The organism is Neoakkermansia glycaniphila (genome assembly GCF_001683795.1).
Lineage (GTDB): Bacteria > Verrucomicrobiota > Verrucomicrobiia > Verrucomicrobiales > Akkermansiaceae > Akkermansia > Akkermansia glycaniphila.
This window is the reverse complement of sequence record NZ_LIGX01000019.1, coordinates 1-115,343: the sequence shown is the minus strand read 5'-3', so window position 1 is coordinate 115,343 and position 115,343 is coordinate 1. Positions and strand designations below refer to the sequence as shown.

Sequence of the window (115,343 nt, the reverse complement as noted above, 5' to 3'; positions counted from 1 at the left end):
GCACGCAAACACCAACAGCGCGTCTGGGACTTTCTGCAACCCTGCCTCACCTCCGGCAACGAATACGAACTGCGCTTCGGCATCGTCATGCTGCTCGACCATTACCTCAACGACGAATACATCTCCCGAGTCCTCCACACACTGGAAGGAATACGCCATGAGGCCTACTACGTACACATGGGCATTGCATGGGCTCTCTCCACGGCCTTCGTCCGCTACCCGGAACTGACTCTGCCCCTCCTGCAAAACGGCAACCTTGACAAAATGACCCACAACAAAACCATCCAAAAAATTGTCGAATCCTTGCGCGTGCCCGATGATACCAAAAACTTCATCCGCACCCTCAAGCGAAAATAACCGCCGAAAGCGCGAATGGCGCACAGACAACGGTGCCGGACAAATGCAGATTTTTCCGGATAGAGGTAACTTGGACTTGCTATTCCTGAGGAAAAAGAGTAAAGAGTTCCTCGCACAGACGCCATTCACTTATGAACGCTATTGTACAGACAGCCTGTAAATTCGTCACGTCCTCGATTGGCCGCAAGATCCTTGTGGCTCTCACAGGTGCGTGCCTCCTCCTGTTCCTCGTGGGACATTTGATCGGCAACCTCCTCATTTTCGGTGGACCTGAATACATCAACAGCTACGCCTTCGGCCTGCACTCCATGCCCGCATGGATGCTCTGGGGCATCCGCCTCGGCCTGCTCGTCGTCGCACTCGTCCACATCGTATACACCATCACCCTGAAGTTGGAAAACAACGGAGCGCGCCAGCAATACGAATACAAGAGCACCATCACGGCGACCCTCTCCTCCCGCGCGATGATCTGGACTGGCCTGATGATCCTGTGCTTCCTCATCTTCCACCTCCTCCAGTACACCGTCCGCGTCGGCATCCCCGAAGTACTCGTACCGCTTCATCCGACCAACCCGGACAGCATCCTCGTCTTCGACTGCTACGGCATGATCGTAAAAGGCTTCAGCAACGTATGGTGCTCCGGCTTCTACATCGTCGCCATCCTCTTCCTGTTCTCCCACCTGCGCCACGGCGTCCAATCCGTCTTCCAGACGCTCGGCCTCGCCACACGCAAGGTGCGCAGCCTGTGGAACATCATCGCCATCGCCTATGCGATCGTGGTCTGCGGCGGCTTCATCTCCATCCCGCTCGCCGTCCTGAGCGGATTCCTCAAGTAAACCTTCCAACTGAATCAAAACCATGATTGAATTTCCCGTAAGCGACTGGATGCCGGATGCATGCATCCCCGAAGGACCGATCCAAGACAAATGGACCAAGTACAAGAGGGACGCCAAGCTCATCAATCCGAACAACAAGCGCAAATACACCGTCCTCATCGTCGGCTCCGGCCTCGCAGGCGGTGCTGCAGCCGCCACCCTCGCGGAACTCGGCTACAACGTCAAATGCTTCTGCTACCAGGACAGCCCCCGCCGCGCACACTCCATCGCAGCTCAGGGCGGCATCAACGCAGCCAAAAACTACCAGAACGACGGTGACTCCGTCTACCGCCTCTTCTACGACACCGTCAAAGGCGGCGACTTCCGCGCTCGTGAAGCCAACGTCTACCGCCTCGCCGAAGTATCCGCCAACATCATCGACCAATGCGTCGCCCAGGGCGTACCCTTCGGTCGTGAATACGGCGGCCTCCTCGACAACCGCTCCTTCGGCGGCGCACAGCTCAAGCGCACATTCTACTCCCGCGGCCAGACAGGTCAACAGCTCCTTCTCGGCGCCTACCAGGCCATGGAAAAGGAAATCGCCAAGGGCAAAATCCAGATGTACTCCCGCCACGAAATGATGGACCTCGTCGTCGTGGACGGAGAAGCCAAAGGCATCGTCGTCCGCAACATGATCACCGGGGAAATCGAATCCTACGCTGGCGACACCGTCCTGCTCGCCACCGGCGGCTACGGCAACGTCTTCTTCCTCTCCACCAATGCCATGGGCTGCAACGTCACCGCCGCCTACAAGGCATACAAACGCGGTGCATTCTTTGCCAACCCCTGCTACACGCAGATCCACCCGACCTGCATTCCGGTCAAGGGCGACTACCAGTCCAAACTCACCCTCATGTCGGAATCCCTCCGCAACGACGGTCGCGTCTGGGTACCCAAGAGCCGCGAAGTGGCGGAAAAAATCCGCACCAAGCAAATCAAGGCTGCCGACGTCCCCGAAGAAGAACGCGACTACTACCTCGAACGCAAATACCCCTCCTTCGGCAACCTCGCTCCGCGTGACATCTCCTCCCGCGCCGCCAAGGAACAGTGCGACGACGGTCGCGGCATCGCTGTCACCGGCCTCGGCGTCTTCCTCGACTTCGGAGACTCCATCCGCCGCATGGGCAAGGAATGGATTGCCGGACAATACGGCAACCTCTTCGACATGTACGAAGAAATCACCGACGACAATCCTTACGAAACGCCGATGATGATCTACCCCGCCGTCCACTACACCATGGGCGGACTCTGGGTCGACTACAACCTCATGTCCTCCGTCAAAGGCCTGCACGTCCTCGGTGAAGCCAACTTCTCCGACCACGGAGCCAACCGCCTCGGAGCCTCTGCCCTCATGCAGGGCCTTGCAGACGGCTACTTCGTCATCCCGTCTACGCTCCCGACCTACCTTGCCGGCACCAAACCCGGCAGCGTCACCACGGCAGCCCCCGAATTCAAAGCTACCGAAGACGCCGTCAAGGAAAGGATCAACGCCCTCCTTGATGTCAAGGGAACGCGCACCGTCGACTCCTTCCACCGCGAACTCGGCCTCCTCCTGTGGGAAAACTGCGGCATGGCCCGCACCCGCGAAAGCCTCATGAAGGCCATCGAACGCATCCCGCAAATCCGCAAGGAATTCTGGAAAAACGTCCGCGTTCCCGGCACGGCCACAGGCATCAATGCCGAACTCGAAAAAGCCTGCCGCGTCGCCGACTTCCTCGAATTCGCCCAACTCATGTGCTACGATGCACTCCACCGCGAAGAATCCTGCGGCGGCCACTTCCGCGTCGAATACCAGATGCCGGACGGCGAAGCCAAACGCAACGACGAGCAGTTCGCCTACGTTGCAGCATGGGAATTCAAAGGCGTCGATGAACTGCCCGTCCTCCACAAGGAACCGCTTTCCTTCGACAACGTGCACCTCGCCATCCGCAGCTACAAGTAAGAAACCGTCAACACCGAACAAAAGATTATCATGGCCAAAACCCTTAATCTCACCCTCAAGGTATGGAGACAGGAAAATGCGGAAGCCAAAGGCCGCATCGAAACCTACGCCGCCAAGGACATCCCCGAAGACGCCTCCTTCCTTGAAATGCTCGACATCGTCAACGAAGGCCTCGTCAATGACGGTAAGGAACCCATCCACTTCGACCACGACTGCCGCGAAGGCATCTGCGGCATGTGCTCCCTGACCATCAACGGCGTGCCTCACGGCCCCGAACGCAAAGTCACCACATGCCAGCTCCACATGCGCAAATTCCGCGATGGAGACACCATCTGGATCGAACCCTTCCGTGCCAAGGCATTCCCGATCCTGCGCGACCTCATGGTCGACCGTACCGCCCTCGATAAAATCATCGCCGCCGGCGGTTACATCGACGTGCGCACCGGTTCCGCACCGAATGCCAACAACATCCCGGTCAAAAAGAGCTGCGCCGACGCCGCTTTCGACGCCGCCGCCTGCATCGGCTGCGGAGCATGCGTCGCATCCTGCAAAAACGCATCCGCCATGCTCTTCACCTCGGCCAAGGCTGCGCACCTCAACCTGCTCCCGCAGGGCCAGCCGGAAAAAACCAAGCGCGTCCTCGCCATGGTTCGCCAGATGGATGCCCTCGGCTTCGGCAACTGCACCAACCAGTACGAATGCGAAGCGGCCTGCCCGAAAGGCATCAGCGTGGACAACATCGCCAAGCTGAACCGCGACTACATCGCAGCCATCGCACAGGAAGGCGTCAGCGTCTCCTGACGCACGATCCCCGGTTTCCGGTACTTTCCAAGCTGCTTCGCTCTCGCGAAGCAGCTTTTTTCTTTCCCCTTGAGGAAAACTGATTTTAAATCCGCTATACCTCAACAAAACCGCAAACAGAATATAATATATTGAATTCAAATATATTATAATAACATAATAATCCATGAGAAAAACAAATAACCCATGAAGAAATAACCACGCCCATCACCCCACGCGCCCAACCTCCAAACGGCAAACACCTATCCGCTTTACACTTGACAACGGATTTAAAATCCTCTAATTTAACGCTTCAATTGAACAATTGATAACCAATGACCACCAAAAAACCGGATGGTGACAGCCTTCCTTATTTAGCCTTCCGAAGCCCCGAAACTTGCTCAACCGGAAACGGAACGGCTGACTCTCCGATCCTTTGCCGACACCATGACATGGCCGGGCGCAGAACAAAACTCGTTTGTACGAGGCAGAACCAAGCCGAGTTTCATTCCACGCACCTCCCGATCAACCACGGGGCACTCTGAATCTTCATCCCCATTGCAGCCGAATCCAAAGCTCCCCCTACCACACCGGTTTGAGCAAGACAACGCGCCAGCAAAACCATACTTTTCCGAACGGCAACAACGCAGGCACCAAGCCAAAAGGCAAATCGACGCGTAAAACCGTTCGACACCTCACTCTCTCCCATGACCGATTCCAATAGCAACTCTCTCCGCCGTCTCGTCCACAAACTGGGCACATGGCCTGAAACCGTCTTTCTCTTCCTTCTCGGCTTCCTCGTCATCTGGTACGGCTCCACCTCCTCTCCCCGCTACGGATGGATGTATGCGCCCGATGCCAACATCTACCTCACGATGGGGCAGGCATGGCTGCAGGAAGGCCTGTTTCCCTATGCCGACCTGTTCGACCACAAAGGCCCCCTCATCTTCCTGATCGACGGCCTCGCTTCCCTGATCTCTCCCGGAGGCTACACCGGCCTCTACCTCATGGAATCGCTCGCCATGGGAGCCACCTTCATCATCTGGTACCGAATGGCCCTCCTGCTCCTGGGCTCGCATGCCCGGCGAATCCCGTTGATCGGCGTCTGCACCATGGCCATCCTTATCGGCTCGAAGGCACTCCTGCCGAAACTCTCCCTGGACTCCTCCATCCTCTCACAGGGCGGAGAAGCCGAACTTTACATCCTGTGCCTGATGAGCCTCAGCCTGCTCGCCCTGTTGAAAACACGCGGCACCCGCAGCTTCCTCTGGTCGATGATCGCCGGAGCATCGCTGGCCGGCATCAGCCTCATCAAATTCAACCTCGTCGTCTACTATCCCCTCCTCTGGGGAGCCTTCTGCCTGGCTGATTCCGCCACCACCTGGAAAAATGCCGCACGCAGCCTCATGGGGCAAATATCGGGATACCTGATGATCATCGCAGCCATGGTGCTGATCTTCGTTCTGCGTGGACACGGCGAACAGCTGTGGAACGTCTACATCGGATTCAATGCCCAATATCGCCCCACGCTATCCGGCAGTCTGGGCAACATGAAACATCTCTTTCTGGACAACACCGCCTTCCTCACCCTTGGAGGAATCGGCGCCGCCGCACTCGGCTGGTTTCCGCATCGCCGCAACGATCTTCGCGGATGGGCCAGCATCTCCCTCTCCCTGCTCTCCTACCTCGTCCTCATATTGATGATGAACGGGGTCACCATTATTCCCGGCTATATCTATTACCTGATCCCGTTGCTGCCCTACTTCTTCGCCGCCCTACTGCTCTTCTTCCATGGATTGATGAATCAGGGAACGACATGGGAATACGCCTTGCCGGCGCTTGCCGCCCTGCTCTACATACGCGACACCTCCATACCCCGTAACGATTCCAACAGTGCGGAAGTCATCGGCGAACTCTCCCGAGAAATCACCAGCCACGCCCAAGGCAGGCCGATACGCCTCCTATGCTACGGCTGTATGGACAGCGGACTCTACAGGGCGTTACGAGCCACGCCCCCCGTCTTCTACTACATGCACCCCAACGATCAGGAACAGCCGGACCGCAACGGCCCCCACTCCATCGGGCGCACCCAGGACAGCTATATCGAAAAGGGTGAAATCGATTACGTCCTCATGCGTTATCCGGTCAACCTGCCTCCCGGGCAAAAGCCATACTACAAAAACACCCGTGCCCAAGGCATCATGCAAAACCTCGTCGAACAAGGCACATGGGAACCTCTGGGAGATCCAAAACCGTTTGCACCTCAAGTCGAAGTCCGTCTTTATGCGCGCAAAACCGATCGAACCGCCCCTCCTGCGATCGGCAACGCAGCACAATAAACGTCGGACCACGGACACCGTCATCACATACGGATCACCACATGCCAAACCGCACCGTCTCACACACAACGGCGTTTTACGTCAATAGCAGTCCAACTGATTTGGAATCCGCTGGTCGCAAGCCGTACACATACTCGCGTCTAAGATACTCTTTCTGAAAGGCTGGGACACTCTAATCCCATCAAACATATTTGATGCGTACCCATTGATATCAAACGTGATTCAATCAAATTTCAGCATAAACGACCAATAACAAAAAAATTAATCGTTTCACCCTTGACAACGGATTCCAAATCCTCTACCCTGCCGCCGCAATCATACAATCGCCACTCATTCCATAATGAAAAAAACCTGGATTACACTTGCCGCTCTTTCCCTGTTCTCTGTTGCCTCTGCAGCAACCGATCCTTACACCGAATACCTGACGACCAATCCGACCCTCAAGCAGGACGGAATCAGCAATAAAGCGACAGGCAACGGAAACTACTACGGCTTCACATTCTCCTTCCAGAACACGCCGAATGCGGTGACGACCTCGAACGGCACGACTGTCACCACCCTGCCGTCCACACTCAAGCTCGACAGCCTCAGCCTCTACACGCGCTCCTCGGGCAGCTCCTCTTATACGAGCGCCTTTAAAATCGCCCTGTGCGTCTTCGCCTCCGACGGTTCCGCAGGACAACTCATCTCCATCTCCTCCAACGCGCAGGTCTCCACAGGTGCCAGCGCAGAAATGAAATTCAACTTTGCTTCCGGCGTCACACTGAACACCAGCGACCGCATTCAGGTGCTCTTTGTCAACGAAAACACGACGGCTGCCAACTGGGACTGGAATACGGCCCGCCTGAACCAGCCTGTCGGCATTTCCTTGCTCCTGTCTGAAAACAATCTGCCCAGCGGATGCGGCACATACAAAAACAATACGCTCAACAGCTGGGAAGGCCTGTACATCCCGTCCATGACGGTCAGAACACACACCGGAGCCATCCCCGAACCGGCGACTGCCGCCTTGAGTCTCCTTGGCCTCGCCGGATTGATGATGCGCCGCCGCCGCGCCTGATTCTCCACGGCTCCATACCGATCTTCCAACAAACTGCCTTCTTCACCGAAGGCAGTTTGTTGCATTCTAAGCATCCGCCGGGCAAACGGGACGCCTACTCTTGCATTGGCTCTCATCTTATGGTACAAAAACCTGTATCTCTCGCATGAAATTCTGGATCGTCACCCCCACATTCAACAGCCTGCAATGGCTTCCTCAATGCATCCGCTCCATAGCCGATCAGGCGCAAGAAGGCATTGAAATCCACCATCACGTTCAGGATGGAGGGTCAACGGACGGCACCGCGGCGTGGCTGCAGGAATATTCCGACGAATGCACGCGGCAACAACCTCCGAACTACCGCTTCTCCTACGCCAGCAAGCGCGACCGGGGCATGTATGACGCCATCAACATCGGCTGGGCTCTGGCTCCTTCCGACATCGACATCATCGCCCATCTGAACAGCGATGAACAATACCTGCCCGGAGCCCTTTCCAAAGTAGCCGAAGCCGCTGCACAACACCCCCGTGCGGACATCCTTCTCGGCACCTACATCATTCTTGACAAAAACAGCCGCTACATCGCCCATCGGCGCCCTGTCCCCCCCCGCGTCTGGTCATCCTACTACACCTGCGCCGTCATCACCAACTCGTGCTTCCACCGCGCTTCGGCATTCCGTCGGCACGGCATCCGGTTCGACATCCGCTGGAAAAGCATCAGCGATATGGTCTTCTACTCCGCACTTGCCCGGGCCGGGCTCCGTTTCCAAACCATCCCGGTCGTCACCTCGGCCTTTTATTGCACAGGAGACAACTTGGCGTGGTCTGAAGCATCGTGGAAAGAAGGCACCGAGTATGCGCGCCATATTCCCTGGTGGGCCAGTAAATTGAACCCTTTCATTTACCGATGGGTCAACCTCAAGCGCCGATTGGCGGATATAGGCCAGCCGGCGCCTCGTGAATATGCCGTTTACCTGCCACACACGGATGTGCGTACGACATGGCCCATTCATCACCCCACCGTCTGCTGGGGTTTTCGTACGACTAGCAGTGAACCTGCCGGAGAAACGCTTGCGGACTCTTGAGTCACCGAATCGCTCTTCGAAGCGGTTCACACACATTATATAGATATGTGCGTATTGCATGACGCGCTCTATTGTGGATTGCAGCGATAATTCATATTATTATAATTGTTCCAATTAAAAGAACAACTCGATTAGATGCCACGCCTTCATTCTTCATCCATTCTTCAAGCTCTCCTCATCCTTTCCGGCCTGATTCTGACTCTACTTCCCACGCGTTCCGAAGCTGCAGTCCCATCCCTTTCGGATGGGTACACCTACGTATGGACGGATTTTCGCACACTTAACGAAGGACCGGTCGACGACCTCAAAATGACCGTTTCCAACGGTGTATTCAATGAGCAGGGCCACCTCATCCTGCAGGGCGGCCATGCCAACATCGATTTCAAAAACTCCATCTACGCCCCTTCGCTGGCGGAAAGCAAGGCCTTCTCCATCGCCATCACCTATGCCGCAGGCTCCGTCAAAGACTTGTCGACGCTCTTCTCCACATCCTTCTATGGAGGCACAGGCGCCGATCCGGCATGGTATAACGGCCTCCTCGGCATCCAATACGACCCCACGACGGGAGTGGCCGATATCGGTTACGGATCGCCCAAGCAATCGGGCAGCCTCATGCCCGGTTCCGTAGCCAACATCCTTGCATCGGCCGACCTCACCGTCATGCTCGAGCAAAACATGCAGGGCGAACTCACCATCGGCTTCTATGCAGGAAGAACGCTCATCGCATCCGTCATGTCGCCGTCCTACATCACGGAAAACATCACCTTGGGCAATCTCTACATCGGGGGCAAGGGCAATGCCGACTCCGCCAACACCACGGGCAGCTTTCAGGAAGGCAGCGATATGACCGTCATCGGCATGGGGTTGCGCACCTATGGCACCTTCGATGAAGAAGCTAGGCAACGCTATTTCGACGAACTGGGCATTCAGGACATCATTCCCGAACCCGGCAGCGCGGCCCTTGCCATCCTCGGTCTTGCCGGATTCGCCTTGCGCCGCCGCCGCTGACGCACCGAACTCCGTTCAGGCAAGTTCTAGCGCAAAAGCTTCAACTGGCGCAGATGCTCCAGCAGGATGCGCTGCACCTCCTCCGCCGTCTCCGGCACATCCTGCACACTGTGCCCAGAGGGCACGATCTTCTCGGATTGCACCCCATACAAATGGCTGGACCAATACGGCACAATGCCATCCGAACTGCGCGGAGTATTGCCGCGCCCCCGGTCTCCGATAATGGAATGCACGGGCATCGGCTTGATTTTCAACTCCGAAAGTCCCTTGATCGCATAACCGTGCGGAGAAAGCTGGCGGATGCTTTTCATCTCCTCCAAAGCCTTTTCCGGGTGCAGGAAAACAAAATCGTCCTGCAGAGTCACCGCCTTCAGCGTCTGCATCAGAATATTCTGCGGCAGGCGAATAATCCATGAACCGATCTGTGAAAGCCAACTATCCGCAAACGGAGCCCCCCTGTGAGGAGTCGCCAGAAAAATCACGCGTTTCGGCTCTTTGAGAGGCTTGAAGAAAAAGCGGCTGCGAAACGACTCCAAGGCCGGATTCGGGAACGGCTTGTCCACATACTTCGATGTCAGGCTGCTCCTGTACGCCGGGACAATCTCCTCGCGCAAAATATTCCAAGGCTGCTCGCTCAGACTGTAGCGGGTAATCAACCCGCCCATCGAATGGCCGATCACCACCATCTCGTCCCATTTCCTGTCCCGGTGCCGGGGATCGAGCTCCTGCCGGGCTTCATGCAAAGCCCGACGGAAGGCATCCGCGCTGACAAGCCACGTCACCCCCGTCGGATAGGAAAAATACCAGAACTGGTAATTCTTGCGAATCTCGGGATTCTTCAACAGCCAGTTCGTCAAATTGGAAAACGTACCGGGGCTCGACATCAGGCCATGTACCAATACCACCGGAATCTTGTTCGGATTATACGGCTCCGTAAACGAAAGCCCCGTCACGCTTTGCAGCTTCTGCGGGCGAAACAGTCCCAGCAGGCGCATATCATTCGCATGGGTCAGCCGCCAATAGAGCGAAATCGGTACGGAAAAATCCCCGGCCAACCTATACTCCATCCGGCCCACCGGCACATTCTCGCGATTCAAACGCAGGAAGAAATGCAGAACGGGCTTCTGACGGCTCTTCGGATCCTTGGGAAACGAAAGCACCGCCGTAATCGTATGCACATTGCCCCAGTCCTTCACCACCCGGAGATTCCTGATCTTCTTCGCATCCTCCGGTTGCACGACACCTGCCAGCGGCACACCCAGACCGCGCACCGTATTACGCTCCTCCAAATCGTCCGGATTGATATCCGTGCAAGGCACCATATCCGCATACACCTCGCGAAGCTTCAAATTCTCGCCGAAATCGCGGGCGAAAGTGAAGGGATAGGAAGTATCCGCAAGATCGATCGGCTTGCCGGAAACTTGCTTGGAATGGAAATTCTCATAACGCACACTGCGGAAAATCATATCCAGCGCATGGTTATACCGGGCCAAGGCAGCCCCCCACTCCGCCGACCGGTCAGGGTTGCCCATCACGTACCACGCTTCACGAGCCTCAGCAACATAAAAGGCGTACGACTTCTGCTGCAAAGTCACCTCGGTCGGCTTCGGTTCGGGAATCGGCGTCGACACGCAGCCGGATACAACCGCCAGCATCAGGGCAATCCATATGCCCCGAAGAGAAATAAACAAAGATGGCCACCATGTGCCCACGGACGTATCAGTAAAAATTCGAACCCGACGAATGGCTTCGGATTCATCATAGGCGGTGCCCCCCACCCTGTCAAGACTGCAACAAGCCCATATGTCCGCCACTTCTGACATCATCCCCGCAAACGCCTACCTAACTTGAAAATACTATTCATAAACATCTTATCAAAACAAACAACCCCTTCCGGCACCCGGATCGACCTGTTATCTTTCTGTTTGACCTCACACGATAACAGTGTTAACATTGCAATATGCGCTCATTCATGATTCCGCTCATCGCTCTCACAACCTCCAGCCTGCAGGCCAATGAACTGCCCGACCCTGGCCTTGCGCGGCAGGCCGTCACCTCGCCCGAAGCTGTACAGATCAAAGACTTCACCCACATGCCCCCTCAGGACCGCGACGAGCGCATGCAATGGTGGCGGGACGCCCGTTTCGGAATCTTCATCCACATCGGTCCCTACGCCGTCATGGGTGGAGAATATAAAGGCAAAGTACCGCATCCATGTGCCGAATGGATCATGAACTTCGGCAAAGTGCCCGCAGAAGAATACAGAAAAAATGCCTCTCAACTCACTCTGGATAAATTCGACGCCGATGCCTGGGTACAGGCCATCAAAGCTGCCGGAGCCAAATACATCATCGTCACAACCAAGCACCACGACGGATTCTGCATGTTCGATTCCGCCCTGACCGACTACAACGTCAAAAAAGCCACTCCCTACGGCAAAGACTTCCTGAAAGAACTATCCGACGCATGCCGCAAACACGGCATCATCTTCGGCACATACTACTCCGTACTTGAATGGGACAACCCCAAACTCGGATTCATCCCCGCCAAAAACAAAACAGGATACCTCCCCTACATGAAAGGCCAGCTCGCCGAACTCATCGGCAAATACGGCACCGAAGTCCTGTGGTTCGACGGTGAATGGGAAGGCTGGTGGAAGGATGCGGACGGCCGGGAAATCTACAACTACCTGCGCACCCTCAAACCGGACATCATCGTCAACAACCGCATCACCAAAGCTCGCAAGGGCATGGCCGGTATGAGCAAAGACGATATGTTCGGCGCCGATTTTGGCACTCCCGAACAGGAAATTCCGGATACCGGCCTGCCGGGCAAGGATTGGGAAAGTTGCATGACCATGAACAAATCCTGGGGCTACGCCAAACACGATCAGAATTGGAAAAGCACGCAAACGCTGATTCGCCACCTCATCGACACCGCATCCAAGGGCGGCAATTACCTCCTCAACATCGGTCCCATGCCAAATGGTGAAATTCCCCAGCCCAGCCTTGAACGCTTGGCGGAAGTCGGGCGCTGGATGGATAAAAACCATGAAGCCATCTACGGCACCACCCTCTCCACCTTCGGCAAACTCCCGTGGGGGCGCTCCACCACGAAAGGCGATACATCCTACCTCTTCATCTACGACTGGCCGCAGGACGGAAAACTCCTCATCCCGATCACTCCCGAAGGAGAACTCACCCTCAAGGCTCTGGACGGAGGCGCGACTGTTCCCTACGAGCGCATTCCCGGCGGCATCATGGCAGACATCGGAAAACTCTCCCGAGATCCTCATGCCACCGTACTCGCCATGACGGGCAAAGGCAAAATCATCGACGGCATCTCACCGCAAACCGACGGCAACTTCCTGCTGGACGCAAACACGGCACATCTCTCGGGAGGCGTCAAACTTGAAACACCGCCCGCCAGCGGCAAACTTGTCGGAGCATCGGAAAAAACCGTACAAAACATCGGTTTCTGGATGAAACAGCCTGATACGATCTCATGGAAGATCAACAATGCCAAGGCCGGCCATTACAAACTCGAAATCGACTACGCATGCGCGCCGGATACCGCAGGCACCCCCGTGGATATTGCACAAGGTTCGGACTCTCTCCAATGGACCGTCTCTCCCACGGCATCATGGCAGGATTACCGCACCGTCTCTCCCGGACTCATCCGCCTGCAGCAGGGCGACAACACCATTACGTTCAAGGCAGCAGCCAAACCGAAAATAGGCGTCGCCAACATCCGAAGCGTCCGCTTGACCCCCTCCTCACCGTCCCGCTGATCCGGTCGCGGCATTCTACCGCGATGCTTTCATGGCATCGCGGGCGATTGTATTGCGAAACGTACTTGTTTCCCGTGCCGTACTCTTCAAATGGTGCGTATCGGTAAACCGCAGCCGATCCTTGAAGGGAGCATCGGAGTAATCCAGAAAGGGCACGCCTGTTCTGGCCGCCGCTTCCATGCAAACACTCCGGTTGCGCCGCGTATCATCGCTTTCCGGCAAATGAGTGGGATACCACACGATACAGGGCCGGAACCCCTGCTTTTGCAAATCTTGTATACCTTGCATCACGGCATTCAGCCGACCGTCCGGCGCGCCAGCCCCACCGGAATGCACCTCCCTTTCGGGATGAAACCCCTCTTCATCGAAGCATGAATCCGCCCGATCCGCACCCGCATGAGACAGCAGTTTGTCGTACAGGAACGTCAACAGCAACGAGGAAGGCTTCGACCGGATGGAAAAATGCCTGCTTCCCTGAAACAAACGAAAATCCCACTTCTCCGTATCGCGAATCACTCCGGCATTCGTTCCCGAGGTAATCAGATTGCCTTCAACCACAGCCACCGTGCCGGGTTTGAACCTGCATTTCTTCAAAAACAGCATGCCGCCGAGAAAGGAACTGCCCGGAACGCCGATCACCGAAACCGAATCGGAAGACTGAAGGCGCTCTGTCATCGATGACCCCAGAATCACCGCATCGCCCTTCAAATCCTCCACATTCTGCAAACGCCCCAGCGTCACGAAATAGGGATTCTCCGCAATGAAATGCGCCTGCGATTCCTCCAGATACTCATATAACAGCCTCTGTCCGACAAAGCACAGCCCCATCGAAAAAAGAATACATACGGTAAAAATCCATGTCGAACGGCGAAGCATAGGAAGAAGGAATTAGAATTGGAAATAGACGAACCCGCATTGCGGCCCAGAATTCGTCAGAATCAGGAAAATCATGGCGCCGTACAGGCAACCGAACAGGCGCGGATAATGCATATCGCCGTTCCATGCGGTCATCCGGTATTCCTTGAGCCAGCCATACACGTGATACAAAACCACCAAAGAACCGAACAGGCACACACTGTACACACTCATATTGCCAAGCAGATCGGCCGGAGTGCAGGCAAAATTTGTCCATACCTGCCGGAAGAACAAAAACACCGTACCGATATCGGGCATCAGGAACGTCGTCCAGAGGCAGGCGACGACCGTGAAACAATAGACGATCTTCACCAGCGAAGGAATGCGCACCGAAGCCAGTGCCGGACGGTTCCCCAGAAAACGCTCTGCCGCCAGAAACAAACCGTGCATCGTCCCCCACAGGGCGAACTTCCAGTCGGCGCCATGCCATAGCCCGCCGAGGAACATCACCAAGAAAAGATTCAGGTAAGTCCGGCACGCCCCCTTGCGGTTGCCGCCCAGCGGAATATACAGATAATCGCGCAGCCAAGCGGAAAGAGTCATATTCCACCGCTGCCAGAAATGGGTCAGGCTCGTACTGATATACGGGAAATTGAAATTGATCGGGAAACGGTAGCCGAACAATGCGGCAAGACCGATCGCAATCATGGAATATCCGCCGAAATCGGCGAAAATCTGCATACTGTAGCCGAACAGCATCAGCAGCAGCGTCACGCCGTTTTGAGAAGCGATATAATCGGAACTCTGCAACACGCTCGTCACCGGTGCGAGATTATCCGCAACCACCATCTTGAAAAAGTACCCGGCCACGCAATACCTGAACGCCCGTTGCCAATCGATCCCGGCAAAAACCTTGGCCTTGATCTGCGGCCAGAAATAATGCGCCTTGATGATCGGCCCGGCGATCAATTGCGGAAAAAACAGCAAATACAGCCCCATATCGCGGAATGTATTCGAATACACCGTCTTCCGGGGTGCCGTCCGTATCAGATTGTCGTAGGCATGCACCTTCCCGCGGCTCATATCCACCACCATACTGATGCCGTGGAACGTGTAGAAGGAAATGCCGATCGGCAAGGGAATGGAACGTACGCTCTCCACAAACTCCGGAGAACAGAAAGGAAACAGTCCGACCACAAGCCCTGCATACTTGAACACGCCGAGCAACAGTAAATTCAGCACGACCGCCAGCCGCACCCACGTCTTCACGCCTTGTTCATGGTCGTTCAGCCGATGCTGCAGAATCTTGACGGTGGCAAACGTATTGCCGCCGCATGAAACGGCCAGCAGCCCCAGAAGCCTCCAGTCCTCCCATCCGTAAAACACCGTACTGGCAATCAGCAAAACGATCGATTGCACGCATTTTCGTGCCGGAATATTCGGAACGGCGTAAAACAGGCCGAACGTCACCACCAAAAGCACAACGAATTCCCACGAATTAAACAGCATAGAGAGAGTAGCGACAAAGCGCGGCGGAATTATATCCACCGCGCATAAAAAGTCAAGGCTGCACGAAAAATCCTCGTGCAGCCTCGCATATCATCAGGCAAATCACCCCTTGCGCGAAACAGCAGCCCCGGGCATCACGAACTGCGCGGGCTTCTTCGTCTGCGCATCGATGGGGAACTGGGCATCGTGCCGCTTGTGCTCCGCCACGAGCTTGCGGGCCATCTCCGCGAGCTTCTTCGGCTCGGCATCGGCAAGATTCTTCTGCTCTCCGATATCGTCCTTGAGATTGTAAAGCTCCCACGCCTTCGTATGGTAATGGTAGATCACCTTCCAGTCTCCGTCGCGCAGAAGCACATAATAGGCATCCTGATGCTCATGCGGGAAATTGACGAAATACGTCTGCGGACGGTCGCACTTGCCTTCGGCGGTCAACAGCCCGCTGATATCCTGGGAATCCAGCTTGGCAGGCACCTTGCCCTTCACCATCGAACCGAAAGTCGCAAACATATCCTGAAGCGCAACGACACGGTCACATGTACTGCCCGGCTTGATGGCGTACTTCTTCTGCAGGGGATTGTCGGGATTCGGCTTCGCCCATGCAATAATCAGCGGCGTCCTGATACCGCCTTCATAAGGAGTGCCTTTCATCCCGCGCAAAGGCTGGCAGGGCTGGGGCTTGGGAGCCGTCCCGCCGTTATCGGAGGCAAACACGATCAGCGTATTCTCGGCCACTCCTTCCTTCTCCAGCGTATCCAGCAGGGACAGAATCGACTTATCCATCCCGGAAATCAGAGTCGCGTACTTCTTCAGTGCACCGTTCAGCTTCGGATACGTCGCGGCAAACTGAGGATCCATCATCAGGGGACCATGCACGGCATAATGCCCGAAATAGGCGAAAAACGGCTTCTTCATGCCCACGGACTTCTTGATCTCACGCGTCATCTCCGTATTCAGGGCGTCCGTCAGGAACGTATCCGAACCGTGATACTTCTCCAGATCGGGCACATCGCGCGGCCCCATCTTCTTCTGCTCGCGGAAGGCTTTCTCCGCATAATTGTCCTTGCCGAGATAGGAACCGGGCTGCCCCGCGCCGCATCCGCCGACATTCACATCGAAACCGAGCGCCTCCGGCTGGGCCGCCTTATTGGGCGTCGGGCCAAAATGGGCCTTCCCCACGAAAATGGTTCTATATCCTGCACCCTTGAACATCTTCGCCATGCTCGGATCCTTGGCCGTCAAACCTTGAATACGCCATGCCGGAGGATTCATCGTCTTGATGCCGTGCATACTCGTATCCTTTGGCTGTCCGGGATCCGTCCAGTTCGTAATATGGGTACGCGACGGATTGAGGCCGGTCATGATCGCCGTACGGCTGGGAGAACAAACGCTCGGAGTATAAGCCTGGGTAAACCGCATCCCGCGCTCCGCCAGCTTCTCCATACCCGGCGTCTTGAAAATCCCGTTACCCGGCGAAGCCACGGGCTGACCATTGGCATCGAACCGGAACGGCACGGACGTATCCTGCCAGCCCATATCGTCCACCAGAATAAACAGAATATTCGGTTTCTCCTCATCCTGAGCCGCACGTGCAGCGGGAAGCACACTCCATGCCGCCGTTGCGCAGAGACACGCGGCATGCCACATGCGCGCACTCGCCCTCTTTTGTAGGAAGTTCAAGCGTTTCATCGCGTTGCATATATCAGAAAAAGCATCTCAAATCAAACACAAAAGCCTTCGCCCGAAAAAGAGCACCTCTACATCTGGCAAAATCGTAACGAAAAACCCATCGCAGAAACCGGAACCGCTGCTATCTTGTACCCATCCATGACCACTCGACTCATTACCATGACTGCCCTGCTCGCAGGACTCTCCCTCACCGCAACCGCAGACAACCGGCCCTTCACCACGCCCCTCGGACTGTGGCAGCAAACATACGGCCAGCCCGACGGCAAAGTCCACCTGTACCATAATCCGGACAACCCATACGTGCAGGAATTGAACGTCTCCCTCCGCGCCCAGTACCAGGCAGCCTCCGTCTCTCCGAACGGAGCTTCGACATACCCCGGCAGCGGAGGCCACACCGACGAATGGAGGCGGCTCCGCCTCGGATGGAATGCCAAGGCGCTCACCAACCTCAGAATCACCAACATCTGGAACATGGGCGGAGTGGACAGCCTCGGCTACTACAAAAACGGCCAATGGTACGACCATGGCATGACCCACGGCAACCTCTACGAAGCCAACATCGAATACAGCTTCAGCGACTTCACCATCGGCGCAGGCAAAATACTCCCCGTCATCCTCGCGGAAAACCGCATTTCCAGCTCCAAATACAAACTGCCCGAACTCTCCGCCGTCGAAAACCAGCTCGTCAGCGACAGCTCCTTCGGCCTCTGGATCTGCAACGACGAAAAGAAAAACGACCTCGGCTACTATGCCGGCATCTGGTCGAACAGCGAAAAACGCAGCCGAGGCACATGGGGAACATGGGAATCCGCCAACGCCAACATCGGACTCTCCTACAAAGCCGACAACCTCATCCTGCAAAACGGGCGCATCTACTTCGACTGGATCCACAACTTCGACGACATGGATATCCGCTCTTACCGGTACAAAAACGTCGGCACCAAAGCGCGCGACATCTTCGCTCTCTACTACTATGGCAAGCAAGGCCCCTTTGAACTCATGATGGAAGGCATCTGGGCCCAAAACATCGCCGATTACAAGCAGGGAGGAAAAACCGTCTCCCCCTCCCATCTCGCCGGACTCACCGTCATGCCCTCGTGGAACCTGTCGCCACATGTCCAGGCCGTCATGCGCTACCAACTCGGTACGGGCTCACAGGCCGTCTGCCTCAACAAACGCTACGCCTCCCTCGTCGACACGCAGGGCAGCTACGTCGATACCTATCAGGCCGTCGCGCTCGGCTTCAACTTCTACATGTATGCCGACGATCCCGCACGCCTCAAAATCATGACCATGGCTGAATACGGCCACTCCAGCGGCTCCGCTCCGGGCCATGGATTCACCGGATGGTCGTTCATCGGCGGCGTCTATACCAACTTCTGAATAAACACGTATCACATCATGTGACGATTTTGGCACAAAGTCCCCCTTTGCATCCCAACATCACGGTGCTACATTGCCAAAGACATCCCACCACGGGAACAACACTTCCTTACATCGCAACATGAACAAAATCAATTGCATCATCATGGACTGGGCCGGCACGGCCATCGACTTCGGCTGCTTCGCCCCCCTGCATGTCTTTCTCCGCGTCTTTGCCGAAAAAGGCATGAACATCACCTACCGCCAGGCACGCGAACCCATGGGCCTCCTGAAAATCGACCACATCCGCGCCATCCTCAAAATGCCTGCCGTCGCCGAACAATTCGCCGCCGTTCACCATCGTCCATGGGTCGAAGAAGACATCCTGGAAATGTACTCCAGCTTTGAAAAACACCTCTTCGCCAGCCTCCGGGACTTCACCACTCCCATCCCCGGCGTCGTCGAAACCATCGAAAACCTCAAGGCACAAGGCATCAAAATCGGCTCCACCACCGGATACACCCGGCAGATGATGGACATCGTGCGCCCCGACGCTGCCGCCAAAGGCTACACCGTCGACAACCTCGTCACCCCCACGGGCCTCCCTGCAGGCCGCCCGGCTCCTTACATGATCTACAAAAACATGATCGACCTCGCCATCCCCTCCGTCGATCAAGTCGTCAAAGTCGGCGACACCATCGCCGACATCCGCGAAGGATTGAATGCACAGGTACACACCGTCGGCATCATCACCGGCAGCAACGAACTCGGCCTCACTCAAGAAGAATATGACTCCATGCCTGCGGACGAACTCGCTGCCCTCAAGGAAGAAGTTCGCAGCCGCATGCAGGATGCAGGCGCCCACTACGTACTCGACACCATCCTCGAACTCCCCTCCTGCATCAAAGACATCAACAGCAGCCTCTAACCACATACCAGCCATGAGAAATTACCTCCTCCTCACCCCAGGTCCCCTCAGCACCTCCGAAACCGTCCGCAACGCCATGCTGCAGGACTGGTGCACCTGGGACAAAGACTACAACGAAGGCGTCGTCACCGCCATCCGCTCCGAACTCCTCCAAATCGCCGGACTCGGCGACGAATACACCACCGTCCTCCTCCAGGGCAGCGGCACCTACAGCGTCGAAGCCACCCTCAGCTGCTGCGTCGGCCCGCAGGACAAACTCCTCATCTTCGCCAACGGAGCCTATGGCAACCGCATGGCGGACATCGCCCGCTACCACAAACTCGACCACACCCTCGTCTCCCTCAAGGAAACCGAGCAAATCACCGTCGACATCGTCCGCCAGAGCCTCGCCGCCCACCCGGACACCACCCACCTCGCCGTCGTCCACTGCGAAACCACCACCGGCATCATCAACCCCATCGAAGACATCGCCGAAGTCCTCCGCGGCAGCGGCATCACCTTTATCGTCGATGCCATGAGCAGCTTCGGCGGCATCCCCATCGACATCGCCGGACTCGGAATCGACTTCCTCGTCAGCAGCTCCAACAAATGCATCCAGGGCGTACCCGGCTTCGGCCTCATCATCGCCAAACGCACCGCCCTCGCCGCCTGCGAAGGCATCTCCCGCTCCCTCTCGCTCGACATCTACGACCAGTGGAAGGAAATGGAACAGGGCCACGGCAAATGGCGCTTCACCTCACCCACCCACGTCGTCCGCGCCTTCTTCCAGGCCCTCAAGGAACTCCGTGAAGAAGGCGGCATCGAAGCCCGCCACCGCCGCTACGAAGAAAACCACCGCATCCTCGTACAAGGCATGCGTGAAATCGGCTTCACCACCCTCCTGCCCGATGCCGTACAATCACCCATCATCACCTCCTTCCTCTACCCGGAACAGACCTTCGTCTTCGCCGACTTCTATGAAGAGTTGAAACAGCGCGGCTTCGTCATCTACCCCGGCAAAATCTCCGAAGCCCCCACCTTCCGCATCGGCAACATCGGCGACGTCTTCCCCGACGACTTCCGCCGCCTCGTCGATGCCATCGCAGACATCCGCCGCTAACCCCTCCCCCTCATACGACACAGCAACCGCCGCCCCAGCAAGGGGCGGCAACCCTCCCTCCCGCCATGCTTCAACTCAAAAACATCAAAAAAACCTACAACGGCAAAGCCGTCCTGAACGGCATCGACCTCGACATCGACACCGGGGAAATCGTCTCCATCCTCGGACCCTCCGGCAGCGGAAAAACCACCCTCCTCAACGTCATCCTCGGCCTCACCGACCTCGACGAAGGCCAAATCATCTTCAACGGCGAAGACCTCAGCCGCACCCCGATGAAACAGCGTGGCTTCAACATCGTCTTCCAGGACTACGCCCTCTTCCCCAACCTCAACGCCTACGAAAACATCATCTACGGCCTCAAAAACAAACCAGGCGTCTCCACCAAACGGGAAGTCCGCGAACTCATCGCCCTCCTCGGCCTCGGCAACCACCTCGGCAAAACAGTCGACCAGCTCTCCGGCGGCCAGAAACAGCGCGTCGCCCTCGCCCGCACCCTCGTCATGAAACCCCGCGTCCTCCTCCTCGACGAACCCCTCAGCGCCCTCGACGGCGTCATCAAGGAATCCATCAAGGAACGCATCAAAACCATCGCCAGCGACTACAACCTCACCACCATCATCGTCACCCACGACCCCGAAGAAGCCCTCACACTCTCCGACCGCGTCCTCATCCTCAACGAAGGCGGCATCTCCCAATACTCCACCCCGCGCGAAATCATCCACAACCCGCACAACGGCTTCGTCAGGCAATTCATCCTGAACCAGCTCGAAATCAAGCGGAACAACATCTTCAGCCTCTTCGAGGGAGCATATGCCTGAAAAAAGCATCGAACTCAAGGCCGTCTTCTGGGCAGTCCTCCTCATCTTCGGAGCCTTCCTCGCCTACCCCATCGCCCTCCTGCTGGGCCGCTCCCTCATGGAACAGGGAGCGCCCGGGCTCGACAACTACATCCGCATCCTCGGAAGCCCGGCCGTCCTCACCTCCTTCGGCCACAGCTTCACCGTATCCGCCACGGCTGCGCTCATCACCACCGTACTCGCCTTCTTCCTCGCGTACACCGTCCATCACACCGCACTTCCCCGCGCCCTCAAAAAAACCGTCGGAGCCGTCACCGTCGCCCCGATGTACCTCCCCACCATCACCTACGGCTTCGTCATCATCTACGCCTTCGGCAAAGAAGGCCTCATCACCCACCTCCTCGGCGGCACCCAAATCCTCGACATCTACGGCTTCCGCGGCATGCTCCTCGGCTACGTCATCTACACCCTCCCCATCGCCTATCTACTCATCAACAACACCTTCAAATACGTCGACAAAAACTTCGCCACCGTCTCCCGCATCATGGGAGACACCCCCGTCCGCACCTTCTTCGGCACAGCCGTCCGCCCCCTCGTCGGCACCCTCGGAGCCGCCTTCATCCAAAGCTTCACCCTCAGCTTCACGGACTTCGGCATCCCCGCCTCCATCGGCGGCCAATACGATGTCGTCGCCCTCCACCTCTACAACGAAATGCTCGGCGCCATCCCCAACTTCTCCGGAGGAGCGGCCATCGCCATCCTCATGCTCCTCCCCTCCATCGCCAGCATCATCCTCATCAACAGACTCGAACGCTACAACTTCCGCTACAGCAAAATCTCCAAACAGGAAATCCGCAAAAGCCCGCTCCGCGACACCGTCTGCGCCGGAGGCTCCCTCGCCCTCGCCATCGGCATCGCCGCTGTCTTCGCCATCATGTTCATCGTCCCATTCGTCCGTCACTGGCCCTACGACACCACCTTCACCTTCGACACCTTCACCACCCAGCTCTCCGCGCGCAACCTACTCGGCACCTACGGCAACACCCTCCTCGTCGCCTTCTTCAGCGCACTCGTCGGCACCATCGTCTCCTTCGGTGCAGCCCTCGTCACCGCCCGGTCCGGCATGGGAAGCAAAGCAAAAGGCGCGCTCAACGGCCTCGCCGTCGTCACCAACACCATCCCCGGCATGGTACTCGGCATCGCCTACCTCTTCGCCTACTCCGGCACATCCCTGCAAAACACATTTGCCATCATCATCATCTGCAACATCATCCACTTCTTCACCACCCCCTACCTCATGGGGAAAAACTCCCTGGAAAAACTCAACCGGAGCTGGGAATCCACCGCCTCCCTCATGGGAGACAGCTGGTTCACCACCCTCCGCCGCGTCATCATCCCGAACTCCGTCGGCACCCTGCTGGAAATCTTCTCCTACTACTTCATCAACAGCATGATCACCATCAGCGCCATCATCTTCCTCGTCGGCGCACGCACCGGAGTACTCACCACCAAAATCAAAGAACTGCAGCACTTCGCCCAGTTCGATGCCATCTTCGTCATGTCCCTGCTCATCCTCGCCACCAACATCATCGTGCGCGTCGTCCTGGGCAGAACCGCCGCCAAATACATGCCGCGTGCATGACGACCACACATCCACAACACACACACATGAAAAACATCCTCAAAACGGCCTTCGCCGCCCTCATCGCAGCCACAGCCGCCATCCTCCCCCTCTCCTCCTGCAGCCGGCAACAGGAAATCGTCATCTACTCCAACGCGGATGAAGAAGCCAAACTCGCCATGCAGGAAGCACTCGACCGTGCAGGATACGCCGGCCAATACATCCTCTCCTCCTTCAGCACCTCCGAACTCGGAGGCAAAATCATGGCCGAAGGCAAAAACACCGAAGCGGACATCATCACCGCCTCCACCTACTACCTCGAAAGCGCGCAGAAAGAACACGGCATGTACCGAACGCTCGAATTCCCCGTCGAAACCCTCACCCCGGCCAACCCGGAATTCGCCCCCGTCACCGGACAGGAAGGAGCCATCTTCATCAACACCCGCACACTCGCCGCCAACAACCTCCCCCGTCCCCAATCCCTCAAAGACCTCGCCCGCCCCGAATACAAAGGCCACATCTCCATCCCCAACCTCCGCAGCTCCTCCACCGCATGGCTCATGGTACAAGCCCTCGTCCATGCCTATGGGGAACAGGAAGCCACCCGCATCCTCAAAGAAATCGTCGCCAACGCCGGACCCCACCTTGAAAACTCCGGCTCCGCTCCGCTCAAAAAAGCACGCGCCGGAGAAGTCTCCATCGCCTTCGGACTCCGCCATCAGGCCGTTGCCGACAAAAAATCGGGCTTGCCCATCGACTACATCGACCCCACGGAAGGCAACTACATCCTCACCGAATCCATCGCCGTCGTCGACAAAGGAGACAAAACCAACCCCCTCGCCATGAAAATGGCCGAAATCATCGTCAAGGAAGGCCGCCAAGGCATCCGCAAAACCTACCCGGCCCCGCTCTACAAAGGAGAAACATCCACCGCCGACGCCCAATCGGACAACATCCGCACCTACCCCGAACCTCTCACCGTCGACCTCCTCAGAAAACACCAGAACCTCATGCCGCACTGATACGGCACACTCCGGCCTCCCTCTTCTACCCGAACCCCGCAGCCTTAAACCTGCGGGGTTTCTTCATCCACACGAGGCGCCGGAGGAGGCAGAAGAACGAATTTCAGAACAATCGATGCCAACACATACGGAATCGACGACAAAGCGACAGCAGCGATAGACATCACCAAACCAAGATTCCATGCAAAATCGCTCATTCGCGGCGAGAACCCCACGCGTGCCCAAAGCCAGTCCATACCCAAACCGAATCCCAAAGCAACAGCCTGCAGGCAAGTCGGCCCCGCAAACAGCATCCACAGCCATCCGGCCCTGTGGCGGCAGGCATCGCGGCGCAACTGCATCACCGCCGCCCACCAGCACAACAAACATGGCATCGCAAACAGCCAGCACAAACCGACACACGTCGCCGGCTCCCCCATATTCGGCAATGGCAAGCATGCGGAAACCACATACAAAACCAGCCAAACACCCCATAAATACCATCCCGACCGAGTCATGCCCATCATCCTACGCACTGCCCGGCAAACGGCAAGCTCCAAACAAACACATGACAAAAAACGCATTCGCCCCAGCATCCATCCGTCTAGCTCCATCAGATTCCCCGAAGGGAAATCGAAAGCAAACCTTGACACATCCTCCCCGGCGTGGCAGAGTCGCAAACAAGCACCCCCTTATGAACACCCGTTCCATCACCCTTGCAGCGGCCATTCTGACCGTTCTTGCACCCGTATTCCACGCATCGGCCGACGACAACCACCCCGCCGCTTCCACGCAAACCGCCGTCCCCCCCCTCACGGAACAACAACGCGAAGCCCTCCATACCGTCATTGAAGACGGAGCCTGCGCCGCCATCATCGCCTCCGGCGATGCGGAACTTCAGGAACGCCTCATGGGTGAAAACAATATCAACTACACCCAGCTCAAACTCGCAAGCATCGCCTCCCGGGCCATGGCCGGCTCTCCTGCAATAGCCATCCTGCCCCCCGCCCTTCGCGACACCTTCCGCCAAACAGCCGAAATCTCCGAACAGATCGCTGCCGCCTTTGAAAACAAACCCATCGACAACGAACGCATCACCGCCCTTGTCGAACAACTCAAGAAAGTAAACGACAGCCAGAAACAATACTGCAAACAGGCCGGAGCATTCGACATCGAACAAATGGCAGCCGCCATCTCCGCACGGCTCCTGAACGCCTTCCAAAACGAATTCGCCAAACCGGAAAACCGGGATGGCATCCGGGATTCCATCAAATACGATCGGGAAAAAAGAGAAGCCTACCTTCGCGACATGCTCAACCGCCTGCGGCAAAACATGCATGCGGAACAGCAACCGGCTCCCACGGCATCACCTGAAGAAAAACAGGCTATCTCCGACTTCCTCGACCGCACCTTCATCAACGCCAACCTCTCCATACTCCGCCACCCGGAACGCTGGCGGGACAAAAGCAAACACATGGACAACATCCTGCGATTGGCTCCCGACCCATCCACCCTCCCGAAGGAGCTGCGTCTTCAACTTGAGAAAGAACGGGAAACCTACCGAACCGTCGCCAACCTGCGCAACAAACAACGCCTCCATCGGCTCATCGCCACACTCCCCGCCATGCAGAACATCGGCTCCAACGACAGGCAGGCATTCCGGGAAAGCATGGATCAGGCAATGCAGCAAAGCCGCACCGTCCCAACCCTCATTCGCACACTCACCGGAGTCTCGCCCGAAGAACATCATGCCGGACTCCGCATGAAAATGATCGCCCAATCTCAGGAAAAAATGCCTGAAGCGCTCCGGCTTCTCAACCTCCCGCCGTTGCAGGGAAACACCATCGCAGCCTACATCCTCAAACTGCCCTTGAAAGAACAGGAACGCATCCAAACTACCGCCTGCATCATCGTCCTCGAAGACTGGCAAAAAAACGGCACCCCGAAATAACCTTCCATCCCATCCACTGCCATGAACTGCATACACCCCATCCTCGCCGCCGCACTCCTTGCATTCCCGCAATCCTACGCCGAAACCGAGCCTTCAGACAACCGCCCCGCGGCAGAACTCACCGCACCTCTTGATACAGGCCTCACGGCGGAACAGAAAAAAGCCCTGCACCACCTCTATGCGGCTGCCGCATTGTCCGAACTCACCTACTTAGACACTCTGTACAATCGCAATCCGGAGGAAGCATCCACCGAGGATCCCTCGATCTCCTACTACCCGCGTAACTACTTCCGCTTGCTGGCATCGCCATTCCAAGCCATCGCAGATTCCCCGGAATTGGCCAAACTTCCGCCCGAACTGAGCTCTCTCATACAGGAAGCCGGAAAACAGGCCCGCGAGGTCATCGAACTTCTGGAACGGCAACCTGTCGAAAAACCCCGCCTCGTCACGGCCGTCCAGGCCTTGGAACAAACGCGCAGCCGGATCAACGAACACCTCCTGCACCGGTACGGCATCAATGCCGAATGGCTGCGTGCCTGCACCTATCATCGGCTGAACCTGCTCCACAACAGCATCGCCTGGCCGAAAGGATTCGCCACATCAAGCCGTGATCTGGAAGATGAAAACCCGGATAGCGCAACAGCCCTTCAAATGGCCTATGATGCGCTTCGCGACGAACTGCCCCTCGACATCCCTCTGCACAGCGAACGGAGCCGCCACATCATTGAATACGAAGAGGTCAAGCAGCTGAACAGGGACATCTACTTCCTGAAAAACATGCATACACGTTGGCAACAGCACGCACAATATCGCATGGAATTGGAAACCATGCCGGACAGCAGCCGACTGCCGGAAGATCTTCAAACCATCATCGCCGAACAACGCACGCTCCTGCAAGCTCTGAGCAAACCGCGCAGAACTCCATACCTCATGCAACAAATCGTCGGAACATTCGGCAACAAACGATGGGCGGAAGAACGCATGGCCGAATGGGATCGCAACAAAAAACGGCTACTCACTCGCCGCGAAGAGTATCATCGAATGATCGAACAAAAAACAAAAGGTGAAGCAGGTGCCTACTATCAGTACACCGTGTACATCTCCGCCGCACTCCCGTTCCGTTACATCGACTCTGCCCGGAAAGCGTTGGACCTGCCTCCCGGCGACGCCGACCCGTATCGGTACCTTCTCTCCCTGCCGCCGAAACAGCAGGAACAGCTCAGCGAACGCGCCTGCCTCATGCTATGCGAAGAATGGCAGAAAAACGGCATCCCCCAATAAACCCACTTCTTCATGCTTACGACCCTTGCCGCACTGTATGCACTCGCATGGCCCATCCCGGCCATCACGACCGGCCAGCCCCAGCCCGCCGCTCTCCCCACAATCGTCGGGACTGCAGCCATCGAACCCATGACGGAATCGCAGAAACAGGCGATCAAAACCGTCATGCAGGATGCGGCAGCCGCGTCCCAACAAGCTGCCTTTCTCGATACGGAACTCTGCAACGACATCCTTGCAGAACAAATCCCAGCCCTGCTCCGTTTTCTGAACATCTACTGCCAGGGTTATCTCAACTCGCCTGCATTCTCTCAGCTGCCTGCGCCATTGCGCACATCCATCGAGCGGATGACCGCCCACGCCGCTCGCCTGCGCGACATCGCGCCGACGCGTGAACAACATCCCAAACAATACGCCGAGCTGTACCATGCTCTCATGCAGGAAAAGGACTTTCAGCAACAATATTGCCAAACAGCCGCCTCAATCGACTGGAACAGGGAAAACACCAGAAACACCTCACTCTTCAGATTCTACTACGTTGAATATCTCAGCCGGCCGGAAATCCGTCGACTCCTCGCATCCAAGGCATACAGAACGAAAGAAAAACAAAAAAAACTCCTCAACCGGGCCTTGCGCGACGCCCGATTCCGGCTCCGCAACGAACACGACACACCGGCACAATCCACCCCGGAAGAACAGGCAGCCATCATCCGCTACATCGGGCAGGCATACATCGCGAAAGAACTCGCCCGGCTGGAAGCTCCCGGAAAACCGGAAGAACAACCGGACATCGACACAAGCGGCCTTCCGCAGGACCTCCGCAACCAATTGGAGAACGACCAGACGGAACAACAAGGCTACTCATCGAAAACATCCCGCCTCATTCTGGAAAAAACAGGCATGTGCATGGAAGAACACATGGCGCTGCTCAAAACCCAACTATTCGACCTCCAGCCAACAAGAGAGGCGGAAGCACGCCGCCTCCTGAACCTCCCGGACGGCGATCCAGACGCAATCATCTACCGTCTCTCCCTGTCGGAAGAACAGAGAAAAAAACTCAGAAACGAAACTTCCAGACTCCTCCTGCAGGATTGGCGGCAAAACGGCATCCCCTCCCACCGGTAGCGCAACATCCAGCCCACCTCCCATGCCCTCCTTCTCCCTGACCAAAACCTACCTCGATTGCCAAACCGACAACGGAACGACTATCGTCTGCTACGCCTCGGTGCTGAGCCTCGGACACCTCAAATTCCGGCATGCCTCATGGCTGGAACTCCTGCCTGACGGCACATCCAAACGTCGGCAAACCTTCATCCGCGGCGCCATGCCCGAAAACACGGAACAGGGAAACATCCTCTGGCAATGCCGCAGCCTGCATGCTGCTGGAACCTGGCGCCCCGAACACCCCTCCCTGCCGCTCCAGCACCTCCACACCGAACGCGGGCTCACCACCGACTGGCATTGCCTCCAGCCGCGCAGCCGCGTCTCCCTCCGCCTCGAAAACCGCCACTACGAAGGCATCGGATATGCCGAACGCCTCCACATGACACTCCCTCCATGGAAACTCCCCATCGACACCCTCCACTGGGGCCGCTTCCTCGGAGACAAAGGCAGCACCATCATCTGGATCGTCTGGGAAGGACCCAGCCCCGTCACCCTGCTGTGGGACACGCAATGGCGGCACCATCCTGCCGGACTCCATGCCTCAGCCGACGGCTCCTCCCTCCGCACAGACACCCTCAGGCTTGACTTCGACCGCCGCCACATCCTGCGTGAAGGCGCCATCGGCTCCACCGTCCTCCGCACCTTCCCGGCACTGGCGAAAAAACTGCTTCCCCCCTCCATCCTTCACCTGCACGAATGCAAATGGGCCGGACGGGCCACGCTCACCACATCCTCCGGCACCGAACCCGGCCTGAGCATCCACGAAATCGTCCGCTTCTCCCCTCCCTCCGCATCATGACCGACACTCCCCGCCCCCAGCGCACCCTCCTGCACCGGCTCATCGCCAGCAGAACATTCTACGCCGCTTGCTTCTGCATCCTCCTGCCCCTCCTCATCGTCTGGGGATGCATCCGCCTCGAACCCTCCGTCACCCTCCCCCCTCTGCATCACCCGATCATCGGCACAGCCATGGCCACCCTCGCCCTCTCTGGCATGGCCGCCGCCATGCTAAACCTTAAAATACGGGGAGGCGGCCTCCCCATGAACGGCTTCCCGCCGCCCCGCTTCGTCGCCACCGGCATCTACCGCCTCGTACCGCATCCCATCTACACATGCAGCGTCATCCTCGCCGCCGGAGCCTCCGTTGCCACCGGTTCGGCGGCAGGACTCTACATCTTCACACCCCTCATCGCCCTCGGCTGTGCCGCCATCGTCTGGGGATACGAACGGCAGGACCTCATCCGCCGCTTCGGCACCAGCTCTCCACCCACATGGCTATCCCTGCCGCCTCCCGGCCATCGGCACAACACCCCCTTTGAACGACTCCGCGCCTTCCTCCTCCCCGCCATCGTCTGGACAGCCCTCTACTTCCTCGGCGGTCACATGATGCTCACCGAAGGCGCCCCCTCATGCCGCATCCTCGGAGAACAGGCAACCCCCGTCATCCAGCAGGCGGGCTGGATCTACGTCAGCATCTACCCTGTCCTCCTCCTCGTCATCCTCCTCCAGCACACCGACGCCCTCATGAGAAGCTTCGCCATCTCCGGCATCCTTGCCTGCGCTCTGGCATTCCTCCTCTACATCCTCTTCCCCCTCTCCTGCCCATTCCTCCCCTTCGAACCGACCACCGCCGGTGGCCGACTACTCGAATGGGAACGCTCCGTCGACCTCAACGGCGGCATCGCCTTCCCCTCCTACCATGCCCTCTGGGCCTTCCTCATGCTCGCTGCGCTCTGGCGGGCCGCACCCGGCAACCTCCCGCGCCTACTCATGCTCCTGTGGACACTCGCACTCTGCTGGAGCTGCGTCGCCACAGGCATGCACGGATGGATCGACATCATCGCCGCCGCTCTCCTCACCGCAGGCGTCCTCCTTCGCGCACCCATCCTTCGCAGCATCATCCGCCTCTCCGAATGCCTCGCCAACTCGTGGCACGCATGGCGCATCGGCCCCCTCCGCATCATCAACCACGCCATCTACACCTTCCTCGCCGCCGCCGGAGGCTACTACCTCGTCCTCGCACTGGCCGGGCCATCCTACCTCCTCGCATCCGGCATCGTCACCATCTGCTCACTCGCCGGAGCAGGCATCTGGGCCCAGCTCATCGAAGGCTCCTCCCAACTCCTCCGCCCCTTCGGCTACTATGGCGCCATCCTCGGCGGCATTGCGGGCATCCTCCTCATCGCCACGACCTCCCACCTTCTTCCCGAAAACGGCAACGACCCATGGATCATCTTCGGAGCCATGGCTGCCGCCGCACCCTGGATACAGGCCATCGGACGCATCCGCTGCATCGTACAGGGCTGCTGCCACGGCCGCCCCGTCCACACCTGCCATACCCACCTCGGACTCCGCCACACCAACCCCTCCTCACGCGTCTGTGCCCTCAGCCCCTACACCGGCATCCCCCTCCACGCTACGCCACTCTACTCCATCGCCTTCAACCTCCTCATCGGAACCATCCTCCTCCGGCTCTGGACAGCCTCCGCCTCCGTAGCACTCATCGCCGGACTCTACTTCGCCCTTGCCGGACTCTCCCGCTTCGTCGAAGAAGCCTACCGGGGAGAACCCCAAACGCGCCGCGCATGGGGACTCACCGAATACCAGTGGCTCGCCGTCGCCTTCATCCTGACCGCCTTCGTCATCTGGAGCCTTCCCGGAGGAACCACGCCCGCCCCGGCCCCCGACTGGCTGAACGCCACATACTGGCTCGCCCTCCCCGTCGGCCTCCTCTACGCCTTCGCCATGAGCATGGACTTCCCCAACTCCCATCGCCGCTACTCCCGCCTCACCGGATAGCTCATCTCCTCATCTCCTCATCTCGCCTGTCGACTGATCGTCTGAGGAGAACAGGCTTTTCCACCTTCGGACATGGCGACCAAATAAACGACGCTTCCTCTTTCTTAGCAGGATCCTTCATGACCAGCGAGAGTAAACCGCCCACAGCAGCCAAACAGGCGACTGTCAATCCCAAACGAAACAGAGCCATGATCCATCCTGCAACGGGTGGAGAAGCAACCGATTCGCGCTTCTCCACCTCCTGCATTCATCTTCAAACGCATACACATCTCCAAACATTGCATGAAAGATCCGCATCACACCGTCGCTTCCCAGATCATACTATCCTTATCGTACGGCACATCCGAACGGCGATCGCCGGGAACCTGCATATTCTTGTAAATCTCCTGCGTATTCGGCTCTGCAAAATTCATGCGGAACAGCTGAAAAATCGGTGAACCGCCTGCATCCCGCTTCTTCGGAGCATCGTCCAAATCCTCAATCAGCAGCACGAACCCGAAATAACCGCCCGGCACCTCCGAAATCAAAATCTCAATCGGATACGACTGCCCCTCCTTCACCTCGAACACATCGCCCGTACTGAGACCATCCAGATTATTATTCCAATCGCTCCCCGCCCCATTATACCTGAAAAACTGGCGCGGCTGCCCCTTGGAATCCTTCAACTCCGCACGATTCGCCGCATTGCCGCCCAGCATCTTCCCGGTCGCTACGCTCGACCAGCCGTAATCGAACACCGTCTTCCCATTGAACCGCACCGCCAGAGAATCGTCCCCCAGCCCCACAAAACGGAACCTGCCGGACTTGGGAGCCTTCACCTTCCCGCGGTAAATCGCCACCCACATACTCGCCTTCACCTTATCCTGCACCTTATAGGCATAGGGGGCCTCCTCCGCCTTGCAAATCGGCATATAAAAACAGGGAGCATACAGCTTTGTCGGCGCCTGATAGTACTTCGCCAGCATACTCTTATTCCAGCCGCTCGAATTGAACTCGCTCAGAACCTGCTTGCACAGCCCGGGACTCATCCCCGTCGGCGCACCGGAAGGCGTCTGCTTCAAATCGTAAAACGTACCTTCCAGTGCCGAACCGCCGCCGTCTGGATCCTCTGTACCGAGCGGATGATCCCCGGGGCCGGAATCGCCGAACTGCGTCAGCCCCGGCCCAATACCGGTCCCGAACACTGGAGACATCCCGAAATCCATCTGATCCGTCACGATATCCACGGGATTAATCTGAACGGAACCCGCCGTCACGGCAACCACCACCGGAGGAGCCACCTGTGAGGCCATACTGGCGCGCGACACCGTCTTCCGGACCATCTTGGGTGTCTCGGCGGGCCTCGCATCCTCCGTATGGAAGAAACCATCTCGTTTGGCGGGCCCTTCGCTTTCGACAAACAGCCTGACCATCAGAAACAACGTCACACCGCCAAGAAAACAGCACAGCAGCGACACCGCCACAGCCGACATCCTGTTGCGGCGCGCTGTCCTCTTCAGTTCGACCTCGGCTTCGGGAGTAATGGAAATATGAATAGCCATATGATTAATTCGTGTTGGAGTTGATAACAAATATTGTTGACAGATAAATCATGCATCCCTAAACCCGAATAAGCGAGACAAAGAGGTGTAACAGAACTGTAACAACAATCACAGCAGCGTCTCATCGCCCGCCGCACCTTGGCTGGGCACAAACCAAAAACCGCCCCGGGCAACATGCCCGGGGCGGCCGATCCATCCAACAAACCACTCAGGGAACAGCTCTCCAGATCAAGCTATCGGCATCATAGGGCACATGCGACCTCCTGTCACCGGGCACATTCATTCGTTCGTACAACTCCTCCGTCGAAGGAAGAGCAAAATTCGTACGGAACAACTGGAAAATCGGGGAACCCGTCGCATCACGCCCCTTCGGAGCATCGTCCAAATCCTCGATCAGCAACACGAACCCGAAATACCCGCCCGGAATCTCCGACACCAACACCTCCACCGGATACGTCTTCCCGGCCTCCACCGCAAACACATCTCCCGAACACAAACCATCCAAATTCCCGTTCCAATCCGGCCCGGCGCCCGCATAACGGAAAAACTCGCGTGGCTTCCCCCGATCATCCCGCAGCGCAGCACGAACAGCGTGCTTATCCGCTCCGCCCGTCATCTGACCGGAAGACAAATTCTCCCAGCCGTAATCGAACACCGTCCTCCCGTTGAACCGCACCGCAAGGGCATCGTCTCCCAGCCCGACAAAACGGAACCTCCCGCTCTTCGGAGCAACCACCTTCCCGCGGTACACCGCCACCCACTGACTGGCCTTCACACGATCCTGCACCCCGTAGGCAAACGGAGCCTCCTCCGCCTTGCAAATCGGCAGGTAGAAACACGAAGCATACAACTTCGTCGGAGCCTTGTAAAACCTCGCCAGCACCCCGGCATTCCACCCCTTATTCACGAACTCGCCCAGCGTCTTCTTGCACAGCGCGGGAGACATCCCCGTCTCCGCACCGGAAACCGTCTGCTTCAAATCGTAAAACGTTCCCTCCAAAGCCGAGGCTGTCTCAATCTCTTCCGTAGTCGAAAACACATCGCCGATCACCGTCGAACGCACCGGATGAAAACCGATACCTTCCAGCCCCGGCCCCGTACCTACATTCACGGACAGTCCCAGTCGAGCATCCTCCGTCGGCTCGTCCACAGACGGAAGCACAACGGGCGACAAAGCATCCGGCAAAACAAGATTCAACGCAGAATCCGGAGAAGAATCGTCCACAGTCGGTCGGGGCCGAAGCATCTCGGGACGCTTCAACGGAGCGGCGACCTCATCGGTCTCCCAATAATCGGACTGAAACATCATCTCCGGAGCATCGGCAAACAGCCGCACTGTCAGATACAAAGTCACTCCGCCCAGCGCACAGCAAAGGCAGGACACACACAAGGCGGACACCTTGTCGCGGCAGGCCGACTTCTTCAACTCGGCCTCGGCTTCCGGTAAAATAGCAACATGAAGGGACATAATTTTATAGATTGGTTAAGGTTGAACATGGTTAATTGACAAAACCATTACTATCCCCTTCCCCACCAAAAAGCGAGACAAAGCCGTGCAACAGAAGCGTCTCAACTGTTACAGAATCATCTCATCCCTACTCCGGCAAGCCCTTGCCGCGTTGCACTTCTTTCTGCTCCTATCACCCGGAAAGCCGGATCTTGACAACCCGGCCCTGCCAACCTACCATCAAACAGACACATCCCCTCATGCCTGCTCCTCCCCTGCACTCATCGCAACCCGCCTACTACACCATCGGCTACTACCTTGCCGAATGCGGACACCTGCCAGACTACCACCCACAGGCCCCCGGTCGCCTGCTCACAGCCAGCCACTGCTTCTGCCGCCTGCATCCCGACCTCATCGCGTGCTACTGGAACGGCTGGGAAACGAAGAAAGAACCCTACCAGCAGAAAACCGGCCTCTCTGACGAAGCTCTTGCCTCCCTGTCGCAGCACCTGAGCACCATGGAAATCGACAGCGATTCCCGCTTCGAACGCCGCGCGGATGCACAGCACATCCGACAAACATACTTTACCCAAAGAAACGACATCCACCTCATCTCCATCTCTCTGACCGCCCCCTACCGGGACAAACTCTCCCCGCACGGTCCCGCCAACCACATCACCAAAACTCTCTGTACTCAAAAACTCGACGGAGGACGCCACCTCGGCAACGACATCCTCGGCTGGGACATCGGCAGCTTCCACACCTACCTGTGCAACGGACTCGAACAGGACATCGCGGCAATCCACCCTCTCCGGCTCAACACATGGGGCTTGATCGACAATCCTTACGAAGAAGTGGAAACATACGCCGAACTCATCCAAAATCAAGGAGAACCCGTCATCTGGCTCCCCGTCGCCGTCCATCTGCACGATGCCGGATACCCGGCGGAAACGTAAAACCACCCATACCAGCCTCCCGCCTCCTCTATACAGCCACGAACACCTGGCACGGGCCGCCACCCCTGACCGCATACACAACAAAAGCAGGAGCCTCTTGAAGAGACTCCTGCCTTCTGGAAGTGAATCAGTCAATCGGACCTTCTCTTACAGCACCTCGGGTGCCAGAGAAACGATCTTCATGAATTGCTTTTCGCGGAGTTCACGGGCCACCGGTCCGAAGATACGGGTGCCGCGCGGATTGTTGTCCTTGTCGATGATGACAACGGCGTTGCCATCGAAACGGAGGACGGAGCCGTCATCGCGGCGGATCGGAGCAGCCGTACGAACGACGACGGCCTTCACCACGCTGCCCTTCTTCACGGCAGCAGTGGGGATCGATTCACGGATGTGGCAGGTAATGATATCGCCAATGTGCGCCTGACGCGTACGCTTGCCGATCACGCCAATCATCTTGGCGGAACGGGCGCCCGTATTATCGGCGACCTGGACGAGGGATTCCATCTGGAGCATGTTACAATAACCTTTCTATTTGATAATCAGATTAGTGGTTAATCACTTCCACCAGCTCCCAGCGCTTGAGGCGGGAGAGGGGACGAGTTTCCACGATGCGGACCTTATCGCCGACTTTGGCAGTATCATTCTCGTCGTGTGCGTAGAATTTCTTGCTCTTCTTGACAATCTTCTTGAACTTCGGATGGGGGACGCGAGCCACGTATTCCACAACGATGGTCTTGTCCATCTTGGTGGAGGTCACGACACCAACGCGAGTCTTACGAAGGCCTTGGGGCTTTGTAGTAGTATTTTCGCTCATTTTGGTTGATTCCTTGGTTCTTATTGAGCAGCGGCTTCACCTTGGACGGTGAGGGCGCAAGCAAGTTCCTTGCGGACGATACGAAGGCGTTGATTATTTTCAAGCTGGCCGGTGGCCTGCTGAATGCGGAGGTTGAAGTATTCTTCGCGAAGGCTGCGGATATGGGCGGAGAGCTCATTGGCCGACATCCCGCGGAAGTCTTTGGCTTTCTTCTTAGGCATGATTCTGAATGGCGGTTGCAATTAGGCCATGGCGGCGACGCCTTGGCGATAGACGAAACGTGTGGAGATACCAAGCTTGTTGGAGGCGAGGCGAAGAGCTTCGCGAGCCTGGGATTCCGTCACACCGGCAACTTCAAACATGATGTTCCCGGGGCGAACGACAGCCACCCAGCCTTCCACGGCACCCTTACCCTTACCCATACGGGTATCCGGCGGACGCTGCGTGAAGGACTTCTGCGGGAAGATGCGGATGAAAACCTTCCCTTTACGGCGAAGGTAACGGTTGATGGCGATACGGCAGGCTTCAATCTGGTTGTTGGTTACCCAGCCGCGGTCGAGGGATTGAAGACCGAAGTCACCGAAAGCAACGGACGTACCGCTGGTGGCATTGCCGGAACGGCTGCCGCGGTGCATCTTGCGATGCTTGACGCGTTTTGGCATTAAAGGCATAGTATATTCCTCCTAGTATTTATTTGTTAATAAATTGATCAGGCATTATTGCGGGGTTCGCGCTCACGACGGGGTCCGCGGGGTCCGCGGTTGTCGCGATTGTTCGGACGACCGGAAGGAGCGGCATTCGCCACTTCGGGACGCTTGTTCACCCAGCACTTGATACCGATGATACCATAAAGAGTGCGAGCTTCGGCAAAACCGTAGTTGATCGGCACGCGGAGAGTCTGCAACGGCACTTTGCCTTCGCGGTACCATTCGGCACGGGCGATGTCGGCACCGCCGAGACGGCCGGCACAACGGATACGGATACCTTCGGCACCGAAATCCATGGCCACCTGCACGGCGCGCTTCATGGCGCGGCGGAAGGAAACGCGGCGTTCGAGCTGCGTTGCGACGTTTTCTGCGATAAGCTGTGCGTCGAGTTCCGGCTGGCGGATTTCAACGATGTCGATCTTCACCTGCGTAGCTGCGCCGCAGATCTTCTTGAGATCTTCCGTCATCTGTTCGATGAGCTCGCCCTTGCGGCCGATCACCAGACCCGGACGGGCGGTGTGAACCGTAATACGGACGCTGTTCCATGCACGCTCGATCACGATGTTGGAGACGGCGGCGGTCTTCAGGCGTTCCTTGATGCACTGGCGCATCTGAAGGTCTTCATGAAGCTTGGTGGCGTAGTCTTTGCCCGTGGCATACCACTTCGAAGCCCAGTCTTTGCTGACGGCGAGGCGGAAGCCGATAGGATTTACTTTATGACCCATGATTCTTGATTCTTGTAGGTGAGACGTTGATTAGGCTTCCTTGGAGGCCAGGACGACAGTAATGTGCGAGGTGCGCTTGCGGATCATATTGGCAGACCCACGGGCACGAGGCATCGTGCGGCGTTGAGTCGGGCCTTCATCCACCATGACAGACTTCACGAAGAGGCTGTCGGCGGCGAGTTCCTTATTGTTCTCGGCGTTGGCAACAGCAGACTTGAGAGCCTTGTTGAGCAGGTAGGCACCCTTCTTCGGGGTGTAACTCAGGGTGTCCGTCGCCTGGGAGACGGTCATGCCCTGGACGGCGCGTGCTACGTCGCGCATCTTCTTCGCAGAGATTCGCGCGTATTTGTAAACAGCTTTCACTTCCATGTTTTTGCTTGTTTTAATGTTAAAGAGTATTATTCGTTTGTTTTGACCGTTGCGCGGTCTCCAACGGCAACCATGAGAGCCGGATTCAGAAGCTTCAGGATAAGCACCCCGGCGACTTCCTTGCGGACGTCCGTCACGATCGTATTGGCGAGGATCTGGTCGCCGCGGGAAATCTCCACCGGCATACCGACTCTCAACCCTCCTTCACGCCCCACATTGACCACCACGAGACCGGAATCGGAATCGATGCTCAACACGGAAGCATTGTCGAGGGTACCCGCGAAATCGCGAGCCGGCGACTGGCGGAAACCCAGCGCCACATCCGTTTCCCTCAGGGCGGATTCCACAGCGGAGCGCGCTGCGGGATCGTCCGTCAGCGCCTGGCTCATGTAGGCGATCACGGCGCTGGAGAGTTTGACGGAGGCTTTCTTGAGAATATCCAGTTCCTCGTTGGCAGCTTCCAGATTGCCCATGGCGTCGATGAGACGCTGCTCGCTGTCGCCGAGGGCGGAACCTCCGAGCGCTTCAAGGCGCTTGCGGATTTCCTGGAGTTTGCCTTCGGCACGGTCAGCATCCTGCCGTGCCTGGATGTAGGAGGTTTTGAGCGTCGTATTCTGTTTTTCGAGACGCTCGATCTTGCGCAACAGATCAGCCCTGCTCTCATCCCCCTGGACAAAGCCTGCTCCCAGCACCACCGCAGCAAGAGCCGCAGAAGCGTATGAGCAGAGTCTGGAGGATGAGGAGAGCATGATAGAGTCTTGTTATGTGGTCCGGATTACTTCTTGCCGATACCGCCGTGCTGCTTGAAGGTGCGCGTCGGAGCGAATTCACCAAGCTTGTGGCCGACCATGTTTTCCGTAACGTACACGGTGGCAAAAGATTTGCCGTTGTGTACGAGGAAGGTGAGACCGACGAAGTCGGGGGTCACCATCGAGGCGCGGCTCCATGTCTTGATCGGCTTGCGGTCACCCGTTTCGATCTGAACATCGATCTTCGCCAGGAGCTTTTGGCTCACAAAGGGTCCTTTTTTGAGGGAACGTCCCATGATATGTACTCTGGTTTGATTTGGTTACGTTAAATTACTTGGACTTGCGGCGCTGCACGATGAAGGCGTCGCTCGGCTTGCGGAGGCGGCGGGTCTTCTGGCCCTTCACATGACCCCACGGGGAGGAAAGGTGCTGGCGGCCACCACCGGACTTGGATTTGCCTTCACCACCACCGTTGGGGTGATCGACCGGGTTCATACACATACCGCGGACAGTCGGGCGGATGCCGAGCCAGCGCGTACGTCCAGCCTTGCCGGAAGTTTCGTTCATGTGCTGCGTATTGCCGACCTGGCCGACCGTGCAGAAGCAGTTTTCATTGAACTTGCGGATTTCGCCGGAGGGCATCTTCACAAGAGCGAAGCCGCCTTCACGGTTGGAAAGAATGGCCTGCTGGCCGGCGGAACGGGCAATCTTGCCACCGGAACCCGGGCGGATTTCGATGTTGTGCACAGCCGTACCGAGGGGCACGCTCTTCAGAGGCATCGCATTACCGACCTTGGGAGCAACCTTTTCGCCGCTTTCCACCGTAGCGCCGACAGCAAGGCCGACGGGAGCAAGGATGTAGGACTTTTCGCCGTCCTTATACTGGATCAGGGCGATGCGGCAGGTGCGGTTCGGATCGTATTCCACGGCGAGAACCGTAGCAGGCACATTGCGCTTGCCGCGAAGGAAATCCACGAGGCGGTAATGGCGCTTGTGACCGCCGCCAATGTGGCGGGTCGTGATACGGCCGTTATTGTTGCGGCCGCCGGACTTGCGCAGGGGAGCGAGAAGGCTCTTTTCGGGAGTGGACTTCGTGATCTCGTCGAAGGACGGCAGCACCTTGTAGCGATTGGCCGGAGTGGTAGGCTTGAATGACTTAAGGGACATGATAGCTTACTGTATTAGGGGTTCTACTTAGACGAGGTCGAGGGACTGACCGTCGGCAAGACGCACGTAGGCCTTCTTCCAATGCGGGGCGCGGCCTGCATCGGAGCGGCGGCGGCGGCGTTCCTTGCCGTCGTAGTTGGCCGTGCGAACGGAAACGACCTTCTTGTCGAATGCACGTTCAATGGCTTGCTTGATTTCGATCTTGTTGGCGTCCCGCTCAACTTCAAAGACGATTTCGCCTGTCGTTTCGTGCAGCACCGTAGCCTTTTCGCTGATGCGCACCTTCTTGATGATTTGGTAAATGTCTTTCATGTTCTTAGGCCGTGCGGCTGGCGAGAGTTTCAAAAGAGGTTTCCACGAGAATCACCTTCCCGGCATGGAGAAGCTGTTCGACGTTCACTTCGGCAGCCGTCATCAGGAGGACTTCCTGCACGTTACGGCCTGCGAGCTTCGTCTTTTCGTCGAAGGATTCGGCGACGACGAGCACTTTCTTGCTGTCGGTGAGAGCGGAGACTGCGGCGATGAAGCTCTTGGTCTTGCCGTCTTCCACGGCGAAAGCGGGAACCGTCACGACCTTGTCACCGGCGATGATATCGCCGAGCACGCGGCGAAGAGCCAGGCGGCGGGTCGTCTTGTTCACTTTCTTGGTGTAGTCGCAGGGGCGGGGACCGAAGACCACGCCGCCGCCCACCATGATGGGAGCGCGCTTGTCGCCATGACGGGCATTACCCGTACCCTTCTGGCGGAAGATCTTCTTGTTGTTACCGCTCACTTCGCCACGCGTCTTCGTGTTGGCGGAACCTGTGCGGCGGTTGGCCTGGTAGGCGACCACGAGGTCGTGTACGGCCTGCGAACCCTTGTCGCTACCAACCGTCTTGATGTTGGCGGCAGCGGCTGCTTCTAATGTAAAGTTCTTTGCGGACATAGATAGGTTTTCCTAAGTTCGTTCTTATTTGCCTTGCTTCTTCTTCGCAGGACGGATCACCACGTAGGAACCTCGGGCGCCCGGAACGGGGCCGGATACGAGGATCACGTTGTCGTCGTTGCGAACCTGCACGACGCGAAGATTCTGAACGGTCGTGTTTTCATTGCCCATGTGACCGGGCATTTTCTGGCCTTTCCAAACGCGGCTCGGCGTGGCGCAAGCGCCGACGGAACCCGTACGACGATGCATCATGGAACCGTGCGCGGCGGGGGAGCCGTGGAAGTTGTGGCGGCGCATTGCGCCCTGGAAGCCCTTGCCTTTCGACGTGCCGATCACGTCCACCCAGGCGCCGTCTTCCAACAGGCCGAGACCCGGATGAGTTGCGCCTTCGGCGGGAAGCTCGGACGCTTCAACGCGGAATTCCTTGAGAAGTTTAACCGGGGCGATGCCCAGCTTCTTGAGATGTCCGGCAACAGGCTTGGAGAGCCTGCTTTCCTTCTGGGCGTCGAACGCGACCTGTACGGCGTTGTAGCCGTCCTTGTCTGCAGTCTTCACCTGGGCAAACGTGTTGCCGGCGACATCAATGACGGTGACGGGGATCATGGAGCCGGTTTCCTGATTGAAAACGCGGGTCATGCCAACCTTTTTACCAATGAGTCCAAGAGCCATTTTAAAAGATGATAGGAATGGTGTTAATAATGCGAACTGGGCCGGGACTAGATCTTGATCGTGATGTCCACGCCAGCCGGGAGGTTGAGCTTCTTCAGCTCGTCCACGGTACGGGCGGTCGGGTCGACGATGTCGAGCAGGCGCTTGTGCGTGCGGATTTCGAATTGTTCGGCGGACTTCTTGTTAACATGGACCGAGCGGTTCACAGAGAACTTCTCGATGCGAGTCGGCAAAGGAATCGGGCCGGCAACTTTGGCTCCGGTGCGCTTGGCGGTCTCAACAATCTCCAGAGCGGAGCGATCGATGGCGCGGGAGTCAAACGCGCGGAGACGGATGCGGATTTTAGGACTTTGCATGAACGTGCGGTACTTTGATTTTCTTGATAAATAAGGTTTTACTTGCCTCCGCGTTCCTTGACGATTTCATCGACAAGGTTCTGGGGCACCTGTTCGAAGTGGGAGGGCTCCATGGAGTAGGAGGCACGGCCACTGGAGAGGGTACGGACAGCGGTGGAATAACCGAACATTTCGGCAAGGGCGACATTAGCCTTGAGGATGCAGTCGTTGGCCTTGGTTTCCATGTTGCTGATTTGACCGCGGCGGCGGTTGAGGTCGCCCATGACGTCGCCCTGATAATCGGTCGGCGTGGAGACTTCGACGGACATGATCGGTTCGAGCATGATCGGCTTGGCCTTCTTGAAGGCATCCTTCATGGCGAAGATGGCAGCCATCTTGAATGCGTTTTCGTTGGAGTCAACTTCGTGGTACGAACCGTCGACCACCTGGACGTTCACGTCCACCACCGGATAACCGGCGATGACACCCGTCGTCATGGCTTCGTTGAGACCGGAATAGACGGCGTTCATGTATTCCTTCGGAATCGCACCGCCGACAATCTTGTTCTCGATCGTCAGGCCCTTGCCGCGTTCGTTCGGCTGCACGTCGATGACGACGTGACCGTACTGACCGCGACCACCGGACTGCTTGACGAGCTTGCCGTCGCCGTGGGCGGGGGCAGTGATCGTTTCGCGGTAGGCGATCTGGGGCTTGCCGACGTTGGCTTCCACCTTGAACTCGCGCATGAGACGGTCGATGATGATTTCGAGGTGAAGCTCACCCATACCGGAAATAATGGTCTGGCCGGTTTCTTCATCCGTCTTCACCTGGAAGGTCGGGTCTTCTTCGGAAAGGCGTCCGAGAGCATTGGACATCTTTTCCTGGTCGGCCTTGGTCTTGGGTTCCACGGCCATGGCGATAACCGGTTCCGGGAAGGTCGGAGGTTCGAGCGTGAAATCGTTGTCGTCTGCCGTGATTGTGTCACCCGTCGTGATATTGCGGAGACCGACGATAGCGGCGATGTCGCCGGAGTACACGGCGTCCACGTCCGTGTGGACGTTGGCCTGAATTTGGATAAGGCGTCCCACACGTTCCGTCTTGCGGGTACGGGGATTGTAAATCGTATCACCCTTCTTGATGACACCGGCATACACGCGGATGAAGACGAGCTTGCCCACGAACTTGTCGGCCCAGAGCTTGAAGACGAGAGCCATCGGCTTCGCGTCGTCGCTGGCGATGATGTCTTCGGAAACGGTTTCGTCCAGCGTGCTGACAACGTGGGCGGGAACGGTTTCAACCGGGGAGGGAAGATAGTCGATCACCGCATCAAGAAGAGCCTGAACGCCCTTGTTCTTGAAAGCGGAACCGCCGGCAACCGGGATGAACTTGTTGGCGATCGTCGCACGACGGATGGCCTTCTTGAGAATTTCAGGGGAGATCGGTTCTTCCATGAGGAACAATTCGCCCAGCTCGTCGTCGACATCGGCCACGCGGCTCACGAGGTCGTGATAGGCGTTGGCAGCCTTCTCCTTGAGCTCGGCGGGAATCTCGACGATTTCGTAGGTGGAACCGAGACGGTCGGAGTCGGAGTACATGATGGCCTTCTGGTTCACCACGTCGATCTGGCCGCAAAGAGCGTCTTCCGCACCGATGGGAATCAGCACCGGAGCCGCATTGGCGCCGAGCTTGGTGAGGATATCGTTCATCACGTTGTCGAAGTTGGCGCCGGTACGGTCCATCTTATTCACGAAGCACATGCGGGGAACGCTGTACTTGGTGGCCTGGCGCCACACGGTTTCCGTCTGGGGCTGCACGCCGGCCACACCGCAGAACACCACGATAGCGCCGTCAAGCACGCGGAGGGAACGTTCCACTTCGGCCGTGAAGTCAACGTGGCCGGGGGTGTCGATCACGTTCACCTGGAAATTCTGACCTTCGAAAATCTTGTAGACTCCTTCAGTGGGAACCTGCTTCCAGTTTGTCGTCACGGCAGCGGAAGTAATGGTGATGCCACGTTCCTGCTCCTGTTCCATCCAGTCGGTCGTCGCAGCGCCGTCATGCACTTCGCCGATCCTGTGGATCATGCCTGTGTAGAAAAGGATACGCTCGGAAAGCGTGGTCTTGCCCGCATCGATGTGAGCGGAGATACCGATATTACGGTAGCGCTCGAGCGGAGCCTTGCGATTGGGATTGCTAACGTTAGTAGCCATATTGAGTCAAAAGAATCTTGTATTTCTGAGGTCAGTCACGGAAAAACCTCCACCGGGATCACCAGCGGAAGTGAGCGAATGCGCGGTTGGCCTGAGCCATCTTGTGCACGTCGTCGCGCTTGCGAACGGAAGAGCCCTGATTATTGGCAGCTTCCTTGATTTCGTTGGCAAGAGCTTTGTGCATCGGCACACCCTTGCGACCGCGGGCATAACCGATAATCCAGCGCATGGCAAGAGCTTCGGAACGGTCGGGAGCCACTTCCAAGGGAACTTGGTAGGTAGCGCCACCGACGCGGCGGCTCTTCACTTCAACACGGGGCTTCGCGTTTTCGATAGCACGTGTGAGGATTTCGAGAGGGTCGATCGTGTCGGTGCCTTCGTTGGCGAGGTCGATGGCAGCATAGACAATGCGTTCCGCGAGGGAGCGCTTGCCGCTGTACATCACCTTGCCGATCAGCTTACCGACGAGAACGGAATCGTAACGGGAGTCACGACGTTCAATCTTCTTGTAGACGCGTTTGCGACGGGCCATGATATGATTATTTCTTAATTAGTTGATATGATTTATTTGGCGGCGGCCTTCGGGCGCTTGGCACCGTACTTGGAACGACCCTGACGACGCTTGTCGACGCCGAGGCAGTCGAGAGCACCGCGGACGATATGGTAACGAACACCGGGCAAGTCCTTCACACGACCGCCGCGCACGAGCACGATGGAGTGTTCCTGAAGATTGTGGCCTTCACCGCCGATATAGGCGATTACTTCTTCGCCGTTCGTCAAACGAACCTTGGCGACCTTACGAAGAGCCGAGTTCGGCTTCTTGGGCGTACGAGTCATCACCTGAAGACATACACCGCGGCGCTGAGGACAGCTGTGAAGCGCACGTGACTTGGATTTTACTTCCGGAGTAATGCGTCCTTTACGGACGAGCTGATTGATGGTCGGCATGTTTCCTGCTTGTTGTTTGTTCGCCGGGCGACCACGAAAAATTGACGACTCCTTCGCAGGAAATCGGCCTTTTTTCCGGAGGCGCACCCGATAGAAATCGATTATATTGCACCCAGAGGCGCTGATAAGGGAGCGACAGTATAATGATTTTTCTAGGGATGACAAGCCTTTTCTTGCGGATTTTGAGATTTTTTTGAAAAACGAATTTCTCCGCTCTTTCGGAAAATAGTTCCGCTGTATGACAAAAATCACCGTCCGCTGCCCATTTCGCGGCTTGCACGACCGTTTTATTTTCGGTTATTCTTGATCGAATAACTTCCCTTCTCCCATGATTCCCGTATCCGCCTGCCTTGCCATCGCGTTCGCGAACCAGTCCGCACCGCCTCCCCTGCCAGCTCCAACCCAGACGCAGACTCCTACCATGATCGAAACGGGCATGCCTGTTAATCAGCTCTTCGACCTGACTACCCGGCAACCTCATCGCCATATTCTGATCCGCCCTGAATATATGGCTGTCGGATTTCAAGATAAGAACGACAGTTTGCTCTGCCTGGTCGACACTCGCGAAATCGCCCCGCGCTATATACTTCTCCTCATCAAAAGCCCTTCGCCCCCTGTCTTGCCGTCACTCGATTTCACCCGGAATCCAACCACTCAAAAATTGTTTGATTCCGTTTTTCACGCACTCCTCGGCAAACAGGCAAAAGACGTTCAATCCGATATTCTGCCCCGGTACCCAAACACGGCTACCATAGGCTCCATGGAAATCTACACCAAAGACGCGCCGCCCGAATCCAGAATAGATCTCTGGAATCACCTGCGACCCATTGCCGGCTTCGACCTGTACCGCCCCATGCAGCTGGTGGATCGCATCCACGCACCCCTGACATCCGGCATGGTCATTTCCACAGGCGATCCCGTCAACAAATTACTCCGGGCTGTGGCGCTTCCTACCAACCATCAGCTTTCCGTCAGTATCGAACCCTCGTTCCGACCGGATGGGGTAACCACCCTCATACTCCATGACCGAGCCATTCCCAATACCAAGCGGCACATCAAATTCCGGATCAACCGCGAGGCCGGGCTCATACCCTCGCCGAAGGGCAGCGACTCTCATACCGCAGAAATACCCCCCGAAACCTTTCCGGACGATGCCGTCATCGAACTCATGACATACTACCCGGATGAACACGATTTCAATGCCGTGGCACCACGCATCCTTCAGACCGTCGATCTCCGCGACCCCATGCAGGCCTTCCAAAATATGGAAAACGAGTAAAAGGCCGCCTGCTCACTCCATCTTCCACACCCCTCCACGCGCCAGAGCTTGCTCGATGGAGGCAAGCAGCCTGCCCGGCTCCATCCCGGCGGAACGCAGGGATTCGAGCGACCGCGCGCCGTCCCTCTTCGCCAGCCGCCTCCCGTACTCGTCGCACAGCAGCCCGTGATGCTTCCATACAGGAACGGGCAACCCCAGCAAAGCCTGCAAGACCCGATGCACATGCGTGGACTCGAACAGATCCATGCCGCGCGTCACATGCGTGATGCCCTGCGCCGCATCATCCACCGTCACCGCAAGATGGTAACTCACCGGAAAATCCTTGCGCGCCAGAATCACATCCCCCAGCCGCGAAGGCTCGCAAACCTGCCGTCCCTCATTCAAATCAAGCCATTCCAGAGAACCAGTCACATCTTGCACGCGGCGGCAATCCAGCCTCCATGCATGAGCCTCTCCGGCTGCCAGTCGAGCCTCCCGCTCGCCCTGCCCCATCGCACGGCACGTTCCCGGGTACGCATCACAGGCCGTGCCATGCGGTGCCCGCGGCATCTCCGCCATGCGCTCCGCAATCTCCTTCCTCGTACAAAAACAGGGATACAGCACACCCATGCCTTTCAGCAGCTCCAACGCCTGCCGGTAGATTTCCATCCGCCTGCTCTGTACCATCACCTCGCCGTCGAACCTCAAGCCCAGCCATGCCAGATCATCCAGTAACGCCTCCGCATATTCCGGCCGGCAACGCTGCAAATCGATATCCTCTATCCGCAAACGGCACAGCCCGCCCAGCTCGTCAGCCAGCCGCCGAGCTTCCACGGCAGCCAGCACATGCCCCACATGCAGCCTGCCGCTCGGGCTGGGGGCAAACCTTGTCGCCTCTCTTGCCTCCGCCATTATTTCCTGACCTTCTTCTCCATCTTCGCCTCCATCTCCTTCATCTCACCCAGAAGCGACTTCAACCCCGGATTGACGGCGCCCTTTTCGAGAGCCTCCGACAACTTCCCGGAAAACTCCTTCAGCAGACCGATCGCCGTCAGCCCTTTCGCATTGGCGCGGCTAGGGTCGGCGCCTCTTTCCAGAAGCAATTCCATCATCTTCGTATCGACAACGCCCTTGGACGGCACCCGGCTCACCAACACAAGCAGAGGCGTATTTTCATCCTTGTCCAGCGTATCGACATAAATCGACTCTCCCTTCTCGTCCTTTCCGTGATCGAGAATGTATTTCACCAACTCGCCGTTGCCCGACATCGCGGCAAACAACAGGCAACTGCCTCCGTTGCTATCGACGGAACACAAAGGAAGCCCCTTTCCGTGCAACAGCTTGACCATATCCAGATGGCCGCCGAAACAGGCGGACGTCATGCAATTGCGCCCTACGGGCGATTTGAAGTTCACATCCGCGCCATGCTTCACCAGCAGTCCGGCCAGCGCCACATCGCCCCGGCCGCATGCATCCATCAGCAGGGACACGCCCGACCGGGAAACCACATTGGCAGGAGCGCCCTTATCCAGCAGAAAGGCGACCACATCCTTATTGCCGCCCTGCACCGCACATTCGATCGGCGTCGGCCACACTCCCTTTCCGGTGGGATCGGCACCCTGCTCGACGAGAAGCGTCACCAGCTCCATATTGCCGCCTCGCGCCGCTCCGGCGAGCGGCGTCCAGCCATAATCGTCGGGCGTCTTCACATCCGCCCCGGCCTCCACCAGATAGCGGGCCACAGGCACATGCCCGTTCAGACAGGCAGCCATCAAAGGCAGCACGCCATCCGAACCCGGAGCCGTCACACGCTCGCCGCTGCCTACGAGGCTCTTCACCTTCACCAGATCGCCGCTCTTGCAGGCACTCACCAGATCGTCGGGAGAAGCATTTGCCGACGCCACCATGGCCGCTCCGGCTACGAGCATTCCGCAAAAGAAAGGAGTATTCATCATAGGAAGCAAATCGGTTTCGTTCTCATTCGGCCGGATACCCCACACTGTGGGAATACGTAACCACCTTATCCTCGCCCAGAGATAACTTCTTTTCCAGCGCCGAGCGATCCACCGAACCGCGGAACACGGACGACAGCCCCGCCGACGTGCAGAACAGATAAATATTCTGCCCGATAAAACCGGAATCCACACTCCTGTATTCAGCAGAAGGCTGCTTGTTCTTGTCTCCGATAATCAGAATCTCTACCGGAGCCTTGCCTCCGGCTACCGGAATTAGATTCTCCTTCGACACCTGCACCAGCTTGTGCGCCGCCGCATCGTAGGCATAGGCGCCGGAACGCAGCAGAACGATCAGCTCAAGCTCCTGCAAATTGCGTGCGGTCGGAGCCGTCCGCTTACCGTCTGGGCGCGTCACGCCGTTAGCGGCCCAGAGCAGGTTCGACAACGCCTGCGGTTCAAGCTCCCTGTCACTGAAAGCACGCTTCGTCGCCCGCTTGGCCAGAGCTTCATTCAATGGCATCCCACCCGACTTCACCGGAGCGGGAAGAGCGATATCCTGAGCAACAGCTCCTGGTGTCATGGCGGACATCAAAAAGCCGGCCCCCGTCAGAACAAACATACGAACCATGAATTTCATCTCTCCCAGCGTATGCCCGCCCCCCTTTCCGTGCAAGCAGAAAATGCGTACAAAAGCAAAAAACGCCACCCTCTTCACGAGGCGATCAGCCGCCACAACCACAGCACCCCGTAATAAATAGCCATACCCAGCGACTTGAAACACTGCCCGATCTCGGACAAACACTTGGATCCGTAATCCTCCTCAGCCTCATCATCCACCGCTTCCGCCGCCACAGCCTGATCGAACAGCAACACATCCATCTTGCCCGGATCGCCGAACGGCACCACGAGACTGCGGGGATTTCCACCCCGCACCCGCAAATACATCGGCCCCCGGTCCGACTGCAGGCGCACCCCGTACAGCGTCTCTCCGTTCGCCAGCATCTCATCGCTCACCGCCCACGTACCCGCCACATCGCCGCCCGGCCCGGAAGATCCGAGGCAATTCTTCCACAAAAACGTCCCGTCCGGCCTCAGCTTAATCAGCATCGAAGCACCGCCGGGCTTCACCTTCTCCGAATCGGAAGAAATACGCCATGTCCCGGACAAATCGGCCACAGCCGGCTTATCCCGAAGCATCCCCTCCGTCTGCGACTCTTCGCGGTCGCATCCCGGCAGCGCGAGAAGCACCATCCAAACCGCCAGCATGCGCCACAGCATCGTCATCGGCAACAAGACTACCACGCCGTCCGTGTTCTGACAAACGGAAACATCACCATATTCGGAAAACGTCCCGGCCTCAGAACCCTCCGTCATCCGCTCCGGCCTTCCGCCAGCGGCGGGCCAAAGCCGCACAAGTCATCAACTGGATCTGGTGGAACAGCATCAGAGGAATCACCAGCGTACCGAGATCGAAATGCGGAGACCCCGCAAAAATCACCCCCATCATCGGCACCCCTGTTGCCAGACTCTTCTTCGACCCGCAAAAAACAATCGTTATACAATCCTCCCGCGAAAACCCGAGCTTCCGGCTGCTGAAAAATGTGAAAAACAGCACCACCGCCAGAAAAACCACGCATGCGGCCACCACCCCGGCCAAAGCCCAGAACGGCAGCTTCATCCACAGCCCTTGCAACACCGCTTCGCTGAACGACGTATACACCACCAGCCAGATCGTCGCCTGATCCGTCCATGAAATCAGCGTCTTGTGTCCGGCCACCCACTTCCCGATCCATCGTTGCACCGCCTGCCCCGCCAGAAACGGCACCAGAATCAAATAGCAAATCTGCAAAAACGTATCAGCCCCCATCGACGGGCCTTCGCCTCCCGACACCAGCACCAGCCCCACCAGAAGAGGAGTCAGGAACACGCCCAGCAGGCTGGAAACCGAAGCGGCACACACTGCCGCAGGCACATTGCCGCCAGCAATCGACGTAAACGCGATACTCGACTGCACCGTCGAAGGCAGCACGCTCACAAACAGCAGCCCCGTATAAAGCTCCGGAGTCACCAGCGGAGACAGCACCGGGCGCAAGGCAAGAGCCATCAACGGGAAAAACACGAACGTACTGAACGCCACCATCCCCTGCAACCGCCAATGAAGAAGCCCCTCCACCACGGATCGGCGGGAAAGCTTCACGCCGTACAGGAAAAACAGCAGCATGATCGCGACATTCGTCGCCTGCTTGAACCAGACCTCCGCACCGCCTCCGCAGGGGATGAAAACGCCGCACACAACACTGAGCAGCAGCCCCGTCGTAAAACGGTCGAGCCGTGCCACCAGTCTTCTCAGAGCGTCCATCCCTGCCTCCCGGCGTCAAACTCAAGCCGCAAAGCGCACGGCATGCTTCTTGCTCAGGCGCAGAACCGCACCCGGATGAAGCACCGGCAACGCGAACGGATCGACGATCTTCTCGCCGTCGAGCTGAATCGCACCCGGCGTAAAATGTTCCTTGCGCAACACGCCGTTCGACTTCTTCAAATCGAACACCGTCTCGAACAAATGGGCCACGAGCGACATATAATTCAACTCGTCCGGCAAAGCGGCGATCGACACCTCCGGCAAATCCGCCGCGGCCAGATCCCTCTTCGAGAAACGCGTCTCCCAGTCGGCGCGGGCTGCATCCGCATCATCTGCGGAATGGTAGCGAGCCGTAATCTTCCATGCCAACAGCTTCTTGGCCTCCATCGGATGCAGGGATTCATCGCGGGACTCGCCCAGCAGCACCGTATAATAGCGATCCATCAGCTCATCGCTCGCGCTCATCAGCTTGCCGAACATCGTCTCGGCAGGCTCGCTCACACCCACATAATTGCCATAGGACTTCGACATCTTTCGCGTACCGTCCAAACCTTCCAGCAGAGGAAGCACCATCGCGATCTGGGGTTGCATCCCCTCTTCGCGCTGCAGGTCGCGGCCAACCAGAATATTGAACAGCTGATCCGTACCGCCCAGCTCCACATCGGATTTCACCATCACGGAATCCCAGCCCTGCATCACAGGATACTGCATCTCGTGCAGGCGCACCTCCTTCCCGCTATCGATGCGGGAGCGGAAATCTTCGCGGGCGAGAATCTGCTGCATCGTCACGCGGGCATTCAGCTTCAAAACCTCCTCATACACCATCTTGCGGAACCAGTCGCCATTGTAAACGATCTCCGTCTTCTCCTTATCGAGAATCTTGAAAGCCTGCTCCGTGTACGTCTCGGCATTCGCCAGCACCTCATCGCGGGTCAGCGGCGGACGCGTCACCGAACGCCCTGTCGGATCGCCGATCGTCGCCGTAAAATCGCCGATAATCAGCACCGCCTGATGCCCGAGCATCTGGAACTGCCGAAGCTTCTCGATCGCCACCGTATGGCCGAGATGAATATCCGGAGCCGTCGGATCGACGCCCAGCTTCACGCGAAGCGGACGGCCCGACTTCAGGCGTTCCAGCAATTCGGAGGGATTCAGCACCTTGGCCGTCCCGCGCATCAGGAGATCGAGTTGTTCTTCAGGAGTCATGACGTGTGGGCGCCAGTATGCCCACCCCACCCCGCACATGCAAGCCGAGAATCGCGAAAGCACGTCAGCATAGCGCATTATACGGCAGAAAAACGGCAAACAGAACCTCTTGAAAACAAGGATTGCGCAACGTGCCCGCACGCGCGGCGCAATCATATTGCCAGAAACGCACAACAGTAAAACAGTGAAAGAACGCTACCGGAACCGACGTATTATCAAACACGCCACATCCACATGATCACCTCCTCCATCACGCGCCTCACCCTCTCAGCCGCAGCCGCGGCATGTCTCGCCCCCTCCTCCCTGCATGCGCAGGAACAGGTCATCCCCCGCCCGGCGGAAATCTCCATTGAAAAAGAAGGGAAAGCCCTCATCCTCGACCCGCAAACAGAAATCGTCGTCTCGGAAGACCTCGCAACGTCCGGAACCAACGGTAAACAAACCGAACCCGGCAAAGAAGCGGCCTATGCCATCAGCTACCTCCGCCAGGGTACGGGGCTGAAACTTCCCGCATCTGTCAACGGCCTCAACATACAGGCCGCCTTGAAGAAATCGGAAGCCACATACGCCTTCCGTGACCGTATCATCTTCTCCGTAGACAAACGACTCTTGCAGCAGCACGGACCGGAAGCATACGCACTGCAAACCTCATTCGTCAAAATCAACCCGGACAAGGAACAATTCATTCTCAACGTCAAGATCGCCTCGCCGAAAGCCATCATCCCGGCCATTCAGACCATCGCCCAGATGCTCCCGCCCGCCTTCTTCGATCCGAAAGCGGACAAGGCCAAAACCGAATGGAAACTGGCGGATGCCCCCTTCACCGTCACCGACTACCCCCGCTATGCGTGGCGCTCCTTCATGCTCGACGAAGCCCGCTACTTCTACGGAGTCGATGCCGTCAAAAAAATCATCGACCAGATGGCCCTTCTCAAAATGAACGTCCTTCACTGGCACCTCTCCGACGACGGCGGCTGGCGCATCGAAATCAAAAAATACCCGAAACTCACCAGCATCGGCAGCAAACGCCGCGACACCGAAATCGAAAAATGGGGCAGCGGCAAATACTCCGGCAAACCGCACGAAGGCTACTACACCCAGGACCAGATCAGGGACATCGTCGCCTATGCAGCCGAACGTGGTATCACCATCATCCCCGAAATCGATGTACCCGGCCACTCCGCCGCCCTCTGCGCCTCCTACCCGGAACTCAAACTCACCCTCAAGCAGCCTTCCGAAGTACCCGCCACCTTCACCCAGAACATCGCCCTCGACCCCACCAATGAAAAGGTGTACGAAGTCCTCTCCGACATTCTGGACGAAATCATCACCCTCTTCCCCTCCCCCATCATCCACCTCGGAGGCGACGAAGTGCGCCACAAGGACTGCTGGCAGGGTGAACCCGCCATCGAAGCGTTCATGAAAAAGAAGGGACTCAAATCCCTCAACGACGTCCAGACCTACTTCACCAACCGCATGTCGCAGATCCTCTCCCGGAAAGGCCGACGCATGATGGGATGGAATGAAATCCTCGGCCACGACATCCACGGCGACGGCGGAGGCACCACCACCGGCACCCTCGCGCCGAACACCGTCATCAACTACTGGTACGGCAAACGGGAACCCGTCATCGAAGCAGCCAAAAAGGGGCACGACATCGTCAACTCCGAATGGCAGTACACCTACATGACCAAATTCTCCAAGCCCGACCTCCGGAAATCGTACAGCTTCGACCCCGCCTTGCCCGGCCTCACACCGGAACAGCAGAAACGAGTCCTCGGCATGGCCTGCCACACCTGGACGGAATGGATACCCGACACCGACGAGCTATACAGGCAAATGTACCCCCGCATCATCGCTCTGGCGGAAACGGCATGGACAGCCAAGGAACGCAAAAACTACGACGACTTCCTGAAACGCGTCCGCAACTACACCCGCATCCTCGATGCCATGGACGTCAAATTCGACCACTCGAAAATCAAATAAGCACCCAGTCCGACACATGAAATTCCACACCTCCGCCACCATCCTCGCCACACTCGCATTCCTGCCGCCCCTCACATGGGCGCAGGAACAGGTCATCCCCCGCCCGGCTGAAATCTCCGTCGACAAGGACGGAGAACCGATCTACATGGACAGGCAGCCCGAAATCCGGGTTGCCACCGGCAACCGAAGCATCATCACCGGCACCTCCTCCCCCTACGTCAAGGCCGCCACACAAGCCGCCCGGTTCCTTGCCGAAGGCATGGGCAAACCCGCTCTTCCCCTCGGATGGAGGTTCCGCGACTCTCAACCGGCAGGCACGCTCATCGACATCCAGCCCGATGAGGAACTCCGGAAACAGCACGGCGACGAAGCCTACCGCATCGCCGTCGACACGAAATATGCCGCCGCCGACCTCATGCTACGCATCTCCGTCGCATCGCCGAAAGCAATCTACCCCGCCTTCCAGACCATCGCCCAAATGCTCCCGCCCGCCTTCTTCGACCCCAAGGCGGACAAGAATGCAACCGAATGGAAACTGGCGGACGCCCCCTTCACCATCACCGACTACCCGCGCTTCGCATGGCGAGCCTTCATGCTCGATGAAGCCCGGCACTTCTATGGAGCAGATGCCGTCAAACGCATCATCGACACTATGGCCCTCCTCAAAATGAACATCCTCCACTGGCACCTCACCGACCACGGAGGCTGGCGCATCGAAATCAAAAAATACCCGAAACTCACCAGCGTCGGCGGCAAACGTCGCGACACCGAAATCGGCACATGGCGCAGCGGCAAATATGCGGGCAAACCCCATGAAGGCCACTACACCCAGGACCAGATCAGGGACATCGTCGCCTACGCCGCAGACCGCGGCATCACCATCATCCCCGAAATCGACGTCCCCGGCCATGCCGCCGCCGCATGCGCCTCCTACCCGGAACTCAAGCTCACCCTCAAACAACCCACGGAAGTACCCGTCACCTTCGCGCAGGACGTCGCCCTCGACCCCACCAATGAACGGGTATACGAATTCGTCTCGGACGTCCTGGACGAAGTCATCACCCTCTTCCCCTCCCCCATCATCCACATCGGCGGCGACGAAGTACGCTTCAACACCTGCTGGAAAGGCGAACCCGCCATCGAAAAATTCATGAAGGAAAAGGGCTACACCCAGTATGCCGAAGTCCAGATGTACTTCACCCAGCGCATCGCCGAACTGCTCCGGCAAAAAGGCCGCCGCCTCATGGGCTGGAACGAAATCCTCGGCCACGACAACCACGGCGACGGCGGAGGCACCGCCGACACCCGGGGCAAAATAGACACCTCCTCCGTCGTCCACTACTGGTACGGCAAACCGTCCATTGCCATTCAAGCCCTGAAAGACGGCTACAACATCGTCAACTCCGTCACCGACTACACCTACCTCGACTTCGACTACAAACGCACGCCACTCTCCAAAGCCTACAGCTTCGAACCCGCCTTCAAGGGAATGGCACCGGACATGCCCGGCAAACTCCTCGGCATAGGCTGCCAGATGTGGACGGAATGGGTACCCGACCGTGACAGGCTCGACTACCAGATGTACCCCCGCGTCATCGCCCACGCCGAAACGGGCTGGACTCAGAAAGAACGCAAAAACTACGCCGGATTCCTCAAACGCATGGAAAACTTCCGCGCCATCATGGATGCCAAAGGCATCCGCTATGCCAAGGACGAAATCAAATAACCATCCCTCTTCCCCACTCTCTGAAAAAGGCGGTACGTTGCACAACGTACCGCCTCTTCTTTCGGAAAAAACATCGTCCGGCGGCCATCATTCCCGGGGAGGGAAATCGTACGACACACGGCCCGTCTTGAAATCCAGCACCAAATAGGCATCGAAATTCTTCTTCGACTTCTGCGAGAAAAACCCCTTGATCAAATCCGTCTTGCCCTTCTCGAGCAACTTCGCCACATCCTTCACCGTCAAATCGTAGCCGCACATCTGGTGCGCGATCGCCAGCCCCTTGGCCGACCTGCCGATCTTCAGCTCCGGCACATGCCAGGCATTATCCGTCTCGAACAAATCCATCTCGCCCTTGCGCTTCACCTTCACCGCGCCGTGGCGGCGAGCCTTGGAAAGATCCTCCTTCGAAGCATCCGCCTTCGTAAACTTCTTCGCGGCATCCTCCTTGCCCCCTTTCTTCGGCTTCTCCTCGCGGGGCGGGAACTCGAAACCCACCTTCCCCGTCTTGAAATCCAGCACGAGAAACGCATCGAAGGGCCTCTTCGTCCTCTGGGACACAAAACCCTTCATCAAATCCGACTTCCCATCCGCCAGAATCTTCTTCACCTGCTCCACCGGAATCTCGCAGCTCAGAATCGTACGGGAAATCGACAAATCCTTCTTATCCTTCCCCAGCACGAGACCGGAAACCCGCCAGAACTTCTCGGACTCCATCAGCTCGTGATCCTCCATCCCCTTCACCGGCACCATCCCGCGGCTCTCACCCGCATGCGTATCCGGCGCATCCTCCTCCCGATCCGGGAAATAGAACTCCACGCGGAACTTCTCATTCAACTGCAGCCCCGCATCGAACGGCTTGCCGAAACGCGAACGGAAACCGCCGAGAATACCCGTCTTCCCCTTCGTAATCAGCTCCAGAATCTCCTCGTCCGTCAGCGTCCTGCCGGAAACCACCTTGCGCACGCGGAACTTGCAGCTGCGGCAGGAAACGGAATCGTGCGTATGGCGCAACCCCTGCTCGCCGCATTCCGGGCACTTCGCATCCACATCCTCCAGCTCCACCTCGTGCATCTTCTCCATGAAATCCTTCACACGGGCCACCATCTCCACCGTATAATGCTTGATATCCTTCATGAACACATCGCGCTTCAGCGCGCCCTGCTCCATCTGCTTCAGGCGGTATTCCCACTCGCCCGTCATCTCGGGGGACGACAGCGTACGGAGCCCCACTTTGCCGAGCAGCTCGATCAGCTCCATACCCCGGCGCGTCGCCATCAGATCCTTCCCCTCGCGCACCACGTACTCCTGGCTGATCAGGCCTTCGATAATCGAAGCGCGCGTCGCAGGCGTACCGAGGCCACGCTCCTTCATCGCCGCGCTCAGCTCCTCATCCTCCACCAGCTTCCCGGCACCTTCCATCGCGGAAAGAAGCGTCGCTTCATTGAACCTTGCGGGCGGGCGCGTCTCATCCTGCACCACCTCAAGAGAAAGCGTCTGCACCGACTCTCCCTGCACCACCTCGGCCAGCTCCTCCTTGCCCTTCCCGGCATTACCGTACAAAGCCTTCCAACCCGCCGACTTCAGCACGCGGCCACGGGACAGGAAACAATCGGACGAACCGTCGCCGTGCGCAATCGTCGTCCTGCGCTCCGTATCCTCATACTCTGCATTCGGCATGAACACGCCGAGAAACCTCTGCACCACCAGCCTGAAAATCTTTGCCGCATCCCCCGTCAGGGAAACGAACCGTCCCGTCGGAATAATGGCAAAGTGATCGCTCACCTTCGAACCGTCGAACACGCGCTTCGTCTTCCTGATCCCCTTCGCCTGCAGAATACCTTCCGCAAAAGGCTTCATCTCCTCGTCATTCTCCGCGATCGACTGCACCGTAGACTGGGCCAGCCCCAGATAATCGTCCGGCAGGAACTTGGAATCCGTACGAGGATACGTCAGCACCTTATGCTTCTCATAACACTCCTGGGCGATCTGCAACGTCCGGCGCGCCGAAAAACCGAAACGGTTCGAGGCCTCCCTCTGCAGCGACGTCAAATCGAACAGCAGCGGCGCAGGCAAAGACACCGGCTTCTTCTGCTCGCTCGTCACCCCCGGCTTGCCCGTGCAACGCTCCACAATCGCCGCAGCAGCAGCAGGATCCCAGATACGCTCCGCACGGCTGTGCGGCTTCTTCTCATCCTTCTTCCACTCCGTATCGAACCACTTCGCACCATACTCCCCGGCCTTGGCGCCAAACACCGCATGCACCTCGGAATACGGCTCCGCCACAAAATCCTGAATCTCCTTCTCCCGCTGGGCGAGAATCGCCAGCGTCGGCGTCTGCACACGCCCCGTCGGCGTAATATTGAACCCGCCGCCATGGGACTGCAGCACCGTCAACGCCCGCGTACTATTCAGACCCACCAGCCAGTCGGACTCCGAACGGCACACCGCCGCATCCGCCAAATCCAGCATATCCTCATCCGTCCGCAACCGCGCCCATGCCTGCAGAATCGCATCATCCGTCATCGACTGCATCCAAAGCCTCTTCATCGGCTTCTTCCACTTCCCGTACCGCACCATATTGCGGAAAATCAGCTCACCCTCGCGCCCGGCGTCGCATGCATTCACGATCAGCGTCACCTCCTTATCCTTCGCCAGACTCATCACCTTGCGCAGACGGTCGGCGGACTTCTTGATCGGCTCCAGCTTGAACTGGTCCGGAATCACCGGAAGGCAATCGAACTTCCACGGCAACGACTTGCCGTCGGCAGTCTGCGGCTTCATCTGCTCCAGCAAATGACCCACGGCGGATGTAATCACCACCTCATCATTATAATAGAACGCCGAAGAAGAATCCTTCGTGAACTTGCCCAGCTTCTTCCCTAAAACGCGGGCGAGATCTGTGGCAACACTGGGCTTTTCGGCAATGACAAGAGTTTTGGACATGAATGTGGGAAAATACGAGATAAAACGGAAGATCGACGGATGCAGATTGCATTCCGCCTCCCCTTCTTAACCATCCGGCACCCTAATTTGTCAAGAAACAAATGCGGGAACTGTCGAAAAAAGGGGAAATCAGGAGAATTCCATCAATTCGGAACCTCCGGAAAGGTCAATTCTTCGCAGCCTCACCAAAAAACCTCTCCGCAACTTCGGCGCCGAAACGCCTCATCCACCCTCCTGCCTCATCTCAAACGCCCCCTCAACCCGCGAAATCTCCGGCACAGACCCATCCTGCAGCACAACCTCCACGATATCGAACCTGAAAGGCACCTCATCCTCCAGAAAAAACAGCCAGTGGCGCGCACCCTCCCGGAGCAGCTTCCTCTTCGCCGCATCCACAGCCCGGGCAGGAGGCCCGTAATCCGTCCGCGTACGGGCCTTCACCTCCACAAACAACAGCACATCCCCCTCCCGGCAAACCAGATCCACCTCCCCGCTCCCGCCCATCCTGAAATTCGCCCGCAGCACCTTCACCCCGCGGCTGCGCAACCACGAAGCCGCCAGCAACTCGCCGAAACGGCCGATCCAGGCCGTCGACCTCCGATCTCCCCGGCGATCACACAAACGGCAGCGCCATCTGTGCAACAGGCCCAAACGAGCGGCGATGATGAACCGTAATCCCATACCGATGAATCGCGTCGAGATGAACCTTCGTCCCGTACCCCTTGTGCCTGGCAAACCCGTAAACGGGAAACTCCCGGTCGAGCTCCGCCATCAGCCGATCGCGGAACACCTTGGCAAGAACACTCGCCGCAGCGATCGAAAGGCACTTGGCATCCCCCTTCACAATCGCCCTGTGCGGCACGGACAACCCCTTCACGGGCAAACCGTCCACAAGACAGAAATCCGCAGCCACGGGCAAAGCCTCCACGGCACGGGCCATCGCCAGATGCGTTGCCCGCAGAATATTCAACGCATCAATCTCCTCCACACTCGCACAGGCAATCCCCTTCAACACGGAATCATCCTGCATCAAAGCATCGAACAGCTTCTCGCGCTTCCGTTCCGTCAACTGCTTCGAATCGTTCAACCCATCCGGCACATACCCCTTCGGCAGCACCACGGCCGCCGCCACCACAGGCCCGGCCAGCGGACCGCGCCCGGCTTCATCCACCCCGGCCACCATACGGCACCCCGCACGGCGTGCCGACTCCTCTTCCTCCATCGAAGGCCCCTGCTTCATCCTGTCATTTCTGTTCATCTCGGGAAAGAAGACTGCGGATGGAAGGCGGCGTAGGCGCATCGGCGGGAAGCAAATGCAAAGCCTCGATATCGTCCAGATAACGCGACATCTTCGTCGGCGTCTCCTCCTTGCCCTTCCTCAGCAAATCCATCGTACTCATATAGGAAGAAAACGTCCCCGACTTCCCGCCGAGATATGTAATCTCCAGCCAGTCGAGATAATCCCGGGCGCGAGTCGAAGCCGAAACGAAAGCCTCGCGGTACTCGATCAGAGGCCCCAGCTCCTGCACGGCCTCCTTGGTCGAAAGCCCCTTCTGCACCTGCATCATCAACTGGCAATAACGAATAATAATCTGGCGGTAGGCAGGAAAACACCGCACGCTCAAATGCACCATCTGATCCAGATTGCGCGAAAGCTGCTCCCTGTAATCCGGAATCTTCACCACCTCCTGAATATTATCAAAACTCACCGGCACCGGAACCCGCGTCGCGGGATCCGTCCGCACCAGCATCAAAGCCTCGGCAAAACGCTTCTCCGTCTCCAGCGGAGTCAGACACTCCGTCGCCGTCGGAGTCGCCATCATCGCCAGCTGGAGAGCCCACCACTTGTGCAGGGAATTCTCCGTCAGATTCAACGCATGGAAATTGCGCTTGATCAACTCCTCGGGCGAACCTTCCCCCAGCACCGCCTGATCGAGCAAATGCACCAAAGCCTCCTTGCCGCCCTTCTGGTTCAACAGGCACAGCATCAGCACGCCGCAGGAAGAATCGTACACCATCCGGGAAACAGCATCCAGCCGGGCAGGATTCTTCTCCGCCAGAATCTGCTCGAGGGAAAGCATCTCCGACCTCGCAAACAACGCCTGATACACCGAACGATCCACCTTCCCCGCATGCCACTGCACCGCTTGCTCCACACCAACGACCAGCCACTCCGGCAGCTCCACCTGCCCCGGAAACGCCTCGATACTCACATTCCTCAGCGTCCGCTCATAAAGCAGCATCGTAATGATCGACGAACAAAGCTTATCCACATCCACCCCGCCGCCGATATACACCCGAATTTGATAATTCGGCTCGCCGGCAATAATATTGATACGGGTCCGGATCGGATTCGGTGCGGACGGATCGCTCGAATTGCCCTGCAGGCGAATCGTAATCGTATGCTTCCAATCCTTCCCGATCCCGAGCATCTTCTGCAAAGTCGAACGCATCTCCTCCGCCTTCATCGCCAGCGCACCCGCCACAAGAGCATCCTGCGCGATCACCACAAACTGGCGCGAACTCGAAATAACGCGGGCCTCCTTCGACTTCTCCGCACCCCCCTCTGCCGCAACAGGCCGGGCATCTGCCGGAGCACCCTCAACCACGGGCAAAGCATCCGGCACAGCAGGCGCACCGGGCTCCTGCGCCTGCACCGCACAGACGCCGCAACACAGCAAACCGGCAAAACGCATCAACATGGCAACAGAATACCACAAACAAACGGCAAATCAACCCCTCATTCCATACCCTCCCCCCCTCACCGCCGCTGGTACAGCGCACCCTGCTCGCCGGGAGCCATCGAAGCCTTCCATGCCCCATCCGGCACCGCGCCCGCCGTCTTCAAATACCAAATCGTCGTCTGCAGCATCTCGCGCGCCCTCCGTTCCTCGGCTGGCGTCATGCGAAGCTGGCTCTGCGCCGGAGCCCACCCATCCACCATCCCGTTCATCAGCGGAAGGGCCGACTGCAACAGGGAAAGCGCCGCATTCGGATCCGACTTCACCAGAGACATCCCCCAATCCGCCAAATGAAGCGCATACACAGGCCTCCACGGATAAATCCCGTTGTGAACCATCCCTCCCGGCACATGCAGGCGGCGGTGCACGGACTCCGCCTCGCGAAACCTGCCCAGGCGATCCAGCAAATCCGCCTTCATCACCGCATTGTAAAGATACTTCGGATTGAAAGCCAGCGACTCATCCAATCGGCGAACCCCTGCTTCCCATGTCGAAACCGAAGGCGATGCCTCCGCCAGCAGCCGCACATACTCATTCACCAACAGCGGATCCTTATACCCGGCCACCACGCTCGACAACGCCGCAGCTCGGGACTGCACCGAAACACGAGCGTCCACCAGCTCCGAATACCCCCACTGGCGGCACCACGTGGGAAACAACTGCACGCTCAAAAAAACCAGCCCGGCCAACACGGCGGCTCCCACCCCCAACAGCACGCCGCGACCCGCCTTCGACTCCGCCCGAAGAGGCGGCTTGCACGGCGCAGCCATCACCCCCGCACAAAAAGCCGCTACCGCCAGCAGCCCCATCGAATGCCACACGAAATCAAGCCCCGCATACAAAGCCATCATGGCGAACCCGGCCATCGCCGCCGCCACCAGCGCGGGCCGCCGCCCTTCCTCGCACCCCAGCCGCTGCAGCCCCATCCACACATGAACCACCAAAGCTGCCAGCAACAGCACGCACCCCGCCAGACCGTAATCCGCGAACATCTGCAAATACTCATTGTGCGCATAATTCGGCGCATACTTTGTCCACGACATCGGCAGCGCCTCCCACACAAACGACCTCGCCCCATTGCCGAACCACGGCGCACGCTCCCCGGCATCCAGCGCCAGACTCGACAAATACAGCCGATCATGCGAATCCAGCCAATGCGCCAAACGATCCGCCCCGCCATCCTGCGCCAGCAGAACGCTCAACCCCACCGTCCCGGCCAACACCAGAACCGCCAGGCACACCCCCGCCGCCACAGCGCTCCTCCCGGCAAACACCCGAGCCAGCAGCCAGAAACAACACGCCACAGCCACAGCCAGCGGCACCAGCATCCACGGCGCACGTGACGAACAGAAAAACGACGCCGTAAACGCAACCCCCGCCACAGCCCACCACCCCAGCGACCTCCGCCCTCCCTCCACCAACGCATACGTCAGAGAAAACACACCGCAAACCACCAGAAACGCCGCCGTAAAATTCTTGTAGCCAAACAAACTGTGCGCCGCATTCATCGTCCCTTCCAGGGAAAACAGCGGCCTCCCGACCGGAGACGGCACCTCGCCCATACCCACAACCGCCATCGCCCCCACCTGCAGCAGCACCGCTGCCCCCACCGCCACCAAAAGCCGCCCCTTCCCGTCCTTCGACGGAGCATACAAAAAACCGGCCAGATAAAACACCATCGCCGCCAGCACATGCGCCGCCTCGTTCCACGCATCGTACACATTATAACTCATCGCGCAGCGCACCAAAAAATACCCACCTCCCGCCACCAGGAAAAACCACATCGCCGCAGGCACGCGCACCAGCCTCCCTCCGCGCAGCAACGCCACAACAATCACCAGCACCGGCAAACACAGCAGCACACACGACAAACCGGAACTGTACGCCTGCGCTCCATGCGTCGCCATGCAACACACCCATACCACCCACAACAGCAAGGCAGCCAGCCGCCCATACCCTGACTCGGAAATGCGAAAACCGTCGGAAACACCCATAACAGACTGAGATTGCAGGCAGCCTACCAGAACCCCGACCAAAGCACAAGAGCAATTACGCTTGACCGGCGAAGCAAACCATGAGAAAACACCTCCGCGCATGCGACTGCTCGTCTCTCTCTCTGACCAAAGCTTCAAGGCCACCAAATCGGTAGGCATCTTCAACGTATCGCTCGGACTGGCCCGCGCCCTCATACACACTCCGGGCATCGAAGAACTCCACATCCTCGGCAACGACGAATGCGCCGAAACCTTCGCCGGCGTACCATCCCACGTCAAACTCCACCGCATGCACACACCCGTCCCGGGCGGCTGGAAACGCCTCCTCTGGGATCAGTTCGGCCTCGTCAAAGCCATCCGCGCCATCCGGCCCGACTGGGCACTCCTGCCGAAAGGCTTCCCTCCCTACTGCTTCCCCTGCGACAACACCCGCCTCGCCTGCTACGTCCACGACATCATCTGGGAACACTACGAACAACTCCCTCCCGAACAACGGCAGCACACCCCCTTCCCCCCGTTCGAACTCCGCTACTTCCGCACCCTCGGCCTCCGAGCCCTCGCCAAGGCCGACCTCATCCTCACCTCATCGCAATTCAACAGGGAACGCTTCGCCGCCCACATCCCGGCAGCCCGCACCGAAGTCATCGGCATCGGCTTCGACACGCCTGCCGCGCCGCCAACCCTCTCGCAAGGCTCCGACCTCCTCCTCTACGCCTCGCCCTACCCGCACAAACTCACCGCCCAGGCCATCCGATGGCTCACACCCTGGCTAGCCGAACATCCGCACACCCGCGTCCACCTCATCGGCACCCTTCCGGACAACATGGCGCCCGCCGTATCCTCTGCACAATGGATACGCCACGGCCGTATCCACCGCGACGAACTCACACGCATCATGACCACGGAATGCCGCCTCTCCATCTACTTCTCCGCCTACGAAGGCTATGGCATGCCCCCCATAGAAAGCCTCATGGCGGGCCTCCCCTGCTTGGCATCCGACATCCCGCCCATTCGCGAAAACATCCCCGCCGACTGCCTCTTCCCCAACAGCGACCACGCCGCCTTCCTTGCCAAACTTGACGAAACCTACGCCCGCCCGCAACTGACCGCACCGCTGCAACTCAAAACATGGGACGAAATTGCAGCCCAAACCGTCCGTGCCATGCAAAAAAACAAATAACGCTTGCCCTTTCTCGGCTCCCACCTCATAATCAGCCCATGGCAGACCGCATCTGCGCCATCTTCTCGCACTACTCGCGAGCTGAAATCTCTCTGAACTGCCTGCGCCGCCTCAAGGAACAGACCGTCCGGCCCACGCGCATCGTCATCGCCAACAACAGCACACCGGACGACCCGGCTCTCGGCCTCTTCCAAACCTACGCCGAAGAAAACTTCCCGCCCGGCACACTCTCCATCGTCCAGCTCCACACCAACATGGGCAATGCAGGCGGATGCGCCGCCGCCATGAACGAAGCCTTCTCCCACCCGGAAATCGGCTACGTCTGGATACTCGACGACGACTCCTGGCCCCGCCCCGACACACTGGCGCAACTCCTCGCCATCGAAGACACCGCACCCGGAACCGACAAACCCATCATCCGCATGAGCCTCGTCGTCGACCCATCCCGGCACGACGAACTCAGCTGGCCACTCACCGCACGGGAACCCTCCGCAGCCCCCTACGACTGGCAAAACATCGCACTCCGCGCCGACCTGCCCGACACCCCCGCCATCCCCAGCCGCGGCGGATGGCTCGGAGCCCTCTACCCCCGCCGCCTCTGGGAAGAAATCGGCGTACCCACCCCCGAACTCTTCATCCGCGGCGAAGACGAAGAATACCCGTGGAAAGCCCGCCATGCAGGCTACACCTTCGTCACCGTCCGGCACTCCCTGCTCGACCACCCCACGCCGCCCTCCGAACTCATGCATTGCCGCATCGGCAACCGCGCCTTCTTCTACGAACCGGGACTCGACGCATCCCGCTTCTACTACAAAGTCCGGAACTGGGCATGGCTCCAGCGCCTCAAAACACCGAAAAACCCCGTCAAAAGACTCCTTGCCTGCGGAGCCTACATCTGCCTCGCCCTCCACGGCATGCTCACCGCGGGCGACTGCTCATGGCGCAAAACATACGCCCTCTTCCGCGGACTGCACAACGGCTACTACGGCCATCTCCGCCCCTACTGACAACCTGAGCCGCAGCTGCCGCATCAATCGGAACACGTACACACAATGCGCGACTTACCGCCATCGTCAAGCCGATGCCCGCACTTGCGCATCACTCCTTCAATCTCCTCCCACGCATCCTCCAGCAAACCGTACCCTGCCGGAACCAGACAACGGTCATACCTGTAAAACTGCGCTCCTGCCGGAAACTTCCGCAGCACCGCCTCCAACTCATCCACAGAAACCACGCGGTACACCTCCGCCGGATACCTCCTTGCCACCACAATCACCATCTTGGGATCCCCTTCCGCCGAAGCATCATTCAACAGCATCACCCCATAATCGTCGCTATCGCTCAAAACGGACGCCACTGTCCCTCCACCGCTCTTGGGAAACTCGTGAAAAACAATCTTCCCGCCATCCGCCACCGGCACAGGCGCCGTATCGCCGAAAACACACCCGCAGCACAACGCCAGCACACCCGCAAAACAAATCGAATTCATCCCTTTCAGAATATCCGGCAGCCAACCCGACGTCAAACACAAACAAACGACCAAACCCGCCAAAAACACAAAAATGCAAAATTTGACTTTACAAACGGGAGAAAACCCGTAGAATCATCGCCCCGACGCAAATCTTCAACCATAGAATCATACAATGAAAGTTCTTTCCTCACTCGCCTCCATGAAGCGCCGCCACGCAGACTGCCAGATCGTGAAGCGCAAAGGCACGCTCTACGTCATCTGCAAGAGCAACCCGAAGTTCAAGGCTCGCCAGGGCGCAACCACCGGCACCCGTCTGAGCAAAAAAGGCGTCAAGTAAACCGCGCCGGAACACACAATCTTCTGGGAGGCCGGAGCGAACTCGCATCCGGTCTCTTTTTCGTATCCGCATCACATGGAAACCACGCGCTTCTTCCCACTTGGCGAACTCGCACTCGACTGCGGAGAAACCGTCCCTGCGGCCGTACTCGCCTATGAAACCTACGGCACACTCCGTGCGGACCGCAGCAACGCCGTCCTCCTCTTCCATGCGCTCACCGGTAGCCAGCATGCCCACGGATACAACCCCTCCATCCCCGAAGTAGCGCCCCTCTGGCAGGAAGAAAACCACGAAGGCTGGTGGAACGCCATGATCGGCCCCGGACGCCCCCTCGACACCGACCGCTACTTCATCATCTGCGCCAACCTCCTCGGCAGCTGCTACGGCTCCTCCGGTCCCTGCAGCACCCACCCGGACGGCACGCCGTGGGGCAGCCGCTTCCCCCTCATCGCCGCCGGAGACCAGGCACGGGCGCAAGCCGCCCTCCTCGACCACTTCGGCATCGAACGCCTCCACCTCGTCGGCCCCTCCGTCGGCGGACTCATCGGCCTTGCCTTCACGGCGCTCTTCCCCTCGCGCGTCCACAGCTTCATCACCATCGGCTCGGGCTACCAACCCTCCATGGACCACCAGTTGAGCGTCTTCGAGCAAATACTCGCCATCGAACTGGACCCCCTCTACCTCGCAGGCCGCTACCCGCTCGACAATCCGCCGCGGCAGGGACTCGCCTTTGCCCGCATCATCGGACACAAAGCCTTCGTCTATCAGGAAGGGCTTGCCGAACGCGCACGCGAAAGCACCGGCGACCGCAAAAACATGCTCACGTGGTACACCCCCACGCGCAACACCCAGAGCTACATGCTCCACCAAGGCACCAAATTCGCCAACCGCTTCGATGCGAACTCCTACATACGCATCGCCGACATGTGGATCAACTACGACCTCCGCACCATCACCGGAACCGCCACGCTGGAACAGGCCCTCGAACCTTGCCGTGCAGCAGGCATCCCTTTCCTCGTCTTCTCCATCGACACCGATGCCTGCTTCCGCCCGGAAGAACAGCGCGAATACGTCCGCCAACTACAGCGCATCGGCATCCCGGCCGAATACCACCTCATCCGCTCCGAAAAAGGACACGACTCCTTCCTGCTCGAACCGGAACTCTATGCCGAACCCATCGCCCGCTTCCTGCAGCGAAGCAACGCCTGAACAACCTAGACAGGCAAAAGAAGGAGACTAATCAATCGTCCTCCTCATCCATATCCGGCGTATGCATATTGCTGGACACGAGATTCTCCGCCTTCTTCGAGAGAACCTTGGCAATGCACCAGACAAACAAAGTCCAGGCAAAAGCCACGGACAACAGCATCGTAATCCAACCGGCGGCAGTCATGATATGGGAAGACGGGATTGAAGACTCTTGACCTTGGAATGGAACCGGCGCGAACTCCACGCCACCATCCCCATAAACACCAGCACCAAAAATGCCCAACCGAGCGGCACATAGGCTCCCGGCTCGCCATTCAACAAATTCTCGATCTGCGGGCACGACGTACCGAACACATTCTCATACAGCCACGACAGGAAAATGGCCAGCAGAATCATCGGAGACACCCACTTGGCCACATACATCACCCAGAAAGGCAAATCGATATCCGCCCCCAGCTGCAGCTCCGCGTACCCCTCCTTCAACCCCATCTTGAAACAGAAAATCACAATAAAACAGAACGCCAGAATATACAACCCCAGCGTACCCACCCAGAAATCCATCGTATCCAGACCGACAAGCCCCTTGCTGAACCAGGAAACAGCCAGCGTACCCAGAAACGCCATAAACCCAACCAGCACGATCGACTGCCTCCGGCGCAACAGCCAGAACTCTTCCAAAAAGGCGATCGCCGGTTGAATCAGTGAAATCGAACTCGTCACCGCCGCCAAAAACAGCAACCCGAAAAACAGCGTACCGAACACCCGCCCGCCGGGCATCTCCGCAAACACCTGCGGCAACACCTCGAAACCCAGCCCGAACGTCGACGACGCTGCCGCAGCAGCCACCCCGAGAAACGCCACCGCAGCAGGCACGATCATCATCCCGGCAATCCCCACTTCCACCACCTCATTTGCGGAATTCGCCGTCAACGCACTCAGAGCGATATCGTCCTTCTTCTTCACATAACTCGCATACGTACACACCGAACCGAAACACACGGAAAGAGACCAGAAAATCTGCCCCGCCGCCGCCAGCCACAGGGACGGATTCATCAACCCCTCGCTGATCGTAATCTCGCGAATCCTCTCTGCCCCTCCCGAAGCTGCAACCTGGGCTTCCTTCACCTGCAGCACTGCACTATCATTCTGCGGCAGCATCTGCAGAATCTTCCAATCCCCCTCCTCATTCCTGCTCTCCAGCACCACCTTATTCGGATTCCACATATAGCCGAGCCCCTGCTCCACACTCCGGTCCGGATGAGCAGCATCCGGCGTCCCCAAAGTCAGCACGCGCACCATAATCACCAGCGAAGTCAGCAGCAACACAGGCAGCGACCACTTGCAAAACCACTCGATCCCCTTCCCGATACCGCGATACATCAGCCAGTAATTCAGCACAAACGCCACGAGAAAACACCACAGAAAAGAACTCCGGGACACATCGAAAGCCGCCCCATTCTCCGCCACGCCGACAAACTCGCCGAAGGTACCTTTGAAATCCGTCACCTCGGCAAACTCGCCGCACACCATCTTCCACGCATACCCCAGCGTCCAGCTCTCCAGAAACAGATAATAAAACGAAATCGCCAGCGGAGCCGCGACCCCCAGAAGACCCACATACTTCCACCAGCGGGAACGGGTCACCAGCATGAAAATGGACGAGGGAGAATGCCCACCCAAAGCCCCACCCCTGCGGCCTACGGCCCACTCCACCCAAGCAAGAGGAATCCCCATCAGCAGCAGAGAACAGAAATAGGCAATCATGAACGCCCCTCCGCCATACTGGGCTGCCAACCCCGGAAACCTCAGGAAATTGCCGAAACCGACTGCACCTCCCGCCACAGCGAGAATCATACCAAGGCGGGAATTCCACCCTGCCTCCTTACCTCTAGATTTCGGAGTCGACTCACTCATGAACTACCGGGAACATTGTATTGAAATAACCGTTCCATGGTAATACAAACGAACAATGAGTACAAGTGCAAAAACTGTCCCGCATTCACACTCGAAAGCACGGCTCTCGCAACAACGGCATCACACGCTGCGGAGGCGCCTCACAGCGGAGCGATACCCAGCTGTTCAGGCAATGCAATACGCGGCCTCTCCGTCAAAATCTCGCCGCCATGAGAACTCACGGCCACCGTATGCTCGAAGTGCGCCGACGGCTTGCCGTCCGCTGTCACCGTCGTCCACTTGTCATCCAGCACCTTCACGCGGAACGTCCCGGCATTCACCATCGGCTCGATGGCCAGCACCATACCGCGCTTCAAACGCGGCAACTTGTGATTCGGACGATAATTCGGCACATTGGGCTCCTCATGCAAATGCCGCCCCACGCCGTGTCCCACGAAATCGCGCACTATTCCGAAACCGAACGGCTTCACGAAATCTTCCACGGCTCCGCACACATCGGCCAGAGAACCGCCCTGCTTCGCTTCCGCGATCGCGCGGAACAAGGATTCCTCCGTCACAGCCAGCAACTTCAGCGTATCGGGATCAACCTGCCCGACGGGCACCGTCATGGCATTATCGCCATACCAGCCATCCACAATCGTACCCACGTCGAGACTCACGACATCGCCGTCCCGGATCACCCGATCGCCGCCGATACCGTGAATCACCTCCTCATTCACCGAAATGCAAAGCTGACCGGGAAAACCGCCATAGCCCAAAAAGGCATTGCCGCACCTCTCGCGCTTGAACAGCTCGGCGGCAAACTCATCAATCTCCCTTGTCGTTCGCCCCGCAACCACCTCCGGCATCAAATCCATCAAAATACGGGCAGCCACTTCGCCCGCCTTGCGCAACTTCGCAATTTCATTCGGATTGCGTACCGGAATGCGGTCGGACATGATACGGAAACTTATTCGGCAAATTCTTTCAACTTCTGCGAAATACGCAGAGAAACCTCTTCAGGCTCGCCTTCCTCCGTTACACGCACGCGAACAGCCATACCCTTTGCAGCATAGTAATTGGCTACGGGAACCGTCAGAGACTCATAATCCTGCCAACGACGGGCAAATGCCTCCAAATTGTCATCGGCACGCACACGCATCTCACTCCCGCAATCCGGGCAGACGGACTCACCGTCGCGGGTAATCAACCCGCACTTCGTACACTCCTTACGCTTCAGCATACGCGCTTCGATCAGCTCGCGCGCCACATCCAGCCAGACGACCACATCCACACCGAGACCGCGCTCGCGCATAAACGAATCCAGCGTCTCCGCCTGAGCCACCGTACGGGGATAACCGTCCAGCAGCCACGGGGTCTCATCATTATTGGACAGCCAGCCGCGCACGATATCGTTCACCACTTCATCGGGCACCAGCATCGCACGATCCATGAAACTCTGCGCCTGCCTGCCCAGATCCGAGCAAGCCTCAATCTCCTGCCGGAGAAGAGCGCCCGTACTCAACGTATGCAAACCGAAAGCCTGAGCCAGATAGCGGGCCTGGGTACCCTTTCCGGATGCAGGGCCACCCACCAGAACGAAACGCTTGAGAGTTTTCATAGCAGGAACAAGATAAAATCGGACTCAATACCGGTCAGCGCACAACCATATACACCGTAATAGCGGCCAGAATCAGGGCGGCGATCACGCACCAGACAACCGTCACCGTGCTGCTCGAAGCGGCTTCGCCCGTTCCTTGCAGGTGGGCATACTTGCCTCGGATCTTGCCCTTCTTGAGGAAACCGTCGTAATTCTTCTGCAGAAGCGATGTTTCGATCTGGCGCATCATATCAAGCAGAACCCCCACAAGAATCAGAAGGCTCGTGCCGCCGAAGAAATTCGAAACGATAGGCTCCACATTCGTTGCCAAGGAAAGCAGGTACGGAAGGAAATAAATCAGCGTCAGGAACAATGCACCGGCAAACGTCAATCTCTGCATCGTCTGGTCGAGGAATGCCGCCGTGGGAGGGCCGGGGCGCACGCCGGGCACATAGCCACCGTTGCGCTTCAAGTCTTCTGCAATCTGCGAAGGCTGGAACATCGTCGCGACCCAGAAGTAAGCGAAGAAGAAAATCATCAACGACGAAATCACATAATACATGAAGCTCGTCGGCACCATCCAGATGCGAATCATACTATCCAGCCAGGAATTCGGCCAGATCTGGCTCACCAGCAGCTGCGGCAGCGAAAGAATGGCAGTCGCGAAAATCACGGGCATCACCCCCGAATAGTTCAACTTCAGAGGAAGGTACTGCGTACCGCCCTGCGTCATCTTGTTGCCTACGATGCGCTTGGCGTACTGCACCGGAATGCGGCGCTGCGCCTGCGTCACCGTCACCACCATCGCAATCACAAGAATCAGGAAAAGAATCATGGCCACCAGAGTCAGCGCTCCGGTCGGATTCACTTCACCCGCCACTGGCATCACGAAACGCTTCCAGGCAAGAGCAAAGGCACCCGGCAGGGAGTGAATGATATTCACCGCAATGATCAACGATACGCCGTTACCGATACCACGCTCCGTAATCTGGTCACCGATCCACATCAGCAGCATCGTACCCGTCACAATGATAAACACCGTCGAAATCGTGAACAGGGAGCCGGGGAACATGACCAAATTACCCAGCCCGGAAAGGCCGAGACGGTCAGGGTGCTCCAGAGAACCGACGAGAAGGTAGCCCTGCACAATGGCAATGACAATCGCGAGAAGACGAGTATACTTCGTCATCTTCTGGCGGCCGCCTTCCTCGCGCAGCATCTTCTGCCACGCTGGCACCACGGCGCCGAGAAGCTGGGTCATAATGGAAGCGGAAATATAGGGCATGATCCCGAGTGCGAAAATACCGCACTGCTGCAGACCGCCGCCGGAGAAAATCGTCAGCATCGTACCGAGACCGCCGAGCATGCCGCCGCCATCGTCATTCTTCGCCATCCAGTCGGAAAGCTGTTGTACGTCCACGCCCGGCAGAGGGAGATGCACGCCGAGGCGCACAATCACAATCATGGCCAGAGTGAACAGAATGCGTCGGCGAAGATCCGGCACCTTCATCATATTGGTAAATGCTGAAATCATGGTCTTAAGTCTGATGGATGTGAGGAAAAATGGGCATGCAGCGCAAAGGCTCGCCTCCCCCGGTATGCATGGGCGCCGCATGGGTCACTCGGACGGCGCGGACGGGAAGAGAACCTGATGAACGAACCGGGCGGCGCTGCGCCACCCGGTTCGTCGGTAACCTGATCAGGCTTCGCTCAAAACGGTGAGCGTGCCACCGGCAGCCGTAATCTTGTCGCGTGCGGAAGCACTGGCAAAATCCACGGTCACCGTGAAGCTCTTGGTGACAACACCTTGTCCCAGAAGCTTGACTGCATCGCATGCACCCTGGACAAGACCGCGGGCGCGGAGCGAGTTTTCATCAATGGTCGCACCTGCTTCAAAGAAAGCTTCGAGCTGGCAAACGTTCACCACGGCAATTGTGTCCTGGAAACGCGTGTTGCTGAAGCCCTTCTTCGGAAGACGGCGATGCAGGGGCATCTGGCCGCCTTCAAAGCCGGGGCGGATCGAACCGCCGGAGCGAGCCTTCTGGCCCTTGTTGCCCTTGCCGCAGGTCTTGCCGAGGCCGGAGCTTTCTCCGTTGCCAAGGCGCTTCTTGCGGTGCTTGGCACCGGGATTGGGCTTGAGAGTATGAAGTGTCAACATGATTCGTCAAAAATACGTTGGATGATTAAATGGCGGAATCCTTCTTCTTCTTACCACGGGCGGAGAGGACTTGGTCAGCCGTCCTCAGCGAAGTAAGGGCGGTAAGCGTAGCCTTCACCACATTGGCGTGGTTGGAAGATCCGAGGGACTTGGCAACGATGTCGCGCACGCCAGCTGCTTCCAGCACGGCACGGACAGTATTGCCGGCGATAAGACCGGTACCGGGAGCGGCAGGCTTCAGGAGAATCTTGCCACCGCCGAATTCGGCGTAAACTTCGTGAGGAATCGTGCTGTTCACGACGGCCACGGGCTTGAGATTGCGCTTGGCAGCTTCCGTACCCTTGCGGATAGCGTCGGAAACTTCATTAGCCTTCCCGAAACCGAAACCGACCTTGCCTTCCTGATCGCCGGAAACGACGAGCGCAGAGAAGGAGAAGCGGCGACCGCCCTTCACCACCTTGGCGCAGCGGTTGACAAACACAACCTTTTCCAGGAGCTGAGGACCGTCTTCCACGGGAGCTTCGGCACCGCGGCGACCGCCTTCGCGACGAGGACCACGAGGACCGCGATTTCCACCCTGGCGGAAACCACCTTGGCGGAAACCGCCCTGGCGGAAACCACCGCGCTCACCGTTATTCGGAGCGGCAGCGGGAGTTGCAACACTTTCGGCCGGAGCCGTTTGTTCTTCGTTGTTCATTCGATGATCTTTCTCGTTTAGAATTTCAAACCAGCTTCGCGGGCGGCATCGGCCAGAGCCTTGACCTTCCCGTGATAGAGGAAACCACCGCGGTCGAACACGACTTCAGTGATACCGGCGGCGAGAGCGCGTTCGGCCATCAGAATGCCCACCTTGGCGGCGGAAGCACAGTTGGCCTGCTTGGCGTCAGCGTCGAGCGTCGAGGCGCAGCAAAGCGTCACACCCTTCGTATCGTCGATCACCTGGGCATAAACATGCTGATTGGAGAAGTGAACGGCAAGGCGAGGACGCACGGCTGTACCGGACAGCTTCTTGCGGATACGGCGGTGAACGCGGTTGCGGATAGCTTTGCGATTGATCGTACTCATATACTTATATCAAATATGCTAAGGATTCATGAATTACTTACCAACGCTCTTGCCTTCCTTGCGGCGAACGTTTTCACCAACATAGCGGACACCCTTGCCCTTGTAGGGTTCGGGCGGATAGTAACCGCGCACTTCGGCGGCAAACTGTCCGACCATCTGCTTGTCGATACCTTCAACCTTCACCTTCGTATTGTCGGTGACGGTGATTGTCAAACCATCCGGAATCGGTTGGTTGATCGGGTGCGACTTGCCGAGGCTCAGATCGAGGATCTTGCCCTTGACAGCGGCGCGGAAACCGACGCCGATGATTTCAAGCTCCTTGACGAAACCTTGGGAAACGCCGACGATCATGTTATTGATCAGCGAACGGTTCGTACCGTGCAGGGCGCGAAGCTTGCGGGAATCGTCAGCGCGGTTGACGCTGAGTTCCGAACCTTCAACGGAAACGGTGATACCTTCGGGAAGCGCCCACTGGAGCTTACCCTTCGGACCTTCGACGAGAACGACGGAGTCCTTGCTGCTGACTGTGACGCCAGCGGGAACCGTGATGGATTTTTTACCAACTCGTGACATATTCTTCGTTCTGTTGAGGATTACCAGACGAGGGCGACAAGTTCGCCGCCGATCTGCTGCTTGCGGGCCTGCGCGCCTGTCATCAGACCGGCGGAGGTCGAAACGATCGAAATGCCGAGGCCGTTCATCACGACCGGAATTTCGCTGGAGTGGACATACTGACGGCGGCCCGGCTTGGAGCAGCGCTTCACATCGGTCACGATGGATTTGCCTTCGGCGGAGAACTTCGTCTTCACCTTGATAGCCTTCTGGACGCCTTCACCGATCACTTCATATCCCCAGATATAGCCTTCCTGCTCGAGAATACGGGCAAGTTCGGCCTTGATACGGGAATAGGGAGCGGTAAACTCTGCGTTGCGTGCGATACCTGCGTTCTTCACGCGGGTCAGGAAATCGGCGATAGGATCACTTAATACTGCCATAATCTTGAATAATGGTTATGCGTTGGCGGTTTGAGTTTCATCAGCCTTCTTGGTGGCACGGAACGGAATACCGAGCTCAGCCAGCAAGTCGCGACCTTCGTCGTCCGTCTTGGCGGTCGTCACGAAAATCAGGTCGAAGCCGATTTGGCGTTTGATTTGATCCAATTCAATTTCCGGGAAAATGGACTGGTCGGAGATACCTACGGCGTAGTTACCATGGCCGTCGAACGACTTGGAGGGAAGACCGCGGAAGTCGCGAATGTTCGGCGACGTCACATTGATGAAGCGGTCGAGGAATTCCCACATGCGTTGTCCGCGCAGCGTCACGCGGGCACCGAGGACTTCGCCCTCGCGCAGTTTGAAGTTGGCAACACTCTTGCGAGCGTAGGTCATAGCCGGCTTTTGGCCGGTAATTTTGGCGATTTCGGCGACAGCGTCTTCAACCGCCTGCTTGCGGTCGGGATGCTTGCCCATGCACGACGTCACCACGATCTTCTCGAGACGGGGAACCTGGTGCACGTTTTCATACTGATGCTTCGCTTGGAGGGCCGGAACGACCTTCTCGCGGTAGTATGTCTGTAACGTTGGTGTACTCATTGTTATAATAGCGGGTCAGCTCTTTGAGGTGATTACGAATGGATTGGCTTAAGCGCGGAACCAAGGCTGTGCCTTAGCTCACTTTCTTCACATTGGAAATATGAATTGGGCCGTCCAGCTCCTTGATGCCGCCTTCCGGATCCTGTTCGCTCGGGCGAGTCGCCTTCTTGATGACGCGGGCGCCTTCGACGATAACAGTACCTTTAGCTGCATTCACGGAGAGAACAGCGCCACGCTTGCCCTTATGCGAACCGGCGATAACTTGCACAGTATCACCTTTTTTCACGTGGGTTTTCATAGACTGTATTTCTTCGCTTGTGCGTTGATAAACCCCAGCCACACCTGTGGCAGGGGCGCAGAATATACACTCGGCGAGCTTCCTCGTCAAGACCATTCATTAAATTTGAACATTTTTTCGCAGCCCGGCGACAGCCGAACCAAGCACATCTTCACCATGATCCGCCATGCCTCATCAAGAGGAAACCCGCAAAAAGCGGCAATTATCATTGTCATGACTCGTGAAATCACTATACTTGATCCCATGAACGCCACCTGTAGAGTCGGCCTCCTCGCTCCCAGCCGGCAGGCTCAGGCCCTCGGCACCAAAGCAACCGTCCTCCAGACCCTCGCCAGGAAAGGATGCGAAACCAGCATCCTCGAACCGGACGACCTCCGGCATGCCAATCTCGGCCACCTCGACATCATCCTCTGCCTTGGAGGTGACGGCACCATGCTCTCGGCGGCAGCGGCTGCAGCCCGGCACGGGGTCCTGCTCGCCGGTATCAACCTTGGCCGACTCGGCTTCCTCACCTCCTGCGCCGTGGCGAACATCCCCGCCTTCGTCGAAAGCCTTTGCGAAGGCACCTACATCGTCGAAGAACGCACCATGCTCGCCGTCACCGCCTACAATCGAAAAACCGAAGAACGCCGGGACACACTGCTTGCCCTCAACGAACTCGCCCTGCTCCGCGCACAAACCGGTAAAATGGTCGATCTCGATGCAGAAGTAGACGGCACCCTCCTCAACCGCTACCATGCGGACGGGGTCCTCGTCGCCACACCCTCCGGCTCCACCGCCTACTCCCTCTCTGCCGGAGGCCCCCTCATCTGGCCCGGCTCCGAAGTCTTCAGCGTCACCCCCATCTGCCCGCACAGCCTCACCAACCGCGCCGTCATCCTGCCGGATAGCGTCACCATCACCCTGCGCCCCCGCGAACGCAGAGGCAGAGCAGACAGCATGATCTTCTCACTCGACGGCCGCACCACTCACAGCATCGGCCTCGAAGAATCGCTCGAAATTCGCAAGGCTCCGCAAAAACTCCGCCTCTTCCAAATGCCGGGAAGCAACTTCGCCTCCCTTCTCCGCGCCAAATTGCGCTGGCAGGGTTACGAACTCCCCTAACTCCTACTCCGCATCTCCCAGTTCCCGAAACCGCACCGCACGCCGAACCTCATGGTACAGCCTTCGCTTGTACCATGAATTCAGCAATCGCTGCACCCGGTGGTACACCAGCTGCTTCACGGAAGGCGGCACCGCCCTTGCTCGCCGCCCCATCGCATCGATCGAACTCGGCAAATCTGGCGATGGCTCGCAAAGCGGCGGAAACACTCCGACACCCACGACACCATCACGGCAGCACACATAACCCAGCTGCGTATCGAACGCCATCCAGTAACGGCCCATCCGCTCCAGCACCCTCCTCGCACCTTCCCGGGAATACAGAATCGCCAGGGCATCCCGGGAAAGATTCTTCGGATATACCACCTCAAGAGAACAGTCCACCCCAACCACCCGACCCAATGGCCAATTGGAGCCCGGCGTCCATAACTTGACAAAATCCCACCCTGTCACCGTCCGAATCAACCGGCTCACCGCAGAAGGAAGAACAGGCCCAAAACTTGCATCATCCTCCAAAACGACGCAATGCGTATGCGGCGAACCCAAAAACATCCGCAAACACCGCAAATGGCTCTCCATGCATGCCAGCTCCGTCGGCAAAAGATCGACAGAAAACTCCTTCCTCCGCCTCTCCCGGTCAAACCCCAACTCCATCTGCGCCACATCGTCGCCCGTCACCGCCGGAACCAGCGACAGATCAATCCCCGCCCTGCACGCAAACTCCTTCAGGCGCCTCCTGCGTTCGGAGGAACTCTGCAAACTGATCGCCAGAAATAAAATTGTCGCATCCATGGCTCGCTCATTCATAAAAATGCACCTAAAATAGGTGAATACACACAAACACTACAACACACTCCATAAAATGTAAATCAAATTATTCACCCAATTTGGGTGAATCAAGAAATTAGTGTATTCTTAAAAAATGCTGAGGAACAGGCACAGTCTGGAAGAGAAACTCTTGCGCGACTTCTTGAAAAGAAAACGCATCGAACAGGGATTCTCCCAACGGAAACTATCCCTCCTGCTCGACAACACCCCCACCTTCGTCTCCAAATACGAATCGGGCGAACGCTACCTCCTCTTCACGGAAGCCGTCCTCATCTGCGAAATACTCGGCATCGACGCGCACGAACTGACCCAGTCAATCCTCAACACCCTGAGAACAAGCGCAGATGACGATGTATTCCGCATCAAACAGCACCCCCCGATCATCACGGAGGAGCAAATAAAACAGGCAAAAACTCCGCCATCAGCCAAAAGCGAAAGACAGAGCCTCCCCTCTCAAGCGTAATCACCAGCGCAATCGGCCGCATATGCTTCGGCCACCTCCGGAAAGCCATCTCACAACCCCTTCAATCCATGCGGAATCGAAGGCAGCGGCTTATCCAGATTATCATACGACCGCACAGGCGCATAACGATCCTTCTCGTACTTCTCGCTCGGCGGTGTACATAAAAACCAAAGCGCACCCTCCTCGGAAGCTCCCGGCTTCGTTAAAAACACATGAGGCAGCTTCGCCTCCCTGGTACCGGGCACGGACTGATCGATCGCCATACCGGGGTGATACAAATGCCCTTGAAACGGATCGCACACATTGTACGTCCAATTCGCCCATGTCGGTAAAATCTTCTGCACGCGCACGGCTACGAACCCGCAAAGGCGGACAGCCGTATACGCCACGCAGCACCAAACGAGCACATCTCTCCGGACCCTCGGCCCACAAACAGGCAAAAACAAACATCACCACGGGCATACCCTTCATGATCAGCTCATTGTTCATCCCACCCATATAAACGGCGGGAAGCGCCAACAAAGCGACATTCGCACACAGCAGCCAAACGCGGCAACGCCCATACCTCCACGGGAGATAATTCAACAGAACAAAATTGAGAGCCACCGGAACCAGCCATTTCAGCACGCCCGAACAACCGTCGACATACCTGAACACGCAAAACATCGCCATCGGCTCTTCCGCACGCATGTAATACACCCCCGCAACCCCGGCAAGGCCATAGGCCGCCCAAGCCTGCCATGCAACAAAACCACGGCTGAAAACCACCACACCTGCAGCCCGCATAACTGTCCACGCCTTGTACATGCACCCGGCCAAAAAGACAAACAACACAAGGGAAGACAATGGCGCCACCAACAACAGCAGACTGCCGCAGACCAGATAAAACCAAACGGGCCTCCCCTCCTGCAGCATCAACGCAACAGCAAGATAGGCAAAGGGGAATTGATTGCAACAGGTAACCATCAACTCTCCACTCCAAAAACACGGCCTCATGGGCTGCCCCAGCCACCCCATCATGGACGGCACATAATCGAACACGACCGCAGCATCACCGATCCCCAGAAAAAACAGCACAAACAAAAAACTGACCTTCTTCAGCTTCAGAAACACCAGAAGCAGCGTTGCGTACATCAGCAACACATTCCACAACAACATCACCCAGCCGGGCACCCCACTGAGGGAAGAACAATCCACTCCGCCCATGGCAAGCAGCTTGCACAGAAACGCAGGAGGCAGCCAGAAAGCCAGATTGTAACTCATCTCCCTCCCATCCGGTAAAACCACCGGCCACGGATACGAAATCAGATTACCGTAAAAGGCATTTCTCTGGAAAAAATCGAAATGTTGGTATGTATGCCCCGTATAGCCCACCTGAAACTGATACACAAACACCACCAGCAGCAAAACCAGCAGCTTCCACACATGCCCGCGGGACAACCGTATGACATGAGGCGAACGACCAAACACGACGCTCGCCACACATCCGGCCAACGCCACGCCAAGCGGCACTGAAACATACCATTCCAGCCAGCCCAGGCAAAAAATCATACTCGGGAGAGCCAGAAGCAAAAAAGCGCCTCCGATCACCCAGCTATCGCGCACCCCTTTGCCAGCCACGCATGCAATGCCGTGCTCCATCACCGGATCTCCATCAGAAAAGGAACCGCCCTACCGTTGCTCGCGCACAATTTCCGTACCGATACCCTCGGTCGTGAAAATCTCCAGCAGCAGCGTATGCGGCAAACGGCCGTCGATGAAATGCACCTTGCGCACGCCTGCATTCAGGGCATCCACGGCGGACTTCACCTTCGGAATCATCCCTCCGGAAACCACGCCATCCTCAATCAATTGAAGAGCCTGCTTGCGGTTGATCGACTGAATCAAAGACGTCGGATCGGCGGCATCGCGCAGAATACCCGGCACATCCGAAATATAAATCAGCTTCACCGGGCGCAGCTCGCGAGCCAAAGCGGCTGCCGCCAAATCCGCATTGATATTGAGCGGACTGTGCGTCCCCAGCTCCTTGGCGAGCGGCGAAATCACAGGCGTAATCTCCAGATTCAAAGCCTCCTCGATACGCGGCAGCAGCGTACCGATCACACGCCCTACCTCGCCGATATCCACCGGATTGCCTTCGGCATCCTTCTCGCGGATCTTCTCGCCCACAAACACCTCCGTACCGGGAATACCCACGCCCTTCCCTCCTGCATCGCGCAGCATCTCCACCAGCCCGGGATTGATCGTCCCGCTCAGCGTACGCTCCACAATACCGATCGCCTCCTTCGTCGTCACGCGCAGCCCATTCACGAACTTTGCTTCAAGCCCGGACTCGGCCATTGCCTTCGAAATCGCCTTGCCGCCGCCATGCACCACCACAGGATTCAGCCCCATAGCCTCAAGCACGGCAATATCGCGCATCAAATCCTTCACCAGCGCAGGATCATCCATCGCGCTGCCCCCGAACTTGATCAGCACCGTCTTATTGCGGTAAGCCTGCATATAAGGCAAGGCATTCACCAGCACATCGGCCTTCTCGATCACCTGCATCAAATCGGGAATCACCCGCGTCGTCAACTCTTGAGCATTCATATGCGTAAAAAATCAAATAAACCGCTTCATGCGGAAAAACAGCAGCGGCAAAATAATCGAAACCGCCATCGCCACCAGCACGCTCGCGTAACCGTACTCGCTGCGCAACTCAGGCATATTCTCGAAATTCATCCCGTAAATACTCGCAATCAGCGTCGCAGGCATAAAGATAACCGAAGCCACCGTGAAAATCTTCACAATCTCGTTCTGCTCGATATTGATCAGCCCCAGCACCGCATCGAGCATGAAATTGATCTTGCTCGACAGGAACGAAGCATACTCCGACAGCGAATTCACGTCTCGACTGATCGGACGCAGCGTCACATACAAATTCGGCTGCGAAGGATCTGAAGTCTCCGCATTGCTCGCATACGAAAGCAGGCGCAGCAAGTTCACAAGGCAGTCCCGCTGCCGCGTAATCAAATCCCCGATACTACCCAGATCCTCCAGAACCACGCGCATCTCCTGCGTCACCGGCTCTCTCTTGCGACCCTTCCCCGTATGGCGATGCGAAAACACCCGCTTCGACAGAGCATCAAGATCCGTGCCAAACCTCTCCAAAACGTCCGCCTGGCGGTCCACGATCGTCTCCAGCAGCCCCACGAACACCTGGTCGCGAGAGACCTGCTTCTGCCGCAGCAACTGGTGCGAAAACACGCGGAACGAATACGAATCCGTATGACGGATCGTCACAATACGCTCCGACTTCAGAATAAACGTCATCTCCGAAAGAATCGGCTCCTCCGTCTCCACCCGGCTCAGCACCGTCGTCGTCATGAACCGCGCGCCATCCTCCGTATACAGTCGGGAAGTCGCCTCAATCTCGCGCATCTCGTCCTGCGTCGGCATCTCGATACGGCACAACTGTTCGGCGAACTGCAACTCCGCAGCATCGGGCGTCAACAGATCCACCCAGAAAATATCCTCCGGACGGCAGGACAGATTCTCGATATCCGCCGTCCGCTCAATACCATTCTCGTTTTGAATATAAAGCCGAATCATCGTCGTGGGAATGGGTAAGGATTCAAACTCCCCTCACCGGGCATCCGCCCGCCTGGCTACGTGGCCAGCATACAGTTTTCTTGCCCGCAAGGGAAGCAAAAAAGGGCAAAAAAGCAGCCCGATTCCTAACTGTCGGAACCGGGCTTGCAAAAGGAAAGGAACAACTGCCTTTATTCGGCGGCAGCTTCGGCAACCTCTTCGGCGGCAGGAGCGGGAGCAGCCTTCTCGCCGTTGACCTTCACGACCACCTTCACCGTAGCGGCCACTTCAGGATGAAGCTTGGCGACGATGCTGTACGTACCGGAAGACTTGATCGGCTTCTCAATATCCAGAGCGTGGCGGTTGATGACGATACCCTTGGCAGCAAGAGCTTCCTGCACCATCTGGTTGTTGACGGCACCGAACACCTTACCGGCCTGACCGGCTTCCAGAGTGATTTCGACCGTTTCCGTGGCGATCTTGGCAGCAACTTCGCGGAAATTCTCAAGTTCAGCGGCTTCGCGTTCGGCACGCTTCTTCTGAAGCATATTGATGAAGCGCTGATTAGCGGGCGTCGCTTCGAAAGCGAGACCCTGAGGAATCAGATAATTGCGGCCATAGCCAGCCTTTACAGTCACAAGATCGGCTTCGCAGCCCAGACCTTCCAGTTTCGTTGCGAGAATTACTTGCATTGTTGCCATGGCGTAAATAGAAAAGTTAAATGTGGAGGGAGTAAATACATGCACTTGCGGACAAAGTCAAGCAATATGTGTAAAAAACGCATAAAATTCATCAATATGGCGCAACCATGCACCTACGCCATCAAACGCCGTCCGGCTGCAACTCCTCCCCGTCGGCTGCCTCGCCACCATCCTCCCGGCGCACCACGGACATCTTCCCGCGAGCCAAAGAAACCCGCAGCCTCGTCCCCTCCGGCACCTGCTCCGCATCGCGCACCAGCCGACCGTCCTCCCCCTGCACCAGAGCATAACCGCGCTTCAAAGTCTCCTGTGGACTCCTCGCCTCCACCTGCGCCGCCAGCAACTCCAACGCACCGGATGCCACGGCGAATCGCTGCGCCGCAGCCGACTTCAACCGCACCTCCAGCCCATCCAGCCTCTCTCCCATCATCCGGCAAAACTGTTTCGGATGGCGAGCCTTCAACTCCAGCTCCATCCTGTCCAGCCAATCATATCCGCTCTGCAACCGCTTCTGCCACGCATCCTCCCACTCGTATTCCAGATCGTCCAGCCGCTGGATAAACGGATTCAGCACATCCAAAGGACTCTTGAACTTCCTCTGCACCAGCAAACCGAGCATCAAATCCGCCCTCTCCCACACCTGATAAAGCCGCCGCTTCACCCTCTCCCCGCAATCCTCCAACCAAGCATCCAGAGCCGGACCATCCGGCGTCACCAGCTCCACCGCCGCCGTCGGAGTCGGCGCGCGCAAATCCGCCACAAAATCCGCAATCGTAAAATCAGTCTCATGCCCCACCGCGGAAACCACCGGCACCGGACACTCCGCAATCGCCCTCGCCACAACCTCCTCGTTGAAACACCACATATCCTCCAGCGAACCGCCCCCGCGCGCCACAATCAGCAAATCCACCGGAGGCAGCCCGAACTCATCGAACCGCCCCCACGCACGCACCGCCGAAGCAATCCCATGCTCCGCACCTGCTCCCTGCACCTGCACCGGCAGCAAAAACACCTTGATCCACGGAGCGCGCCGCTCGAACACATGCCGCATATCCTGAATCACCGCCCCCGTGGCGGAAGTAATCAACCCCACCGACTTCGGAAACGGAGGCAGCTCCAACTTCCCCTCCGCATCGAACAGCCCCTCCGCCGCCAGCTTCCGCTTCAACGCCTCGAAACGCGCCTGCAGCTCGCCCAACCCCGCCTCACGCACCCGTGTCACCGTAAACTGAAGCCTCCCGCGCCCCTCGTACACCGTCGCCTTGCCGAACAACTCCACCTTCATCCCCTCCCGCAGAACCACGCGAGAAGCCGCCGCCTGAAACTTGTACATCACACAATCCAGCTGCGCCCTCTCATCCTTGATCGTAAAATACACATGCCCGCTCGAAGCAGGCTTGCACGACCCCACCTCGCCCACGACCACCTGATCACCGACCTGCCCCTCGACAGCCCGCCGCAACTCCGCCACCAGCTCTGAAACACTCAATGCCATAAAAGGATAATCCTTGCTTCACCGCCCCTTCTCCACCGGGATTTTCAATGCTTCGTAGGCGAGGAGTTTGCAGTTGGCGAGATCGAGTTTTCCGGAGGGGAGGACGGGTATCGTTTCCACAGGGACGATTTCCCTCGGGCACCACAGGGCCGGGAGGCCTTCGCCCATCAGGGCGTAGCGCAGGGAGATGAGTTCCTGCTGCAGGTAGTTGCGGTGGAGTGTGGAGAGCATGGCGATGGCTTCGCCTTTCTGCTTGTCCGGGATGGAGACGACGGCAATGTGCCGTTCGGTGTCTTCCGGGTCGATTTTCAGGATTTTGTTCAACGCCTGTTCGAGGGCTTCGTGGGGAACCATTTCGCCGCCGATCTTGGAGAACCGCGCCATGCGGCCTTCGAGTTTCAGGAAGCCGTTGAGATCCATGCGTCCCACGTCGCCGGTCTTGAACCAGCCGTCCTTGAAGATTTTCGGGTTCAGATCGGCGCGGCCGATGTAGCCCTTGAAGATGTTCGCCCCCTTGAGCCAGATCATGCCGAGGTGGGTGAAGGGAAGCTGCTTCTCGTCGTCCTCCGGGTCGGTGATGCGGATGGCAATGCCCGGCAGGAAACCGCCGACGGTGCCGTGTTCGGTGCCCGGCACATAATACGGCGTACCTTCGACGGGAGCCGCATCCGGCAGGTTGACGCAACAGACAGGCGAAGCCTCGGTCATGCCGTAGCCTTCGTTCAGCTCGATGTGGAACTGTTCCTTGTACGCCAGATAGAGGTCTTCAGGCAGTTTTTCCGCCCCTACGATGAAGTAGCGGAGGCTCTTGAAGGTTTCGGGGTTCGCACGGCGCATCATGCTGCGGGCGAAGGTGGGGGTCGAGACGACGAGAACGGTTTTGTACTGCTCGATGAGTTCGCACAATCTCTTCGCCTCCAGCGGCGAGGGATAGGTCACCATATCGTGCCCGTACGCCAGGCAGAACCACAGGCCGATGGTGATGCCGAAGCTGTGGAAGACGGGAAGGCTGCACAGGAAGCGGCTGTGTTCGTCCAGCACGATGCGGGAGGAACACTGCGCAAGGTTCGCCAGAATATTGGAATGCGAGAGGGATACGCCCTTCGGTTCACCGGAAGAGCCGGAGGTGAAGAGAAGCACGGCTTCGTCTTCGCCGCTGCGGTCGTCAAGTTTCAGCAGGCGAGCAATCATCTTCGAAGGCATCACGCGCGAGGCGAATACCCACACGGCGATTTTCTTCTTGATGCGCACGAGCTCCTGCTCAATGAAGATGATGTCGCGGCGCGGCGGCCACGGAAAGCTCTGCAGCTTCCGCATGAAGCGATCTGCCGAGATGAACCGCTCGATTCCCGCCTGCCGGACGGCGCTGCGGAACGAGTCTTCCGATGAGGAATAGTTGAAATTCACCGGAGTGATTCCCGCCAGCAGGCAGGCGAGGTTCGCGATGGTCGCGCCTTTGCCCGGAGGCAGGATGATACCGACGCGCTTGCTGCTCGTCAGCGTTTTGAGGTGCTTGGCGAAGGCGATGGCCACGCCGAGCAATTTGCCGTAGGTGAGGGAGGAATCGTCCACGCCGTCGATCACGCGGCCGTTCGGATTCTGCTTGATACCCTCGACGATAGCCATGGCAAGGGAGCCTTTCAGCTGGGGAAGTTCGGCGAAGGCATCCGCAGCGGCGGACATCCATGCCTGCAGGAGGCGAGCTCCCGCTTCAGGGCCGGGCTCGAGCCTGGGAAGGATGCGGACGACAAGGCGGGTGTAGTCCCGCGCATTCGAGGCGGCATTCATCAGGCTGTCGCGGAAGTAGCCCACATACACGGGCACGGGGGAAATGTGCAGCGCGCTCAAATGCATCAGGAAGGGAGCCGGTACGTGCGACATGGTTCCCTTGATGGCGGCAACGCGGCCCGGCAGGAAAACGACGTGGCGGCCCTGATCGATTTTTTCGAGAATGGAGCCGCGCAGGCTGATGGGATCAACGCGGCGGAAGTTGAAGAGGATGCCGTCGCTGTCCTTGTTCTGCAGATAGCGGGCAACATCGACGGAGGGGGCGAAACTCTCCTCGACGAGATAGGTGACCCGGTCCTTGCCGAGCGCCTTTTCCAGCTCAATCAGGGCATTCAGATTGACCTGATTGGGCACGAGAAAACAAGCTTTGCCTTTTAAATGCTCCTGTCCTTCAAGTGTCACGGGGTTCATGTCGATGCTTATCCTATCATGCTTCACTCTGCGGCGCAATGCGGAAGAAAGCCCTGCCGCATTTTGCGGCGGCTCCACCGCAGCTGCGGGCCGGCTTCAGTCTTCTTCCTCTCCTTCGGGCAGTTCGCCGTCATCCTCCATGCCGTGGGCAGGGCCGTCTCCGTATTCCACGGGAATACCCATTTTCGGAGCCAGCAGGATGTGGCGAATGTGGCGTTTCGACTCCTTCGCATGGCGCAGGGCCATAATCAGCCGGGAAATCTGGTCGTCCAGCGTATCGTCGTTCACGAATACGGCTTCCGTACCCGTTTCCAGCTCGACGACGAGTTTCCATTCCTTCGGACGCGAGATCACGCGGATCACCGGCACGTTGTCCCGCGCATACATCAGGCGCAGCAGGCGCACGATGGGCGTGAACTCGTCCTTGTCCAGCCGCACTCCGGCATGGATACGCGAACCGTCCGCACAGGGGTTCAGCCAGATCGGTATGCCCAGAAAGCGGGCATGCAAACGATGGTCGCAGGTGAATACGACCCCGTCCGGATCCATGAAATACTTGTCGGCATCCGCCATATCCTCGCAGAACAGGCGCACGACGGGTACGCGCTCGGAAAGCTCCACATGCAGCGTGGCAGGCAATTCCGCCGTCACGCGGGCAGAACTGATGAAAGGGTATTCGATGAGCTTCTTCTCCAGTTTGCCCGTATTCAGAGTCACGAGGTTTTCATTCCCCTTGAGTCCCATCAATTCGAGAGCCTGCTCCTTCGAGACGATCCCGGCGGAAGTATAATCCACCGTCCGTATCTGAAAGTTCTCGCTTTGGGCATCGACCTGTTCCTTGATCCACAGCCCGAGCCAGACGGCGAGCCCGGCAGACAGAGCGACGATACCCCACTTGCGGAGGTGGCGCATGCCCCGGAGCATGGCCACGCGGTTCAGGAAACGCACATGCAGCGGCAAGGCCTTCTCCAGGGAGTGCATCCCCTTGCCTTTGCCGCTTCGGCCGTCCCTGTATGAGTTGCGTGCCATGGTTCCTGTCCGGTCGGAAGGCTGAGACCTTCCATAAATGGGTCAGCGCTCCTGCTTCAACGACAAATCGGCAATAGTCGCGCACAGCTCCTCGTAGGAGATACCGACGGCCTGGGCGGCCTTCGGCAACAGGCTCGAACCCGTCATGCCGGGAATCGTGTTGATTTCAAGAACGAAAGGTTGATTGTCCGTTTCGCGGAGCAGCACATCCACTCGGGCGTAGACTTCGACGCCGAGCGCCTTGTAGGCCGCGAGAGCCTCTGCCTGCACGCGGGCCGTCACATCGTCCGGCAGATCAGCCGGGCAAATATAGTCCGTGCCTCCGCCGAGATTCATCCACGGGTACTTGTTGCTCAGATCGTAGAAACCCGATCGCGGGCAAATGTGGATCACGGGAAGCACCCTGCCGTCGAGAATACCCACGGTGAGCTCCTTGCCCTGAATGTATTCCTCGATGAGGACAGTGCCCCCATGCTGCGCGGATTCCCGAACGGCAGCCTCCACATCGTCCCCGGCCTTCAGGATATGCACACCCACGCTGGAACCTTCACAGGTAGGCTTCACCACGCAGGGAGCCTGCATCTTCGGAACGAATCCGTCTTGCGCCGGAACAAGCACCTCATAGGCGGGGGTCGCCACTCCGGCGGCGATCATGGCTTCCTTCGTCGCCAGCTTGTCGAAACACATGCGGCTCACGCGCGACCCTGCGCCCGTGTACGGAATGCCCCTCTCTTCGAGGTAGGACTGCACGCCGCCGTCTTCGCCGAAGGTGCCGTGGATGATATTGTAGGCCAGTTCCGTACCGGCAGGGATTTCGGGAGCCGTATCATGCACCTCTACCTCCGTCACATTCGTAAATCCTCCGTTGCGCAGAGCTTCAGCCACCGCCCGCCCGGAGACGAGAGAGACTTCGCGTTCAGCACCCGGGCCGCCCAGCAGGACGGCAATAGCCGTATCTTTTGCGAGATTGTTCATTGTTGTTGAGTGAAATCGTACTTGATGGGGATGTAAAGCTTCCTGCTTCCGTCTTGCGAAAGCACATAAAAAAGCCCCGGCCCCACCGGACGGAGTTTTTGTTTCCACAGCGCAGGCAGCGGATAATGCCTGTTCTCGCGGCCTCCGACGAACACGGTGCCGCGGTCGTCGTCCAGCTCGAATTCGACTCCGCCGGAGCATGCGCCTTCCGGCACCTTCCGCAGCAAATGCGCCGACAGATGTTTCCGATAGGAAGCGGTCTGCCTGCTTCTCTCCCAGCTGAATTGCGCGGCATACTGCTTCCTGCGAACAATCATGATGCATATACTCGCACCGAAAACAATGATGTACGGAGGCAGCACCTGCCCGCCCAGCACAGTCTGCACCCATTCCGCTTTCCTGTCCTGCTCGTGCAGAAGAAAAAGAAGAAGGCACACGGCGCCCAGAACAAACAGGGCGATCATGATTCCCACGACAATCCAATGAATACGGCGCTGCTGCGTTTCGAACTGCGCCTCCGCGCATCGAAGCAGGTCATCGCGTATGATGGTGTATCGGATCATGGAAATATCGCCTTGCTTGGGGAAAAATCAGAACTGGGCTTCGCGGTCTCCGATCGCCTGCACTTCCGTGCGGAGCGCGATGCCGCGCTCTTCCTGCACTGTCCTGCGGATCACGTCGATCAGCTCCGTCACGTTTTCGGCATTCGCGCCGCCCGTATTCACGATGAAATTGGCATGCACGGGTGAAATCATCGCCCCGCCGTGGCGGAGGCCCTTCAGCCCCAGCTCATCGATCAGCTTGCCAGCCGGCGCTTCGGGCGGATTCATGAACGTACAGCCCGCACTCGGTTCCAGCGGCTGCGTCGCCTTGCGCCGTGTGCGGCTCGCCTCCATGCGGGCCTCGATCTCAGCAGGATCGCCCGCCTCGCCCTTGAACACCGCTCCCATCACGAAATTGCGGTACAGATCCGGCATACTGCGGTATTCGGCCTCCGTCATCTCCTCGCGGGCGTGTTCTCGAATCTCGCCGTCTTCATCAAGACAGGTCACGGAAACGAGCCTTTGCCACATATCCTCGCCCATGGCTCCGGCATTCATGCGGAGACTGCCCCCTACCTGGCCGGGAATGCCGTCCATCCACTCGAACCCGGCAATACCGTTCGCCGAGGCGAACGAAGCCAGCTTCTTGAGGCGTATCCCCGCACCCGCCATGATGCGGGTACCTTCCGCGCGCAACTCCTCGAACGCGCCGCCGGACGGATGCACGACCGCGCCGCGGATACCGCCATTGCGCACGATCAGGTTCGAACCGCGCCCGATCACATGCACGGGAATATTGCGATCCTTGAAGAAATTCACCACCCCGCGCATATTGGCGTAACTGTCCGGCTCGATCCAGTACTGGGCATCGCCGCCCACACCGAGCGTCGTATGCTTGCGCATCGGTTCATAAATGGCCCAGCAAACGGGATTCTCCACATTGCGCTGCAAATCCTCCATCATGGCGAGATCGCGCGCAATCTTCGTACCCGCTTCATGCACATTGCCTGCACCGAGCGTCACCAGCAGATCGCCGGGGCGCAAATCGTTGCCCACGGTATGATGGGCAAGGCACAGGTTCGGCAGGAAACACGTCTCCACCGGACCGTGGCGGCGCATCGCGTCCACGATCGTCTGGCCGGAAATGCCTTCGATAGGCGTCTCGCTGGCTGGATACACATCCGCCACATACACCTTGTCCGCGGCCTGAAGCACCTTGCCGAAATCCTCCTGCAACAGTTGCGTGCGCGTATAGCGGTGCGGCTGGAACAGCACGACGAGACGCTTCGGATTCAGCGAACGGGCCGTTTGAAGAGTGGCCGCAATCTCCGTGGGGTGATGCCCGTAATCGTCCACAATCCGATAACTCGGAGAAAGATACTTCGTTTCGAAACGGCGGCGGGCGCCCGCAAAGGAAGCAAGGCCCGACGTAATGGCGGCAAAACTGCAGCCCAGCTCCAGAGCCACGGCGACGGCCACCAGCGCATTCAGCACATTGTGGCGGCCCGGAATGCCCAGCTCCACGCGCCCCAGCTCCTCGCCGCGATACTTCACCGTAAACAGCGTACGCCCTCGCATCTCCGTCACATCGGACGCGGTGTAATCCGTATCGTTCCAGCCGTAGGAAACGGAATTCGGGTATTGGGAGCCGACATCGCGCGCCCCGGCATCCACGCCGCAGTAGAAAATCCTGCCCCGCGTCTGGCGTGCCAGACGGTGGAACACCTCCTTGATATGGTCGAGATCGCGGTAGAAATCCAGATGCTCCGCCTCGATATTCAGCATAATGCTATGCTCCGGCAGATAATTCACCAGCGTACCGTCACTCTCGTCGCCCTCGGCCACGAGATACTCGCTCTCCTCGTTCCAGTGGGCATTCGCCCCCAGCACGGGAATTTCCGCGCCGACGTAATGGCAGGGGCGCAGGCGGCCTTCGCGGAGAAGATGAGTCGTCATCGACGAAGTCGTCGTCTTCCCGTGCGTACCCGCCACGACGATCCCCTTCTTCCCGTTCAGAATGGCGGCCAGGCAATCGGCGCGGCGCAGGCAGAAGGCTCCGTTCGCACGGGCGGCGGCCAAAGCCACGTTCGACTCGCGGATCGCACTCGAATAAATCACGATCTCCGCATCGGCCACGGCCTCGGCGGAGTGCGGGGAGGAAAAAACGAGCCCGGAGCTCTGCAGGCTCTCCGTTTCATCGCTCGTCACACGGTCGCAACCGCTCACTCGGTGCCCCATTTCCAGCAGCATGCGGGCCAGCCCCGACATGCCGGAACCGGCTACTCCGATAAGGTGAATGCGGACGGGATGGCTGCGGTCAAGCAGGCGTTGGCGGAGGCGTTCAATCATGATACTCAGGAAAGGGTGGAATGTTCGAGGACGTGGGCGATCTTCTGGGCGGCATCATCCGAAGAGAGCGCACGGGCGGCCGACTCCATCTCTTCGCGAGCCTCGCGATTCAGAACGATCTCATGGACAAAGGAAAGAATAACTTCCGGAGACAGCGTCTCCTGCCCGTTCACACGGGCGGCTCCGTGTGCGGCATACACGCGGGCATTATGCATCTGGTGGTCGTCGGCGGCAAAGGGATAGGGCACCAGCAGGGCAGCCTTGCCCAGCGCGGCCAGCTCCGTCAGGCTGGAAGCCCCGGAACGGCAGATCACGCCATCGGCAGCAGCATAGGCCGAAGCCATATCCGAGCAGAACGGCAGCACCTTCACATGCGGCAAATCCGCAGCCATCTTCTGCACCCGCTCATAATCCGCAGTACCGGCCAGCAGCAGGTATTGCACCGAAGCGTCACGGCGGGCGGCTTCGAGCACATGCGTATTGAGCTGCTTCGCGCCTTGCGAACCGCCCATCGACAGCACGACCGGGCGAATCGTATCCAGCCCGAACGCCTCGCGGGCGAAAACGACATTCACCGACCTCGCCAGTTCGGCACGCACGGGCGTACCCGTCACCATACACTCCGATTTCGGAAAATAATGGGAAGCCTCCTGCACACCGAGCAGCACGGCATCGCACCAGCGTGCCGTCAGGCGGTTCGCCTTGCCCGGCAGCGCATTCGAATCATGCACATAGGTGCGCAAGCCCAGCCCGTACCCGGCGCGCACGGGCGGCAGGGACGTGAACCCTCCCATCCCAAGCACCACATCCGCCTTCACTTCGCGCAGAATGCGGCGGCAGGAACGCCATGTGCGGACCAGCTTCCAGACGAAGCCGAAAGTCTTCAGAGAAGCCAGCCTCGGCATGGCAATCGCCTCGACCGGGCGGAACTCCAGATCCTCGTACTTGTTCGATGCCTGGGCATCCACGGATTTCATCGAAATCAGCAGAATGGGCCTGTGCCCCTTGCGCTTCAATTCCTGCGCAACGGCAATCCCGGGAAACAGGTGTCCACCCGTCCCTCCGCATGCAATAACAACCGTCAGTGGTTCAGTTTGACTCATGGGCGTACTCTGGCGTTAATATCTCGGCGTTTGACTTCGTAATGCACGGGGGGCAGCTCGGAGAACCTCTGAATACTCGTCAGAATGCCGATCGCACCCAGCGTAAACACAAGACTCGTCCCCCCACAGCTCGTAAACGGCAAAGGCAGGCCGGAATTCGGCACAAGCGACGTCACCACATACACATTCAGCATCGCTGGCCAGAAAATAATCGCAACAATCCCCACCGCCAATAGTCGGCCGAAGGGATCGCGCGTCTGGAGGGCCACAGCAATGCCTCCGAACGCCAGCAGAGAAAACAGCAGGACAACCCCCATCGCACCCACAAACCCCAGCTCCTCGCCGATCTCCGCAAAAATAAAGTCCGTATGGGCGAACGGAAGATTGCCGTGCTTCTGCACGCCTTCTCCCAATCCCGCCCCCTTGATGCCGCCGTGTGAAAACGCGAGCATCGAAAGCCATTGCTGCCGCCCCGCACCGAGACTGTACTTCTCGGGATGCTCCCATGCGTAAATGCGCAGCATGCGGTTCGGGCTGGACGTCGTCGTCGCATACAGCACGAACGCCCCGGCAACCAGCGAACCCAGAATCAGCCACCAGCGCACGCCGGCCACATACATCACGCCGAACCCGGCCACCGCCAGCGAAGCTGCCGTACCCATATCCTTTTCCACCAGAATCAGCAGCAGCGGCACGCCGAACAGCAGCCCCGGCAGAATGAACCCCTTGAATATCGTACGCGCCTGCTCCTTATTCGTCGCATACCAGTGAGCCAGAGTCATCATCAGGCAAATCTTGGCGCATTCGCTGGGCTGGAACTGGAAACTACCGAAACGCACCCAGCGGTATTCCCCATTGATCTCGTATCCGATGCCCGGAAGAAAGCAGAACACCAGCAGCACCACCGAACTCAGCCATATCCACTTGATGAACCGCCGGAAAATGCGGTAATCCATACAGCTCAGGGCTACGGCGCCCGCCAGCCCGAGCAGGGCGAACTTCACCTGATTCGTCAGCAGTTCGTACTTCTGCCCGTCAGCCTCAGTCCACACGCCGGTACTGGCCACCATCATCAACCCGATCGTCAGGAGGATGATGACACTCGACCATACGAGGATGATGCTGATCTTGGAGGTCATGAACTGGGTTCCGGCAAAACCGGCTTATTGCGGCAGCTTGATTTCCTTCCCGGGCCTGAGCCTGCGGGCGTCCTTTTCCGTCATCTTGTTCAGGGAAAGCAATTTGGCCGTCGTCGTCTTGTGCTTGCGGGCAATCTTGGCCAGCGTATCTCCGGGCTTCATGATGTACACGGCGCCCTTGTCCTCGTCGACTTCTTCAGCCACGGCCGCAACGGAGGCCTCGCCGGGCTTCGCCGGAATGGACAGAGACATCCCGCTGGCGAGCACGGCCCTGTCGGGATTCACCATGCGCAGATCCTCCACGGAACAGCCGTGCTGCGCCGCAATGGAAGGCCACGTCTCACCGGAAACGACCATATGCGAGACCGAACCGGCACGCACCGGAGCCGATGCCGCACCGGAAGCACCTGCACGGCTGGCCGCCGGATTCACGGACTGTCCGGGAACGACGGCAGCAGACTGGGTCCGTGCAGACTGGTCACCGATCGTCGCTGCATCGGTAATATGAACCTCCGTATTCACTCGGGCGGGAGCCGCCACGACCGGAGCCGGAACCGACCCCATCAACGAAGCCGTCGCCGTCTTGGGAGAATCCGCCTTCAAATAGCCGTGCAGGGCCACGCCGCCGATCACGACGATATGGACGAACAGCACCACGACCAGCAGGCGGACCACCTTGCTGCCGGGAGTCTCGTCTTCCACATCCTCGACGCGGGTATGATGCCTGCCGATACGGCCGTGCAGCAGGTTGCGAAGGAAATGCTTCCCGGGAATGGACCGGCTCAGGCCGGACTGCGTGTATCTGGATCTTTTCTTCATCATCGTATGGGTGCTTTAGACGTTGAGTGTATGTTTGACTGCTTCGCGGAACGCCTCTCCGCGCTGCACGTATCCGGTAAACTGATCGAACGAGGAGGTCCCGGGAGAAAACAGGACCACATCGCCCTGCCCGGCCATTCTGGCCGCCGCCGCTACGGCACCGGCCACCGTCTCCTCCGTTTCCGTGGGAACGACATCCTTGAACGTATCGCGCAGCTGCCCGGCAATCTGGCCGAACACCACGCAGGCGCGCACCTTCTGCCGAAGCAGATCGCGCACGGGAGAATAATCCAGCCCCTTGTCCTTGCCGCCGGCAATCAACACGACCGGGCGTGTCTGGGAACGGATGGCCGCCTCCGTCGAATGCAGATTCGTGGACTTGGAATCGTTCAGCCACAGAATCCCGTCGATATTCGCCACCGTCTCGCAGCGATGGGCGGGCGGCAGGAAAGAACGCAGAGTCTCCACAATATCCTCAAGCGGAATCCCCACCGCACGGCAGGCGAGCGTCGCGCTCATCACATTCTCGGCATTGTGCGCCTGCTCCATCGCCGTACCGCGCAAATCGATCACCGGCGTACCGCCCTCCATGATCCATCCATCGCGGTAGCACATCTGCCCGGCATCCGACTGCGAACTGAACTCGACCACGCGGGGCCTGATGCCCGGCAGATTCTCGCCGACACGCACCACGGCCACCTGATCCTCCGTCATATTCTCGAACATGCGGAGCTTCGCCTGAAAATAATCCTCCACCTTGCGATAGCGATCCATGTGATCGGGAGCGAAATTCAGCCAAATGCCAACCGTCGGCCTGAAATCGCGAATCGTCTCCATCTGGAACGAACTCACCTCCAGAGCCAGATGATCCGGCACCTCGTCGCGCAGCAGCACCTCGGAAAGAGGCGTGCCGTAATTGCCGCAGGCCACCGCCTTGCGGCCGGAATGCAGCAGAATCTTCTCAACCAGAGACGTAGTAGTCGTCTTGCCGTTCGTCCCCGTAATACCGATAATCGTCCCCTCGTAATGGCGGTAGGAGAACTCCATCTCGCCGATCAGCTCCTCCGCCTGCTCGGCGAACGACAGCGTCCACGGCACATCAGCCTCGATACCGGGGGAAATCACCACGAGATCCGCAGCAAACGCGCGGCCATCCGCTTCCGTCGCGGCGAACACCGTCGGCACCGCCTCGTCATACCTCTCCGGCCTGTCGGAGCAATCGAAAATACGCACATCCGCCGCGCCGTCGCGCAACGCCAGAAGAGCTGCGGCACGCCCACTGCGCCCGCAACCCAAAACCGCCACTTTTTTACCGGAAAGATTCATCGTTCAACAAAATTTCAAAAGACACAGGCCCAGCATGGCCAGAATCAGGCTAACCATCCAGAAACGGACGATCACCTGCGTTTCCTTACAGCCGCCGAGCTCGAAATGGTGGTGAATCGGAGCCATGCGGAAAATACGGCGGCCCTCGCCGTACATCCTCTTCGTCACCTTGAAAAACGCCACCTGCATCATCACCGAACCGGCTTCCAGCACGAACACGCCGCCGATCACCACCAGCAGCAGCTCCTGGCACGTACACACGGCCAGCGCACCCAGCGCGCCGCCCAAAGCCAGAGACCCCGTATCCCCCATGAACACGCGGGCGGGATGGCAGTTGAACCACAGAAAACCCATACAGGCTCCCACCAGCGACATCGCGAAAACCGTCAGCTCACCCACCATCGGGTGCTGCGGCACATTCAGCACCTCGGGCGAAGCAAGGCAGGCATCGCCCGCAATATAGGCGATCACCGCATAAGCCATCGCCGAAGTAATCGTACAGCCGGAAGCGAGGCCGTCCAGCCCGTCCGTCAAATTCACCGCATTCGATGCACCGATAATCACGATCACGCCGAAAGGAATAATCCACCAGCCCAAATCGATCGTCCCGTAAAACGGCACGGACACCTGAGCCACCATCTCCGCCACGGGCGTGCGGGCTACAGACTCGGGGAAGAAATACAGGAAACACAGCGCAATCAGCGCGACCACCCCCTGCACCAGCAGCTTCACACGGCCATGCACCCCCTCCGAAGTCTTCTTCTTCACCTTCAGGAAATCATCCGCAAAACCGAGCAGACTCAACGCCACCATCACGAAACAGCAGGCGACGATATAGGGATTGTCGGGGCGGGCGCAAAGCAAAGTCGCCACCAGCGACGAACCCACGATCATCACACCGCCCATCGTCGGCGTACCCACCTTCTTGCCGTGAAGCTCCGCCAGCTTATGCACCTCGGAAGCCTGCCGGATCGGCTGCCCCGCTTTCAATGCGGTCAGAATGGCAATCAGCTTCGGCCCGACCAGCAGAGAAATCACGAAGGCGATGGCACAGGCAGCCGCTCCGCGGATCGAAAGGAACCCCGGGCGCGACACGCCTTCAAGAAAGGAAAAATATTCGTTGAGATAGTAAATCATTTATTTGCTGGATGGAAAAACCTGATGCATCACCCGCTCCATGCCGGAAGAGCGGCTACCCTTGAACAAAACGAGATCCCCCGGCTGCACGGCGGCAGCCAGCAAAGAAGCGGCATCCTCCGCTGTAGAGGCTTGCTCCACGCGAACGCTTCCTCCCTGTGCGGCTTCGGCCATCGCCGCCGTATCGGCGTCGCACCCCGTCACAATCAACAAATCGTATCCGCAGGCGCGCACGAACGCACCGATTCCGGCATGCTCCTGCACGGCGGCATCCCCCAGCTCGCCCATGCGCCCCAGCACCGCCGCGCGGCGGCCGGAACACGGGAACTGCGCCACCGTCTCCAAAGCCGCCTTCATCGACTCGGGATTGGCATTGTATGTATCATCCACCACCGTCACGCCGTCCGCATCGAGGCAGCGCAGGCGCCCCTTCGTCAGGCGGGCCTCTCCGAGGCCGCGGGCGATCGACTCCGCATCCATCCCGCAGCACCATCCGGCGGCGGCGGCCAAAAGAGCATTGGAAACCATATGCCTGCCATGCAGCGGCAGAGCCACATCGCAGGAACCGGAGTCTTCGATCACGAGGCGGAAACGGCAGCCGTCGCGGTCGCTCGTCAGCCCTTCGGCACGCACAAGGCCACGGGAACCGCCCACGGGAACCAGCTTCGCGCGGGTCGAAGCTTCGATCATCTCCACGAAATCGCAATCCGCCGGATAAATCATGAAACCGTCCTCCGGCAGGCAGCGCGCCACCGTGCATTTCTCCTCGGCAATCGCCTCCCGCGACTTCAGGAACTCCAGATGCGCGGAACCGATTGACGTAATCACGCCGATCTGCGGACGCACCATCGCACACAGCGGAGCCAGCTCCCCTGCGTGATTCATGCCCATTTCCCAGACGGCGGCCTCATCCTCCTTCTCGGCGCGGAGAATACTCAGCGGCACGCCGATATGATTATTCAAATTGCCCTGCGTACCCGTCACGCGGAACGCCTGCCCCAGCACACCGAGCAGCAAATCCTTCGTAGACGTCTTGCCGCTCGACCCCGTCAACCCCACCACGCGCAACGGCTCGACCTGCGAACGCCACCACGACGCCAGCTTCTGCAAAGCCTCCAGCACATCATCCACCAGCACCACCGCGCAGGAAGAAGAGAACCCCTCCTCCACACGGCTCACCACCGCCACCGAAACGCCGCGCTGCGAAGCCTCGGGAGCAAATGCGTTCCCGTCGAACCTCTCGCCGCTCAAGGCAAAAAAACACGTACCCGGCGCCGCCTGCCGGCTGTCCGTCAAAATCCCTCCCGTCACGCGGGCCGCAGCATCCCCTGCCACGAGCGCACCGCCCGTCGCATCAACCACCTGCTGCGCTGTGAGGGATGTATGGATCATCGGCGGGGTTTGCCTTTCTTCTGCTTCTCCTGTTCGGAACGTTCGCGTTCCAGAGCGCGCTCCTTGAGGCTGCTCTGCTCCAGCTCACGCACGCAACGCTTGATCTCGGCCACATCGCTGAAAGCGATGCGCCCTGTGGCGAACTCCTGATAATTCTCATGCCCCTTGCCGGCCACAAGCACGATATCGCGGGGCCTTGCCATCGCCAGAGCCTCGCGTATCGCCTCGGCACGGTCAACCACCGCATGCCTCTTGCCATCCGGAATACCCGGCAGCACATCGGCGATAATCTCCTCGGGATCCTCACTGCGGGGATTATCTGACGTCACAATGCAGTAATCCGAAAGCCGCGCGGCGGCTTCGCCCATCAGCGGGCGCTTCGCCTTGTCGCGGTCGCCGCCGCAGCCGAACACCGTAATCAGGCGTCCGCGGCACAGCTCCTTCATCGTCTTGCACACATTCACGATCGCATCGGGCGTATGGGCGTAATCCACGAACGACATCACATGATCCACATTCGCCACAAGCTCAAGGCGTCCCGGCACCTGCGGAGCCTGCGCAAGGCTGGCGATCGCATCGCGGATGCCGATACCGGCAGACACGGTGCCTGCCAGCGCAGCAAGACTATTCATCATATTGAAACGGCCGATCAGCGGAATGGACACCAGATACGTCTTGCCGTTATAGGCCAGCTCGTACTCGCTGCCCGTCAGCGACAGGCGAAGCGGCTTCATGCGGAAATCGGCTCCTTCCAGCGTACCGTAGCTACGCACCTTCATCTTGCCGGACAACTCTCCGACCAGACGGCGTCCATAAGGATCGTCGATATTGATCACCGCCACAGCCTTCTTGTCGCCCGAAGCCGCCATCTGCAGGAAAAGAGACTTCTTGGCCTCGTAGTAGGACTCCATATCACCGTGAAAATCCAAATGGTCCTGCGTCAGATTCGTGAAAATGCCCACGCGGAAATTCATGCCCGCCACACGCTTCTGCACCAGAGAATGGGAAGAAACCTCCATCGCCACCGCACGGCAGCCGTTCTCCAGCATCCGGGCCAGCATCTCCTGCAGCGGAGCGGCCCCGGGAGTCGTATTCACGGCGGGAATGCGCTCGCGGCCGTTATCGTAATGAATCGTACCGACCAAGCCGCAGCGCAGCCACGTCCGGCAGAAAATGGCATGCGCCAGATAACTCGTCGTCGTCTTGCCGTTCGTTCCGGTCACGGCCAGCGTCACCAGATCCTGCGAGGGGAACCCGTACCATGCGGACATCAGGTAGCCCACGGCCTCATGCGTATCCGGCACCTGCACCCACACGACACCCTGTTCCCTCGCCCACTCGGGGCAGGAACGTTCGGCCACGATGGCGCGCGCACCCTTCCGCACGGCTTCCTCGATCCAGTCGTGCCCATCCGCACGGGCACCGCGCAACGCCACATAGCAGCAGTCCGACTGCACCTTGCGGCTATCGTCCACCAGGGCGGACAACGGGGCGCGGAGAGAGCCGGTCAGCGTGGAAATGGGGAGCACGGAAAATATCTTGATGGAATTCATACTTATCTGGTGGCGGTTTTCTTGCGTTGTTGTGCGGATGCCGAACGGCGTGACGAAGAGGATGCCGCAGGCTTCTTCACTTTGGAGGAAGACGGAGCATTGCTCTTGACGGACGACTTGCGGGAAGAAGAGGAGGCGGCCTTTTTCGTGGACGGACTGACCGACGACAGCTTGACGGGAGGATTGGAGGTCGATGCACCGGAGGCGATAGCTGCCGCAGCGGCCTTTTCAGCCTTCTCCGCCTCGGCGGGATCGGCAGGAGCGATATTCATGGCGCGCAGTGCGCGCGTGGCGACCGCCTTGAAAATCGGGGCGCACACCGAGCCACCCCCGGCCTTGCAATCCGTCGGGCGCGGATCGTCGACCACGACAAGGCACACGAAAGCAGGATCTTCCACAGGAACCATCCCGGCGAAGGAAACCGCATAACGGCCTTCCCGATAGCCGCCGCCATTCTGAACTTTGTGCGCAGTCCCCGTTTTGCCGCCCACATGGTAGCCGGGAATATGGGCGCGGCGAGCCGTACCGCCTTCCTGCGTCACCGTCCAGAGAGCCTGCCGCAAATCCTTGGCCGTCTTCGGTTTCATCACCGTACAAACCGCCTTCGGCTCGAATTCCTTGTTGCCTACGTATTCGCTGCCGTCGGCATTGTAGATACTCTTCACCAGCCTCGGCTTCATGCGCACACCGTCGTTCGCGATCGCCGCATACACCATGGCCATGTGTAGAGGGGTCACATTCACCGAATAGCCGTATGTAATACGCGAAAAATTCACCAGATTGTTACCGTCCGTAATCAGGCCTGCACTCGCGCCGGGCAGCTCGATTCCCGTCGTCTTGCCGATACCGTACCGCTCCAGATACTGCTTATACAATTTCCAGCCGGACAGCAGGCCGATGCGGTAGGCCCCCGGATTGCTGGACTTCTTCAACACTTCGTAAAACTTCAGCCCACTATAGTAACGCGGAGTGTCACTCACCGGATTCTTGGCTCCGGGTACAACAACCGGAGTACAATTGATCGGCGTATTCAGCGTCGCCTTACCGTTATCCAGAGCGGATGTGGCGGCAATCACCTTGAACGTCGAACCCGGCTCGTAGTTACCCTGCACGGCATAATTGAGGGCGGCCAGCCGATCCTTGTCCTCCGGCTTCGTTTCCAAATCGAACTGCAAAAGCTGCCTGTTCTCCTTCGTATTCAGATTATAGGTCGGGAAACTCGCCAGCGCAAGAATATCGCCCGTCTTCGGTTCGACAAGAATGATACAGCCGCGCGGTGCGCGGAAATGGGTTAGCCCCTTCAGCAACTCCTCCTCCACGATCGCCTGAAGCTTCATATCGATCGTCAGCTTCACATTCATCCCGTGCACGGGAGGATGCAGGCGGTCTTCCGCGCAGGGAAGGCGCAGCCCGCGGGCATCGCGGCGGTACTCGCGGCTGCCGGGCTGCCCCGTCAGATAACTGTCGAACTTCGCTTCCACGCCTTCCATCCCCTTATTGTCCCGGTTCACGAACCCCAGCACATGAGCCAAAGATTCCGGCGACACATAGGAACGGCGCAGATTCGACTGGCACTTGAACCCGTGAATGCGGGCGCGCGTCAGCATCTCGTTGATCTCCTCCGCCTTCTCCTCCGTCAGATTCTGCACAAGCACGATATTCTGAATCTTCTTCTCGCGATCGTTCTGCTGAATCTTGTCGAGAATCTCCTCCTCGCTCAGATTGAGATAGGGAGCCAGCAACTCGGCCACCAGCTTATCGTGGGCTTCGCAGTATTCGGCCACGATCTTCTCGTCGAACTGCTCCTTGAGCATCTGCATCGCCCCCTTGGCGCCTTCATCCACCTCCTGCGCAGCCTTGCGGTACTCGCTCAGATCGTCCTTCTTGATTGAAGCATTCGCCAGCAAAGCCTTGTACGTCATCCGGATCAAGGTCGTACGCTGCGTACCGTCCATATCCTTCCACTCCTCCTGATGGGATGCCATCGAATAGGCCAGCCCCCAGCAAACCATCTTCGGATCACGCAGATGGTAGCGGTCTGCCACCAGTTCGGAATACAGAATATTATTCGTCAGAATCTCCTCGTTCCGATCCATGATCAGGCCGCGCTGGGCCGGAAGCACTTCGAACTCGATGCAATCCCTCTCGGCGCGCTCCCCGTTCCTCTCCTCATCCACAATCTGCAGCGACACCAGACGCCACGCCACCGTACACACGAGAATCCCCACCCCAATGCAGAGGTGGAGACAACGCTTCGTAAACGGACTTGTTTTTTTCAGAGGCGGCATGGGAGAGATGCGTATGAGAGATGCAAAGGCTACTTGTTCATGGCTACATTCCTGCAGTTTTCAGACTGCATCACTTCGATTTGGGAAGGGTCGATCTCCGCCAGCACGGAACGGTCCTGCGCCAGACGGTCGCGGATCGCCCAGCGATTCGTCCGCATCGACACCTTGGCCTTGTACTGGTCGCGGGCAAGATTCAGCGAAGCGATTTCATCGCGCATCCGGTCGATCTCGCGGCTCACGCCAAGCTGGCTGTTCTTCAGCACGGCATAATACACGCCGGAACCCGAAAGGAGCGTGGCAAGCACGATCATCCACATCAGGAAGCCGAAACTGATACGGTGCTGGAATTTGCGGGAGGACATCGTCGAATTCATCTGGGGGACACTTTTTCTATCACACGCAGCTTCGCGCTGCGCGCACGCGGATTACGCGCCAGCTCCGCCTCGGACGGCAGAATCGGCTTGCGGTTGACAAGGCGGGCGCAGTACTCCGGATTCGGACGCGGCTCCGGCCATTCGGGGCGATCCACTTCGGGCCGCGACACCTTATCGAAAAACTGCTTGATCGCACGGTCTTCCAGGCTGTGGAACGAAATCACCGCCATGCGGCCTCCGGCCTTCAACAGGCTCACACCGGATTCCAGCAGGCACTCCAGAGCGCCCAACTCATCGTTCACGGCAATGCGCAACGCCTGAAAACTGCGCGTAGCCGGATGCTGCTTGCCATGGCGGGGCAACACGCCCTCGATAATGGAAGCCAGCTGCCGGGTCGTCTCGATCGGAGCCGACTCGCGTGCCTTCACGATCGCACGGGCAATACTGCGGGAAGCGCGCTCTTCGCCGTACTTCCAAAGCCAATCGGCAATCTGAGCTTCCGAAGCCTCATTCACCAGCACCGCCGCACTGCGGGCAGATTCGGGATTCATCCGCATATCCAGCGGACCGTCTTCACGGAACGAAAAACCGCGTTCGGGCGTATCCACCTGATGGGATGAAATGCCGATATCGGCCAGCACGCCATCCACCGCTTCCACACCTTGCTCGCGAAGCATCGCTCCGGCATTGCGGAAATTGCCTGCCAGCACGCGAAAACGGCTGCCGAACCGGGCCAAGCGTTCGCAAGCGGCACGCCGGGCGGAAGGATCCTGATCGATACCCCAAACCGTCGCACCGCGTTCGAGCAACAGCTCGCTATGGCCTCCGCCGCCAAGCGTTGCATCCACAATCACCTTCCCTTCGGCGGGAAGCAGAGCATCCACGGACTCCTCCAGCAAAACCGTCACATGGCGGAACTCCGGCCCAGCCTCGGCGGCGGACACCGTTCCCGAGCCGTTCGCCACTCCGGCCTCCATCATGGCTGCCGACAGACGACGCAGGGCGGCAGCACAGTCTCGGCCGGAAAGCCCGCGAACATGGCACACCGGGGACCATGCCACATCCGGCAGAGCCTCCTTCCAGCCGTCGATCAGGGAATCCACGCCGCACTCCCCGGAAAGCTCCAGCCAGATCCGGACGAAATTCGGCTCCACATCCCAGCCGTACACCACCGCTCCGGGCACGGCCTCGAAACCGCGCGCCATATCGCCTGCGCGCGTACGCAAAGCACAGCACCCGACCGAACGGCGCAATACACCAGCCACACAGCTCTCGAAGCACTGCGCCAGCTCATTCTCCAAATCGCCCAACTTCTTGCGGGAACCCCGTATTCCGGCATCCCGCATCTCCGTGGACAACGCAGCTTTCCGAGCCTTCCAATCCTCCAGAACCTCAGCATCCACAGCATCATCCAGCCAGAGCCAAACCTCATAGCACATCCCGGGCGGCGCCTCTTCGCCTACCCACGCGCTCCCTTGAAGCGAGCCGCCCTCATCGGGAACCTCGCCTCTGCCGGGCAGCCCGGAAGGGCCTGCCGATGGAGAACGCATCAACATATCAGAAAATATCGAAAACTTCATTCATCTCTTCCATCGCCGCCAGCTCGATCTGATCGGCAAGCGTGAACGACTCCGGCTTCCACAGCTCGAAGAAATTGCCGCGGGCCACCAGCTTGATATCGGCATCCAGCTCGAGACGCACACACATCTTCTTCGGAACCAGCAGTTTACCCTGCGCATTGATCACCCCGTGCAAACACTCGGCGTACATCCTGCCCACATAGCGGTTCTTCGCCCCCATAGGACGATCGGAAGCGCGAATCTCTTCCACCCATGCACGGAACTGCTCGGGCGACGTCACCTTCACCATGGGATAGCCTTCCTTGCTGGATTCCAGCAAAACGACCGGGCATTCGTCCCCACACCTCCATTCCGAAGGAATCGCCACGCGATTCTTCGGGTCGAGCTTGTGGTCGTATTTGCCACAGAGTTCATTGGAAAGCCCGTTTGACATCACTCAATACACTTAGAGACACCCCCAGTACACCCCAGCACACCGGGAAAGTCAACACCAAACCTCAATTTTTTGCAAAAAATCTCTACCAGATTCTGAAACGGCAAACCTTTCATCAAGCGGAGTTAATGAAACGCCTTCCATCCGGGCATCAGGCGCGAACAGGAAAAAAATCCGCCCGCCATTAAACAAACTATCGTCTCATGGGCCTTGCAAACAAAATTCCCGTCCACGACGGGCGATACTTCTTCACCAGCCGGAAAAACACGACTGCGGCAACCATATACAGCAACGAAAGGGCCGCCCAGGCCCACACGCTATCAATACCCTTCCCGCTCAACAAACCGAGATAAACCGCATGCGAGGCATAAATAAAGAAAAAAACGGGAGAAAACACCGCGCTCCATCGGCCGACAGCCGGAACCGCCGCACAAATCCATACAGAAACCGTCAGCACAGCCGCCACGACAATCAACCTCAGCACCATCGACAAAACGGGAACATCCCAAACAGCAGGACAGCGGAAAACGAAGAAAAAAGCAAAACCCACCACGAAGCAGTACCCGGAACGCATCAAAAACCGTTGCCACACCTCCAAATCGACCGAAGACAACAACATCCCCGCGCAGAAAAACCACCATGACTGCTCACCGGGCAAACCGTAAAACACCGCCGCCTCATTCACCGGCTGCACGCAGGACACGGCACACAGCACAAGCGAACCGATTGCACGGACACGACGGGTACGGAAAAACGAAAACACCGCCATCATCATCATCAAATCCCTCAGGAACCACAGAGGATAATCCCACGGCATACTCCCTCCATCGCTCCACGACTGGCAATCCACGCCCAGCATCAACCGGATGCAATCCCAAACCGTATAGGGAAAAGAATGGCCCTCCGCCCACGGCGCGAGCCAAACCGTCTTGCACAGGAAAAACACGGCATTCCACAAAAAATAGAACTTCAGAAAAAAACCGGCCCTCTGCAGCATCGGGGCACGGGTACGCCCGAGGAAATACGCCGAAATCAGGAAAAACAAACCGTTCCACGAAACATAATTCCCCCAGAGCACCTGCCTGAGCCATCCCGCCTGCCCGGCTTCCACATGCAGAAGAATCACCGCGTACAACCCGACGAACCGGCACAGCTCCACCCATCCCGCACGCGGCGAACCGCCTTTCACCTCCATGGCAAAAAACACCTCCGAACCGGACATCGTCACACCTCCCACTGCTCCATCAAATCCGACGGGCAATAACTCAAGAACCGCGACGGATACTGGTAAAACCCGCCGGAACCGTACGACCTGCTATTCACACGGGGATAACTCATATAAAGCTGATCCTCGGCGCGGGTCACCGCCACATAAAACAGCCGCAGCTCCTCCTCCATCCCATCCGGATCGCCCTCATCGATCACGCGTTGGTGGGGGAACATCCCGTCGCACAGCGAAATCAAAAACACCACCTTCCATTCCAGCCCCTTCGCCTGATGAATCGTGGAAAGCGTCACCTCCGCACGGGCCTCCCCCTTCTCATCCTCATCCGTATTGCTCAAAAGAGCCGTCTGGGCCAAAAACTCGTCCAAACCGCCAAACGCATCCGCCGCATCGCACAACTGCTCCAGATCCAGCCAGCGATCCTCATAATTATCGAACTCCGCCTGCATGAACGGCTCGTAATACTCCATAATCCGCTTCAGCATCTCCCCCGGAGCCAGAGAAACCTCCTCCGGCCGCAGGGAATCCATCAGCTCCAGAAACTCCTCCCATGCCCCCTTCACTCCGGCCGCCACCTTGCATACACCCCATCGTTGGGCGAAACCGTCCACCGCAGACACATCCTCCGGCAGCTCCGCCAGCCACAGCATCCACAGCTTGCGAGCCATCACCTCGCCCACCTTCGGGAACATCCGCACCACGCGCAGAAAAGCCACCTCGTCCAGAGGATTCACCAGCACCCGGAGAAAAGCCATCACATCCTTCACATGCGCCTGCTCGAAAAAACGCACCCCACTCGTCACCCGGAAGGGAATCCCCGCCCGGGTCAAAGCCATCTGCACATCAAGGCAGTGGAAATGCGCGCGGTACAGCACCGCGATATCCGAAGGAGACACCCCGGAATCGACCAGCTCCGCAATCCTCTGCGCCACAAAAAGCCCCTCCACCCGCGAATCCGGCAGCGGCACCAGAGCCGGCACCATCTCGCCCGCCGCGCGGGCGGGCCGCAGCACCTTGGCAAACTGCCGCTTATTGGCCGCAATCGCCGCATTCGACAACTCCAGAATCGATGGCACACTGCGATAATTCGTCTCGATCTTGAACACCGCCGTATCCGGAAACTCCTTCTCGAAATCGAAAATATGCTGCACATCCGCCCCACGCCACGAATAAATACTCTGCGCATCGTCGCCCACCACCATCAGCGACGTCTCCTCACCTCCCCCCAGCAAATCGATCATCTCGCCCTGCAAAGCATTCGTATCTTGATACTCGTCCACCAGCACATGCAGAAACTGGCTGCGATAACGCTCGCGCACCTCCTCATGCCTGCGCAGCAAATCCACGGCCATCACCAGCAAATCGTCAAAATCCATCGCATTGCTCTCCCGCTTCCGCGCCGCAAACGCATCGTAAATCACCCCGATCGTCTCGCGGTGGTGCTGCAAATAGGGATACTCGGACAACAGCACATCCTCCCACTTCTCCCCACGGTTCGCCGCCAGGCTGAACAGACCGGAAAGCACCTCAGCCTTCGGAAAACGCGCCGCCTTGCTCGTATCCGCCTTCGCCTTGATCAGCGCCTTCAGCATCGACTTCCGGTCATCCGAATCGAGAATCGTAAACGACGATGTAAACCCGGCAAGCTCTGCATGGCGGCGCAAAATCCGGTTGGCGATCGAATGGAACGTCCCTCCCCAAATCGCGCTCGTATCCTGCGGCACCAGATCGCGCACGCGCGTCAGCATCTCCTTAGCCGCCTTATTCGTAAACGTCAGCAGCAAAATCCGCCACGGAGCCACACCATGCTCCAGCAGCCAGGCCACGCGGTACGTCAGCGTCCGAGTCTTGCCGGAACCAGCGCCCGCAATCACCAGTGCATGCCGGGCATCGGTCGTCACTGCCGCGAACTGCTCGGCATTCAGCTCCCCCTGATAATCCCTTCCGGGCGCGGGCTGCTGCATCCCGTGAATCGTATACGCTCGCGCCATACCTCAGGCATCCTCCTCCACGAAATCCAGATAAATCTCCGCACGGCGGTTCTCGCCGCGAATCGACTCCAGCTCCTCATCCGCCGACCCGGCGGCATAGGTACGCCTCGGCTGAATCTTGCCCATCGCCTTCGTACTCACCTGCGAAGCAGGCACTCCAAGCTTCACGAGAGCATCCTTCACGGCCTGCGCACGGCGGCCCGAAAGCCTCCTGTTATACGCATCCGAACCCAAATCGTCCGTATGCCCGCTAATCTCCAGATGGCGGGAAGAAGCCTTCAGCAAATCGGCCACAATCGCCAACTGGCGCAACGAACGCGGCGTCAGCTCCGCCTCATCGAAACCGAAAAACAGAGCCACGGAATCCCCACCCTTCGGATTCTTCACCAGCGGAAAATAGAACCCGCCCTCCTGATTGCCCCGCTGGGCATACGAATCCAGCAGCGCATCCATCGACACATTCTCCACCGCCCACTTGCCCGCATCGCCCTTCGCCAGCTCAAGCCCCATATTCGCCGTCTTCCCGGCAGCCGAACGAAGATACACCAGAAACCCGGCATTCGACTCATTCTCCAGCATCACCTTGATCGGCTCGCGATCCCGGAGGGCATAATCCCCCTCCTCGAACACCATACAAAGCCCGGCAATCGTCGCATCGTTCACCGCCTTGCCCCTCGTCAGACGGCGAGCGGCATGAAAATCGCCCTTCCGCACCGCCTTCACGAAAGAATCCGCCACCGTCAGCGCATCGCGCGTACAATCCGCCGCGGCCTTCTCATCCTCCTCCTGCACCGACTTCACCTTCCACGCCCCCTCCGCATCGCGAACCAGATCCACCAGCAAATTACGGCCATCCTCTCCATACAGCCGGTAGCGCATCATCCTGCCGCCATCCGCACTGCCCACCGCTTCCACGGCCTTATCGCCGCGCAGCTTCACACCCTTATCCTCAACCCACTTCTTCAGCACGGCAGATCCTTCCTCATCCAACACGCCGGACTGAACCAGCTTCTCCACCGCATCGCCATCCTTCTCCTGCACCGCCTTGGCGAGCGCATCTACCAGCGAACGATCCGAACGCGTCGCCTGACGCACATTCACCACAGGCACCTCCGGTTGGTCTACCCTGCCGGGAGCCGTCGCCACATGCTCGTCCGGCACATCCTCGGCAACCTCCTCCCGGGCGGCAGGAGATTCAGCCGCCGCCTTCCGCGTAGAATCGGCAGCAGGCTCGGACGGACGGCGCAACTGCACCACCAGAATCAAAAGCGACGTCAGTAACGCGCTCACAAAAAACGGAACCAGAAAACGTCGAAAATTCATCATCAAACAAATGGGTTACAAACTATTCACCAGACGCGGCATCCAGCCAGATCGCCGGATTGATCCGCAACACGCCGTCGCCTTCAGACTCGGGACTGCCGGCCTGTTTGCCGACCTCCACATCACCGAACGCCTGCACATCACCCAGGGGATCGGCAAGCGGAGCCGTATCCGGCAGCGCATACTGCTTCAGCACGGCATCCGGATCCAGCCGATTCATCGACCCTTTCGAATATCCCGGCTGCCCGGCTTCCACCGCCAGAGACTCGGCAAACTCAAAATGCAAATGAGCCAGATAACGCCCGTCCGCAGAACCGGCCTCGCCAATCATCCTTCCCCGGCCCACAACCTCACCCACGCACACATTCACCTTGCTCAAATGGGCATACAGCGACTGCAACACCCGGCCATCAGGCGTCCTGTGCGCCAACACCACCACATTGCCCCAGCTGTCCGACGGCTTGCCTGCATACACCACCAACCCGCGCCCGACCGCATACACCGCATCGCCGAAATCCGAATCCTCGCCTCCGATACCGTTCCAATCCTGCCCCGCATGCACGCCGCCGCGCTCACTATTCATCACCCCGAACGGCTGCGCCACATACGTCCCCATCCCCCGCTCGTCGCCCATCGGAGCAGTAAACCCGTCGATCACGGGAACATCCACCAGCTGATAGGGAGACAACAGCAGGGCTCCCGGATGCAACGACTCCGGCATCATCGACAGCGGCACATCGGCATCATAAATATTCGCCCTCCGGGACGAAGAATCCGCCGCATCCTTGCGAGCGGCGAACCACGCATAGCCCAGCAGACATATCCCCGCAACCAGCAGAAGATAGAACACTATACGAACCGTGCTTTTCTGAGGAGCCTTGTCTGACATCATTCCACCCGGAGAATAACCGTCCGGCGGGGCAAAGTCAAGCATGCAATCTCCGACGGAAAAACACAACAAAACACTATCAGAATGAAAGAAAACCACAACCGTCACCGTAATCGTTTACTGGAAACATCATCCAGAATTCGTAAAACCGCCATGAAATTCCGACTCCTCACCCTCGTCGCACTCCTGCTGAGCCCCCTCTGCTACGGACAGGACCGCCCGAACATCGTCCTCATCAATGCCGACGACCTCGGCTGGGCCGAACTCGGATGCTACGGACAAGACAAAATCAAAACGCCCCGCCTCGACCGGCTCGCCGCACAAGGCCAGCGATGGACACACTTCTACTCCGGAGCTCCCGTCTGCTCGCCTTCGCGCAACGTCCTCATGACCGGACGCCACACCGGATGCAACGACGTACAGGACCTCAAACGCGTCGATACCCGTGAAGGCAATGAAATGAATCTCCGGGGCGACTGGCCCATCTCCGCACAGGCATACACCCTTCCCGAATCCCTGAAAAAACTCGGCTATGCCACAGCCCTCTTCGGCAAATGGGGACTCGGCGAATACGGCACCACCGGTGCTCCGGACAAACACGGTTTCGACACCGCCTACGGTTACACCGACCAGCGCATGTGCCACACCTACTACCCGCCCTTCCTCTGGGACAACGGCAAAAAAATCACCATCAACGCCCCCTTCATCCCCGGGCATAAACACCAGCCCAAGGGAGAAGTCAAAGCAGAAAACTACAGGGCGCAAAACCACTCCTCCGAACTCATCATCGACCGCGCCGTAGACTACATCAACACACGTGGGAAACAAGGCGGCAAACAGCCCTTCTTCCTCTACTACGCACCCCTAGAACCCCACGTCGCCATGCAACCCCTGCAACAATGGATCGACCAGTACCCGGCAGAATGGGACGCCAAACCATACCGCGGGCAAAACGGCTACCTGCCCCACCCCCGCCCCCGTGCAGCTTACGCCGCCATGATCTCCCAGATGGACCATAATGTCGGCCGACTGCTCGACGCCTTGCAGAAAAACGGACTCGACAAAAACACCATCGTCATCTTCACCAGCGACAACGGCACCACACACGACGTCGGAGGAGTCGACCACAAATTCTTCCACTCCGTCCTGCAACTGCGAGGCCTCAAAGGCCAAATGTACGAAGGCGGCCTCCGCGTACCCGGCATCGTCGTCTGGCCCGGCAAAATAGCCCCCGGCAAAACCATCGACCAACCGGCCTACCATGCCGACATCATGCCCACCCTCTGTGCAGCGGTAGGAGCCAACCCCGGCGACCCCCGGGGCGAAAACCTCCTCCCGGTATGGCTTGGCAAAACGGACACCCTCCCGAACCGCCGCCCCATGGTCTGGGCAGGCGGGGGATACGGCGGACAGGTTGCCGTTCGGCTCGGAAACAAGAAAATCATGCGCCGCAACCTGCTGCCCGGCAAAAAAGAACCCGGCAACTGGGAAGTGTACAACATCGCCAGCGACCCTGCAGAAAAAAACAACATCGCAGCATCGGAAGGCAAACTCATCGAACAGGCCAAACAAATCCTTGCCAAAGAATACAAAGCGGCCAAAGGATATCCCGCCCTGCGCATCAATGCTCCGACGGCCGCTCCAGCCCCCTGAACAGCGCACACAGCATAACCGAACCGGAACCATGGCCGCCAAATGCCATGGTTCTTTTCGTCTCATCCGGTAAAACTGCCGCCACTTGCCATTGACCCTCCCACAGGAGCCTCTTACAATACCCGCACAATCAACCCGACCCATGACACGCCATTCCCTCGCCAGACGCCTGCCCGCCATCCTGCTCACCCTTCTCCTCACCGCCATCCTGCTCGGCATCTGCCTCATCGTACAGGGAACCTTCCTCGAACCCCGCAAACTCGAAACCACCCTGCTCGACATCAACCTGCCGGAATGGAACAAAACCGAACAGCCAGCAACCATCGTCGCCCTTGCCGACCTCCACGCCGGACCGGGCGATGAAAACCGCATCCGCAACATCGTCGAAAAAACACTCGCCCTCGCTCCCGAAATCATCGTCCTCCTCGGAGACTTTGCCCAAGGCCACACTGCCGAAAGCACCATGAGTCCCGAACAAATCGCGGCAACACTCCGCCCGCTAGCCCGGGTACCGGTCTACTACATCCTCGGCAACCACGACTATGCCTGTGGCGCAGCCTCCTTCGACCGAGCCTTTCAGGCAGCAGGCTTCATCAAAATGGAAGGGCAATCCCGCATCATCACCTTCAAAAACGGCAAAAGCATCCAGCTCTCCGGCATCAGCGACGACGACACCTACCCGGCACACGCCGGCAGCACCCCTCCGAAACAGCATCCCGAAACGCCCCAAATCGTCATCACCCACAGCCCCGGCGCCTTCCCCGTCATCCCCTCCCATGTCGACCTCACACTCGCCGGACACACTCACGGCGGCCAGATATGCCTGCCGGGGGGCTACCCCCTCTCTCCGGTACCCACCCGCTGCACCAAAGAACTCATGAGCGGCTACCACCGCCACGGCAACAAACAAATCTACATCTCACGCGGACTCGGCACCAGCATCCTCCCCATCCGCCTCTTCTGCCCACCGGAAATCGTACACATCCGATTGCACTGAGCCACATACCGCTCACCTGCAAACTTGACATCCCCTGCAGGAACCGTTACGCTCATCTATCATGCAATTCGCCGGAATCAACGCCCTCATGCAGGAAGCAGCAGCCACCCCAGCCTATGGGGAAATACACGCTCAAATCTCACAGGTACAAACCAAAACCACCAAAACCAACAAACCTTACCTCGAAATCACCCTGGCGGATGCGGCAACCTCCTTCACCCTCAAAATATGGGACAACTCCCCGTGGTACTCCGCATGTGCAGCCCTCAAACCGCTTGATGGCATCGCCGCCCGCGCCCTGTGGACCAAAGGCGCCTACGGCATGGAAGCCGCCGACCTCGACATCCGCCCCCTCACACCGGAAGAAGAGCAAAACCTCTTCACCGGAAACCCCGAACTCAGGCAACAGCAGGAAACCTGCTACCGGGGCATCCTCACCCTCGCCGAAAGCATGCAGGATCCCCGCCTCCGCCTGCTCTGCCTCACCTTCCTCCGCCAATTCGAAAAACCATTCCGTCGCGCAGCCGCCGCACGCGGCTACCACCATGCACGCCGGGGCGGCCTCGTCGAACACATCTACGGCATGATGCACTGCGCCGATGCCATCGCCGGCGCCTACCCCCACCTCAACCGCGACCTCCTCCTCGCCGGATGCCTCTTCCACGACTGCGGCAAACTCTGGGAAAACAACTATGGAGAACATGACTTCGTCATGCCCTACAACGAACTCGGGGAACTCCTCGGCCACATTACCATCGGCATTGAACTCATCAACACCCTCTACCGCCAGCTCGTCGCCCAAAACGAAACCGAATGGAACACCCTCGTACCCGGCAATGACCAAGTCAGGCTCCACCTCCTCCACCTCATCGCCGCACACCATGGAGAACTCGCATTCGGCTCGCCCGTGCCGCCCAAAACTCCGGAAGCCATCGCCCTACACTACATCGACAACCTGGATGCAAAACTGGAAATGTTTCGCAATGCATACACCACCAGTGAACAACTCGCCCCGAGAATCCAACAGAAAAAAGCACCGCTCCCCGGAAACGTCGTTCATCCTTTGCCAAAAATCGATCTTCCGGAAAAATAGCTCCTAACACATTCTATTTCATAATAGAATACGGAAAAATTGAAAAACAATGTATACCCGAAGCATCAAAATACCACCTGAATCGCATATCATTATTATACAATCATGATTGCAAAATATCTATCCTCATTGCAATTTAGATTGATTTTTCTTGTATAAAGCGCAAGTCCTGTAGTAAAAGGGAAAAATGCAACCTTTACAGACAGCAATCAGAAAATGGCTGAAAGGTATCGGTAAAAACCGTGAATGGCTTGGGGCTCAGTGCGGAGTCAAAAAACGCACAGTCGATTCCTGGTTCTCCTGGAATACGATATCGCCTCAAATGGAAAAACATCTGAAACTGCTCATGCAACACTATCCCGTCGGGGGTGCTCCCAGTCAGCACATACCCGAACAGGATGGCACGCATCAATTGACGTTGACCATTGACACCGATACCTTCGACCTATGGAACCTGGCCGCGCTCGACCAGGGCCTTATCATGCGCGAATGGGCCATACACTCCCTCACGCACATCGTCAAAGATCACCCGCCGGAAACATCCGGCAACAGGCAACAATCCGACCAACCGGCAAAAGCTTGAAATAAAAAACAGGATGGCGGCGTAGTACGAATATGAACGCCACGTTCCGACACGCCATCGCCGCCATCCTTCTTGCCACAACTACCCCGGCATGGGCGCAAGAGCCGCAAGCCGACTTTGAAACAGGCTCGAATGGCTGGCAGGCCTCACAGGGCAGCCGCATCTCTATCGACGGAACCCACTACAAATCGGGCGCCCATGCGCTCTTATGGGCCTGGACCCGGCCCGACGCTACCCTCGCCTACACATTTCCCACGCAAAAAACGGCCCGCCACAAAAACGCCGTCACCCACCTCGGCCTCTGGCTCTACAACGAAAGCCCAAAACGGGAACGCCTCTACCTCGACCTCTACAAAGGCGACACCCTCATTGCCTCCTGCTGGTACAACCTCCGCTACACCGGATGGCGCGTCCTCGGACTCAACACCGCCACCCTCGGCCTCCCAACCGGCACGGAATACGACAAAGCAATCTTCCGCACCGACTCCCCCTCCGGCACGGTCTGGATCGACGCCGTCAAACCGGCCTTCCTCTCCGCGCCTGTCCAGCCCGACGACCAGCAGCCATGGGCCGGAAACCCCGCACTCCTTCGCGAAACGCCGGATAAAACCTGCTACAGCCAGCACGACATCAGCCTCAACCGCCACTACCTCCCTCCCCTCGTCCCAGCCGAACGCATCTCCCCGAAAGCGAAACAGGACATGAACAACCTCGACCGCCACTACCTTGGAAAACCGGGCAGCGGCGGCCTCCCCTACACCGACTTCCCATCGCTCGCCAAAACATTCGAAACCCTGGGCATCAAAGAACAAAACGGCATCGTCACCGGACCGCCTCTCGCCCTCTCCGACAACGGCTTCCACACCATCCCCGGCTCCATCTCCTTCAACCGCACCTACGTCCCCCTCCTCCGCCAACTCTCCACCGCCATCCACAAAGAACAGGGAGAAAACCGCACGCGGGTGGAAAACATGTACATCCTCCTCTGCCGCCACCTCCTCGACCAGGGGCATCAGGAAGGAAGCGGCAACTTCGGATGGATCGGCAACGGCTACGACTACCGCTACTACACCCCCGCCCTCTACGCCCATCGCGACCTCCTCGCCCGCGCAGGCATCCTCGACGGCATCGCCAAAAATGCCGCATGGCTCAACATGGGCCATGCCATGATGAGCGACGCACCCTTCAGCTCCTGCGACCAATTCTACAACTACTCCTCCCACCTCCCCGGAGCCATCCTCATGATCCCCGACGAAGCCGAACGCTACCAGCGGCTCCGCGCCTACAAACAATACCTCGACCGCACCATCGGCCAGAACCCCCTCCCCTTCGGGAGAGACGGCACTGCCCACCACCACACCGGGCACCACCTCAGCTACGGCGGCTACACACC

The 115,343-nt window shown here is 58.3% G+C and carries 109 protein-coding genes (1 of these 109 running past the window's edge); 35 read left to right on the top strand and 74 right to left on the bottom strand.

Features of this window, described 5'->3' with window-relative positions; genetic code table 11:
* The 8 genes from AC781_RS05645 to AC781_RS05610 form a co-directional block, all read left to right on the top strand.
* Positions 1-357 carry the 3' portion of a DNA alkylation repair protein gene (locus tag AC781_RS05645; RefSeq protein WP_067774818.1) on the top strand. The gene continues 336 nt to the left of window position 1, outside the view, so only the last 357 of its 693 coding nucleotides appear in the window; its start codon lies off the left edge, out of view; its stop codon occupies positions 355-357.
* Positions 358-488: 131 nt separating this feature from the next.
* A complete protein-coding gene (locus AC781_RS05640) occupies positions 489-1,193 on the top strand; it encodes a succinate dehydrogenase cytochrome b subunit (protein WP_067774815.1) in 705 nt (234 codons plus the stop codon).
* Positions 1,194-1,215: 22 nt separating this feature from the next.
* Positions 1,216-3,174 carry a fumarate reductase/succinate dehydrogenase flavoprotein subunit gene (locus tag AC781_RS05635; RefSeq protein WP_067774812.1) on the top strand — a complete coding sequence of 653 codons (1,959 nt, stop codon included), beginning with the start codon at positions 1,216-1,218 and terminating at the stop codon, positions 3,172-3,174.
* Between the two features lie 30 nt (positions 3,175-3,204).
* Positions 3,205-3,975, top strand: coding sequence for a succinate dehydrogenase/fumarate reductase iron-sulfur subunit (locus AC781_RS05630; RefSeq protein WP_067774809.1), 771 nt, complete (start codon positions 3,205-3,207; stop codon positions 3,973-3,975).
* Positions 3,976-4,661: 686 nt separating this feature from the next.
* Positions 4,662-6,293: a hypothetical protein gene (locus tag AC781_RS05625; protein WP_067774806.1), complete on the top strand. Its 1,632-nt coding sequence runs from the start codon at positions 4,662-4,664 to the stop codon at positions 6,291-6,293.
* Between the two features lie 340 nt (positions 6,294-6,633).
* Positions 6,634-7,353 carry a PEP-CTERM sorting domain-containing protein gene (locus AC781_RS05620; RefSeq protein ID WP_067774803.1) on the top strand — a complete coding sequence of 240 codons (720 nt, stop codon included), beginning with the start codon at positions 6,634-6,636 and terminating at the stop codon, positions 7,351-7,353.
* Between the two features lie 145 nt (positions 7,354-7,498).
* The gene (locus AC781_RS05615; RefSeq protein WP_067774801.1) at positions 7,499-8,416 is read left to right on the top strand and encodes a glycosyltransferase; all 918 of its coding nucleotides are present in this window, start codon (positions 7,499-7,501) and stop codon (positions 8,414-8,416) included.
* 135 nt (positions 8,417-8,551) lie between these two features.
* Entirely contained in the window at positions 8,552-9,424 is an 873-nt protein-coding gene (locus tag AC781_RS05610) for a PEP-CTERM sorting domain-containing protein (protein ID WP_067774798.1), read from the top strand.
* Between the two features lie 26 nt (positions 9,425-9,450).
* Here AC781_RS05610 and AC781_RS05605 read toward each other — a convergent pair whose 3' ends face one another.
* Positions 9,451-11,079 (bottom strand): esterase/lipase family protein, encoded by a 1,629-nt coding sequence (locus AC781_RS05605; protein WP_067774795.1) that lies wholly within the window; start codon positions 11,077-11,079, stop codon positions 9,451-9,453.
* Positions 11,080-11,396: 317 nt separating this feature from the next.
* On the opposite strand from AC781_RS05605, the gene AC781_RS05600 reads away from it, so the two are divergent.
* Positions 11,397-13,214: an alpha-L-fucosidase gene (locus AC781_RS05600; protein WP_071133284.1), complete on the top strand. Its 1,818-nt coding sequence runs from the start codon at positions 11,397-11,399 to the stop codon at positions 13,212-13,214.
* 15 nt (positions 13,215-13,229) lie between these two features.
* Here the strand turns inward: AC781_RS05600 and AC781_RS05595 are convergent, their stop codons facing one another.
* From AC781_RS05595 to AC781_RS05585, 3 genes are all read right to left on the bottom strand, one after another.
* Positions 13,230-14,090: a hypothetical protein gene (locus tag AC781_RS05595; RefSeq protein WP_141675776.1), complete on the bottom strand. Its 861-nt coding sequence runs from the start codon at positions 14,088-14,090 to the stop codon at positions 13,230-13,232.
* Positions 14,091-14,102: 12 nt separating this feature from the next.
* Positions 14,103-15,578: an MBOAT family O-acyltransferase gene (locus AC781_RS05590; protein ID WP_067774784.1), complete on the bottom strand. Its 1,476-nt coding sequence runs from the start codon at positions 15,576-15,578 to the stop codon at positions 14,103-14,105.
* A 102-nt stretch (positions 15,579-15,680) separates the two neighbouring features.
* A complete protein-coding gene (locus AC781_RS05585; protein ID WP_218107256.1) occupies positions 15,681-17,255 on the bottom strand; it encodes a sulfatase in 1,575 nt (524 codons plus the stop codon).
* A gap of 147 nt (positions 17,256-17,402) precedes the next feature.
* Here AC781_RS05585 and AC781_RS05580 point away from each other — a divergent pair, with 147 nt between their 5' ends.
* From AC781_RS05580 to AC781_RS14210, 6 genes are all read left to right on the top strand, one after another.
* Entirely contained in the window at positions 17,403-18,647 is a 1,245-nt protein-coding gene (locus AC781_RS05580; RefSeq protein ID WP_141675775.1) for a hypothetical protein, read from the top strand.
* A 121-nt stretch (positions 18,648-18,768) separates the two neighbouring features.
* Entirely contained in the window at positions 18,769-19,554 is a 786-nt protein-coding gene (gene phnX, locus AC781_RS05575; protein WP_067774778.1) for a phosphonoacetaldehyde hydrolase, read from the top strand.
* Between the two features lie 13 nt (positions 19,555-19,567).
* Positions 19,568-20,653, top strand: a complete 1,086-nt coding sequence (gene phnW / locus AC781_RS05570) for a 2-aminoethylphosphonate--pyruvate transaminase (RefSeq protein WP_067774775.1) — start codon at positions 19,568-19,570, stop codon at positions 20,651-20,653.
* 65 nt (positions 20,654-20,718) lie between these two features.
* A complete protein-coding gene (locus tag AC781_RS05565; RefSeq protein ID WP_067774772.1) occupies positions 20,719-21,471 on the top strand; it encodes an ABC transporter ATP-binding protein in 753 nt (250 codons plus the stop codon).
* On the top strand, positions 21,464-23,092 hold the full coding sequence (locus tag AC781_RS14215; RefSeq protein WP_067774769.1) for an ABC transporter permease subunit: 1,629 nt from the start codon (positions 21,464-21,466) through the stop codon (positions 23,090-23,092). The genes AC781_RS05565 and AC781_RS14215 overlap by 8 nt, the downstream gene beginning before the upstream one ends.
* Positions 23,093-23,118: 26 nt before the next feature.
* A complete protein-coding gene (locus AC781_RS14210) occupies positions 23,119-24,093 on the top strand; it encodes an extracellular solute-binding protein (RefSeq protein WP_067774766.1) in 975 nt (324 codons plus the stop codon).
* A 44-nt stretch (positions 24,094-24,137) separates the two neighbouring features.
* Here the strand turns inward: AC781_RS14210 and AC781_RS05550 are convergent, their stop codons facing one another.
* A complete protein-coding gene (locus AC781_RS05550; protein WP_141675774.1) occupies positions 24,138-24,467 on the bottom strand; it encodes a hypothetical protein in 330 nt (109 codons plus the stop codon).
* Between the two features lie 299 nt (positions 24,468-24,766).
* Here AC781_RS05550 and AC781_RS05545 point away from each other — a divergent pair, with 299 nt between their 5' ends.
* The 5 genes from AC781_RS05545 to AC781_RS05525 are packed head-to-tail and all read left to right on the top strand — an operon-like array spanning position 24,767 to position 31,264.
* A complete protein-coding gene (locus tag AC781_RS05545; RefSeq protein ID WP_067774758.1) occupies positions 24,767-26,023 on the top strand; it encodes a hypothetical protein in 1,257 nt (418 codons plus the stop codon).
* 21 nt (positions 26,024-26,044) lie between these two features.
* Positions 26,045-27,304, top strand: coding sequence for a hypothetical protein (locus tag AC781_RS05540; RefSeq protein ID WP_067774755.1), 1,260 nt, complete (start codon positions 26,045-26,047; stop codon positions 27,302-27,304).
* 12 nt (positions 27,305-27,316) lie between these two features.
* Positions 27,317-28,426, top strand: a complete 1,110-nt coding sequence (locus AC781_RS05535) for a hypothetical protein (RefSeq protein WP_067774752.1) — start codon at positions 27,317-27,319, stop codon at positions 28,424-28,426.
* 22 nt (positions 28,427-28,448) lie between these two features.
* A complete protein-coding gene (locus AC781_RS05530; protein ID WP_067774749.1) occupies positions 28,449-29,264 on the top strand; it encodes a hypothetical protein in 816 nt (271 codons plus the stop codon).
* On the top strand, positions 29,261-31,264 hold the full coding sequence (locus tag AC781_RS05525; protein ID WP_067774746.1) for a prolipoprotein diacylglyceryl transferase family protein: 2,004 nt from the start codon (positions 29,261-29,263) through the stop codon (positions 31,262-31,264). The genes AC781_RS05530 and AC781_RS05525 overlap by 4 nt, the downstream gene beginning before the upstream one ends.
* A gap of 296 nt (positions 31,265-31,560) precedes the next feature.
* Here the strand turns inward: AC781_RS05525 and AC781_RS05515 are convergent, their stop codons facing one another.
* Both AC781_RS05515 and AC781_RS05510 read right to left on the bottom strand, forming a co-directional pair.
* Positions 31,561-32,805: a PA14 domain-containing protein gene (locus tag AC781_RS05515; protein ID WP_067774740.1), complete on the bottom strand. Its 1,245-nt coding sequence runs from the start codon at positions 32,803-32,805 to the stop codon at positions 31,561-31,563.
* Positions 32,806-33,013: 208 nt separating this feature from the next.
* Positions 33,014-34,273: a hypothetical protein gene (locus AC781_RS05510; RefSeq protein ID WP_067774737.1), complete on the bottom strand. Its 1,260-nt coding sequence runs from the start codon at positions 34,271-34,273 to the stop codon at positions 33,014-33,016.
* Positions 34,274-34,512: 239 nt separating this feature from the next.
* Here AC781_RS05510 and AC781_RS05505 point away from each other — a divergent pair, with 239 nt between their 5' ends.
* Positions 34,513-35,208, top strand: a complete 696-nt coding sequence (locus AC781_RS05505; RefSeq protein WP_067774734.1) for a hypothetical protein — start codon at positions 34,513-34,515, stop codon at positions 35,206-35,208.
* A 147-nt stretch (positions 35,209-35,355) separates the two neighbouring features.
* Here the strand turns inward: AC781_RS05505 and rplN are convergent, their stop codons facing one another.
* The 17 genes from rplN to AC781_RS14205 are packed head-to-tail and all read right to left on the bottom strand — an operon-like array spanning position 35,356 to position 45,352.
* Positions 35,356-35,721, bottom strand: a complete 366-nt coding sequence (gene rplN, locus AC781_RS05500; protein ID WP_067774731.1) for a 50S ribosomal protein L14 — start codon at positions 35,719-35,721, stop codon at positions 35,356-35,358.
* Positions 35,722-35,752: 31 nt separating this feature from the next.
* Positions 35,753-36,022 (bottom strand): 30S ribosomal protein S17, encoded by a 270-nt coding sequence (rpsQ, locus tag AC781_RS05495; protein WP_067774727.1) that lies wholly within the window; start codon positions 36,020-36,022, stop codon positions 35,753-35,755.
* A gap of 20 nt (positions 36,023-36,042) precedes the next feature.
* Entirely contained in the window at positions 36,043-36,243 is a 201-nt protein-coding gene (gene rpmC, locus AC781_RS05490; protein ID WP_067774724.1) for a 50S ribosomal protein L29, read from the bottom strand.
* 21 nt (positions 36,244-36,264) lie between these two features.
* A complete protein-coding gene (gene rplP / locus AC781_RS05485; RefSeq protein WP_067774721.1) occupies positions 36,265-36,693 on the bottom strand; it encodes a 50S ribosomal protein L16 in 429 nt (142 codons plus the stop codon).
* A gap of 38 nt (positions 36,694-36,731) precedes the next feature.
* Positions 36,732-37,454, bottom strand: a complete 723-nt coding sequence (gene rpsC / locus AC781_RS05480) for a 30S ribosomal protein S3 (protein ID WP_067774718.1) — start codon at positions 37,452-37,454, stop codon at positions 36,732-36,734.
* A 30-nt stretch (positions 37,455-37,484) separates the two neighbouring features.
* On the bottom strand, positions 37,485-37,823 hold the full coding sequence (rplV, locus tag AC781_RS05475) for a 50S ribosomal protein L22 (protein WP_067774715.1): 339 nt from the start codon (positions 37,821-37,823) through the stop codon (positions 37,485-37,487).
* Between the two features lie 29 nt (positions 37,824-37,852).
* A complete protein-coding gene (locus AC781_RS05470) occupies positions 37,853-38,572 on the bottom strand; it encodes a hypothetical protein (RefSeq protein ID WP_071133285.1) in 720 nt (239 codons plus the stop codon).
* 26 nt (positions 38,573-38,598) lie between these two features.
* A complete protein-coding gene (rpsS, locus tag AC781_RS05465; RefSeq protein ID WP_067774709.1) occupies positions 38,599-38,868 on the bottom strand; it encodes a 30S ribosomal protein S19 in 270 nt (89 codons plus the stop codon).
* A gap of 34 nt (positions 38,869-38,902) precedes the next feature.
* A complete protein-coding gene (gene rplB, locus AC781_RS05460; RefSeq protein WP_067774706.1) occupies positions 38,903-39,739 on the bottom strand; it encodes a 50S ribosomal protein L2 in 837 nt (278 codons plus the stop codon).
* Between the two features lie 27 nt (positions 39,740-39,766).
* A complete protein-coding gene (rplW, locus tag AC781_RS05455; protein WP_067774704.1) occupies positions 39,767-40,051 on the bottom strand; it encodes a 50S ribosomal protein L23 in 285 nt (94 codons plus the stop codon).
* Positions 40,052-40,055: 4 nt separating this feature from the next.
* The gene (gene rplD, locus AC781_RS05450) at positions 40,056-40,664 is read right to left on the bottom strand and encodes a 50S ribosomal protein L4 (RefSeq protein ID WP_067774701.1); all 609 of its coding nucleotides are present in this window, start codon (positions 40,662-40,664) and stop codon (positions 40,056-40,058) included.
* 24 nt (positions 40,665-40,688) lie between these two features.
* On the bottom strand, positions 40,689-41,333 hold the full coding sequence (rplC, locus tag AC781_RS05445; protein ID WP_067774698.1) for a 50S ribosomal protein L3: 645 nt from the start codon (positions 41,331-41,333) through the stop codon (positions 40,689-40,691).
* Between the two features lie 47 nt (positions 41,334-41,380).
* Entirely contained in the window at positions 41,381-41,689 is a 309-nt protein-coding gene (rpsJ, locus tag AC781_RS05440) for a 30S ribosomal protein S10 (RefSeq protein ID WP_067774695.1), read from the bottom strand.
* A 38-nt stretch (positions 41,690-41,727) separates the two neighbouring features.
* The gene (fusA, locus tag AC781_RS05435) at positions 41,728-43,878 is read right to left on the bottom strand and encodes an elongation factor G (protein WP_067774691.1); all 2,151 of its coding nucleotides are present in this window, start codon (positions 43,876-43,878) and stop codon (positions 41,728-41,730) included.
* A gap of 58 nt (positions 43,879-43,936) precedes the next feature.
* On the bottom strand, positions 43,937-44,410 hold the full coding sequence (rpsG, locus tag AC781_RS05430) for a 30S ribosomal protein S7 (RefSeq protein ID WP_067774688.1): 474 nt from the start codon (positions 44,408-44,410) through the stop codon (positions 43,937-43,939).
* Between the two features lie 32 nt (positions 44,411-44,442).
* On the bottom strand, positions 44,443-44,826 hold the full coding sequence (gene rpsL, locus AC781_RS05425) for a 30S ribosomal protein S12 (RefSeq protein WP_067774685.1): 384 nt from the start codon (positions 44,824-44,826) through the stop codon (positions 44,443-44,445).
* The gene (locus tag AC781_RS14205) at positions 44,798-45,352 is read right to left on the bottom strand and encodes a hypothetical protein (protein WP_141675773.1); all 555 of its coding nucleotides are present in this window, start codon (positions 45,350-45,352) and stop codon (positions 44,798-44,800) included. The genes rpsL and AC781_RS14205 overlap by 29 nt, the downstream gene beginning before the upstream one ends.
* Before the next feature lie 234 nt (positions 45,353-45,586).
* Here AC781_RS14205 and AC781_RS14200 point away from each other — a divergent pair, with 234 nt between their 5' ends.
* Positions 45,587-46,105, top strand: a complete 519-nt coding sequence (locus tag AC781_RS14200; RefSeq protein ID WP_141675772.1) for a hypothetical protein — start codon at positions 45,587-45,589, stop codon at positions 46,103-46,105.
* A 12-nt stretch (positions 46,106-46,117) separates the two neighbouring features.
* Here the strand turns inward: AC781_RS14200 and gluQRS are convergent, their stop codons facing one another.
* The 6 genes from gluQRS to tyrS all read right to left on the bottom strand — a co-directional run bounded on the left by gluQRS (position 46,118) and on the right by tyrS (position 51,604).
* Positions 46,118-46,996 (bottom strand): tRNA glutamyl-Q(34) synthetase GluQRS, encoded by an 879-nt coding sequence (gene gluQRS, locus AC781_RS05415; RefSeq protein WP_067774679.1) that lies wholly within the window; start codon positions 46,994-46,996, stop codon positions 46,118-46,120.
* The gene (locus AC781_RS05410) at positions 46,996-48,039 is read right to left on the bottom strand and encodes an ankyrin repeat domain-containing protein (protein ID WP_067774676.1); all 1,044 of its coding nucleotides are present in this window, start codon (positions 48,037-48,039) and stop codon (positions 46,996-46,998) included. The genes gluQRS and AC781_RS05410 overlap by 1 nt, the downstream gene beginning before the upstream one ends.
* 22 nt (positions 48,040-48,061) lie before the next feature.
* On the bottom strand, positions 48,062-48,619 hold the full coding sequence (locus AC781_RS05405) for a nitroreductase family protein (RefSeq protein ID WP_172801767.1): 558 nt from the start codon (positions 48,617-48,619) through the stop codon (positions 48,062-48,064).
* A gap of 131 nt (positions 48,620-48,750) precedes the next feature.
* Entirely contained in the window at positions 48,751-49,341 is a 591-nt protein-coding gene (locus AC781_RS05400; RefSeq protein ID WP_141675771.1) for a hypothetical protein, read from the bottom strand.
* A 55-nt stretch (positions 49,342-49,396) separates the two neighbouring features.
* Positions 49,397-50,398, bottom strand: a complete 1,002-nt coding sequence (locus AC781_RS05395; protein WP_067774671.1) for a bile acid:sodium symporter family protein — start codon at positions 50,396-50,398, stop codon at positions 49,397-49,399.
* 21 nt (positions 50,399-50,419) lie between these two features.
* Complete coding sequence (gene tyrS, locus AC781_RS05390; protein ID WP_067774668.1) at positions 50,420-51,604, bottom strand: tyrosine--tRNA ligase; 1,185 nt, start codon at positions 51,602-51,604, stop codon at positions 50,420-50,422.
* 234 nt (positions 51,605-51,838) lie between these two features.
* Between tyrS and AC781_RS05385 the strand changes: the two genes are divergently transcribed.
* Together AC781_RS05385 and AC781_RS05380 are read left to right on the top strand one after the other, a co-directional pair.
* Positions 51,839-53,590 (top strand): beta-N-acetylhexosaminidase, encoded by a 1,752-nt coding sequence (locus AC781_RS05385; RefSeq protein WP_067774665.1) that lies wholly within the window; start codon positions 51,839-51,841, stop codon positions 53,588-53,590.
* Between the two features lie 16 nt (positions 53,591-53,606).
* A complete protein-coding gene (locus AC781_RS05380; RefSeq protein ID WP_067774662.1) occupies positions 53,607-55,316 on the top strand; it encodes a beta-N-acetylhexosaminidase in 1,710 nt (569 codons plus the stop codon).
* Positions 55,317-55,403: 87 nt separating this feature from the next.
* Here the strand turns inward: AC781_RS05380 and AC781_RS05375 are convergent, their stop codons facing one another.
* The 5 genes from AC781_RS05375 to AC781_RS05355 all read right to left on the bottom strand — a co-directional run bounded on the left by AC781_RS05375 (position 55,404) and on the right by AC781_RS05355 (position 62,994).
* Positions 55,404-58,259, bottom strand: coding sequence for a type IA DNA topoisomerase (locus AC781_RS05375; RefSeq protein WP_067774659.1), 2,856 nt, complete (start codon positions 58,257-58,259; stop codon positions 55,404-55,406).
* 222 nt (positions 58,260-58,481) lie between these two features.
* Positions 58,482-58,880: a YraN family protein gene (locus AC781_RS05370; protein ID WP_071133288.1), complete on the bottom strand. Its 399-nt coding sequence runs from the start codon at positions 58,878-58,880 to the stop codon at positions 58,482-58,484.
* Positions 58,873-59,517: a ribonuclease HII gene (locus AC781_RS05365; RefSeq protein ID WP_245741071.1), complete on the bottom strand. Its 645-nt coding sequence runs from the start codon at positions 59,515-59,517 to the stop codon at positions 58,873-58,875. The genes AC781_RS05370 and AC781_RS05365 overlap by 8 nt, the downstream gene beginning before the upstream one ends.
* Positions 59,504-60,961 (bottom strand): hypothetical protein, encoded by a 1,458-nt coding sequence (locus tag AC781_RS05360; RefSeq protein ID WP_067774655.1) that lies wholly within the window; start codon positions 60,959-60,961, stop codon positions 59,504-59,506. Before AC781_RS05360 ends, AC781_RS05365 begins: the two co-directional genes overlap by 14 nt.
* Positions 60,962-61,020: 59 nt before the next feature.
* Positions 61,021-62,994 (bottom strand): O-antigen ligase family protein, encoded by a 1,974-nt coding sequence (locus AC781_RS05355; RefSeq protein ID WP_176712499.1) that lies wholly within the window; start codon positions 62,992-62,994, stop codon positions 61,021-61,023.
* A 100-nt stretch (positions 62,995-63,094) separates the two neighbouring features.
* Between AC781_RS05355 and AC781_RS05350 the strand changes: the two genes are divergently transcribed.
* Complete coding sequence (locus AC781_RS05350; RefSeq protein ID WP_067774649.1) at positions 63,095-64,174, top strand: glycosyltransferase; 1,080 nt, start codon at positions 63,095-63,097, stop codon at positions 64,172-64,174.
* Between the two features lie 38 nt (positions 64,175-64,212).
* Entirely contained in the window at positions 64,213-65,181 is a 969-nt protein-coding gene (locus AC781_RS05345) for a glycosyltransferase (RefSeq protein ID WP_067774646.1), read from the top strand.
* 23 nt (positions 65,182-65,204) lie between these two features.
* Here the strand turns inward: AC781_RS05345 and AC781_RS05340 are convergent, their stop codons facing one another.
* Positions 65,205-65,663, bottom strand: coding sequence for a hypothetical protein (locus AC781_RS05340; protein WP_067774643.1), 459 nt, complete (start codon positions 65,661-65,663; stop codon positions 65,205-65,207).
* A gap of 154 nt (positions 65,664-65,817) precedes the next feature.
* Between AC781_RS05340 and ykgO the strand changes: the two genes are divergently transcribed.
* The gene (gene ykgO, locus AC781_RS05335) at positions 65,818-65,982 is read left to right on the top strand and encodes a type B 50S ribosomal protein L36 (protein ID WP_067774640.1); all 165 of its coding nucleotides are present in this window, start codon (positions 65,818-65,820) and stop codon (positions 65,980-65,982) included.
* Positions 65,983-66,057: 75 nt separating this feature from the next.
* Positions 66,058-67,191 carry a homoserine O-acetyltransferase family protein gene (locus tag AC781_RS05330; RefSeq protein ID WP_067774637.1) on the top strand — a complete coding sequence of 378 codons (1,134 nt, stop codon included), beginning with the start codon at positions 66,058-66,060 and terminating at the stop codon, positions 67,189-67,191.
* Positions 67,192-67,222: 31 nt separating this feature from the next.
* Here AC781_RS05330 and AC781_RS13980 read toward each other — a convergent pair whose 3' ends face one another.
* The 12 genes from AC781_RS13980 to rplX all read right to left on the bottom strand — a co-directional run bounded on the left by AC781_RS13980 (position 67,223) and on the right by rplX (position 75,797).
* Entirely contained in the window at positions 67,223-67,375 is a 153-nt protein-coding gene (locus AC781_RS13980; protein WP_172801768.1) for a hypothetical protein, read from the bottom strand.
* Positions 67,372-69,105: an SLC5/6 family protein gene (locus AC781_RS05325; protein WP_083076604.1), complete on the bottom strand. Its 1,734-nt coding sequence runs from the start codon at positions 69,103-69,105 to the stop codon at positions 67,372-67,374. Before AC781_RS05325 ends, AC781_RS13980 begins: the two co-directional genes overlap by 4 nt.
* A gap of 140 nt (positions 69,106-69,245) precedes the next feature.
* On the bottom strand, positions 69,246-70,043 hold the full coding sequence (map, locus tag AC781_RS05320) for a type I methionyl aminopeptidase (RefSeq protein WP_067774631.1): 798 nt from the start codon (positions 70,041-70,043) through the stop codon (positions 69,246-69,248).
* Positions 70,044-70,054: 11 nt separating this feature from the next.
* The gene (locus tag AC781_RS05315; protein WP_067774628.1) at positions 70,055-70,705 is read right to left on the bottom strand and encodes an adenylate kinase family protein; all 651 of its coding nucleotides are present in this window, start codon (positions 70,703-70,705) and stop codon (positions 70,055-70,057) included.
* A gap of 34 nt (positions 70,706-70,739) precedes the next feature.
* Positions 70,740-72,218: a preprotein translocase subunit SecY gene (gene secY / locus AC781_RS05310; RefSeq protein WP_067774625.1), complete on the bottom strand. Its 1,479-nt coding sequence runs from the start codon at positions 72,216-72,218 to the stop codon at positions 70,740-70,742.
* Positions 72,219-72,383: 165 nt separating this feature from the next.
* Entirely contained in the window at positions 72,384-72,839 is a 456-nt protein-coding gene (rplO, locus tag AC781_RS05305; protein WP_083076617.1) for a 50S ribosomal protein L15, read from the bottom strand.
* 28 nt (positions 72,840-72,867) lie between these two features.
* The gene (gene rpsE, locus AC781_RS05300) at positions 72,868-73,539 is read right to left on the bottom strand and encodes a 30S ribosomal protein S5 (RefSeq protein WP_083076601.1); all 672 of its coding nucleotides are present in this window, start codon (positions 73,537-73,539) and stop codon (positions 72,868-72,870) included.
* Between the two features lie 17 nt (positions 73,540-73,556).
* Complete coding sequence (rplR, locus tag AC781_RS05295) at positions 73,557-73,907, bottom strand: 50S ribosomal protein L18 (protein WP_067774619.1); 351 nt, start codon at positions 73,905-73,907, stop codon at positions 73,557-73,559.
* A 33-nt stretch (positions 73,908-73,940) separates the two neighbouring features.
* On the bottom strand, positions 73,941-74,480 hold the full coding sequence (rplF, locus tag AC781_RS05290; protein ID WP_067774616.1) for a 50S ribosomal protein L6: 540 nt from the start codon (positions 74,478-74,480) through the stop codon (positions 73,941-73,943).
* Positions 74,481-74,500: 20 nt separating this feature from the next.
* A complete protein-coding gene (gene rpsH / locus AC781_RS05285) occupies positions 74,501-74,902 on the bottom strand; it encodes a 30S ribosomal protein S8 (protein WP_067774613.1) in 402 nt (133 codons plus the stop codon).
* Between the two features lie 15 nt (positions 74,903-74,917).
* On the bottom strand, positions 74,918-75,499 hold the full coding sequence (gene rplE / locus AC781_RS05280; RefSeq protein ID WP_067774610.1) for a 50S ribosomal protein L5: 582 nt from the start codon (positions 75,497-75,499) through the stop codon (positions 74,918-74,920).
* Between the two features lie 73 nt (positions 75,500-75,572).
* Positions 75,573-75,797 carry a 50S ribosomal protein L24 gene (gene rplX / locus AC781_RS13665; RefSeq protein WP_067774607.1) on the bottom strand — a complete coding sequence of 75 codons (225 nt, stop codon included), beginning with the start codon at positions 75,795-75,797 and terminating at the stop codon, positions 75,573-75,575.
* Between the two features lie 243 nt (positions 75,798-76,040).
* Here rplX and AC781_RS05270 point away from each other — a divergent pair, with 243 nt between their 5' ends.
* Complete coding sequence (locus AC781_RS05270) at positions 76,041-76,901, top strand: NAD(+)/NADH kinase (protein ID WP_071133292.1); 861 nt, start codon at positions 76,041-76,043, stop codon at positions 76,899-76,901.
* 3 nt (positions 76,902-76,904) lie between these two features.
* On the opposite strand, the gene AC781_RS05265 is transcribed toward AC781_RS05270, so the two are convergent.
* Positions 76,905-77,690 carry a glycosyltransferase family 25 protein gene (locus AC781_RS05265; RefSeq protein WP_067774601.1) on the bottom strand — a complete coding sequence of 262 codons (786 nt, stop codon included), beginning with the start codon at positions 77,688-77,690 and terminating at the stop codon, positions 76,905-76,907.
* A 130-nt stretch (positions 77,691-77,820) separates the two neighbouring features.
* Between AC781_RS05265 and AC781_RS05260 the strand changes: the two genes are divergently transcribed.
* Positions 77,821-78,189, top strand: a complete 369-nt coding sequence (locus tag AC781_RS05260; RefSeq protein WP_067774598.1) for a helix-turn-helix domain-containing protein — start codon at positions 77,821-77,823, stop codon at positions 78,187-78,189.
* A 102-nt stretch (positions 78,190-78,291) separates the two neighbouring features.
* On the opposite strand, the gene AC781_RS05255 is transcribed toward AC781_RS05260, so the two are convergent.
* From AC781_RS05255 to AC781_RS05135, 25 genes are all read right to left on the bottom strand, one after another.
* Positions 78,292-79,830 (bottom strand): hypothetical protein, encoded by a 1,539-nt coding sequence (locus AC781_RS05255; RefSeq protein ID WP_067774595.1) that lies wholly within the window; start codon positions 79,828-79,830, stop codon positions 78,292-78,294.
* A 30-nt stretch (positions 79,831-79,860) separates the two neighbouring features.
* Complete coding sequence (gene argB, locus AC781_RS05250) at positions 79,861-80,781, bottom strand: acetylglutamate kinase (protein WP_067774592.1); 921 nt, start codon at positions 80,779-80,781, stop codon at positions 79,861-79,863.
* 12 nt (positions 80,782-80,793) lie between these two features.
* Positions 80,794-81,783, bottom strand: coding sequence for a magnesium transporter CorA family protein (locus tag AC781_RS05245; protein ID WP_067774589.1), 990 nt, complete (start codon positions 81,781-81,783; stop codon positions 80,794-80,796).
* A gap of 170 nt (positions 81,784-81,953) precedes the next feature.
* On the bottom strand, positions 81,954-82,463 hold the full coding sequence (gene rplI / locus AC781_RS05240) for a 50S ribosomal protein L9 (protein WP_067774586.1): 510 nt from the start codon (positions 82,461-82,463) through the stop codon (positions 81,954-81,956).
* Positions 82,464-82,584: 121 nt separating this feature from the next.
* Complete coding sequence (gene xseA / locus AC781_RS05235) at positions 82,585-83,958, bottom strand: exodeoxyribonuclease VII large subunit (protein WP_067774583.1); 1,374 nt, start codon at positions 83,956-83,958, stop codon at positions 82,585-82,587.
* A gap of 18 nt (positions 83,959-83,976) precedes the next feature.
* Positions 83,977-86,157 (bottom strand): AMP-binding protein, encoded by a 2,181-nt coding sequence (locus AC781_RS05230; RefSeq protein WP_067774582.1) that lies wholly within the window; start codon positions 86,155-86,157, stop codon positions 83,977-83,979.
* A 96-nt stretch (positions 86,158-86,253) separates the two neighbouring features.
* Positions 86,254-87,186, bottom strand: coding sequence for a cell division protein FtsQ/DivIB (locus AC781_RS05225; protein WP_067774581.1), 933 nt, complete (start codon positions 87,184-87,186; stop codon positions 86,254-86,256).
* A 42-nt stretch (positions 87,187-87,228) separates the two neighbouring features.
* Positions 87,229-88,161, bottom strand: coding sequence for a D-alanine--D-alanine ligase (locus tag AC781_RS05220; RefSeq protein ID WP_067774579.1), 933 nt, complete (start codon positions 88,159-88,161; stop codon positions 87,229-87,231).
* A complete protein-coding gene (locus tag AC781_RS05215) occupies positions 88,158-88,724 on the bottom strand; it encodes a hypothetical protein (RefSeq protein WP_067774576.1) in 567 nt (188 codons plus the stop codon). The genes AC781_RS05220 and AC781_RS05215 overlap by 4 nt, the downstream gene beginning before the upstream one ends.
* A gap of 27 nt (positions 88,725-88,751) precedes the next feature.
* On the bottom strand, positions 88,752-91,052 hold the full coding sequence (murC, locus tag AC781_RS05210) for a UDP-N-acetylmuramate--L-alanine ligase (RefSeq protein ID WP_067774573.1): 2,301 nt from the start codon (positions 91,050-91,052) through the stop codon (positions 88,752-88,754).
* 5 nt (positions 91,053-91,057) lie between these two features.
* Positions 91,058-92,155: an undecaprenyldiphospho-muramoylpentapeptide beta-N-acetylglucosaminyltransferase gene (murG, locus tag AC781_RS05205; protein WP_083076594.1), complete on the bottom strand. Its 1,098-nt coding sequence runs from the start codon at positions 92,153-92,155 to the stop codon at positions 91,058-91,060.
* Positions 92,152-93,294 (bottom strand): FtsW/RodA/SpoVE family cell cycle protein, encoded by a 1,143-nt coding sequence (locus AC781_RS05200; protein ID WP_067774565.1) that lies wholly within the window; start codon positions 93,292-93,294, stop codon positions 92,152-92,154. Before AC781_RS05200 ends, murG begins: the two co-directional genes overlap by 4 nt.
* A 24-nt stretch (positions 93,295-93,318) precedes the next feature.
* On the bottom strand, positions 93,319-94,116 hold the full coding sequence (locus tag AC781_RS05195; protein ID WP_067774562.1) for a LysM peptidoglycan-binding domain-containing protein: 798 nt from the start codon (positions 94,114-94,116) through the stop codon (positions 93,319-93,321).
* A 12-nt stretch (positions 94,117-94,128) separates the two neighbouring features.
* The gene (murD, locus tag AC781_RS05190) at positions 94,129-95,439 is read right to left on the bottom strand and encodes a UDP-N-acetylmuramoyl-L-alanine--D-glutamate ligase (RefSeq protein ID WP_067774559.1); all 1,311 of its coding nucleotides are present in this window, start codon (positions 95,437-95,439) and stop codon (positions 94,129-94,131) included.
* Between the two features lie 3 nt (positions 95,440-95,442).
* Positions 95,443-96,576: a phospho-N-acetylmuramoyl-pentapeptide-transferase gene (gene mraY, locus AC781_RS05185; RefSeq protein ID WP_067774557.1), complete on the bottom strand. Its 1,134-nt coding sequence runs from the start codon at positions 96,574-96,576 to the stop codon at positions 95,443-95,445.
* Complete coding sequence (locus AC781_RS05180; protein ID WP_067774552.1) at positions 96,577-97,968, bottom strand: UDP-N-acetylmuramoyl-tripeptide--D-alanyl-D-alanine ligase; 1,392 nt, start codon at positions 97,966-97,968, stop codon at positions 96,577-96,579.
* The gene (locus AC781_RS05175) at positions 97,965-99,521 is read right to left on the bottom strand and encodes a UDP-N-acetylmuramoyl-L-alanyl-D-glutamate--2,6-diaminopimelate ligase (protein ID WP_067774550.1); all 1,557 of its coding nucleotides are present in this window, start codon (positions 99,519-99,521) and stop codon (positions 97,965-97,967) included. The genes AC781_RS05180 and AC781_RS05175 overlap by 4 nt, the downstream gene beginning before the upstream one ends.
* A 2-nt stretch (positions 99,522-99,523) precedes the next feature.
* The gene (locus AC781_RS05170) at positions 99,524-101,809 is read right to left on the bottom strand and encodes a peptidoglycan D,D-transpeptidase FtsI family protein (protein ID WP_083076592.1); all 2,286 of its coding nucleotides are present in this window, start codon (positions 101,807-101,809) and stop codon (positions 99,524-99,526) included.
* Between the two features lie 29 nt (positions 101,810-101,838).
* Entirely contained in the window at positions 101,839-102,171 is a 333-nt protein-coding gene (locus AC781_RS05165; RefSeq protein ID WP_067774545.1) for a hypothetical protein, read from the bottom strand.
* A gap of 8 nt (positions 102,172-102,179) precedes the next feature.
* Entirely contained in the window at positions 102,180-103,160 is a 981-nt protein-coding gene (rsmH, locus tag AC781_RS14410; RefSeq protein ID WP_067774848.1) for a 16S rRNA (cytosine(1402)-N(4))-methyltransferase RsmH, read from the bottom strand.
* Positions 103,161-103,740: 580 nt separating this feature from the next.
* On the bottom strand, positions 103,741-104,196 hold the full coding sequence (locus AC781_RS05155) for a division/cell wall cluster transcriptional repressor MraZ (protein WP_067774543.1): 456 nt from the start codon (positions 104,194-104,196) through the stop codon (positions 103,741-103,743).
* Positions 104,197-104,389: 193 nt separating this feature from the next.
* Complete coding sequence (locus AC781_RS05150) at positions 104,390-105,418, bottom strand: acyltransferase family protein (protein WP_067774541.1); 1,029 nt, start codon at positions 105,416-105,418, stop codon at positions 104,390-104,392.
* Positions 105,419-105,420: 2 nt separating this feature from the next.
* A complete protein-coding gene (locus tag AC781_RS05145) occupies positions 105,421-107,385 on the bottom strand; it encodes an ATP-dependent helicase (protein WP_245741081.1) in 1,965 nt (654 codons plus the stop codon).
* A 30-nt stretch (positions 107,386-107,415) separates the two neighbouring features.
* Positions 107,416-108,702, bottom strand: a complete 1,287-nt coding sequence (locus AC781_RS05140; protein ID WP_176712497.1) for an OmpA family protein — start codon at positions 108,700-108,702, stop codon at positions 107,416-107,418.
* Between the two features lie 55 nt (positions 108,703-108,757).
* The gene (locus AC781_RS05135) at positions 108,758-109,627 is read right to left on the bottom strand and encodes a M23 family metallopeptidase (RefSeq protein WP_067774534.1); all 870 of its coding nucleotides are present in this window, start codon (positions 109,625-109,627) and stop codon (positions 108,758-108,760) included.
* Positions 109,628-109,777: 150 nt separating this feature from the next.
* On the opposite strand from AC781_RS05135, the gene AC781_RS05130 reads away from it, so the two are divergent.
* From AC781_RS05130 to AC781_RS05110, 5 genes are all read left to right on the top strand, one after another.
* The gene (locus AC781_RS05130; protein ID WP_067774531.1) at positions 109,778-111,277 is read left to right on the top strand and encodes an arylsulfatase; all 1,500 of its coding nucleotides are present in this window, start codon (positions 109,778-109,780) and stop codon (positions 111,275-111,277) included.
* Between the two features lie 142 nt (positions 111,278-111,419).
* Complete coding sequence (locus AC781_RS05125) at positions 111,420-112,274, top strand: metallophosphoesterase (RefSeq protein ID WP_067774525.1); 855 nt, start codon at positions 111,420-111,422, stop codon at positions 112,272-112,274.
* Positions 112,275-112,335: 61 nt separating this feature from the next.
* The gene (locus tag AC781_RS05120) at positions 112,336-113,367 is read left to right on the top strand and encodes an HD domain-containing protein (protein ID WP_067774522.1); all 1,032 of its coding nucleotides are present in this window, start codon (positions 112,336-112,338) and stop codon (positions 113,365-113,367) included.
* A gap of 187 nt (positions 113,368-113,554) precedes the next feature.
* The gene (locus AC781_RS05115) at positions 113,555-113,950 is read left to right on the top strand and encodes a hypothetical protein (protein WP_067773104.1); all 396 of its coding nucleotides are present in this window, start codon (positions 113,555-113,557) and stop codon (positions 113,948-113,950) included.
* A 32-nt stretch (positions 113,951-113,982) separates the two neighbouring features.
* Positions 113,983-115,343: chondroitinase family polysaccharide lyase (locus AC781_RS05110; protein ID WP_141675767.1), on the top strand; the 1,361-nt coding region annotated here is incomplete at its 3' end.

Excerpts from the sequence above, each read along its gene's own strand:
- rpsC (WP_067774718.1), bottom strand. The coding sequence starts at position 37,454 with ATGGGTCATAAAGTAAATCCTATCGGCTTCCGCCTCGCCGTCAGCAAA.
- murD (WP_067774559.1), bottom strand. The coding sequence starts at position 95,439 with ATGAATCTTTCCGGTAAAAAAGTGGCGGTTTTGGGTTGCGGGCGCAGT.
- AC781_RS05510 (WP_067774737.1), bottom strand. The coding sequence starts at position 34,273 with ATGTCCCTTCATGTTGCTATTTTACCGGAAGCCGAGGCCGAGTTGAAG.
- rplB (WP_067774706.1), bottom strand. The coding sequence starts at position 39,739 with ATGTCCCTTAAGTCATTCAAGCCTACCACTCCGGCCAATCGCTACAAG.
- AC781_RS05355 (WP_176712499.1), bottom strand. The coding sequence starts at position 62,994 with ATGGGTGTTTCCGACGGTTTTCGCATTTCCGAGTCAGGGTATGGGCGG.
- AC781_RS05180 (WP_067774552.1), bottom strand. The coding sequence starts at position 97,968 with ATGATCCATACATCCCTCACAGCGCAGCAGGTGGTTGATGCGACGGGC.
- AC781_RS05350 (WP_067774649.1), top strand. The coding sequence starts at position 63,095 with ATGCGACTGCTCGTCTCTCTCTCTGACCAAAGCTTCAAGGCCACCAAA.
- AC781_RS05545 (WP_067774758.1), top strand. The coding sequence starts at position 24,767 with ATGAACACCCGTTCCATCACCCTTGCAGCGGCCATTCTGACCGTTCTT.
- AC781_RS05215 (WP_067774576.1), bottom strand. The coding sequence starts at position 88,724 with ATGATCCGATACACCATCATACGCGATGACCTGCTTCGATGCGCGGAG.
- AC781_RS13980 (WP_172801768.1), bottom strand. The coding sequence starts at position 67,375 with ATGACTGCCGCCGGTTGGATTACGATGCTGTTGTCCGTGGCTTTTGCC.
- AC781_RS05625 (WP_067774806.1), top strand. The coding sequence starts at position 4,662 with ATGACCGATTCCAATAGCAACTCTCTCCGCCGTCTCGTCCACAAACTG.
- rpsG (WP_067774688.1), bottom strand. The coding sequence starts at position 44,410 with ATGGCCCGTCGCAAACGCGTCTACAAGAAGATTGAACGTCGTGACTCC.
- rpsJ (WP_067774695.1), bottom strand. The coding sequence starts at position 41,689 with ATGCAAAGTCCTAAAATCCGCATCCGTCTCCGCGCGTTTGACTCCCGC.
- AC781_RS05360 (WP_067774655.1), bottom strand. The coding sequence starts at position 60,961 with ATGTTGATGCGTTTTGCCGGTTTGCTGTGTTGCGGCGTCTGTGCGGTG.
- rplR (WP_067774619.1), bottom strand. The coding sequence starts at position 73,907 with ATGAGTACGATCAATCGCAAAGCTATCCGCAACCGCGTTCACCGCCGT.
- AC781_RS05595 (WP_141675776.1), bottom strand. The coding sequence starts at position 14,090 with ATGCTTCGCCGTTCGACATGGATTTTTACCGTATGTATTCTTTTTTCG.
- rplD (WP_067774701.1), bottom strand. The coding sequence starts at position 40,664 with ATGTCCGCAAAGAACTTTACATTAGAAGCAGCCGCTGCCGCCAACATC.
- AC781_RS05200 (WP_067774565.1), bottom strand. The coding sequence starts at position 93,294 with ATGACCTCCAAGATCAGCATCATCCTCGTATGGTCGAGTGTCATCATC.
- AC781_RS05340 (WP_067774643.1), bottom strand. The coding sequence starts at position 65,663 with ATGAATTCGATTTGTTTTGCGGGTGTGCTGGCGTTGTGCTGCGGGTGT.
- AC781_RS05535 (WP_067774752.1), top strand. The coding sequence starts at position 27,317 with ATGCTTACGACCCTTGCCGCACTGTATGCACTCGCATGGCCCATCCCG.
- AC781_RS05125 (WP_067774525.1), top strand. The coding sequence starts at position 111,420 with ATGACACGCCATTCCCTCGCCAGACGCCTGCCCGCCATCCTGCTCACC.
- AC781_RS05565 (WP_067774772.1), top strand. The coding sequence starts at position 20,719 with ATGCTTCAACTCAAAAACATCAAAAAAACCTACAACGGCAAAGCCGTC.
- ykgO (WP_067774640.1), top strand. The coding sequence starts at position 65,818 with ATGAAAGTTCTTTCCTCACTCGCCTCCATGAAGCGCCGCCACGCAGAC.
- argB (WP_067774592.1), bottom strand. The coding sequence starts at position 80,781 with ATGAATGCTCAAGAGTTGACGACGCGGGTGATTCCCGATTTGATGCAG.
- AC781_RS05620 (WP_067774803.1), top strand. The coding sequence starts at position 6,634 with ATGAAAAAAACCTGGATTACACTTGCCGCTCTTTCCCTGTTCTCTGTT.
- phnX (WP_067774778.1), top strand. The coding sequence starts at position 18,769 with ATGAACAAAATCAATTGCATCATCATGGACTGGGCCGGCACGGCCATC.
- AC781_RS05130 (WP_067774531.1), top strand. The coding sequence starts at position 109,778 with ATGAAATTCCGACTCCTCACCCTCGTCGCACTCCTGCTGAGCCCCCTC.
- rsmH (WP_067774848.1), bottom strand. The coding sequence starts at position 103,160 with ATGGAGGCCGGAGTGGCGAACGGCTCGGGAACGGTGTCCGCCGCCGAG.
- AC781_RS05590 (WP_067774784.1), bottom strand. The coding sequence starts at position 15,578 with ATGCTGTTTAATTCGTGGGAATTCGTTGTGCTTTTGGTGGTGACGTTC.
- rpsE (WP_083076601.1), bottom strand. The coding sequence starts at position 73,539 with ATGAACAACGAAGAACAAACGGCTCCGGCCGAAAGTGTTGCAACTCCC.
- rplN (WP_067774731.1), bottom strand. The coding sequence starts at position 35,721 with ATGCTCCAGATGGAATCCCTCGTCCAGGTCGCCGATAATACGGGCGCC.
- AC781_RS05195 (WP_067774562.1), bottom strand. The coding sequence starts at position 94,116 with ATGATGAAGAAAAGATCCAGATACACGCAGTCCGGCCTGAGCCGGTCC.
- AC781_RS05525 (WP_067774746.1), top strand. The coding sequence starts at position 29,261 with ATGACCGACACTCCCCGCCCCCAGCGCACCCTCCTGCACCGGCTCATC.
- AC781_RS05230 (WP_067774582.1), bottom strand. The coding sequence starts at position 86,157 with ATGAACCCCGTGACACTTGAAGGACAGGAGCATTTAAAAGGCAAAGCT.
- gluQRS (WP_067774679.1), bottom strand. The coding sequence starts at position 46,996 with ATGGCGGAGGCAAGAGAGGCGACAAGGTTTGCCCCCAGCCCGAGCGGC.
- AC781_RS05325 (WP_083076604.1), bottom strand. The coding sequence starts at position 69,105 with ATGAGTGAGTCGACTCCGAAATCTAGAGGTAAGGAGGCAGGGTGGAAT.
- AC781_RS05270 (WP_071133292.1), top strand. The coding sequence starts at position 76,041 with ATGAACGCCACCTGTAGAGTCGGCCTCCTCGCTCCCAGCCGGCAGGCT.
- rplP (WP_067774721.1), bottom strand. The coding sequence starts at position 36,693 with ATGCCTTTAATGCCAAAACGCGTCAAGCATCGCAAGATGCACCGCGGC.
- rpsS (WP_067774709.1), bottom strand. The coding sequence starts at position 38,868 with ATGGGACGTTCCCTCAAAAAAGGACCCTTTGTGAGCCAAAAGCTCCTG.
- AC781_RS05630 (WP_067774809.1), top strand. The coding sequence starts at position 3,205 with ATGGCCAAAACCCTTAATCTCACCCTCAAGGTATGGAGACAGGAAAAT.
- fusA (WP_067774691.1), bottom strand. The coding sequence starts at position 43,878 with ATGGCTACTAACGTTAGCAATCCCAATCGCAAGGCTCCGCTCGAGCGC.
- AC781_RS05410 (WP_067774676.1), bottom strand. The coding sequence starts at position 48,039 with ATGATGAATACTCCTTTCTTTTGCGGAATGCTCGTAGCCGGAGCGGCC.
- AC781_RS05610 (WP_067774798.1), top strand. The coding sequence starts at position 8,552 with ATGCCACGCCTTCATTCTTCATCCATTCTTCAAGCTCTCCTCATCCTT.
- murC (WP_067774573.1), bottom strand. The coding sequence starts at position 91,052 with ATGATTGAACGCCTCCGCCAACGCCTGCTTGACCGCAGCCATCCCGTC.
- AC781_RS05265 (WP_067774601.1), bottom strand. The coding sequence starts at position 77,690 with ATGGATGCGACAATTTTATTTCTGGCGATCAGTTTGCAGAGTTCCTCC.
- AC781_RS05245 (WP_067774589.1), bottom strand. The coding sequence starts at position 81,783 with ATGATTCGGCTTTATATTCAAAACGAGAATGGTATTGAGCGGACGGCG.
- AC781_RS05260 (WP_067774598.1), top strand. The coding sequence starts at position 77,821 with ATGCTGAGGAACAGGCACAGTCTGGAAGAGAAACTCTTGCGCGACTTC.
- AC781_RS05550 (WP_141675774.1), bottom strand. The coding sequence starts at position 24,467 with ATGCCATGTTTGTTGTGCTGGTGGGCGGCGGTGATGCAGTTGCGCCGC.
- AC781_RS05115 (WP_067773104.1), top strand. The coding sequence starts at position 113,555 with ATGCAACCTTTACAGACAGCAATCAGAAAATGGCTGAAAGGTATCGGT.
- rplX (WP_067774607.1), bottom strand. The coding sequence starts at position 75,797 with ATGAAAACCCACGTGAAAAAAGGTGATACTGTGCAAGTTATCGCCGGT.
- AC781_RS05120 (WP_067774522.1), top strand. The coding sequence starts at position 112,336 with ATGCAATTCGCCGGAATCAACGCCCTCATGCAGGAAGCAGCAGCCACC.
- AC781_RS05365 (WP_245741071.1), bottom strand. The coding sequence starts at position 59,517 with ATGAACAGAAATGACAGGATGAAGCAGGGGCCTTCGATGGAGGAAGAG.
- rplF (WP_067774616.1), bottom strand. The coding sequence starts at position 74,480 with ATGTCACGAGTTGGTAAAAAATCCATCACGGTTCCCGCTGGCGTCACA.
- rplV (WP_067774715.1), bottom strand. The coding sequence starts at position 37,823 with ATGGAAGTGAAAGCTGTTTACAAATACGCGCGAATCTCTGCGAAGAAG.
- AC781_RS05315 (WP_067774628.1), bottom strand. The coding sequence starts at position 70,705 with ATGAAAACTCTCAAGCGTTTCGTTCTGGTGGGTGGCCCTGCATCCGGA.
- AC781_RS05135 (WP_067774534.1), bottom strand. The coding sequence starts at position 109,627 with ATGATGTCAGACAAGGCTCCTCAGAAAAGCACGGTTCGTATAGTGTTC.
- rpsQ (WP_067774727.1), bottom strand. The coding sequence starts at position 36,022 with ATGAGCGAAAATACTACTACAAAGCCCCAAGGCCTTCGTAAGACTCGC.
- map (WP_067774631.1), bottom strand. The coding sequence starts at position 70,043 with ATGTCCGACCGCATTCCGGTACGCAATCCGAATGAAATTGCGAAGTTG.
- tyrS (WP_067774668.1), bottom strand. The coding sequence starts at position 51,604 with ATGACTCCTGAAGAACAACTCGATCTCCTGATGCGCGGGACGGCCAAG.
- rplI (WP_067774586.1), bottom strand. The coding sequence starts at position 82,463 with ATGGCAACAATGCAAGTAATTCTCGCAACGAAACTGGAAGGTCTGGGC.
- AC781_RS05145 (WP_245741081.1), bottom strand. The coding sequence starts at position 107,385 with ATGCAGCAGCCCGCGCCCGGAAGGGATTATCAGGGGGAGCTGAATGCC.
- AC781_RS14215 (WP_067774769.1), top strand. The coding sequence starts at position 21,464 with ATGCCTGAAAAAAGCATCGAACTCAAGGCCGTCTTCTGGGCAGTCCTC.
- rplC (WP_067774698.1), bottom strand. The coding sequence starts at position 41,333 with ATGGCTCTTGGACTCATTGGTAAAAAGGTTGGCATGACCCGCGTTTTC.
- AC781_RS05345 (WP_067774646.1), top strand. The coding sequence starts at position 64,213 with ATGGCAGACCGCATCTGCGCCATCTTCTCGCACTACTCGCGAGCTGAA.
- AC781_RS14210 (WP_067774766.1), top strand. The coding sequence starts at position 23,119 with ATGAAAAACATCCTCAAAACGGCCTTCGCCGCCCTCATCGCAGCCACA.
- AC781_RS05225 (WP_067774581.1), bottom strand. The coding sequence starts at position 87,186 with ATGGCACGCAACTCATACAGGGACGGCCGAAGCGGCAAAGGCAAGGGG.
- rplW (WP_067774704.1), bottom strand. The coding sequence starts at position 40,051 with ATGAAAGACATTTACCAAATCATCAAGAAGGTGCGCATCAGCGAAAAG.
- secY (WP_067774625.1), bottom strand. The coding sequence starts at position 72,218 with ATGATTTCAGCATTTACCAATATGATGAAGGTGCCGGATCTTCGCCGA.
- murG (WP_083076594.1), bottom strand. The coding sequence starts at position 92,155 with ATGAGTCAAACTGAACCACTGACGGTTGTTATTGCATGCGGAGGGACG.
- AC781_RS05220 (WP_067774579.1), bottom strand. The coding sequence starts at position 88,161 with ATGAACAATCTCGCAAAAGATACGGCTATTGCCGTCCTGCTGGGCGGC.
- rpsL (WP_067774685.1), bottom strand. The coding sequence starts at position 44,826 with ATGCCGACCATCAATCAGCTCGTCCGTAAAGGACGCATTACTCCGGAA.
- phnW (WP_067774775.1), top strand. The coding sequence starts at position 19,568 with ATGAGAAATTACCTCCTCCTCACCCCAGGTCCCCTCAGCACCTCCGAA.
- AC781_RS05605 (WP_067774795.1), bottom strand. The coding sequence starts at position 11,079 with ATGCTGGCGGTTGTATCCGGCTGCGTGTCGACGCCGATTCCCGAACCG.
- AC781_RS05150 (WP_067774541.1), bottom strand. The coding sequence starts at position 105,418 with ATGTCCGGTTCGGAGGTGTTTTTTGCCATGGAGGTGAAAGGCGGTTCG.
- AC781_RS14200 (WP_141675772.1), top strand. The coding sequence starts at position 45,587 with ATGGAAATCTACACCAAAGACGCGCCGCCCGAATCCAGAATAGATCTC.
- AC781_RS05170 (WP_083076592.1), bottom strand. The coding sequence starts at position 101,809 with ATGCCGCCTCTGAAAAAAACAAGTCCGTTTACGAAGCGTTGTCTCCAC.
- AC781_RS05600 (WP_071133284.1), top strand. The coding sequence starts at position 11,397 with ATGATTCCGCTCATCGCTCTCACAACCTCCAGCCTGCAGGCCAATGAA.
- AC781_RS05635 (WP_067774812.1), top strand. The coding sequence starts at position 1,216 with ATGATTGAATTTCCCGTAAGCGACTGGATGCCGGATGCATGCATCCCC.
- AC781_RS05380 (WP_067774662.1), top strand. The coding sequence starts at position 53,607 with ATGAAATTCCACACCTCCGCCACCATCCTCGCCACACTCGCATTCCTG.
- AC781_RS05580 (WP_141675775.1), top strand. The coding sequence starts at position 17,403 with ATGACCACTCGACTCATTACCATGACTGCCCTGCTCGCAGGACTCTCC.
- AC781_RS05615 (WP_067774801.1), top strand. The coding sequence starts at position 7,499 with ATGAAATTCTGGATCGTCACCCCCACATTCAACAGCCTGCAATGGCTT.
- AC781_RS05405 (WP_172801767.1), bottom strand. The coding sequence starts at position 48,619 with ATGACACCAGGAGCTGTTGCTCAGGATATCGCTCTTCCCGCTCCGGTG.
- AC781_RS05255 (WP_067774595.1), bottom strand. The coding sequence starts at position 79,830 with ATGGAGCACGGCATTGCATGCGTGGCTGGCAAAGGGGTGCGCGATAGC.
- AC781_RS05395 (WP_067774671.1), bottom strand. The coding sequence starts at position 50,398 with ATGGACGCTCTGAGAAGACTGGTGGCACGGCTCGACCGTTTTACGACG.
- AC781_RS05155 (WP_067774543.1), bottom strand. The coding sequence starts at position 104,196 with ATGTCAAACGGGCTTTCCAATGAACTCTGTGGCAAATACGACCACAAG.
- rpmC (WP_067774724.1), bottom strand. The coding sequence starts at position 36,243 with ATGCCTAAGAAGAAAGCCAAAGACTTCCGCGGGATGTCGGCCAATGAG.
- AC781_RS05470 (WP_071133285.1), bottom strand. The coding sequence starts at position 38,572 with ATGCTCTCCTCATCCTCCAGACTCTGCTCATACGCTTCTGCGGCTCTT.
- AC781_RS05505 (WP_067774734.1), top strand. The coding sequence starts at position 34,513 with ATGCCTGCTCCTCCCCTGCACTCATCGCAACCCGCCTACTACACCATC.
- AC781_RS05640 (WP_067774815.1), top strand. The coding sequence starts at position 489 with ATGAACGCTATTGTACAGACAGCCTGTAAATTCGTCACGTCCTCGATT.
- AC781_RS05330 (WP_067774637.1), top strand. The coding sequence starts at position 66,058 with ATGGAAACCACGCGCTTCTTCCCACTTGGCGAACTCGCACTCGACTGC.
- AC781_RS05375 (WP_067774659.1), bottom strand. The coding sequence starts at position 58,259 with ATGTCCAAAACTCTTGTCATTGCCGAAAAGCCCAGTGTTGCCACAGAT.
- AC781_RS05530 (WP_067774749.1), top strand. The coding sequence starts at position 28,449 with ATGCCCTCCTTCTCCCTGACCAAAACCTACCTCGATTGCCAAACCGAC.
- AC781_RS05515 (WP_067774740.1), bottom strand. The coding sequence starts at position 32,805 with ATGGCTATTCATATTTCCATTACTCCCGAAGCCGAGGTCGAACTGAAG.
- AC781_RS05540 (WP_067774755.1), top strand. The coding sequence starts at position 26,045 with ATGAACTGCATACACCCCATCCTCGCCGCCGCACTCCTTGCATTCCCG.
- mraY (WP_067774557.1), bottom strand. The coding sequence starts at position 96,576 with ATGATTTACTATCTCAACGAATATTTTTCCTTTCTTGAAGGCGTGTCG.
- AC781_RS05385 (WP_067774665.1), top strand. The coding sequence starts at position 51,839 with ATGATCACCTCCTCCATCACGCGCCTCACCCTCTCAGCCGCAGCCGCG.
- rpsH (WP_067774613.1), bottom strand. The coding sequence starts at position 74,902 with ATGGCAGTATTAAGTGATCCTATCGCCGATTTCCTGACCCGCGTGAAG.
- xseA (WP_067774583.1), bottom strand. The coding sequence starts at position 83,958 with ATGGCATTGAGTGTTTCAGAGCTGGTGGCGGAGTTGCGGCGGGCTGTC.
- rplE (WP_067774610.1), bottom strand. The coding sequence starts at position 75,499 with ATGAGTACACCAACGTTACAGACATACTACCGCGAGAAGGTCGTTCCG.
- AC781_RS05175 (WP_067774550.1), bottom strand. The coding sequence starts at position 99,521 with ATGAATTCCATCAAGATATTTTCCGTGCTCCCCATTTCCACGCTGACC.
- AC781_RS05165 (WP_067774545.1), bottom strand. The coding sequence starts at position 102,171 with ATGTCCTCCCGCAAATTCCAGCACCGTATCAGTTTCGGCTTCCTGATG.